The 115,343-nt window shown below is 44.0% G+C and carries 118 protein-coding genes, 1 other RNA gene, 1 pseudogene and 2 other annotated features (2 of these 122 cut by a window edge); of the genes and pseudogenes, 13 read left to right on the top strand and 107 right to left on the bottom strand.

Going from position 1 to position 115,343, the window contains the following annotated elements; translation table 11 throughout:
* The 34 genes from cccA to gpr form a co-directional block, all read right to left on the bottom strand.
* Positions 1-194, bottom strand: the 5' portion of a protein-coding gene (gene cccA, locus CYL18_RS00840) for a cytochrome c550 (protein WP_104847577.1). It extends 163 nt beyond the left edge of the window; the window shows 194 of its 357 coding nt (coding positions 1-194); it begins with the start codon at positions 192-194; the stop codon falls past the left edge of the window.
* A gap of 365 nt (positions 195-559) precedes the next feature.
* A complete protein-coding gene (gene rpoD, locus CYL18_RS00835; RefSeq protein WP_104847576.1) occupies positions 560-1,696 on the bottom strand; it encodes an RNA polymerase sigma factor RpoD in 1,137 nt (378 codons plus the stop codon).
* Between the two features lie 38 nt (positions 1,697-1,734).
* On the bottom strand, positions 1,735-3,546 hold the full coding sequence (gene dnaG, locus CYL18_RS00830; protein ID WP_104847575.1) for a DNA primase: 1,812 nt from the start codon (positions 3,544-3,546) through the stop codon (positions 1,735-1,737).
* 54 nt (positions 3,547-3,600) lie between these two features.
* On the bottom strand, positions 3,601-4,080 hold the full coding sequence (locus CYL18_RS00825; protein WP_104847574.1) for a YaiI/YqxD family protein: 480 nt from the start codon (positions 4,078-4,080) through the stop codon (positions 3,601-3,603).
* 243 nt (positions 4,081-4,323) lie between these two features.
* Positions 4,324-5,130: a pyruvate, water dikinase regulatory protein gene (locus CYL18_RS00820; RefSeq protein ID WP_104847573.1), complete on the bottom strand. Its 807-nt coding sequence runs from the start codon at positions 5,128-5,130 to the stop codon at positions 4,324-4,326.
* Positions 5,131-5,173: 43 nt separating this feature from the next.
* The gene (locus CYL18_RS00815; RefSeq protein WP_104847572.1) at positions 5,174-5,803 is read right to left on the bottom strand and encodes a helix-turn-helix transcriptional regulator; all 630 of its coding nucleotides are present in this window, start codon (positions 5,801-5,803) and stop codon (positions 5,174-5,176) included.
* Positions 5,804-6,062: 259 nt separating this feature from the next.
* Positions 6,063-7,445 (bottom strand): glycine--tRNA ligase, encoded by a 1,383-nt coding sequence (locus CYL18_RS00810; protein ID WP_104847571.1) that lies wholly within the window; start codon positions 7,443-7,445, stop codon positions 6,063-6,065.
* Positions 7,446-7,743: 298 nt separating this feature from the next.
* Positions 7,744-8,496, bottom strand: a complete 753-nt coding sequence (recO, locus tag CYL18_RS00805) for a DNA repair protein RecO (protein WP_104847570.1) — start codon at positions 8,494-8,496, stop codon at positions 7,744-7,746.
* Between the two features lie 34 nt (positions 8,497-8,530).
* Complete coding sequence (locus CYL18_RS00800) at positions 8,531-8,674, bottom strand: YqzL family protein (RefSeq protein WP_104847569.1); 144 nt, start codon at positions 8,672-8,674, stop codon at positions 8,531-8,533.
* A 186-nt stretch (positions 8,675-8,860) separates the two neighbouring features.
* Entirely contained in the window at positions 8,861-9,778 is a 918-nt protein-coding gene (gene era, locus CYL18_RS00795) for a GTPase Era (protein ID WP_104847568.1), read from the bottom strand.
* Positions 9,771-10,169 carry a cytidine deaminase gene (locus CYL18_RS00790; RefSeq protein ID WP_236636181.1) on the bottom strand — a complete coding sequence of 133 codons (399 nt, stop codon included), beginning with the start codon at positions 10,167-10,169 and terminating at the stop codon, positions 9,771-9,773. Before CYL18_RS00790 ends, era begins: the two co-directional genes overlap by 8 nt.
* 17 nt (positions 10,170-10,186) lie before the next feature.
* Positions 10,187-10,573, bottom strand: coding sequence for a diacylglycerol kinase family protein (locus tag CYL18_RS00785; protein ID WP_104847566.1), 387 nt, complete (start codon positions 10,571-10,573; stop codon positions 10,187-10,189).
* Entirely contained in the window at positions 10,557-11,027 is a 471-nt protein-coding gene (ybeY, locus tag CYL18_RS00780) for an rRNA maturation RNase YbeY (protein ID WP_104847565.1), read from the bottom strand. The genes CYL18_RS00785 and ybeY overlap by 17 nt, the downstream gene beginning before the upstream one ends.
* Before the next feature lie 14 nt (positions 11,028-11,041).
* Entirely contained in the window at positions 11,042-13,180 is a 2,139-nt protein-coding gene (locus tag CYL18_RS00775) for an HD family phosphohydrolase (protein ID WP_236636178.1), read from the bottom strand.
* A gap of 161 nt (positions 13,181-13,341) precedes the next feature.
* A complete protein-coding gene (locus CYL18_RS00770) occupies positions 13,342-14,307 on the bottom strand; it encodes a PhoH family protein (protein WP_104847564.1) in 966 nt (321 codons plus the stop codon).
* Between the two features lie 3 nt (positions 14,308-14,310).
* Positions 14,311-15,498 carry a sporulation protein YqfD gene (gene yqfD, locus CYL18_RS00765; protein ID WP_104847563.1) on the bottom strand — a complete coding sequence of 396 codons (1,188 nt, stop codon included), beginning with the start codon at positions 15,496-15,498 and terminating at the stop codon, positions 14,311-14,313.
* 17 nt (positions 15,499-15,515) lie between these two features.
* Positions 15,516-15,800: a sporulation protein YqfC gene (yqfC, locus tag CYL18_RS00760; RefSeq protein WP_104847562.1), complete on the bottom strand. Its 285-nt coding sequence runs from the start codon at positions 15,798-15,800 to the stop codon at positions 15,516-15,518.
* 217 nt (positions 15,801-16,017) lie between these two features.
* Positions 16,018-16,581, bottom strand: a complete 564-nt coding sequence (locus CYL18_RS00755; RefSeq protein WP_104847561.1) for a hypothetical protein — start codon at positions 16,579-16,581, stop codon at positions 16,018-16,020.
* 43 nt (positions 16,582-16,624) lie between these two features.
* Positions 16,625-17,623 (bottom strand): flotillin-like protein FloA, encoded by a 999-nt coding sequence (gene floA / locus CYL18_RS00750; protein WP_104847560.1) that lies wholly within the window; start codon positions 17,621-17,623, stop codon positions 16,625-16,627.
* Positions 17,624-17,654: 31 nt separating this feature from the next.
* Complete coding sequence (locus tag CYL18_RS00745) at positions 17,655-18,983, bottom strand: NfeD family protein (RefSeq protein WP_236636176.1); 1,329 nt, start codon at positions 18,981-18,983, stop codon at positions 17,655-17,657.
* A 147-nt stretch (positions 18,984-19,130) separates the two neighbouring features.
* Entirely contained in the window at positions 19,131-19,580 is a 450-nt protein-coding gene (locus CYL18_RS00740) for a GatB/YqeY domain-containing protein (protein ID WP_104847558.1), read from the bottom strand.
* 15 nt (positions 19,581-19,595) lie between these two features.
* Positions 19,596-19,769 carry a 30S ribosomal protein S21 gene (rpsU, locus tag CYL18_RS00735; RefSeq protein ID WP_049670095.1) on the bottom strand — a complete coding sequence of 58 codons (174 nt, stop codon included), beginning with the start codon at positions 19,767-19,769 and terminating at the stop codon, positions 19,596-19,598.
* A gap of 337 nt (positions 19,770-20,106) precedes the next feature.
* Positions 20,107-21,447, bottom strand: coding sequence for a tRNA (N(6)-L-threonylcarbamoyladenosine(37)-C(2))-methylthiotransferase MtaB (mtaB, locus tag CYL18_RS00730; RefSeq protein ID WP_104847557.1), 1,341 nt, complete (start codon positions 21,445-21,447; stop codon positions 20,107-20,109).
* Positions 21,448-21,452: 5 nt separating this feature from the next.
* Positions 21,453-22,199 (bottom strand): 16S rRNA (uracil(1498)-N(3))-methyltransferase, encoded by a 747-nt coding sequence (locus CYL18_RS00725; protein ID WP_104847556.1) that lies wholly within the window; start codon positions 22,197-22,199, stop codon positions 21,453-21,455.
* A gap of 45 nt (positions 22,200-22,244) precedes the next feature.
* Complete coding sequence (prmA, locus tag CYL18_RS00720; RefSeq protein ID WP_104848308.1) at positions 22,245-23,183, bottom strand: 50S ribosomal protein L11 methyltransferase; 939 nt, start codon at positions 23,181-23,183, stop codon at positions 22,245-22,247.
* Between the two features lie 21 nt (positions 23,184-23,204).
* The gene (dnaJ, locus tag CYL18_RS00715) at positions 23,205-24,335 is read right to left on the bottom strand and encodes a molecular chaperone DnaJ (RefSeq protein ID WP_104847555.1); all 1,131 of its coding nucleotides are present in this window, start codon (positions 24,333-24,335) and stop codon (positions 23,205-23,207) included.
* 156 nt (positions 24,336-24,491) lie between these two features.
* Positions 24,492-26,318 carry a molecular chaperone DnaK gene (gene dnaK, locus CYL18_RS00710; RefSeq protein WP_104847554.1) on the bottom strand — a complete coding sequence of 609 codons (1,827 nt, stop codon included), beginning with the start codon at positions 26,316-26,318 and terminating at the stop codon, positions 24,492-24,494.
* Between the two features lie 28 nt (positions 26,319-26,346).
* Positions 26,347-26,946, bottom strand: a complete 600-nt coding sequence (gene grpE, locus CYL18_RS00705; protein WP_104847553.1) for a nucleotide exchange factor GrpE — start codon at positions 26,944-26,946, stop codon at positions 26,347-26,349.
* A 61-nt stretch (positions 26,947-27,007) separates the two neighbouring features.
* Positions 27,008-28,042, bottom strand: coding sequence for a heat-inducible transcriptional repressor HrcA (gene hrcA, locus CYL18_RS00700; protein ID WP_104847552.1), 1,035 nt, complete (start codon positions 28,040-28,042; stop codon positions 27,008-27,010).
* 115 nt (positions 28,043-28,157) lie between these two features.
* A complete protein-coding gene (gene hemW / locus CYL18_RS00695; protein ID WP_104847551.1) occupies positions 28,158-29,285 on the bottom strand; it encodes a radical SAM family heme chaperone HemW in 1,128 nt (375 codons plus the stop codon).
* A gap of 102 nt (positions 29,286-29,387) precedes the next feature.
* Positions 29,388-31,223: a translation elongation factor 4 gene (gene lepA, locus CYL18_RS00690; protein ID WP_104847550.1), complete on the bottom strand. Its 1,836-nt coding sequence runs from the start codon at positions 31,221-31,223 to the stop codon at positions 29,388-29,390.
* 212 nt (positions 31,224-31,435) lie between these two features.
* Positions 31,436-31,768: a DUF3679 domain-containing protein gene (locus CYL18_RS00685; protein ID WP_104847549.1), complete on the bottom strand. Its 333-nt coding sequence runs from the start codon at positions 31,766-31,768 to the stop codon at positions 31,436-31,438.
* Positions 31,769-31,802: 34 nt separating this feature from the next.
* Positions 31,803-32,960 (bottom strand): stage II sporulation protein P, encoded by a 1,158-nt coding sequence (spoIIP, locus tag CYL18_RS00680; RefSeq protein WP_104847548.1) that lies wholly within the window; start codon positions 32,958-32,960, stop codon positions 31,803-31,805.
* 72 nt (positions 32,961-33,032) lie between these two features.
* Positions 33,033-34,136, bottom strand: a complete 1,104-nt coding sequence (gpr, locus tag CYL18_RS00675; RefSeq protein ID WP_104847547.1) for a GPR endopeptidase — start codon at positions 34,134-34,136, stop codon at positions 33,033-33,035.
* A gap of 325 nt (positions 34,137-34,461) precedes the next feature.
* Here gpr and rpsT point away from each other — a divergent pair, with 325 nt between their 5' ends.
* Entirely contained in the window at positions 34,462-34,728 is a 267-nt protein-coding gene (gene rpsT, locus CYL18_RS00670; protein ID WP_104847546.1) for a 30S ribosomal protein S20, read from the top strand.
* Between the two features lie 201 nt (positions 34,729-34,929).
* Positions 34,930-36,213, top strand: coding sequence for a LysM peptidoglycan-binding domain-containing protein (locus CYL18_RS00665; protein ID WP_104847545.1), 1,284 nt, complete (start codon positions 34,930-34,932; stop codon positions 36,211-36,213).
* Between the two features lie 42 nt (positions 36,214-36,255).
* Here CYL18_RS00665 and holA read toward each other — a convergent pair whose 3' ends face one another.
* Complete coding sequence (holA, locus tag CYL18_RS00660; protein ID WP_104847544.1) at positions 36,256-37,266, bottom strand: DNA polymerase III subunit delta; 1,011 nt, start codon at positions 37,264-37,266, stop codon at positions 36,256-36,258.
* A 285-nt stretch (positions 37,267-37,551) separates the two neighbouring features.
* On the opposite strand from holA, the gene CYL18_RS00655 reads away from it, so the two are divergent.
* Positions 37,552-37,686: a YqzM family protein gene (locus CYL18_RS00655; RefSeq protein ID WP_104847543.1), complete on the top strand. Its 135-nt coding sequence runs from the start codon at positions 37,552-37,554 to the stop codon at positions 37,684-37,686.
* Between the two features lie 68 nt (positions 37,687-37,754).
* Here the strand turns inward: CYL18_RS00655 and CYL18_RS00650 are convergent, their stop codons facing one another.
* The 3 genes from CYL18_RS00650 to CYL18_RS00640 all read right to left on the bottom strand — a co-directional run bounded on the left by CYL18_RS00650 (position 37,755) and on the right by CYL18_RS00640 (position 41,333).
* Complete coding sequence (locus tag CYL18_RS00650; RefSeq protein ID WP_104847542.1) at positions 37,755-40,049, bottom strand: DNA internalization-related competence protein ComEC/Rec2; 2,295 nt, start codon at positions 40,047-40,049, stop codon at positions 37,755-37,757.
* Positions 40,046-40,621 carry a ComE operon protein 2 gene (locus CYL18_RS00645; RefSeq protein ID WP_104847541.1) on the bottom strand — a complete coding sequence of 192 codons (576 nt, stop codon included), beginning with the start codon at positions 40,619-40,621 and terminating at the stop codon, positions 40,046-40,048. The genes CYL18_RS00650 and CYL18_RS00645 overlap by 4 nt, the downstream gene beginning before the upstream one ends.
* A gap of 76 nt (positions 40,622-40,697) precedes the next feature.
* The gene (locus CYL18_RS00640) at positions 40,698-41,333 is read right to left on the bottom strand and encodes a helix-hairpin-helix domain-containing protein (protein ID WP_104847540.1); all 636 of its coding nucleotides are present in this window, start codon (positions 41,331-41,333) and stop codon (positions 40,698-40,700) included.
* A gap of 94 nt (positions 41,334-41,427) precedes the next feature.
* Here CYL18_RS00640 and comER point away from each other — a divergent pair, with 94 nt between their 5' ends.
* Positions 41,428-42,258: a late competence protein ComER gene (comER, locus tag CYL18_RS00635; RefSeq protein ID WP_104847539.1), complete on the top strand. Its 831-nt coding sequence runs from the start codon at positions 41,428-41,430 to the stop codon at positions 42,256-42,258.
* 432 nt (positions 42,259-42,690) lie between these two features.
* Here comER and CYL18_RS00630 read toward each other — a convergent pair.
* From CYL18_RS00630 to CYL18_RS00590, 9 genes and pseudogenes are all read right to left on the bottom strand, one after another.
* Positions 42,691-44,066: pseudogene (locus CYL18_RS00630) on the bottom strand (alkaline phosphatase).
* Between the two features lie 259 nt (positions 44,067-44,325).
* Entirely contained in the window at positions 44,326-45,069 is a 744-nt protein-coding gene (locus CYL18_RS00625) for a class I SAM-dependent DNA methyltransferase (RefSeq protein WP_104847538.1), read from the bottom strand.
* Positions 45,066-45,419: a ribosome silencing factor gene (gene rsfS / locus CYL18_RS00620; RefSeq protein ID WP_104847537.1), complete on the bottom strand. Its 354-nt coding sequence runs from the start codon at positions 45,417-45,419 to the stop codon at positions 45,066-45,068. Before rsfS ends, CYL18_RS00625 begins: the two co-directional genes overlap by 4 nt.
* On the bottom strand, positions 45,412-45,990 hold the full coding sequence (gene yqeK, locus CYL18_RS00615; protein WP_104847536.1) for a bis(5'-nucleosyl)-tetraphosphatase (symmetrical) YqeK: 579 nt from the start codon (positions 45,988-45,990) through the stop codon (positions 45,412-45,414). The genes rsfS and yqeK overlap by 8 nt, the downstream gene beginning before the upstream one ends.
* Entirely contained in the window at positions 45,983-46,546 is a 564-nt protein-coding gene (locus tag CYL18_RS00610) for a nicotinate-nucleotide adenylyltransferase (RefSeq protein ID WP_104847535.1), read from the bottom strand. The genes yqeK and CYL18_RS00610 overlap by 8 nt, the downstream gene beginning before the upstream one ends.
* A gap of 29 nt (positions 46,547-46,575) precedes the next feature.
* The gene (gene yhbY / locus CYL18_RS00605) at positions 46,576-46,866 is read right to left on the bottom strand and encodes a ribosome assembly RNA-binding protein YhbY (RefSeq protein ID WP_104847534.1); all 291 of its coding nucleotides are present in this window, start codon (positions 46,864-46,866) and stop codon (positions 46,576-46,578) included.
* 2 nt (positions 46,867-46,868) lie between these two features.
* A complete protein-coding gene (gene aroE / locus CYL18_RS00600) occupies positions 46,869-47,699 on the bottom strand; it encodes a shikimate dehydrogenase (RefSeq protein WP_104847533.1) in 831 nt (276 codons plus the stop codon).
* 13 nt (positions 47,700-47,712) lie between these two features.
* Entirely contained in the window at positions 47,713-48,834 is a 1,122-nt protein-coding gene (gene yqeH / locus CYL18_RS00595) for a ribosome biogenesis GTPase YqeH (protein ID WP_104847532.1), read from the bottom strand.
* Positions 48,822-49,337, bottom strand: coding sequence for a YqeG family HAD IIIA-type phosphatase (locus CYL18_RS00590; RefSeq protein WP_104847531.1), 516 nt, complete (start codon positions 49,335-49,337; stop codon positions 48,822-48,824). The genes yqeH and CYL18_RS00590 overlap by 13 nt, the downstream gene beginning before the upstream one ends.
* 376 nt (positions 49,338-49,713) lie before the next feature.
* Here CYL18_RS00590 and sda point away from each other — a divergent pair, with 376 nt between their 5' ends.
* Positions 49,714-49,842 carry a sporulation histidine kinase inhibitor Sda gene (sda, locus tag CYL18_RS00585; protein ID WP_104847530.1) on the top strand — a complete coding sequence of 43 codons (129 nt, stop codon included), beginning with the start codon at positions 49,714-49,716 and terminating at the stop codon, positions 49,840-49,842.
* Positions 49,843-49,927: 85 nt separating this feature from the next.
* On the opposite strand, the gene CYL18_RS00580 is transcribed toward sda, so the two are convergent.
* The 3 genes from CYL18_RS00580 to sigK all read right to left on the bottom strand — a co-directional run bounded on the left by CYL18_RS00580 (position 49,928) and on the right by sigK (position 54,008).
* Positions 49,928-50,704: a phosphatidylserine decarboxylase gene (locus CYL18_RS00580; RefSeq protein WP_104847529.1), complete on the bottom strand. Its 777-nt coding sequence runs from the start codon at positions 50,702-50,704 to the stop codon at positions 49,928-49,930.
* 270 nt (positions 50,705-50,974) lie between these two features.
* Positions 50,975-53,200, bottom strand: a complete 2,226-nt coding sequence (locus CYL18_RS00575; protein WP_104847528.1) for an MMPL family transporter — start codon at positions 53,198-53,200, stop codon at positions 50,975-50,977.
* A 91-nt stretch (positions 53,201-53,291) separates the two neighbouring features.
* Positions 53,292-54,008, bottom strand: coding sequence for an RNA polymerase sporulation sigma factor SigK (gene sigK / locus CYL18_RS00570; RefSeq protein ID WP_104847527.1), 717 nt, complete (start codon positions 54,006-54,008; stop codon positions 53,292-53,294).
* A gap of 171 nt (positions 54,009-54,179) precedes the next feature.
* Here sigK and CYL18_RS19335 point away from each other — a divergent pair, with 171 nt between their 5' ends.
* On the top strand, positions 54,180-54,356 hold the full coding sequence (locus CYL18_RS19335) for a hypothetical protein (protein ID WP_201741220.1): 177 nt from the start codon (positions 54,180-54,182) through the stop codon (positions 54,354-54,356).
* A 265-nt stretch (positions 54,357-54,621) separates the two neighbouring features.
* On the opposite strand, the gene CYL18_RS19575 is transcribed toward CYL18_RS19335, so the two are convergent.
* From CYL18_RS19575 to CYL18_RS00470, 21 genes are all read right to left on the bottom strand, one after another.
* On the bottom strand, positions 54,622-54,756 hold the full coding sequence (locus CYL18_RS19575) for a hypothetical protein (RefSeq protein WP_269089179.1): 135 nt from the start codon (positions 54,754-54,756) through the stop codon (positions 54,622-54,624).
* A 522-nt stretch (positions 54,757-55,278) separates the two neighbouring features.
* Positions 55,279-55,494, bottom strand: coding sequence for a YrhC family protein (locus tag CYL18_RS00565; RefSeq protein WP_104847526.1), 216 nt, complete (start codon positions 55,492-55,494; stop codon positions 55,279-55,281).
* A gap of 99 nt (positions 55,495-55,593) precedes the next feature.
* Positions 55,594-56,292, bottom strand: coding sequence for a 5'-methylthioadenosine/S-adenosylhomocysteine nucleosidase (mtnN, locus tag CYL18_RS00560; RefSeq protein ID WP_104847525.1), 699 nt, complete (start codon positions 56,290-56,292; stop codon positions 55,594-55,596).
* Between the two features lie 33 nt (positions 56,293-56,325).
* Positions 56,326-56,535, bottom strand: coding sequence for a DUF2536 family protein (locus CYL18_RS00555; protein ID WP_104847524.1), 210 nt, complete (start codon positions 56,533-56,535; stop codon positions 56,326-56,328).
* An 83-nt stretch (positions 56,536-56,618) separates the two neighbouring features.
* Entirely contained in the window at positions 56,619-57,332 is a 714-nt protein-coding gene (locus tag CYL18_RS00550; RefSeq protein ID WP_104847523.1) for a YrrS family protein, read from the bottom strand.
* Positions 57,333-57,398: 66 nt separating this feature from the next.
* Positions 57,399-59,195, bottom strand: a complete 1,797-nt coding sequence (locus CYL18_RS00545) for a peptidoglycan D,D-transpeptidase FtsI family protein (RefSeq protein ID WP_104847522.1) — start codon at positions 59,193-59,195, stop codon at positions 57,399-57,401.
* A gap of 133 nt (positions 59,196-59,328) precedes the next feature.
* Positions 59,329-59,805, bottom strand: a complete 477-nt coding sequence (greA, locus tag CYL18_RS00540) for a transcription elongation factor GreA (RefSeq protein ID WP_104847521.1) — start codon at positions 59,803-59,805, stop codon at positions 59,329-59,331.
* A gap of 259 nt (positions 59,806-60,064) precedes the next feature.
* Entirely contained in the window at positions 60,065-60,697 is a 633-nt protein-coding gene (gene udk, locus CYL18_RS00535; RefSeq protein ID WP_407984486.1) for a uridine kinase, read from the bottom strand.
* A gap of 5 nt (positions 60,698-60,702) precedes the next feature.
* Complete coding sequence (locus tag CYL18_RS00530; RefSeq protein ID WP_104847519.1) at positions 60,703-61,971, bottom strand: peptidase U32 family protein; 1,269 nt, start codon at positions 61,969-61,971, stop codon at positions 60,703-60,705.
* Between the two features lie 22 nt (positions 61,972-61,993).
* Positions 61,994-62,923 (bottom strand): peptidase U32 family protein, encoded by a 930-nt coding sequence (locus tag CYL18_RS00525; RefSeq protein WP_104847518.1) that lies wholly within the window; start codon positions 62,921-62,923, stop codon positions 61,994-61,996.
* Positions 62,910-63,572, bottom strand: a complete 663-nt coding sequence (locus CYL18_RS00520) for an O-methyltransferase (protein WP_104847517.1) — start codon at positions 63,570-63,572, stop codon at positions 62,910-62,912. The genes CYL18_RS00525 and CYL18_RS00520 overlap by 14 nt, the downstream gene beginning before the upstream one ends.
* A gap of 161 nt (positions 63,573-63,733) precedes the next feature.
* Positions 63,734-64,855, bottom strand: coding sequence for an endolytic transglycosylase MltG (gene mltG, locus CYL18_RS00515; RefSeq protein ID WP_104847516.1), 1,122 nt, complete (start codon positions 64,853-64,855; stop codon positions 63,734-63,736).
* Between the two features lie 229 nt (positions 64,856-65,084).
* On the bottom strand, positions 65,085-65,360 hold the full coding sequence (locus CYL18_RS00510; RefSeq protein WP_407984515.1) for a DUF1292 domain-containing protein: 276 nt from the start codon (positions 65,358-65,360) through the stop codon (positions 65,085-65,087).
* A gap of 134 nt (positions 65,361-65,494) precedes the next feature.
* Positions 65,495-65,914: a Holliday junction resolvase RuvX gene (ruvX, locus tag CYL18_RS00505; RefSeq protein WP_104847514.1), complete on the bottom strand. Its 420-nt coding sequence runs from the start codon at positions 65,912-65,914 to the stop codon at positions 65,495-65,497.
* Positions 65,915-65,916: 2 nt separating this feature from the next.
* On the bottom strand, positions 65,917-66,183 hold the full coding sequence (locus CYL18_RS00500) for an IreB family regulatory phosphoprotein (RefSeq protein ID WP_049670053.1): 267 nt from the start codon (positions 66,181-66,183) through the stop codon (positions 65,917-65,919).
* A gap of 190 nt (positions 66,184-66,373) precedes the next feature.
* Complete coding sequence (gene alaS, locus CYL18_RS00495; RefSeq protein WP_104847513.1) at positions 66,374-69,016, bottom strand: alanine--tRNA ligase; 2,643 nt, start codon at positions 69,014-69,016, stop codon at positions 66,374-66,376.
* 358 nt (positions 69,017-69,374) lie between these two features.
* A complete protein-coding gene (locus tag CYL18_RS00490; protein ID WP_104847512.1) occupies positions 69,375-70,433 on the bottom strand; it encodes an AI-2E family transporter in 1,059 nt (352 codons plus the stop codon).
* 108 nt (positions 70,434-70,541) lie between these two features.
* Positions 70,542-70,664: a DUF3918 family protein gene (locus tag CYL18_RS00485; protein WP_104847511.1), complete on the bottom strand. Its 123-nt coding sequence runs from the start codon at positions 70,662-70,664 to the stop codon at positions 70,542-70,544.
* 32 nt (positions 70,665-70,696) lie between these two features.
* Positions 70,697-70,888, bottom strand: a complete 192-nt coding sequence (locus CYL18_RS00480) for a hypothetical protein (RefSeq protein ID WP_049670049.1) — start codon at positions 70,886-70,888, stop codon at positions 70,697-70,699.
* Between the two features lie 91 nt (positions 70,889-70,979).
* The gene (gene recD2, locus CYL18_RS00475; protein WP_104847510.1) at positions 70,980-73,445 is read right to left on the bottom strand and encodes an SF1B family DNA helicase RecD2; all 2,466 of its coding nucleotides are present in this window, start codon (positions 73,443-73,445) and stop codon (positions 70,980-70,982) included.
* Between the two features lie 10 nt (positions 73,446-73,455).
* Positions 73,456-74,112: a tetratricopeptide repeat protein gene (locus CYL18_RS00470; RefSeq protein ID WP_104847509.1), complete on the bottom strand. Its 657-nt coding sequence runs from the start codon at positions 74,110-74,112 to the stop codon at positions 73,456-73,458.
* A 162-nt stretch (positions 74,113-74,274) separates the two neighbouring features.
* Between CYL18_RS00470 and CYL18_RS00465 the strand changes: the two genes are divergently transcribed.
* Positions 74,275-75,003 (top strand): DUF459 domain-containing protein, encoded by a 729-nt coding sequence (locus CYL18_RS00465; RefSeq protein ID WP_104847508.1) that lies wholly within the window; start codon positions 74,275-74,277, stop codon positions 75,001-75,003.
* A 128-nt stretch (positions 75,004-75,131) separates the two neighbouring features.
* Here CYL18_RS00465 and mnmA read toward each other — a convergent pair whose 3' ends face one another.
* The 3 genes from mnmA to cymR form a co-directional block, all read right to left on the bottom strand.
* On the bottom strand, positions 75,132-76,244 hold the full coding sequence (gene mnmA, locus CYL18_RS00460) for a tRNA 2-thiouridine(34) synthase MnmA (protein ID WP_407984485.1): 1,113 nt from the start codon (positions 76,242-76,244) through the stop codon (positions 75,132-75,134).
* Between the two features lie 20 nt (positions 76,245-76,264).
* Positions 76,265-77,407, bottom strand: coding sequence for a cysteine desulfurase family protein (locus CYL18_RS00455; RefSeq protein ID WP_104847506.1), 1,143 nt, complete (start codon positions 77,405-77,407; stop codon positions 76,265-76,267).
* Between the two features lie 190 nt (positions 77,408-77,597).
* Complete coding sequence (gene cymR / locus CYL18_RS00450; protein ID WP_104847505.1) at positions 77,598-78,020, bottom strand: cysteine metabolism transcriptional regulator CymR; 423 nt, start codon at positions 78,018-78,020, stop codon at positions 77,598-77,600.
* A 257-nt stretch (positions 78,021-78,277) separates the two neighbouring features.
* On the opposite strand from cymR, the gene CYL18_RS00445 reads away from it, so the two are divergent.
* Both CYL18_RS00445 and CYL18_RS00440 read left to right on the top strand, forming a co-directional pair.
* Positions 78,278-78,658: a VOC family protein gene (locus CYL18_RS00445; RefSeq protein ID WP_104847504.1), complete on the top strand. Its 381-nt coding sequence runs from the start codon at positions 78,278-78,280 to the stop codon at positions 78,656-78,658.
* Between the two features lie 90 nt (positions 78,659-78,748).
* Positions 78,749-80,035, top strand: a complete 1,287-nt coding sequence (locus CYL18_RS00440) for a replication-associated recombination protein A (RefSeq protein ID WP_104847503.1) — start codon at positions 78,749-78,751, stop codon at positions 80,033-80,035.
* Positions 80,036-80,267: 232 nt separating this feature from the next.
* Here CYL18_RS00440 and CYL18_RS00435 read toward each other — a convergent pair whose 3' ends face one another.
* The 6 genes from CYL18_RS00435 to CYL18_RS00410 form a co-directional block, all read right to left on the bottom strand.
* Entirely contained in the window at positions 80,268-80,894 is a 627-nt protein-coding gene (locus CYL18_RS00435) for an FMN-dependent NADH-azoreductase (RefSeq protein ID WP_104847502.1), read from the bottom strand.
* Between the two features lie 227 nt (positions 80,895-81,121).
* On the bottom strand, positions 81,122-81,883 hold the full coding sequence (locus CYL18_RS00430; RefSeq protein ID WP_104847501.1) for a tRNA threonylcarbamoyladenosine dehydratase: 762 nt from the start codon (positions 81,881-81,883) through the stop codon (positions 81,122-81,124).
* A 199-nt stretch (positions 81,884-82,082) separates the two neighbouring features.
* A non-coding RNA gene (gene ssrS / locus CYL18_RS00425) (6S RNA) lies at positions 82,083-82,269 on the bottom strand.
* A 32-nt stretch (positions 82,270-82,301) separates the two neighbouring features.
* Positions 82,302-84,086 carry an aspartate--tRNA ligase gene (gene aspS, locus CYL18_RS00420; protein ID WP_104847500.1) on the bottom strand — a complete coding sequence of 595 codons (1,785 nt, stop codon included), beginning with the start codon at positions 84,084-84,086 and terminating at the stop codon, positions 82,302-82,304.
* A 12-nt stretch (positions 84,087-84,098) separates the two neighbouring features.
* Positions 84,099-85,376, bottom strand: coding sequence for a histidine--tRNA ligase (gene hisS, locus CYL18_RS00415; RefSeq protein ID WP_104847499.1), 1,278 nt, complete (start codon positions 85,374-85,376; stop codon positions 84,099-84,101).
* A 99-nt stretch (positions 85,377-85,475) separates the two neighbouring features.
* Positions 85,476-85,710: a binding site (T-box leader), on the bottom strand.
* Positions 85,711-85,760: 50 nt separating this feature from the next.
* Positions 85,761-85,946, bottom strand: a complete 186-nt coding sequence (locus CYL18_RS00410) for a hypothetical protein (protein WP_104847498.1) — start codon at positions 85,944-85,946, stop codon at positions 85,761-85,763.
* Positions 85,947-86,109: 163 nt separating this feature from the next.
* On the opposite strand from CYL18_RS00410, the gene CYL18_RS00405 reads away from it, so the two are divergent.
* Positions 86,110-87,813 carry an SH3 domain-containing protein gene (locus CYL18_RS00405; protein ID WP_161497048.1) on the top strand — a complete coding sequence of 568 codons (1,704 nt, stop codon included), beginning with the start codon at positions 86,110-86,112 and terminating at the stop codon, positions 87,811-87,813.
* A gap of 92 nt (positions 87,814-87,905) precedes the next feature.
* Here CYL18_RS00405 and dtd read toward each other — a convergent pair whose 3' ends face one another.
* From dtd to CYL18_RS19145, 7 genes are all read right to left on the bottom strand, one after another.
* Positions 87,906-88,349, bottom strand: a complete 444-nt coding sequence (dtd, locus tag CYL18_RS00400; protein WP_104847496.1) for a D-aminoacyl-tRNA deacylase — start codon at positions 88,347-88,349, stop codon at positions 87,906-87,908.
* 12 nt (positions 88,350-88,361) lie between these two features.
* Positions 88,362-90,557, bottom strand: a complete 2,196-nt coding sequence (locus CYL18_RS00395) for a RelA/SpoT family protein (RefSeq protein ID WP_104847495.1) — start codon at positions 90,555-90,557, stop codon at positions 88,362-88,364.
* 215 nt (positions 90,558-90,772) lie between these two features.
* Positions 90,773-91,285: an adenine phosphoribosyltransferase gene (locus tag CYL18_RS00390; RefSeq protein WP_104847494.1), complete on the bottom strand. Its 513-nt coding sequence runs from the start codon at positions 91,283-91,285 to the stop codon at positions 90,773-90,775.
* Positions 91,276-93,636: a single-stranded-DNA-specific exonuclease RecJ gene (gene recJ, locus CYL18_RS00385; RefSeq protein WP_104847493.1), complete on the bottom strand. Its 2,361-nt coding sequence runs from the start codon at positions 93,634-93,636 to the stop codon at positions 91,276-91,278. The genes CYL18_RS00390 and recJ overlap by 10 nt, the downstream gene beginning before the upstream one ends.
* Before the next feature lie 76 nt (positions 93,637-93,712).
* Positions 93,713-93,976, bottom strand: coding sequence for a LapA family protein (locus tag CYL18_RS00380; protein WP_104847492.1), 264 nt, complete (start codon positions 93,974-93,976; stop codon positions 93,713-93,715).
* Positions 93,977-94,110: 134 nt separating this feature from the next.
* Positions 94,111-96,375, bottom strand: coding sequence for a protein translocase subunit SecDF (gene secDF, locus CYL18_RS00375; protein WP_104847491.1), 2,265 nt, complete (start codon positions 96,373-96,375; stop codon positions 94,111-94,113).
* Positions 96,376-96,614: 239 nt separating this feature from the next.
* On the bottom strand, positions 96,615-96,923 hold the full coding sequence (locus CYL18_RS19145) for a post-transcriptional regulator (RefSeq protein ID WP_161497047.1): 309 nt from the start codon (positions 96,921-96,923) through the stop codon (positions 96,615-96,617).
* Positions 96,924-97,056: 133 nt separating this feature from the next.
* Here CYL18_RS19145 and spoVB point away from each other — a divergent pair, with 133 nt between their 5' ends.
* Positions 97,057-98,622: a stage V sporulation protein B gene (spoVB, locus tag CYL18_RS00365; RefSeq protein ID WP_104847489.1), complete on the top strand. Its 1,566-nt coding sequence runs from the start codon at positions 97,057-97,059 to the stop codon at positions 98,620-98,622.
* A 5-nt stretch (positions 98,623-98,627) separates the two neighbouring features.
* On the opposite strand, the gene CYL18_RS00360 is transcribed toward spoVB, so the two are convergent.
* On the bottom strand, positions 98,628-99,287 hold the full coding sequence (locus tag CYL18_RS00360; protein WP_104847488.1) for a DUF421 domain-containing protein: 660 nt from the start codon (positions 99,285-99,287) through the stop codon (positions 98,628-98,630).
* A 121-nt stretch (positions 99,288-99,408) separates the two neighbouring features.
* Here CYL18_RS00360 and CYL18_RS00355 point away from each other — a divergent pair, with 121 nt between their 5' ends.
* Positions 99,409-99,843, top strand: a complete 435-nt coding sequence (locus tag CYL18_RS00355) for a TIGR04086 family membrane protein (RefSeq protein ID WP_104847487.1) — start codon at positions 99,409-99,411, stop codon at positions 99,841-99,843.
* Between the two features lie 27 nt (positions 99,844-99,870).
* Here CYL18_RS00355 and yajC read toward each other — a convergent pair whose 3' ends face one another.
* The 9 genes from yajC to safA form a co-directional block, all read right to left on the bottom strand.
* Positions 99,871-100,167 (bottom strand): preprotein translocase subunit YajC, encoded by a 297-nt coding sequence (gene yajC, locus CYL18_RS00350; RefSeq protein WP_104847486.1) that lies wholly within the window; start codon positions 100,165-100,167, stop codon positions 99,871-99,873.
* Positions 100,168-100,206: 39 nt separating this feature from the next.
* The gene (gene tgt, locus CYL18_RS00345) at positions 100,207-101,346 is read right to left on the bottom strand and encodes a tRNA guanosine(34) transglycosylase Tgt (RefSeq protein ID WP_104847485.1); all 1,140 of its coding nucleotides are present in this window, start codon (positions 101,344-101,346) and stop codon (positions 100,207-100,209) included.
* A gap of 24 nt (positions 101,347-101,370) precedes the next feature.
* A complete protein-coding gene (gene queA / locus CYL18_RS00340) occupies positions 101,371-102,399 on the bottom strand; it encodes a tRNA preQ1(34) S-adenosylmethionine ribosyltransferase-isomerase QueA (protein WP_104847484.1) in 1,029 nt (342 codons plus the stop codon).
* 24 nt (positions 102,400-102,423) lie between these two features.
* Positions 102,424-102,630, bottom strand: a complete 207-nt coding sequence (locus CYL18_RS00335; protein ID WP_104847483.1) for a DUF2905 domain-containing protein — start codon at positions 102,628-102,630, stop codon at positions 102,424-102,426.
* Positions 102,627-103,628, bottom strand: coding sequence for a Holliday junction branch migration DNA helicase RuvB (gene ruvB, locus CYL18_RS00330; RefSeq protein WP_104847482.1), 1,002 nt, complete (start codon positions 103,626-103,628; stop codon positions 102,627-102,629). The genes CYL18_RS00335 and ruvB overlap by 4 nt, the downstream gene beginning before the upstream one ends.
* Before the next feature lie 11 nt (positions 103,629-103,639).
* A complete protein-coding gene (gene ruvA, locus CYL18_RS00325) occupies positions 103,640-104,254 on the bottom strand; it encodes a Holliday junction branch migration protein RuvA (protein WP_104847481.1) in 615 nt (204 codons plus the stop codon).
* 158 nt (positions 104,255-104,412) lie between these two features.
* Complete coding sequence (locus CYL18_RS00320; RefSeq protein WP_104847480.1) at positions 104,413-104,964, bottom strand: intercompartmental signaling factor BofC; 552 nt, start codon at positions 104,962-104,964, stop codon at positions 104,413-104,415.
* Between the two features lie 69 nt (positions 104,965-105,033).
* Complete coding sequence (locus CYL18_RS00315; protein WP_104847479.1) at positions 105,034-106,005, bottom strand: phosphotransferase; 972 nt, start codon at positions 106,003-106,005, stop codon at positions 105,034-105,036.
* On the bottom strand, positions 106,002-107,375 hold the full coding sequence (safA, locus tag CYL18_RS00310) for a SafA/ExsA family spore coat assembly protein (RefSeq protein ID WP_104847478.1): 1,374 nt from the start codon (positions 107,373-107,375) through the stop codon (positions 106,002-106,004). Before safA ends, CYL18_RS00315 begins: the two co-directional genes overlap by 4 nt.
* Before the next feature lie 176 nt (positions 107,376-107,551).
* On the opposite strand from safA, the gene CYL18_RS00305 reads away from it, so the two are divergent.
* On the top strand, positions 107,552-108,085 hold the full coding sequence (locus tag CYL18_RS00305; protein WP_104847477.1) for a transcription repressor NadR: 534 nt from the start codon (positions 107,552-107,554) through the stop codon (positions 108,083-108,085).
* Between the two features lie 87 nt (positions 108,086-108,172).
* Here CYL18_RS00305 and pheA read toward each other — a convergent pair whose 3' ends face one another.
* The 10 genes from pheA to CYL18_RS00255 form a co-directional block, all read right to left on the bottom strand.
* Positions 108,173-109,018: a prephenate dehydratase gene (gene pheA, locus CYL18_RS00300; protein WP_104847476.1), complete on the bottom strand. Its 846-nt coding sequence runs from the start codon at positions 109,016-109,018 to the stop codon at positions 108,173-108,175.
* A gap of 69 nt (positions 109,019-109,087) precedes the next feature.
* Entirely contained in the window at positions 109,088-109,540 is a 453-nt protein-coding gene (locus CYL18_RS00295) for an ACT domain-containing protein (RefSeq protein WP_149917113.1), read from the bottom strand.
* A 32-nt stretch (positions 109,541-109,572) separates the two neighbouring features.
* Positions 109,573-110,862, bottom strand: a complete 1,290-nt coding sequence (gene obgE / locus CYL18_RS00290; RefSeq protein ID WP_104847474.1) for a GTPase ObgE — start codon at positions 110,860-110,862, stop codon at positions 109,573-109,575.
* Positions 110,863-110,904: 42 nt separating this feature from the next.
* Positions 110,905-111,435: a Spo0B domain-containing protein gene (locus tag CYL18_RS00285; protein ID WP_104847473.1), complete on the bottom strand. Its 531-nt coding sequence runs from the start codon at positions 111,433-111,435 to the stop codon at positions 110,905-110,907.
* A 229-nt stretch (positions 111,436-111,664) separates the two neighbouring features.
* Positions 111,665-111,955 (bottom strand): 50S ribosomal protein L27, encoded by a 291-nt coding sequence (gene rpmA / locus CYL18_RS00280; protein ID WP_049670013.1) that lies wholly within the window; start codon positions 111,953-111,955, stop codon positions 111,665-111,667.
* Positions 111,956-111,970: 15 nt separating this feature from the next.
* The gene (locus CYL18_RS00275) at positions 111,971-112,294 is read right to left on the bottom strand and encodes a ribosomal-processing cysteine protease Prp (RefSeq protein ID WP_104847472.1); all 324 of its coding nucleotides are present in this window, start codon (positions 112,292-112,294) and stop codon (positions 111,971-111,973) included.
* 10 nt (positions 112,295-112,304) lie between these two features.
* Positions 112,305-112,613: a 50S ribosomal protein L21 gene (gene rplU, locus CYL18_RS00270; RefSeq protein ID WP_049670011.1), complete on the bottom strand. Its 309-nt coding sequence runs from the start codon at positions 112,611-112,613 to the stop codon at positions 112,305-112,307.
* 14 nt (positions 112,614-112,627) lie between these two features.
* Positions 112,628-112,703: a sequence feature (ribosomal protein L21 leader region), on the bottom strand.
* A gap of 47 nt (positions 112,704-112,750) precedes the next feature.
* A complete protein-coding gene (locus tag CYL18_RS00265) occupies positions 112,751-114,244 on the bottom strand; it encodes a ribonuclease E/G (protein ID WP_104847471.1) in 1,494 nt (497 codons plus the stop codon).
* 57 nt (positions 114,245-114,301) lie between these two features.
* Positions 114,302-115,168: a M50 family metallopeptidase gene (locus tag CYL18_RS00260; RefSeq protein WP_104847470.1), complete on the bottom strand. Its 867-nt coding sequence runs from the start codon at positions 115,166-115,168 to the stop codon at positions 114,302-114,304.
* Positions 115,161-115,343 carry the end of a M23 family metallopeptidase gene (locus CYL18_RS00255; protein ID WP_104847469.1) on the bottom strand. The gene runs 600 nt beyond the window's last position, so the window shows 183 of its 783 coding nt (coding positions 601-783); its start codon lies off the right edge, out of view — the gene reads right to left on this strand; the stop codon is at positions 115,161-115,163. The genes CYL18_RS00260 and CYL18_RS00255 overlap by 8 nt, the downstream gene beginning before the upstream one ends.

The raw sequence follows: 115,343 nt of genomic DNA, 5'->3' as shown, positions 1-115,343 counted from the left end.
TGACAGCTCAAGCATTGATTTTTATAAATATCCTCTGGCTTATCATTGCTAGCTGTTTCTTCCGTTTTTTCATTTCCCTCTTTTTCCTTTGCCATCTTATCTGCATCCCCTATGCCTTTGATTGACAGGAAAAAGACGAGTGTTAGACCAAGAACCATAATGACGATATATGGCATAACTGCATTGTTTTTCATATATTAGCTCCCCTCCCCTATGCGGCTGCATATGACAATAGTTTACAATACCAATCCCTATTTTACTTTAAAAACCATTTTTGGAAAAGTAAAAGGTGAAATTTATGAAAAATTTTACGATTTCTAGCTGACTGCTCCACCTCGCATATAACTCATGAGGATGACTATCAGTGTATGCCTTCTATAAGGACATTACCTTGCCTGTATAGGCTTCAAAATCAACTTTGAGGGTGTTTACATGCAGAGCATCAATCTAACGTCTAAGGCATAAATATGACGATTCTGACTATGCATGCTCCAAAATTGAAAAAAGCCCGCTAAAATTTCAAGCGGGCTTCCATCACATTGACAATATATGTTATATTCTATTCTAAGAAATCCTTTAAACGTTTGCTGCGGCTTGGGTGACGTAACTTGCGCAGCGCCTTAGCTTCAATTTGTCTGATACGCTCGCGTGTTACACCGAATACCTTACCAACTTCTTCAAGTGTGCGCGTTCTGCCGTCATCAAGACCGAAGCGTAAGCGAAGTACATTTTCTTCACGATCTGTGAGTGTGTCAAGGACATCTTCCAATTGTTCTTTCAAGAGTTCATAGGCCGCATGATCTGAAGGAGACGTGGCATCTTGGTCTTCAATGAAATCGCCAAGATGTGAATCATCTTCTTCCCCAATTGGCGTTTCAAGTGAGACCGGCTCTTGAGCAATCTTCAAGATTTCACGCACCTTCTCAGGCGTTAAGTCCATTTCTTCGGCAATTTCTTCAGGAGACGGTTCTCGTCCTAAATCCTGCAATAATTGGCGTTGAACACGAATAAGTTTGTTGATGGTTTCAACCATATGAACAGGGATACGAATGGTTCTAGCCTGGTCCGCAATTGCACGTGTAATTGCCTGACGAATCCACCATGTAGCATACGTACTGAACTTAAAGCCTTTGCGGTAATCAAATTTCTCAACTGCTTTGATAAGACCCATATTTCCTTCTTGTATCAAATCAAGGAACAGCATCCCGCGTCCGACATAACGTTTTGCGATGCTGACAACGAGACGGAGGTTTGCTTCAGCAAGACGGCGTTTAGCTTCTTCGTCACCTTCTTCGATACGTTCGGCAAGAAGAATTTCTTCCTCAGCGGAAAGGAGGTCTACACGCCCGATTTCTTTAAGATACATACGCACCGGATCATTGATTTTGACACCTGGAGGAACGCTTAAGTCATTCAGGTCAAATTCTTCTTCTTTTTCGAGTTCCTGTGTATCAGGATTCTCATCATCTGCATCAGCTTCGCTCACTATATCAACACCTTGCTCACCAAGGTATTCATAAAATTCATCCATTTGCTCAGAATCAAGCACAAAACTGGAAAGTCGCTCAGCTATGTCTTCATATGTTAGCTGGCCTCTTTTCTTACCAAGCTCTGTAACAAATTCTTTTGTCTGGTCCAATGTCATATCTGTGATGTCTACTGCTTTTTCTTTGGAACGTGCTGACTTTTCAGCCATTTGTTCCCCTCCTTCTCAATCCACTTCTTTTACTTCCGTCATAAAGAATTTCTTAGCGCTATCAACTCTTTCCCTAATTCAGCTGCCCGGATAAAATCCAATCGCTTTTCAGCCTCAAGTTGTTCCGCTTTTTTTTCTTTAATAACCATTAACTGTTTATATTTAATAATTTGGTTAACGTAATCCAGTAATTCCTGTTCGCTCGGCTCGTGATGGAAATCCATCATTTCAATCTCGGTGACAATCTTCCTTAAATTCGCATCCGGAAGGAAGTGAAGGAAAAGACTCGCATCTGCTTCATGACCTTCCTCATAAAACGCAAATAAATAAGTAATAATCGCCTGGTGGTCGTCATGGTTCATTTCCATTCCGTCGAGCATTTTTTGGATGCGATAGGCCATTTCCCTGTCATGAAGCATTAGAGCCAGTAAAGTCTCCTCTGCTTTTAGATGAGCAGGCTTCATCCCTTTTCTTCTTGGGGATGGCATCGCTTGAAAAGAAGCAGCCTGTGCTTGTTTAGGCGCCACTTTCTTATGTTTACCCACTTTGCTCTGCTGATTAAGCAAGGATTCCAGTGAAAGCGTAAATTCTGCCGCAATTTGTCTTAAGTAGAATTCCCTTTCCACTTCACTGTCTATCTTTGCTGTTTCTCGAAGGACGCTTTCAATATAATCCATCTTATCGCCTTCATTTGCAAAGTTTTTGCCTCTCTTATGATAAATCATCTTGAAAGAGATATACGTATGGGCTGCCCCTATTATATCGGTTTGGAACTTTTCCTCTCCAAACTCCTTGATATAGTCATCGGGATCATATCCATTTGGCATAAGGGCGATCTTGACATGCATGCCATGGTCACGAATCATATCAGCTGTTTTATTCGCCGCCTCAATTCCAGGGGCATCCGAATCATAGCAGATGATAATAGTATCTGTGCTCCGCTTTAATAGCTGGATATGCTGTTCCGTCAGTGCGGTACCCATCGTTGCGATTCCATTATGCACTAATGCCCGATCAGCAGAAATACAATCCGCAAACCCTTCAAACAAGACCGCCGCCCCTTTCTTACGAATAAAGGGGCGCGCAAGATGATAATTATAAACGACTTTACTTTTATTAAACAGGGGAGTTTCAGGACTGTTTAAATATTTTGGTTCATCCCCTTTGACAAGTGCACGTCCTGAGAAGGCGATCGTTTTCCCTTGTCTGTCGAAGATCGGAAACATGATTCGGTTCCTGAAGCGGTCGAAGTAATTCTCGCCGTTTTCTCTTCTGACAAGTAAGCCGGCACTCTCCATCCGTTCAATGGAGAAATCCCTTTTCTTTAGGAAATTATGCACATAATCCCAAGAATCTAATGAATAACCTAACTGAAACTTTTCAATAGATTCCATTGTGAAACCTCTTTGAAGTAAATATTCCAGCGCTTCCTGACCTTGCTTTGTGTTTACAAGCAAATGATGGTAGAATTTCCTTAAAAGGTCATGAGCTTCATACATATCATTGAGCGCATGCTTTTGTTTTTGTCCTTCAGAGGATTCATTCACATTAATCTCTAAAGGTATGTTAACCCTTTCTGCGAGGCTTCTTGCAGCTTCAGCGAAGGAATATCCTTCTATATCCATTAAAAAGGTAAAAACATTTCCGCCAGCTCCGCATCCGAAGCAATGAAAGATTTGTTTATCCGGTGCAACGGAGAAGGATGGGCTGTTTTCATTGTGAAATGGGCATAGACCAAAATAGTTTCGGCCTTGCTTCTTCAGCTGGACATATTCGCCAACCACATCAACAATGTCATTCTTACTGCGAATCTCATTCACGGTATCTTCTGGGATTAACTGATTTTTCAATTGTTTAACACCTATTTCATTATGGGTCTGAATATTGTAATTCTATATCAGTTGCTAAAATCCTTCAATTTTCGACAATATTTTTTTTAGTGTTTTCATGAAAGCGGATTTATCAATCATCTTTATCTTTTTGGGACCCTTTTCATACCTGCCAGCCCTTCTTGCCTTAGCATGCAAATGCCTCGTTTCAAGAAATTGATCAATTTCGCTATCCTTGATCTCTTTTCCTCTCGAGGTTATCACATGAGCATGCTTAGCCAGGCAACCAGCCGCCAGCCCTAAATCCTCGGTGATAACGATATCACCTTTCCTTACATGATTTAATATATAAAAGTCTGCAGAATCCCGACCTGGCTCAACCCATATCCAAGTAACACCGGGATAACGATCGGTTGTATTTGTATAAGCTGCCACAAATTTGATGTCCACATCATAAGGCTCACATACTTGTTGAACCTCGGTCTTCACTGGGCAAGCGTCCGCATCTACGTAAATCGTTAAATGACTCTTCTTTTGTATTTCTACATCTCTCATCTTAATCCTTCTTTTTTAAGGACAGTTTGTCCGAATGTCGAATAATTTTCCTCAGGATTCCTTGACTTTTTTATATACGATGCTTATTCTAGTTTATTCCTTTATAAATAAGTCTAAACCTAAAGCAGGATATTTTATCACAATTTTTTATTATAGAACAAATCGCTTTAAATTTCCACCCTTTTATTACATGGTAATTGATACCACAAAATGAAGTAAAAAAACATGCTTTCGCATGCTCTTTTAGTTTCGTTTGCTAATGATATCGATAATGATGTTTGCCGTTTCTTCAACCGCTTTATTCGTAACGTCGACCACTGGGCAATTCAGCCGATTCACAATCCTGTCAAAATAATCAAGTTCTTCATGAATCCGCTCCATGTTCGCATAAACAGCATTATCATTAAGCCCCAATGATTTTAGGCGTTCCTTCCTGATATGGTTAAGCTTATCAGCACTTATCCTCAGTCCGATGCACTTCTTCGGATCGATATCAAATAACTCCTCTGGCGGTTCCACCTCAGGTACCAATGGCACATTGGCTACCTTGACCCGTTTATGGGCAAGAAACTGAGACAATGGTGTCTTGGATGTTCTAGATACCCCGATTAAGATGACATCAGCCTTCAGGATGCCTTTTGGGTCCCTGCCGTCGTCATATTTTACGGCAAATTCAATTGCTTCTACTCTTTTGAAATAATTCTCATCCAATTTGCGGACAAGACCTGGCTTATTTAATGCGCTTGTTCCGTATTTTTGCTCAAGAATATCAATCAAGGGGCCGATAATGTCATAAGCTACGACATTCATCTTGGCTGCCCTTTCTTTCATATATGAGCGGATTTCCGGCTTCACTAATGTATAAGCAATCACGCCATTATTGATTTCTGCCAGACTCAGCACCTCATCAATGGTTGAAACATCCTCCACGAATGGAATGCGCTTCAAGATAATGTTCTCACCGCTGAATTGACTGACGGCTGCTTTTGTTACTAAGTCAGCTGTTTCTCCAACTGAATCTGAAACAACATAAATCATAGACTGTTCCATAAGCATCCTCCATGCATTACCGGGCTGCTGCCGCCCTTACCCATTATTCACTGGCTAAGGCAACGAAAGCCTTGGCTATATTCGTTTTTGTTATTCGTCCGACCACTTCAAACCCCTTATCAATCTGTTTCACGACCGGTAAAGCGTCAATTTGTTTCTCAATGAGCTTCTCGGCAACATCTATCAGATAATCTTCTTTAGTACACACCGTGATATTTGGCATACGCGTCATAATGATGTGCACAGGAATAGTAGTTAAGTCCTGCTTACCGAGGCTAGCACGCAATAAGTCCTTACGTGACAATACACCTACGAGCAGGGACTCTTTATCGACGACAAATAACGTACCGACGTCCTCAAGAAACATGGTGCAAATTGCGTCATAGACCGTCATACCTTCACCTACGACGACCGGAATAGACTGATAATCCCCGACAAGTAGCTTCTTCAAGTTATCTGCCAAAAGCTGTGTTTCCGTTTTTCCTGTATAAAAATAGCCTACTCTTGGCCTGGCATCTAAATATCCAGCCATTGTGAGGATTGCTAAGTCTGGACGCAATGTTGCACGGGTCAAATTTAATTGATCGGCAATATGTTCACCAGTAATGGGACCATTATCCTTTACGATCTGCAATATATGTTCCTGTCTTTTTGTTAATTCTATTGTACTCACCACCCTAAAGTGCCATAACACTTCACTGTTCTTTAGTATATATTATATACTATTTATTCATGAAGTGTAATTAATCATCCTAAACTTAAAATAAGCCTACCCAAAAAAGAATGAACACATTCGAACAATTCTTCTATGGGCGGGCTTTTTTCTTTAGGCAGTGTTGAGCATGTATGCCTGAATCCCCATCTGTTAGAAGGGGCTTCGGGAGCCTAAGGCTATTTACGGCATATGTTCAACATCTTATCTTGGCCATTCATTAAAATTTCATTTTGCTGTTCAAGAAAGCAGGTAATTCTTCAATGCTTACTCTTGTTTGCTCCATTGTATCACGGTCGCGGACAGTGACCATCTTATCTTCTACCGAATCGAAGTCATAGGTGATACAGAATGGTGTGCCAATCTCATCATGACGGCGGTAACGCTTGCCAATAGAGCCTGCCTCATCATAGTCGACCATAAAGTCTTGCGCAAGGTTAGCAAACACTTCCTTTGCCCCCTCAGATAGCTTCTTCGATAACGGAAGGATAGCCGCTTTATATGGAGCAAGCGCAGGGTGCAGGTGCATCACGGTACGGCTTGTGCCGTCTTCAAGCTGCTCTTCCTCATAAGCATCAATCAAGTAAGCGAGTGTTACGCGGTCTGCGCCTAAAGATGGCTCGATGCAGTATGGCACATATTTTTCATTCGTTTCCTGATCAAGATAGTGGAAATCCTCTCCGGAGTATTCCATATGGCGTTTCAGGTCAAAGTCTGTGCGAGAAGCAATGCCCCATAGTTCACCCCAGCCGAACGGGAATTTGTATTCAAAGTCTGTTGTTGCGTTACTGTAGTGAGAAAGCTCTTCTTCTTCATGGTCACGAAGTCTGAAGTTTTCTGCCTTCATGCCCAATGAAAGTAGCCATTTCTCCGCGAAATTCTTCCAATAGTCAAACCATTCTAGTTCAGTTCCTGGCTTACAGAAGAATTCTAGCTCCATTTGCTCAAATTCACGGGTACGGAACGTAAAGTTACCAGGTGTGATTTCGTTACGGAAGCTTTTACCGATTTGGGCAATACCAAATGGAAGTTTCTTGCGCATGGTCCGTTGAACATTCTTGAAGTTCACAAAAATACCTTGTGCTGTTTCCGGACGAAGGAAAATTTCGTTTGTGCTTGATTCCGTCACTCCTTGGAATGTTTTAAACATAAGGTTGAATTGACGGATTTCCGTGAAATCCTTACTGCCGCAATCAGGACAAGCGATATTATTCTCAACGATTAATTCCTGCATTTTCTCAAACGGAAGGCCATCAACGATGATTTCTTGGCCCTTTTCCTGCATAGCTTCCTCAATAAGCTTATCAGCACGATGACGAGCTTTACATTTCTTACAGTCAATCATTGGATCATTAAAGTTCCCGATATGTCCGGAAGCCTCCCATGTACGCGGATTCATAAGGATGGCAGAATCTAGTCCGACATTGTACGGAGATTCCTGAATGAATTTCTTCCACCACGCCTTCTTAATATTATTCTTAAGCTCCACGCCAAGCGGGCCATAATCCCATGTGTTGGCCAGACCGCCATAAATCTCAGAACCTGGGAAGATAAATCCTCTATGTTTCGCATGTGATACAATTTGATCCATTGTTTTGGTCATATTCGCTCTCTCCTTTTATTTCAATATAAAAAAACTCCCGACCCTATGCATGATGCATAGGGACGAGAGTTTACCCGCGGTTCCACCCTATTTGCCAAGAATACTTGGCCGCTTTCAAATGCGTTACTCCAGACTGCCTTCTTTGGCAAGATATCATTCGGCTTGCACCATCCCCGAACTCGCTAATCATACCTTCGTCCAAATACTACTTTCCTTCACGGTAACTACATATTAATGTATCTCACATTCTATCCAATTTACCCTTGTATTGTCAATACACCTAGTGAAGAAGTTTTCATTACAGCTGATCCTTCATCTTGCCCATCTGCCTCAAAAAGCGTTTTGTCTTCAGCTCAATACCTAGGTATTCGTCATAATAAGCGTCAAGGACTAGCCTGATTTCTTTCTTCGTCGCTTCCTTAATGGAAATTGTGCCAAGCCTGTCTAGATTCAAATAATAAAGGACTCGCAAAATTCTCGCTACGGCGGGTGATATTGCCATCCGGTACGGATCAATTCCCTCGCACCGATGACAAAGCAGCCCGCCTTCCCGAATGGAAAAAGAGAATGACCCGTCCTGTGCTCCGCAATTGACGCATCGATTAAGCTCTGGGGCGAACCCAAAGACACTGAGCATCTTCATCTCAAAGATATTCACGATAATTTCAGGATCGTATTCCTCATCAAGGTAATGGAGCGATTGATAAAACAAGTTAAATAAAGCCTCATGCGGCTTTCTCTCTTCCGTTCCTTTATCAAGGAGCTCTGCTATGTAGGAGGCATAGGCTGTCAGAAAAATATCCTCACGGATCGAACGAAAGGATTCAAGTGTCTCCCCTTGCTGCAACTGCCCCAACCCTCTGCCTGAGAGAAAGAGATAATGGCCAAAATGAAATAACTGGGTGACAGCGGAAAAGCGGCTATTAGGCTTTTTAGCTCCTCTCGCCATCACTCCAACCTTGCCAAATTCTTTTGTATATAACGTAATGATTTTGTTCGTTTCACCATAATCGGTTGTGCGAATTACAATGCCTTCGCATTTAGCCAGCAAGCCACTCAACTCCAATATGACGGCAAGATCACCCTTATACGAGGGGAATGTTTAACTCTTCATTTTCCTCTTGCATGACTGGCTGGTTAGCATCACTTTGTCTTTCAAGTTCCTTTAAAAGAAGATAAGTATCCACGCTTCCGGTTTGTCTAAACACATTCCAGGTAAATTCAATCATACTTATTCCACCTTTCGTTGATAGAACTGTTGTTTATCTTACCTGTCATTAGCTTCACCAACCGGCCAGAAAATCATGTAGTCAAAAAATTGGCTAGTTTCCCATTTCCCTTATTGCCGAATAATGTAAGCCCGTTTTTGGGCTTCTCTCTTACTAGAGCAGATGAACTTACACGCCCTAGTTTCTTCAATACTCATCTTCACGGAATCCAATATCCCGTAAATGAGAAGCCTTGTTTCTCCAATCCTTCTGCACCTTTACCCAAAGTTCAAGAAATACCTTAGAGCCAAGCAGATTCTCGATATCTGCACGGGCGCGCTGTCCGATTTCCTTCAGCATGACACCTCTCTTGCCAATAATGATCCCTTTTTGGGAATCCCGTTCAACAATGATTGTCGCCATGATATGGACGGTTTCCGCTTTGCCCTTACGCTCAATCTTATCAATGACGACCGCAATCGAATGAGGTACTTCCTCCCTTGTTAAATGGAGTGCCTTTTCCCTTATCATTTCAGAGATGATAAACCGTTCCGGATGATCGGTGATCTGGTCAGCCGGATAATACTGCGGTCCTTCAGGCAAATAGGCTTTGATTTGGTTCAACAATGTTTCGATATTGTTTCCCTCAAGCGCTGAGATAGGAACGATTTCGGCGAAATCATATTTTTCCTTATACGTATCGATGATGCTGAAGAGCTCATCTGGATGGATTTGATCAATCTTGTTGATGACCAAAAATACCGGTGTCTTGTATGAACCTAATTTCTCAATGATAAATTCTTCGCCGCGGCCAAACCCTTCCTCTGCATTGACCATGAAAAGGATGACATCCACTTCCTGAAGGGCATTGGAGGCAACCTTCATCATAAAATCACCTAGTTTATGCTTTGGCTTATGGATCCCAGGGGTATCAATAAAGACAATTTGACTGTCATTTGCTGTCAGAACACCCTGCACTTTGTTTCTCGTTGTCTGCGGCTTATCACTCATGATGGCAATCTTCTGCCCGATAACGTGATTAATGAACGTGGATTTCCCAACATTCGGCCTTCCAATGATGGATACAAAGCCTGATTTATATGTTGTATTAGCTTGCTTACTCATGTAAATCCTCCGGTGAGAATGCCCCAGGCAATAGTTCTTTGACAGTTAACTCAAGGATATCACCCTTTAAGTTTGTTAAGATGACAGGCATATCTTGGTCACATAACTCAGAGATAACCTGACGGCAAGCACCGCATGGCGATACTGGACGATCTGTATCAGCCACGACAGCCAAAGTAGTGAATTTCGTTACACCTTGAGCAATAGCTGAGAATAACGCTGTTCTCTCTGCACAGTTACACATGGAATAAGCCGCGTTTTCAATATTACATCCATGATAAATCTTTCCGTCTTCTCCAAGCAAAGCCGCTCCAACCCCAAAGCGTGAATATGGAATATAAGCTTTCTCCCTTGCTTTTTTAGCTTCTTCTATCAATTTTTCTTTTTGCATAATACGCCTCCTATAGTTTACATAAATCGTTGCATGAATTTCGGCAAGAAAATGATTAGCCCAATCAACACTGAGTATATCGCATAGACCAGGACCGCTCCTGCCGCTGTATCTTTTGCAGCCTTGGCTAGCGGGTTTTCTTCAATCGAAACTAAATCTACAGCTTTCTCAATGGCAGTATTGATTAATTCCAGGGCAAGCATGCCCCCAATCGCCGTCAGCACGAATAACCATTCTACCTTCGTGATTCCAAAATAACCTCCACAAAAACAAACAATGACAGCTGCAATAGTATGGAATCTGAAATTACATTCATTCCTAAACCCATACCTGATTCCTGACCAAGCATACACAAAGCCACGGAAAAATCGTTTTAGACCGGAAGGGTTATCTCGTAAGACCATAGCTGTCTAACAGCTCCCTTTGCCTTGTGAACATGACCTTCTCATCCTCTTCATTCATATGGTCATAACCTAGCAAATGAAGGAAGCCATGAACCGCAAGGAACCCAAGCTCACGAGCATTCGAATGACCGTACTCTGCTGCTTGCTCCTCCATACGGTCAATGGAGATAATGATATCGCCTAAAAGAGCTGGTTCATCAGAACCAATGATCTCAACCTCTCCTTCTCCCATCTCTTCCATTGCAAAGGAAATGACATCTGTTGCTGCATCCTTTTGACGATATTCCTTATTAATTTCTTGAATTCGGCTGTTATCTACAAAGGTGACGGACACTTCACTTCCTTCTTTTACCCGCTCCTGCTTTGCCGTATATTGAAGCAAGTCTTCAACAAGTTTCCGCTGTTCATCGGTCACTCTGTCCGTCTCATCCATAACATCTATTGTTAAAATCAAATCTTTCACCTTCTTTATTCTTTATCATCCAATGTTGGATATTCAATCCGATTATGAAAAATGCCCGCTAGCGTTTCACATAGTGATACATTCACCTTTTCCAGCTCTTTGAGCGTTATATCACATTCATTAAATTGTCCGTCATTCAATTTATCCACAATGATGGATTTAACCAATTTTTCAATTGAACTCTGTGTCGGTTTTTTCAACGAGCGGACTGCAGCCTCCACGCTGTCAGCAATCGAAATAATTGCCGCCTCCTTCGTTTTCGGCTTGGGCCCTTTATACCTGTAATCCTTCTCCTCAGGAGCAAGCCCCTCTTCCTTCGCCTTATGATAAAAATACTTCAAAAGGGTCGTCCCATGATGCTGTTCAATGATATCGATGATTTCTTTAGGCATCTTATGCTTGCGGGCCATCTGGGCTCCATCTGTTGCATGAGCCAAAATGATTTTCGCGCTTTTTTCTGGCGACAAACGATCATGCGGGTTTTCGATATTTGTTTGATTCTCGATAAAATAAGCCGGGCGCTTTGTTTTACCTATATCATGATAATAGCATCCCACCCGGGCAAGCAAACCATTAGCACCAACCGCCTCACAAGCACCTTCAGCGAGATTAGCGACCATCACGCTATGATGATAGGTGCCAGGAGCCTCCATTAATATTTTTCGCAGCAATGGATGGTTCGGATTCGACAGCTCAATCATCTTCATGGAAGAGAAAATGCCAAAACTGCTCTCAAAGAAAGGCAGCAGCCCGATTGTACTGATTGCAGAAATGATTCCTGAGGAAATCGCCACAATCGCCATCCAAACATAAGGGATATCCGTCCCATTAATCCAATACAGTCCTGTGATGAGCACTAAATTGATGAATGCGTTCAAAAGACCGGCTCTTAAGATGCTCGAGCGTTCATGGTGCTGTCTTAACAACAGAATGCCCACCAGCCCGCTGATTAACAAATACAGCGCAAAGCTGCCCTGGATACTGCCAGATAAGCCATCCTTGAACATAATACTTCCTATGACAGAAAGCAAAATGCCAATCCCTGCTGCATACCGTTCCCTCATTAAAATCGTGATAAGCATGACAGCCATCGCAGAAGGAAATAGGTACGCTAAAGTTTCGTCACTCAGTTTAGCTGTAATATGGATAATTTTCATTAGGGTGATCCCAATTACATACACAAAAGCAAAGATAAAGATATTATCCCTGACATGATCAGGTGTTTCGACCTTGCGGAATAAGAGATAGATTCCCCCGAAAGTCAAAATCAAAATGGAGCCAAGCCCTAAATACGGGAGGAATGACTCCTCGCTTTCCAGCAGCCCGACAAGCTTTAATTGCCTATATACCTCCGCATCAATTAAGTAACCTTCCTCTACGATAATCTGTCCTTGAAGAATCCGGACAGGCTCCACATCCTCTTCCGCCTTCTCCCTGGCCGTTTCGGTCGCAGACGAATCAAAGAAGATGTTTTGGATGATTGCGTATCTGCCGATATCAATGGCTGCAGAGCGTAAATTTGCCGTAGAAAGACTATTATACTTGATTTGTTCTTCTACTTTCTTCTTGGCATTTTCGACCTCATTTGCCCGTATGCCTGCCTTCATCATATCATTGACACTCGTCTTCGTTATATCCTTAGCCAGCGCCAAATCTGCCTTTGAGGACCCAAGCAAATAAAGCAAGGTCTCATCTGATATATCCTTATTTATTGTGCTTGATAGCCGGGAACGCAAATTCTCCAAATGTTTCTTCGGGTCATTGAGAACCTCTGCCTCTTCCCCATCCCCTGCTTCCTCATTCTTCAAGCCAGCTGCGACAACATCTTCCGCACTGGTGAAGATATCTTCAACAATTTTCACCCTTTTTTTGACATATTCCTCATTCGGGGTATATACATCTTCAACACTACTGACCGCTTTCTTTTTCTTTTCTGCAGTCTCTACAGGATCTTCAACAGTCTTTGGAGAACGAATAGTTGTCTCTGCCACACTGAATTGCTGAACATCAAGCTTTTCAGGCTGCACACTGCTAAATATCAAACTATAAGAAAGCACAGCTAATAAGAATAAGAGGGTTGCTTGGAGGATTCGGTTATGTTTCCAGCTTTCTATGGAATGAACAGTTTTATTCAGCCAATTCACGCACTTTCCTCCTTCGGACGGAAGATTTCTATGTATAAAATCGAACACTTGATGTTATAATATCAGTTTTTAGCAAGCGTTTCACCCTGTTTTCTATATCAGGCTAAAAAAAGAAAAAAAGCCACAGTTATGCTGGGGCTCTTTTTCCTAGAGGATTATGATTATTTTGTTTCATATTTCTCATAGGCATGAATAATCTTGGCCACAAGCGGGTGCCTCACGACATCTGTTTGGTCGAGATGGATAAAGGAAATGCCCGAAACATTTTTTAAAATGTTTTCAGCTGCCTTCAAACCTGATTGAATTCCTTTCGGCAAATCGATTTGAGAGGTATCTCCGGTGATCACCAATTTCGAACCAAAGCCAAGTCTGGTCAAGAACATCTTCATCTGAGCCTGTGTGGTATTCTGAGCTTCATCAAGAATGACGAAGGCGTCATCAAGGGTTCTTCCTCGCATATAAGCTAATGGGGCAATTTCTATCGTACCGCGTTCTATCAGCCTTGCTGTCTGCTCAGTTCCTAATACATCATGAAGGGCGTCATATAACGGACGCAGATAAGGATCGACCTTTTCCTTCAAATCTCCCGGCAGGAATCCAAGACTTTCTCCCGCTTCCACTGCCGGGCGGGTCAGGATGATTCGCTTCACTTCCCCATTCTTTAGCGCAAGAACGGCCATAACAACAGCCAGGTATGTTTTACCGGTTCCAGCTGGCCCAATACCAAAGACAAGATCTTTGCCCCTGATAGCTGAAAGATATTCCTTCTGACCAAGTGTCTTGACTCGGATGGATTTCCCTTTCGCATTCTTCGTAATCTCTTCATTATATAAATCCGCAAAATATTCAAGCGTTCCATTCTCGGCCAAATTAATGGCATACGCGACTTCACGCGGACCTACCTTTATCCCTTTGCGGACAATCGCCAATAGGGCGTGCAAGATCTCATCTGCGCTTTCGAGGTTCTCCTCATTCCCGGCGATACTAATGGTTTCACCGCGGGAGATAATATTGACAGAGAGCTCACTTTCTAGAAGCTTGAGATTGCTGTCATTGACACCAAACAACTCTGCCGCTTCATTTGGTGACGCTAATTGTAAATTCATAAGTTTTGCTTGATCTGACATTCCTTAGTCTCCTTGAATCATCGGTTGTCCGATTGCAATATTTTCTAAAACTTGATAATGTATAGTCATTTTAACTTTACCATTGTCAACTCGCTTGTGCAAAATTTTTTCTGCAATTATGGTCGCATCGTCCGGAGCGAGCTTCAATACATCCTGCCTGGCCATCTTTTCCGCTTGAACAGCTGCTTCTTCTTCTGTATAGACTCTGACCGCCTTTTCCTTGCTTAAATACTGTTTTTTATGAACAGAAACAGGTATCTTCCAGCCCAAAAAGCGAAATGTCTTAGTATCTTCTTCGACTTCAAATTCCGGGAACTCAGGATTCCCAAATCCCCATACTGGCACTTCAAAATCCCAGAACTTTACGGTATGTTTAGTTTTAGAGTCACCATTAAAGACAAATAAATTCGTTTTAAGCGGTACTGTGACAGCTGTTTTATACCATGTTTCCGCCATTATCTTCCCTTTAGCTCCAACAAATTTTTTATTATCCTCCCTGCCGATGAAGCCACTGACTAATACATCTCCTTTTTGAACATATTGGTTTTTTTCAACCAATCCTTGTCCCCTTTCAACCATCGGCTGAATGATCGTGGCGTTTTTGGCCGCAATCAGGTTCATATAGGATTGAGCCGACTCTTCTTTCGGCTGCTTTTTCTCAACCACCTGAAATTCAAAGGTTGTCCCCTTCAGCTGAACGCCAATCCATGTGATAGCAGGGACACGCTCACTTAGTTCCTTCTGGATATCCTCCATCTGATCAAGTCCGAATTGCAGTTTTCCGACCTTAATATCCATGTCTTCAAGCGCTTTTCGTACCTCATGCTCTGTCGCAGGACTCGCTCCCTTTATTTCTATTCCCCACACCACATTGGAGAGAATAAATATCAACGTACAAAACAAGAACAGGCCGACAAGCAAACCGCTGTATTTCATTAATTTCTTTGCAAAAAACGGTGCGCCCTTCCTTTCAAGAAAGGTTACCTTGCATTCGCTTTTTCTCGCTGCAACTCTTAATGTTTGCACTTCCTCCAATTTCATATAAAAAACAACCGTTTCGGTCCCCATGTTTTTAACATCCCAAACAAGCACCTTTTGCTCGAGAAGCCGGTTAATGAACCTCGCAGCCCCTCGCCCTCTCACTTGAACCTTCACATATCCGCTCAAATGATTCGTCCAATGATTTTTCATTCGAGTACCTCCCCTTGCTACTCTTCAAGAAATAAGACACTTTCAATCTTTCCTTCAAGCAGGATTTCCTCTGGCAGGATAGTCTTCAGGACGAAGTCTTCACCCTTGACCAGAAGTTGTCCGTTCTTAAGCATTAATCGTAATTCCTTGTCTGAAAAAGCCAGCAGCCCCTTGTGATTCTCTATGTATATATGAAGTTGGCCAACCATCGTAATGCGCGGCAGGTCCATCATGATATCTTCAGGCAGATCCATGGTGGCAGTAACCCACCTCTTTAAGCGATTCCCCCATGCTCGGGCCATAAAGAGCCCCCTTTCTCCGTTATCTGGATGAACGTATAATGGCTTAATGAGCGGGTTAAACCGAAACAGATGCCCACAAAGCTCAGGAGTTCTCTCCTTATAATCTATTCGCCGCCAGCGGCTTACATGACAATTAAAGCTTGGCAAGTAAAGAATTAAAAGCAGCCCCATCCGCAAAAAAGAACCCTCCGAATACCTCGGAAGGTTCTTTTGCAAATTATCTGATATGCCTTCTTTTTGAACGGGGAGGCCCTAGAATTTCTGACATTATCACGGCTTGCCTTAGGTCAGCACCCTGCAGGTTCACGCGAGCCCTCGCACTGCCTGAAGGTTCTTTACTCTTCTTAGACAATATGTCTTTAGAAACCGTGTTCTTCACCATTTGTACAGGTACAGAAACAACTGGCTCAGGCTTAGATTCATGCCTCTTCTCTTTTACCTCAGCCCCTGCAAGCTTAGCCTTTTGACGTTCATACTGCTCTTTAATGGATTGCGCTAATGTGCTTGCTTCTCTCTCCAGCTCAGGTGCCCGGCTCAGCTTCTTTTGCAGCTGGCGTTCCCTTTCCTGGATTTTGCGGCGGATATCATCATCTGTGTTAGCCCTTTGGATGGTTGGCCTTTCTACCCTGCTTTCACTGACCTCTCGATCAGATTCAACCGGCTGGGGAGCAGGCTTAGGCCCTTGCTGACCAGCCGTCTTATCTTTTCCGAAAAACCAGCTGATCAAGCTAATAATGATGAAAATCAGTATAGGATTATCCCAAATAGCCCCTAATATCACGGATAGAACCTCCTTTTCCAGGATACCCGGTTAAGGGATCTTATTACTCGTCTTCCTGATTGGTTTGATCTTGATTCATGTTACCAATTGACTCTCTCATCTTCGTATCAGATGCAAGGTTTTGATAGTTCATGTAATCCATAATTCCCATATTGCCCGCTTTAAAGGCATGAGCCATTGCAAGCGGAACCTCAGCCTCAGATTCCACAACCTTGGCTTTCATTTCTTCTACTTTGGCCTTCATCTCTTGCTCTTGGGCAATCGCCATCGCGCGGCGTTCTTCCGCTTTCGCTTGGGCAATTTTCTTATCTGCTTCAGCTTGTTCTGTTTGAAGCTCAGCACCGATGTTTTTGCCGATGTCCACGTCTGCGATATCAATGGACAGAATTTCAAAGGCTGTTCCTGCATCTAGCCCTTTACTTAAGACGGTTTGAGAGATTCTTTCCGGATTCTCAAGAACGGTCGTATGACTTTCACTGGAACCGATTGTCGAGATAACACCTTCACCGACCCTCGCAATGACGGTATCTTCCCCGGCACCCCCGACAAGACGTTCGATATTCGCACGGACGGTAATCCTTGCCTTTGCTTTGACTTCAATCCCGTTTAATGCCACACCGGCAATGAACGGTGTTTCGATTACTTTAGGGTTTACGCTCATTTGAACAGCCTCAAGCACGTCACGGCCTGCAAGGTCAATCGCAGCACAACGCTCAAAGGTCAGGTCAATATTCGCTCGATGAGCAGCAATTAACGCATTAACAACACGGTCTACATTTCCTCCAGCCAAGTAATGGCTCTCTAGCTGATTCGTTGTTACGTTTAATCCGGCTTTAGATGCCTTGATTAATGGGTTGATGACACGGCTCGGCGCCACTCGGCGAAGCCTCATTCCAATTAATGTAAAAATACTCACGCGAACTCCTGCCGCAATTGCGGAGATCCAGAGCATGACTGGCACGAATGTAAATAAGACGGCCAGAACGATGATAATCAGCGCGACACCTAGTAAGGCTGCGACAGTTCCACCAGTAAATACCATAGTTTTATTTCTCCCTTCAATCTATATTCATTCATTCATTCTTTTCGTCCAGCTGACGAACAACCACACGGGAACCTTCTACTTTCACAATCTTCACTGCGGTTCCCTTGTTAATAAAGCTGCCTTCACTTACTACATCAACTCTTTCTCCATCGACCAAGGCAGTGCCCGCAGGTCTCAAGGCAGTCAGCAAAACACCTTCCTTGCCGATAAGTTCAACCCTATTCACATTGGAAATATAGCCTTTCTCAGTGCTGGTTGAATCAAAGAGCACCAGCCTATCAAATGCCGTAAATCTCTTTCCGAAGAATTTAATAAGAATAACGGCAACCAAGAAGGCCGCAAGCAGTGCAATAAAAATGGATTTTGCCATAAGTTCCACATCCCCCGATGCAAGAAATAGACTTGCAATGATTGCTATAAAGCCCACTATGCCAATGATTCCTCCCGGTATAAAAAACTCAAGCAGAATCAAGCCAATCCCGACGATAAACAGGATTAAGGTTTCATAGCCGGCAAGACCAGATACAAGATGCCCAAAGAAAAACAGCAGCAAGGCGGAAATCCCGGCAACCCCAGGCAAACCAAACCCCGGGGAAAACAGCTCCACAATCAGCCCAATTGTCCCGATTGTTAATAGAATCGGGATAATATAAGGGTTTGTCAAGAAGCGTGCTATCTTATCGGCAAAGGTCTCCTCAAACATGACCTTTTCTGCGTCTTGCAGCCCGAGTTCTGCCAGAAGGGCATCCTCATTTTCGACAGTCCCTTCACTATAGCCGACTTTGCCAGCCTGAGAAGCCGTTAAGGTCAATAGCTTTCCTTCCCAGGAGTCATATTCAGACGGAAGGTCTATATCAGTTTCTGCCATCGCCTTAGCAAAGGATGGATCACGTCCGCTGGACTCTGCCGCTTTCTCCATATTGGCCAGCCAGTAAGATTGAGCCTTCTCATTCGCAGCATTCCCATCAGAGGTAATAACTGCCGCTGCCCCCATCGTCGCTCCCGGTACCATGTATATTTCATCAGCATTCAAAGAAATGAAGGCCCCAGCCGATAATGCACGATTATCCACGAACGCCACTGTCTTGATGTCCGTTTCCGTGAAGATTTGCCCGATTCTATCTGCTGCATCAACAGCGCCGCCTGGTGTATTAATATCAAAAATGATTGCCTCAGCTCCACCCTCTTCAGCCGTCTCGATAGCGCGGCTCAAGAAGTTGGCCAATCCTTTCTCTACTTCATTATGTATAGGAACGATGTAGACCTTCTCAGCATTACCCGAACTCACATCCGGTCCGCTTATGAAGCTCAAGCAAAAGGCGGCAATAAAAAAGAGCGACCACCAACGTTTTCGCAATATGTCTCTCCCTCCTTCCATTTTTCCTTATATCTCATTATACGGGCAAAAACCTTATTAGTTTCAATAATCTTCTGGATTTATCTCTTTTTTCCTAAAAATAAATAAAAAACCCGTAAATCAATTGATTCACGGGTTTTATATGTCTTATTTTGTAAGATGTTGCAGTACCAGTTTATTAACTAAAGATCCATCAGCTTTGCCCTTCACCTTCGGCATAATAGCGGACATTACTTTCCCCATATCAGCCTTAGAAGTGGCATTTGTTTGGGCGATCGCCTCTGCGACAAGCGCATCCAACTCTTCCTCGCTTAATTGTTTCGGCATATAGCTTTCTACAACAGCAATTTCAGCTTGAAGCTTATCGGTTAAGTCCTGGCGCCCTGCTTTATCAAATTCTTGAAGGGAATCTTTTCGTTGCTTTAACTCACGTGAAAGCACGGTCAACTCTTCATCCTCGGATAATTCTTGTTTGCCAAGCTTAATCCCTTCATTCTGAAGAGAAGCCTTCATCATTCGGATAACGGAGAGCTTGTCTTTATCTTTGTCTTTCATAGCTTGTTTCATATCGCTGTTTAAACGCTCAACAAGACTCATTAAAGGCACCTCTTTTTAGTACTTGCGTTTTCTCGCAGCTTCAGACTTTTTCTTACGTTTAACACTAGGTTTTTCATAGAATTCGCGCTTTCTTACTTCCTGCATAGTACCTTGCTTGGAAACTGTGCGTTTGAAGCGTCGAAGAGCATCTTCAAGCGATTCGTTTTTCTTAACGACTGTTTTAGACATCTCTTTCCCTCCCTCCGAGCACAACAACTCTAATTTCCTCATGTTGAAGGAAACCATGTACCTTAAAATTATAATATATCAGGTATCTTAGGTCAACTAATTATTCCAATTTTAAAGCTTGGTTTTCTCGCTTTCTTCCTGCATTGTAAACAGCTGACGAAATGTGCCCATTCTCATGCATCACGAGGCTTCATCGGCTAATGGGAAAGTCCGCAGACTAGACATATCAGTCGCAGGAAGCGACCTCTTTTGTTTTATGGTTTTTTACAGGCTAGCCCATCCAGTTGGTCATCAAAAAGAGCCTAAGGCTCACGATGAAACCTTAGGCTCTCACATTTTATTGTGCGACTGCTTGGACTTGGTCGTCGAGGACGCGGACGAATTGCCCTTCACTGTATGGATAGCCGGCTTTCGTAATTTTCACCTTGACGATTTGGCCGACCATTTCCTCTGTAGCCGGGAAGACAACCTTCAGGTAATTATCCGAATAACCTTGGTATAAGCCTTCTCCTTCTTCGAAGCGGTCTTCAGGAATAACTTCGAGAACCTCATTCTCATACTTAGAGGCAAACTCTTTCGCCAATTGATCAGAAAGAGCAATCAAACGATGGACGCGGTCATTCTTCACATCCTCATCGATTTGGTCCTCCATACGTGCAGCTGGCGTACCAGTCCGTTTTGAATATGGGAAGACGTGAAGCTCAGAGAAACGCTGTTCCTTGATGAAGTTATAGGTTTCCATGAATTCTTCCTCTGTTTCCCCCGGGAAGCCAACGATTACGTCTGATGTGATTGCAAGGTTAGGCAATGCCTCTCTCAAGCGTGCTACACGCTCAGCGTAGAATTCCGTTGAATACTTGCGTCGCATTCTCTTCAGCACTGTATTGGAGGCTGATTGAATCGGGATGTGCAAGTGAGGGACAACCTTGTCAGATTTCCGCAATACTTCAATGACCTCATCTGAGATTTGCGAAGCTTCAATGGAGGAAATCCGGATACGTTTCAATCCGTTCACTTTCTCATCCAAATCCTTAAGAAGCATGGCGAGATTATAATCCTTCAAGTCTTCTCCATAGCCGCCTGTATGAATGCCTGTCAGGACAATTTCCTTGTATCCGGCATCTACAAGCTGCTGGGCTTGATGAACGACTTCCTGCGGGTCACGTGAGCGCAGGAGACCACGTGCCCACGGAATGATGCAGAAGGTGCAGAAGTTATTGCATCCTTCCTGGATTTTCAATGATGCACGTGTACGGTCAGTGAAGGCTGGCACGTCCATTTCTTCATAGACTCTTGTCTTCATAATATTGCGGACGCCATTGATTGGCTGGCGCTCTTTTCGGAAGGTATCAATATAGTCTAAAAGCTTCCCGCGGTCCTGTGTTCCTACAACAATATCCACACCCGGAATAGCCATAATTTCCGCTGGAGAAGTTTGAGCGTAACAGCCTGTTACGCAGATAACAGCATCCGGATTTTTACGGACTGCTCTCCGGATGATTTGACGGCTTTTCTTATCGCCGGTATTTGTGACTGTACATGTATTAATAATATAGACATCTGCTACTTGTTCAAAATCTACTCGATCATATCCTGATGCCTGAAACAGCTGCCATATCGCTTCTGTTTCATAATGATTCACTTTACATCCTAATGTATGGAACGCTACGGTTGCCATTTCCTTCACCTCACTAATTCTAATTGATAAGATATCGCTGATAAGGCATACATTGGCGCTGTCTCCGTCCGGAGAATACGCGGTCCTAGACTGCATGTTCTAAAGCCTTGAGCTATCAGTCCTTCAATCTCTTTCTCGTCCAAACCACCTTCGGGCCCAAAGACGATTAAAAGCTTCTCACCCTGCTTGATTTCCTTTAAGGTCTCGACTAGCCGCAAGCTTTCTCCTTGCTTGGCCTCCTCTTCATAAGCTACAAGCTTATGATCATAATCTTCGGCCAGCTGAAGCAAGCGATTGAATGTGACCGGGTCATCAATTTGCGGGATAACGGTGCGATGCGATTGCTCCGCCGCCTCTTTCGCAATCTTGCGCAGCCGTTCTGTTTTTTTGGCGGCTTTTTTTGCATCCCATTTTACGATGGAACGAGTTGCCATAAAAGGGATAAACGCATGGGCACCAAGCTCTGTCCCTTTTTGAATGACCCACTCTAATTTATCCCCTTTAGGCAAGCCGTTCGCGATGCTCACTTGAATAGGCAATTCCTTCGTTTCATCCACCCAGTCAACGATTCGGCCACGAAGAGTTTGTTCGAGGATATCATCGATTTCGATAAGTGCGGTCTTGGTGTTAACCACCCCGTAGAAACGGTCTCCTGTCTCCATCCGCATTACTCGGGTCATATGGTGAAAGTCATCTCCTGAGACTGTTACGGTATCTTCATCGATCATTTCTTGAATAAAATATCTCTGCATGGCCTCGCATCCTTCTTCCTTACTTATCTTAATTTCCGTTCCAGCTTATTGCTTTCGTGCTGTAATGGACACCCAGTCCTCCATGGTCACGACTTCATCTATGACCAATCCTGATTTCACGATCGCCTCTTCAACTTCCGCTCTTTTCTGTTTAATGATTCCGGAAGAAATGAAGAGTCCGCCAGACTTAAGCAGGCGCGCTACATCATCAGTGAAGCGGACAATGACCTCAGCAAGAATGTTGGCGACAATGATATCAGCTTCAAATTCCACGCCCTTTAACAGGTCATTTTGCTTAATCGTCACTTTATCATGAACTTTGTTCAGTTTGCAATTGATCTTGGCACTATTTACAGCGACTTCATCCAAGTCAAGCGCAAGGATTTCCTCTGCCCCATATTTAGCTGCAGCAATCGTCAAAACACCTGAGCCAGTACCCACATCGATGATGCGCATGCCAGGCTTGACCCGTTTTTCAAGTGCCTGGATGCATAGAATTGTCGTAGGATGCGTACCTGTTCCAAACGCCATCCCTGGGTCAAGCTCGATAATTTTCTCATCACTGCTGACAGGTGTATACTCTTCCCATGTTGGGACAATCGTGATTTGTTCAGAGATCTTCACTGGGTGATAATACTTCTTCCACGCTGTCGCCCATTCTTCCTCATTCACTTCACTAATTGTCACTTTATTCACGCCTAGGTCAATATCATACTCAACAAGGTTATTGATCAATTCTTTGATTCCATCAACGGTTTCTCCAAGGAAACTATTAACCGGCAAGTACGCCTTAACAATGACGCCCTCATCCGGGAAGTCATTAGGGTCGAGCTGATAGATTTCGCCGAATACATTCTCCCTCTCACGGACAAGTTCAAGCGGATCTTCAATCACCACACCGCTTGCTCCAGCCTCATGCAATATATTCGATATTGGTTCGACTGCTTCATTTGTTGTATGAATACATAATTCGGACCACTTCATCATCTACCAACTCCTACCTGTTTATTCACCTTTAAATGCTCGTTTTACTTTTGAGAAGAAACCTTCCTCATGTTCGTCCAGCTGACCTTGGCCGCTGATTTCCGCAAACTCCCTGATCAGTTCCTTTTGCTTATCAGAAAGCTTTGTCGGTGTTACGACTAAAATGCGGATATGCTGGTCACCTTGGCCATAGCCCCTTACATTCTGCACACCCTTGCCTTTCAATCGGAAACGTGTGCCTGTTTGCGTGCCTGCAGGAACCTTCAGTTTCACTTTCCCATGGATGGTCGGAACTTCAATCTCATCCCCGAGAGCTGCCTGTGCAAACGTAATTGGCATTTCACAATAAATATCATCCCCATCACGCTCGAAAAACTCGTGAGGTTTAATTTGGAATACGACAAATAAGTCTCCGGCAGGGCCGCCATTAACACCAGGCTCCCCTTTGCCAGGTACACGTAATTGCTGACCATCATCCACGCCAGCCGGAACCTTGATTTGGATCTTATTGCGTTTTCTGACCGTACCTTTTCCATGACAGGTTGCGCATTTATTCTTAATGATCTTCCCTGTACCGCTGCAGTGCTGACATACACGGCGGTTTACAATCCGGCCAAATGGTGTATTTTGCTCCACATTCAGCTGGCCAGTGCCATGACAATGCGAGCATGTCTCTGGGGATGTTCCCGGCTTAGCGCCAGTTCCCTTACATGTATCACACTCTTCATCTCTCGGAATTTCAATCGTAGTCTCCGTTCCAAAGCACGCTTCTTCAAACGACAAAGTCATCGTGTATTGAAGGTCATCCCCTTGACGCGGTGCATTCGGATCGCGGCGACGGCCGCCGCCTCCGCCAAAGAATGTATTGAAAATATCCTCAAAACCGCCAAAGCCTTCGAAGCCGGCACCGCCAGCTCCACCGAATCCTTGAGTTGGATCCTCATGGCCGAATTGGTCATAGCGGGCTCTCTTCTGGTCATCGCTTAAGACTTCATAAGCTTCCTTGACCTCTTTGAACTTATCCGCTGCATCTGCTTCTTTATTAATGTCAGGGTGATATTGTTTGGAAAGGCGACGATACGCTTTCTTCAATTCATCCTTCGAGGCATTTTTGCCAACCCCAAGCACCTCATAATAATCCCGTTTGCTCATTCCTCACACTCCTGATTCTTTTAATATCCGTCGTTTCACATAAAAAATATTGTACCACTTGATAAACATGCGTTGCAATATAAACAGCAAATGGATAAGACGTTAAAAAAAGCCAAAGTCAAGCAAACCTTGACTTTGACTATTTTTGTACGGTCATTATTTTTTGTCGTCATCCACTTCAGTGAACTCTGCGTCCACAACATCATCTGCTTTGCCCGCACCATCTTGGCCTTGCTGAGCCTGCTGCGCTTGTGCCGCTTGCTCATAAAGCTTCACGCTAAGTGCTTGAACGATTTCTTGCAAGGCATCTTTCTTTTCTTTCATAGCTGCAAGGTCATTCTTTTCAATTGCTTCTTTCAAAGCATCTTTCGCTTCGGTTGCTTTTTGAACCTCTGCTGCATCTACTTTGCCTTCAAGCTCTTTTAATGTTTTTTCAGTTTGGAATACGAGGCTGTCAGATTCGTTTCTGAGTTCCGCTTCTTCCTTGCGTTTCTTATCAGCTTCCGCATTCTCTTCTGCTTCTTTCACCATACGCTCGATTTCTTCATCGCTTAGGGAAGTAGCAGATTGGATTGTGATAGCCTGTTCTTTATTTGTGCCAAGGTCTTTCGCACGAACGTTAACGATACCGTTATTGTCAATATCGAATGTTACTTCAATTTGCGGAATACCGCGTGGTGCTGGCGGAATGTCCGTTAATTGGAAACGGCCAAGTGTTTTGTTGTCCGCAGCCATTTGACGCTCCCCTTGAAGGACATGGATATCAACCGCTGTTTGGTTATCAGCTGCTGTTGAGAAGATTTGAGATTTGCTTGTCGGAATGGTTGTATTACGGTCGATTAAACGAGTGAATACACCGCCCATTGTTTCAATTCCTAAAGATAGAGATGTTACGTCAAGCAATACAACATCTTTAACGTCACCAGTGATAACGCCACCTTGAATAGCTGCACCCATCGCCACAACTTCGTCAGGATTTACACCTTTATGAGGTTCCTGGCCTGTTTCTTTCTTGATTGCTTCCTGTACGGCAGGAATACGAGTAGAACCGCCAACAAGGATAACCTTATCGATTTCGGATGGGGATAAGCCTGCATCGCGAAGCGCTTGACGAGTAGGTCCCATTGTTCTTTCAACAAGATCAGCTGTAATTTCATTAAATTTCGCACGAGTAAGCGTCACATCCAAGTGCAATGGTCCTGCTTCTCCAGCCGTGATGAACGGAAGAGAGATTTGTGTGGATGTTACACCTGAAAGGTCTTTTTTCGCTTTTTCAGCAGCATCTTTTAAGCGTTGAAGCGCCATTTTGTCCTTAGACAAGTCAATGCCATTTTCTTTGCGGAACTCTTCAATCAAGTACTCCATTACTGCGTTATCAAAGTCATCTCCGCCAAGACGGTTGTCACCGGCAGTGGAGCGAACTTCGAATACGCCATCACCTAATTCTAGGATGGAAACGTCGAATGTACCGCCGCCAAGGTCGAATACAAGAATTTTTTGATCTTCGTCTGCTTTATCAAGACCATAGGCTAACGCTGCAGCAGTAGGCTCGTTGATGATACGCGCAACCTCTAGGCCCGCAATACGTCCTGCGTCTTTTGTTGCTTGGCGTTCTGCATCATTGAAATAAGCTGGTACAGTGATAACCGCTTTGGATACTTTCTCGCCTAAGTATTCTTCTGCATAGGATTTCAAATATTGAAGGATAATTGCAGATACTTCTTGCGGAGAATAGTCTTTACCTTCAATGTTTACTGTGTAGTCTGTGCCCATATGACGTTTAATGGAGCTTACTGTGTTCAAGTTCGTGATTGCTTGGCGTTTAGCCACTTCACCAACCTGACGCTCGCCGTTTTTGAAAGCAACAACTGATGGAGTTGTTCTGTTTCCTTCTGGATTAGGAATTACCTTTGGTTCCCCGCCCTCTAGCACGGATACGCAAGAGTTAGTGGTTCCTAAGTCAATACCGATAATTTTGCTCATGAATAATTACCTCCCGTAATATGTAACCTTATTGATTCACCTTCACCATTGATGGTCGAATCACACGGTCTTTGAGTTTATAGCCTTTTTGAAGCTCATCCACTACAATATTTGAACCATAGTCCGGATTATTGTCCTGCATGACAGCTTGATGCTGATGCGGGTCGAATTCCTCGCCAACGGCTTTAATTTCTTCCACGCCTTCTTCCTTAAGCGCTGCTTGAATGCCGCTTAACACCATGTTCATTCCTTGAAGAAGTGCCTTTGTTTCATCATTCTCAGAGGAAATCTTAAGCGCTCTTTCAAAGTTATCAAGCGCTGGCAGTAAGTTTGTCACCAAGGATTGCGCTCTATACTTCTGCGCTGCCTCAGCATCAAGCTTAACGCGGCGGCGATAATTGTCAAAATCAGCGTAAAGGCGCAAATATTTTGCTTCCGCTTCCTTCAGCTTCTGTTCAAGCTCAGCTTCTCTTGTGCTTTCTTGCTCCTCGGCTACCTCATCAGAAGCCGCATCAGCTGCACCAGATTCGGATGTTGAATCTGTATCTTGTGTTTCATTAACATCTGTTTCATCAAAAATCTCTTCAATTGTTTCATCTACAGTTTGTTCCTGTTTGTTTTCAGCCACTGCTTCTCACCTCCCTAAAAGCTTTCCAATATATCCAGCAATAATATTACTACTATTACCGTTACTTTTTATTTTGATACTGCTCTGTGAGCATCGAACTCAAATTGTCAGAGAAAAAGGACAGCAAGCCAATGACGCGAGCATAGTCCATCCTGGTTGGCCCAAGAATTGCGATAGAACCTAAGCTCTCATCTCCTATGGAATAGGATGCGCTTATGATGCTGCAGTTGCTTAGTGCAAGATTATTATTCTCATGACCAATTCGGACATTGATGCCAACAGGTGTTTGACTTACCAATTCATACAAATCCTTTTCCTGTTCGATGACATTCAGAATCGCTTTCACTTTCTCAATATCATGGAATTCAGGCTGGCTGAGCATATTGGCTTTTCCGCCAAAGAACAGCTTCTCATTGGCCGGAATCTGCAAAGTTGTCGCAATCATATGCAGCACCATATCATAATTCGTGATATGCTGCTTCAGCAGAACGGCTACCTCCTTATAGATTTTCTCCCTCAACTGTGTTAATGGAACCCCTATAAGGCGGTCATTTAAAATATTGACGATTCTCTCCATTTCATCCATATCGATGCCTGGCGGAAGATAAATCATCTTATTCTCAACATGCCCCGTATCGGTGACAATGATGGCTGTTGCCATATTATTGCCAAGCGGCACGATTTGAATCCTGCGTAAGTAGTTATCTGACACAGCAGGTCCGAGCATGATCGTCGTGTAATTGGTGATCTCTGAAAGAATGCCAGCTGACCGTTGGACAATCTTCTCAAGTTCAAAAAGCTTATCTTTAAAAATCGATTTTAACTTATGGATGTCTTCTTGTTGAAGCTGCTGCGGTGATACGAGATGATCCACATAGTACCGATACCCTTTTTCAGAGGGAATACGCCCGGAGGAGGTGTGGGTTTTCTCTATATATCCCATTTCCTCAAGGTCAGCCATTTCATTCCTGATGGTAGCCGAACTGAGCGAAATGCCATCCTTCTTCGAGATATTCCGTGAACCGACAGGCTGAGCGGTAGAAATAAAATCATCGATGATCACTTGCAAAATAAGCAGTTGTCTGTTTGTTAACATCGATAATCACCCCTGTTAGCACTCTTTACTCTCGAGTGCTAAGTCTATAAATAAAGTATCAAAACGGTCGGAAGGTGTCAACGGTTATGATTGTGTTTTCAGTATCATTTTTTAACTATAGTAAAAAATCTTGAAATACCTCATTGCCAATCAGTTTCCCTTGACGGGTGAGCTTGATTTTCCCCTCACTGATAACGAGTAATTCCTTTTGAGTCAAATTGGTGATTACCTCACCAAACACCTCATTCATATCAACACCGAAATGGCGCTTAAACCCTTCTAGCGAAACCCCGTCTGTTTTCCTGAGGCCGAGGAACATTTCCTCTTCCATCCTCTCCCTCATCGAGACATTTATCTGCTCAATAATAGGTTTCTCTCCATTGCCGATGGCATTCATGTATTTTTTCAAGGGACCATGATTATGGTAGCGTATCCCATCCAAATAGCCGTGCGCGCCCGCTCCAAACCCATAGTACTCTTCATTATTCCAATAGACGAGATTATGCTTGCTCTCATAGCCCGGTTTACCAAAATTAGATATCTCATATTGATGATATCCCGCCCGTTCCATCCGATCCATCACATATTCATACATGGAAGCCTCTGTATCCTCTGAAGGCAAGCTCAGCTTTCCTTTATTAAGCATAATATAAAAGACGGTTTTCGGCTCAATGATAAGCGAATAAGCGGAGAAATGCGGAAGCTCAAACTCCAGCGCACGGTCAATCGTTTCTTTCAAATCATCGATTGTCTGTCCAGGCAGCGAATAAATAAGATCAATGCTTATATTTTCAAATCCTGCTTCACGGGCAAGGCTGACCGTACGGTACACATCATCCACATTATGGGCACGACCGATTTTTTTCAACAGTTGTTCGTTAAAGGTCTGGACACCCAGGCTCAAGCGATTGACCCCTGCCTCCTTCATGACGGCAAGCTTATCCTTTGTCAAGTCACCTGGATTGGCCTCAATTGTAAATTCATAGCCCTTTCCAAGACGAATATGATCATGAATGGAAGTGAGAAGTCTTTCCATCTGGAAAGCATCAAGCGCCGTTGGTGTTCCCCCTCCGATAAATACCGTCTTCATTTCTTTGTTATCCAAGTCATATAAGGACATCTCTTTGCCCAGTGCCTCTATATACTCATCGACCGGCTGGTTTTGAATGAAAAATTTATTAAAATCGCAGTAATGACAAATCTGCGTGCAAAATGGTATATGAACATACATGCTTTGTGCCAATAGATAGCACCTCTTTTCTTCGAACTGGTGGTACTGCACTATCATCATAATAAAAATGAGGCCAGAACAAAAATGTCCGGCCTCCAAGGTTTCGTATTCCTGTTATTTTTTCGTGTTTGAATCATCCATTTTCAGGACAGCCATGAAGGCTTCCTGCGGCACTTCAACAGAACCGACCTGCTTCATCCGCTTCTTCCCTTCTTTTTGCTTCTCTAGAAGCTTACGCTTACGGGAGATGTCCCCGCCATAACATTTGGCAAGAACGTTCTTCCTCATCGCTTTAATAGAAGAGCGTGCAATGATCTTATTACCGATTGCCGCTTGTACAGGCACCTCAAATTGCTGGCGCGGAATGAGCTCTTTCAACTTCTCAACAATGACCTTGCCGCGCTCATAGGCAAAGTCTTTGTGAACGATGAAGCTTAAGGCATCGACTGTTTCTCCGTTAAGAAGGATATCCATCTTAACCAGTTTTGATTCTTTATAGCCGATTAATTCATAGTCGAAGGATGCATATCCCTTCGTACTTGATTTCAACTGATCAAAGAAATCATAGACAATCTCAGAAAGCGGAATTTCATATATGATACTCACACGATTCTCATCAACATATTGCATATCGATAAAGTTGCCGCGCTTCGTTTGGCATAATTCCATGATTGCTCCAACAAAGTCATTCGGCGCCATCAATGTCGCCTTCACATATGGCTCTTCGATGCGGTCAATCTTTTGCGGGTCAGGCATATTAGAAGGGTTGTCAATATCAAGATCTGTTCCGTCTGTCATCTTTACCTTGTAAATAACGCTCGGCGCGGTTGTAATCAAATCAATATTGAATTCCCGCTCAATCCGCTCTTGAATGATTTCCATATGAAGCAGCCCGAGGAATCCGCAGCGGAAACCAAATCCAAGCGCTTGGGATGTCTCTGGTTCATATTGCAAAGCAGAGTCATTTAACTGCAGCTTCTCTAATGCTTCACGTAAATCATTAAATTTCGCTGTATCAATAGGATAAAGACCGCAATACACCATTGGATTTAAGCGGCGGTAGCCAGGAAGCGGCTCAGTCGCCCCATTCTTGGCATTTGTGATTGTGTCCCCTACTTGGGTGTCGCCAACATTCTTGATTGCTGCCGTCAAGAATCCTACATCTCCGACAGTCAGCTCATCACAAACGGTTGCCTTTGGCGTATGAACACCTACTTCGATGACCTCAAATTCCTTGCCTGTTGCCATCATTTTGATCTTATCGCCAGGCTTCACTGTGCCTTCTACGACACGGATATAAGCGATAACACCGCGATACGCGTCATATAAGGAGTCAAAAATTAGCGCTTTTAAAGGCGCTTCTGGGTCTCCGCTCGGCGCAGGGACTTTCTCGGCAATCTGCTCCAGGATTTCCTCAATGCCGATTCCAGCTTTCGCTGATGCAAGTACTGCTTCAGAGGCATCAAGGCCAATCACGTCCTCAATCTCCTGGCGCACGCGCTCAGGATCCGCACTTGGCAAATCAATCTTATTGATGATTGGCAGGATTTCCAGGTCATTATCAAGCGCAAGGTACACATTGGCCAATGTTTGCGCTTCAATGCCTTGGGCAGCGTCTACAACGAGAACTGCCCCTTCACAAGCCGCAAGGGATCGGGAAACTTCATAAGTGAAGTCAACATGTCCTGGAGTATCGATTAGATGGTAAATATATTCCTCTCCATCTTTTGCTTTATATTTCAATTGAACGGCATTTAATTTAATTGTAATGCCGCGCTCTCTTTCCAAATCCATGGAATCCAGCAGCTGATCCTTCATTTCTCTGGACGTGAGGGCATTGGTCTTCTCTAATATTCTGTCCGCTAATGTCGATTTCCCATGGTCAATATGGGCGATAATCGAGAAGTTACGGATCTTGCTTTGTCTTTTTAGCCGTTCCTGATTATTCATTGTCGTTTTCACTCCTGTTACTTTCAAAACACAGATACTGTTGATTATAGCAGAAAGAAATTCAAACCGTAAACGGTTAATGCACGAGGCGTCAGAATTAAATTCTTCCTCCCCGGATTCCGTCCGAGGCAACAGGGTTCACTAACGTAGTGACAGCCTCTGTTTACAGATAAAAAACCCGAAAAACATATGTCTTTCGGGAAATGGGTATCTTATTCATTTGAAATTAAATCGGCAAGCCCTTGAAAAATGCCTGTACACGCATTGGAGATACCTTTGCCTGCACTTGAGAGGACATTATAGGCTTTCCATTCTTCCATTTCCTCTTTCTTCTCCTCAATATCCGCCATCGAGATATCCTGCCCGAGCATGGTCGCATTGATTTCCCCGTCGCCCTCTTTCTCTACCGTAAAGGCTTCATACATCTTCGGATCATCATATCCTTGCATTTTCTTCATGTTTTGGTTGGCATATTGCATACCCAAAATCACGCCGAAGAAAAGCAGCAGAATAAGCAAACTTGCCTTCCATATAAATTTACCCATTTGGCATTCTCCTTTTTCGTGATTTTCCAGTTAATCAGTTGCCATCACCCATAACAGCTTCTGCATCAAGTATATGCTCAGACAGCGCTCCAGCGAGAACGTCCATGGAGTGATTCAACTCCTCCATCGTATTGTCCACCCCGCCTGCTTCAACGAGCATAGCGTTTTCGGATAAATCCTGATTAAATTTCCCATTTGTGGAAGCACCTCTCTTCTCGAAAACTCCACGGCTGAGCCCAGGGTATTTATCCGAAATCCGCTTATGAATTTCCTTCGCAAGCTTCAAATTCTTCTCATAGTTCGGGTTCTCTCCCCCGATGATAAAACAAATTTTTGCATAATCCTTCCCATTAATATTAATGGTTGTCACTTTTTTTCTTTGCGAATCTCGATGAACATCAATATAGTAGTGTGTATCTTTTTTTTGCGCTACGGCTGCCTCAATGATTTTCCTAGACTCTGTATAGGAGCTGGCATAACTCAAATTCTTCTTTTGCAACTGGGCATAAACATCCGTTTTGTCGACCTTCGCTCCCACGCCTCTTTCTTCCAAAGCATCCTTCAGTTTATCACCTACAAGCGTAACGTTCACCTTCGAATGGGAAGCCGCATTAGGGTCTGTCACCCCTTTTAATAGAGGAAGATAAGATTCCCGTGTATGAGAGAAATAAATGAATACTTGTTTTTCCTCAGGAGACGCTTTTTTCTCTTCTTTTGAGCCTTCCTCCTTCTCTATTGGGTCAACATCCGAATCCTTTTCAAGCGACTCCGGCAAAGGAGCGGATTCAATCGGCATATTCGTGTAATTTGTCCCTTCGCCCGCAATTAGAATATCCCCATCAAAGAGTGAATAGCCAGGCAATTCTCTGCCAAGCAAGCTTCTTGGGTCATCCAGCGTTATATTCGTCACATATTGAAACAGTTGCTCCCCGATTGTCGGCACCTCACCAGTGGGCAATGTTTGCTGAAAATACACATTTCCTTTAACAAGATGCTTATAAAGAGTCTTACCTGCCATCTGCCTTGTTGCTTCATTTAAGGAATTAGATGAAACGCGATATTCAGGCTTCAAGGCTGTCAGCAGCCCGATCAGCAGAAATAAAATCATCATGGCGCCGGCAAGATAAACGAAAAAACGGATTATGGTGGCTGCTTTCAATGCGATAATCAGATTAGACTTTGTCTGTTTCATGGTTCCACCCTTTCAGAAGCATTCTAGTAAATTGTATGCTCTGATAGAGTTGCTAGAACCCATAGTTTTGATTTAATGCGTATAATAACCGGTATTATCCTGGTTAACCGCTTGGTGAAGGGCTGCATTTAGACCGTTCGCTACCAAATTGGCCATATCCTCAATGAATACATCCACTTCCTTTGGCGTAACCATCAGGTTATGGCCAAGCGGCGAAAGGACCTCATGAATGAGCCTTCTCTTCTCATCCTCCGGCAACGTTCCGATAATTCCAAGAAAGGTTTTTCGTTGCTCCTCCCCCGGCAAATCCTCGTCACTTAGCTTTTTCTTCTCACCAAAGGTCATTCCAGCTGGCGCAAGCGCCCTTGATGGCCGGTCGCCTTCCTTCATTTCTCGGCCAAAATGTTTGAGGATGTAGTCAATCGTGTCAGATGTGATGGTCACAGCGTCCACAACAGTCGGCATACCAACTGAAATAACGGGTACGCCAAGCGTTTCCTTGCTTAGCTCTTTGCGTTTATTGCCCACGCCTGAGCCTGGATGAATGCCCGTATCTGTTAATTGTATCGTCGTATTGACTCGGTCGATCGAACGTGCTGCTAGCGCATCAATGGCAATGATGAAGCCAGGCTTGGTCTTCTCTACAATTCCCTTGATAATATCACTCGTCTCGATTCCGGTCAGTCCCATCACCCCAGGAGAAATCGCGCTGACTGGCCTGAATCCTTCCGAGACAGCTGTAGGCTGATATTCAAACAAATGGCGAGTCACAATTAAATTCTCTATGACTGCCGGCCCGAGCGCATCCGGAGTTACATGCCAATTACCAAGACCCACCACAAGGCAAGAATCATCCGCTGACAGCCCGATCCTCTCCAGAATATACCCAAGCTGCTTAGCAAATACTGCCTCAACTCTTCTTTGCAGCTCCGAATCCTGATCGCGAATCCCTTGCATTTCCATTGTTATATAAAAGCCAGGCTTTTTGCCGACCTCCTTCTCTCCTTCCTCTGTGATTTCCACATAGGAAAGCTCAATACCGTCAATCTCTTTTTCCTTCAGGATAACGCCGGCAATCTTAGAGCTATCTTCTACTTCCTCAATCAGTAATTCCCTTGCCTCTATAGCCAAATCCGTTCGTATGGCATACGATGATAAATCCAATTTCTTATTCAAACTTAAAAAACCCCCTCAATCATTCTTTTCCTATTAGGATTGCCTGATTGAGAGAGTCTCATTCTTTCCGGAAGGAAGAATTGACCGATTGTTAGAGTAAAAATCTGAAGACAATTTTCCATCACTATTCAGAGAACATGCAGCAAAATTTCAATGTAAAGATAAGAAACTTAACAGTAAAAACCTATATTCCGTAAGCATTTTTTATTTTGCTTCATCTTGAGTATTGCATTAAGATATACATTTTGATAGAATATCATATGTTGTGAATGTTAATTGATAAGAATATCGAGTTGACATAATTCGGTTTCTGGAGGTGAAACAAATGGCAAACATCAAATCCGCTATCAAACGCGTTAAAACTAGCGAAGCTGCTAGAGCTCATAATATCGCTCAAAAATCAGCTGTACGTACAAACGTTAAGAAAGTAGAAGCTGCTATCGCATTAAACGATGCAACTGCTGCTAAAGACTCTATCGTAGCTGCTGTTAAAGGACTAGATAAGGCTGCAACTAAAGGCTTAATCAGCAAAAACGCTGCTGCCCGCAAAAAATCTCGTCTAATGAAAAAAGTTAACCAACTTAACGCTTAATAAAACGCACCCTTTATAGGGTCGTTTTTTTATCGCACTGGCCATTGCTCTTTCGGACGTTTGCCTAACCTCCAAAAGCCATGGCCTTTTTCTTTTCCCTCTTTTTCTGCCCTTTTCCCCGCCGTAAACACTTCATAGTATGAACTTCTCCTCCGAATCATATATTGATAAAAAAGATTCGACAGGAAGGGAAGTGAGATTATGCAAATCCATGTTGTCCGACAAGGTGAAAGCATTTATTCGATTGCCCAGGCCTACAATATAAGCGCCAACCAAATTATCTCCTCCAATGCACTTCAGGCACCCAATGAACTTGTTATCGGTCAAGCGCTCGTTATCCCTATCACAGGAAGGTATCACTGGGTGCAGCAAGGCGAAACCCTCTATAGCATAGGGAGAATGTTTGGTGTCTCTCCTGAAAAAATTGCAGATGCAAATAATATTTCCATCAACGAACCCCTTACTGTGGGCTTGAGGCTGTACATCCCACCAAGTTCTAAACGAGATGCCGAATTTAATGCTTACGTTGAGCCCCGAGGATCGGCAGTATCTGAAACCCTGGAAGAAGAGACCCGAATCGCCGCACCTCACTTAACCTATTTATCCCTTTTCAGCTACCAGGTCTTGCGCGACGGCAAGCTAAAAGCACCCTTACTGGATAATTTCCCTACGATTGCGAGCGACAATGGCAATGCGCTCGTTATGGTTGTAACAAATCTTGAGAACGAGGGATTTAGCGGAGATTTGGCAAGCGTCATATTGAATAATGAGAGTCTTCAGGATACATTATTTAACAATATCGCTGAAACGGCGAGGAGAGTCGGCTTTCGTGACATCCACTTCGACTTTGAGAATCTAAAGGCGTCAGACCGCAATGCCTACACCTCTTTCCTAAGGCGAGCAAAAGCTCGTTTTTCCAAGGAAGGCTGGCAGATCTCGATTGCCCTTGCTCCTAAAACGAGCGCCAATCAAAAGGGTTCATGGTATGAAGCACATGATTACAAAGCACAAGGAGCGGTCGTCGATTGGGTTCTCATCATGTCGTACGAATGGGGTTACAGCGGAGGTCCAGCCCAAGCTGTATCACCCATTGGCCCTGTGCGCCGTGTCTTGACTTATGCCATATCAGAGATTCCTTCAAGGAAGGTTATGATGGGACAGAATTTATACGGTTATGATTGGACCCTCCCTTTTGTGAAAGGCTCGATTGCCAAGGCCGTTTCCCCACAGCAAGCCATTGCGCTTGCCAGACAATACAAGGTAGAGATCAAATATGACTATACGGCTCAGGCACCCTTTTTCAAGTATACAGACGAAGATGGACAGCAGCACGAGGTCTGGTTTGAGGATGCCCGCTCCATCCAGGCTAAGTTCAATCTTGTTAAGGAGCTTGACCTGCGCGGTGTTAGCTATTGGAAGCTCGGCCTCTCCTTCCCGCAAAACTGGCTGCTTATTCAGGATAATTTCATCGTCACGAAGATATAAGTAAAGAAGGTACCGCAAGTTTTAAAGCGGTACCTTCTTTATTCATGATTGCAAGATAAATAATTCCAGCTGTATTTCCTTATCTCCTAACCCCGTTTTCATCCGATAATCCAGTTCAGCCAGCTGTCCCAGAACCCGGAGCAGGCTCTTTTCAGAGAAATGATTGATTCGTTTCAGCGCGAGTTTCACCGGATATGGGCTCATCTTCAATTTTGACGCGATTTGCATTTGCCCATAACCTTGAGAGCTAAGCTTCTTAACCTGCAGAATAATGCGGTATTGCCGGGCAATTGCGGCCAAAATTCGAATAGGCTCTTCCTTCTGCATCAATAGCTCCTTATAAAGCTCAACCGCCTTTTTCTTCTGCCCATTCAAAATATAATCTACAAGATCGAATACATTCTGATCGAAATTCTTTGGTACAAGTTTATCGACCATCGCTCCATCAATCACTTGCTCATTGGCTGCATAAAGGGCCAGCTTTTCAAGCTCTGTCGCTGCCATCATTAAATGATTGCCTGTCAAAGCCAGCAGCGCTTCGATACCATCTTGAGAAATTGTCACACCTAGAGACTTAGTATGATTGCCAATCCATTTTGCCAAATCCCTTTCATACAATGGCTTCGATTCAAGTACTGCTGCATTACGCTTCAATTCCTTCGTGATTTTCTTACGCTCGTCCAATTTAGGATACGGTGCAATGAAGACAGCAATTGTCGTTGGGGATGGGTTAGCTAAATAGCCTTCAAGACGTTTCAGATCATGCTCCACCTTTTCTTTTTTGCGCTCAGCTGTCAAAAAGGAGGGATTATGAAGGATGACGACACGGCGCTCTCCCATGAAGGGCAATGTTTCCATCTCCTCAATAGCGACCTCCACCGGTGTCTCCTCTAAATCAATCGTAGCGAGATTAAATTCAGCATCCTCATCTGCCAAAGCATACTCGCAAATGAGCTTCTTTGTCTCTTTAATGAAATACTCTTCTTCTCCATATAACAAATAGACTGGACTGAATCGTCCGCTTTTAATAGAATTCCACAAATCAGTGACCAAAATTATCGCCTCTAACTATAATATGCTTCTTTCATCCTAATCGATAGCAGCCATATTTGACAAGAGGTTGCAGGGAAACCGGAACATTCCGGCCCCCTGAAATATATATTAACGCCTTCCTGCCGGACCCGGGATACCAAACAAGAAAGCGAAAAAGCGCATAAGTATTGACTGATTTCACAGCCTTTCTCCAAATACCCGCAAAGTTTTTATAAAAATATGGTGATTGTGGATTTTTTTAACTATTTGTTCTATAATGGTATAGAGGTCAGGGGGGTGGATTCGATGAACGAGTTTGAAAAGAACGTCCAATCAAAAACGAATGATGTCTCAGATTCCATCGTGGGAGTCACAGTTTCATTCGGATTTTTTGCGACCATGTTTATTATCGCCGTAGTAATCCAATTAATCGGCGGCTAAATCTTTCATATGCAAGTTACCACGGCGGCCCCTAGGCCGTTTTTTTATTGGTCATTCAATGCTTCATACTATGGGGGATAGGTCAAAAGCGTGCCAGTTTCCCCCTCAAAAAATCGATAGCTGATACTCCCTTGCTGATCCGTTCGGTAAATCGATACCTTTGATTCCTCCAGGGTATTGATTACCTCCTGATGCGGGTGGCCAAACCGATTGTTCCTGCCAGCTGAAATCACCGCGATCATCGGGCTCACCGCCTGAATGAACGGCTGTGAACTGGAGTTCTTGCTCCCATGATGCCCCACCTTCAAGATGTCTACATTAACGGATTCTGCCCGGCTCATCAACTCCTCCTCACCGCCATGCCCCAAATCCCCGGTAAAGAGCCAATCGAGACCAGCCATTGATGCCTTAATCACAATCGAGGACTCATTCTTCTCCTCTTCTTTCATTGAAGGATGCAAGATGTGAAACGCAGCTCCCTCTTCACTCCAGCTGACCCCTGCCCTAACCTCCTTAATGGGAATTTGTTGTTTAACGGTCTGCTCAATCGCAGGCAATGCCTTAAAGTTCTCTCTCTGTTCAAAGGGGATCACGAGCTCCCGTACCTGAAAGGACTGCAGAATGACCGCTCCTCCGCCTATATGATCCTGATCAGCATGGGTCACAATGAATTTATCGATACGTTTGATTCCCTTGCTCTTTAAAAAAGGAACAAGGATAGCCTTCCCAGGATCATATTCCACCTCACGCTGTGCCCATTTTTCCTTCTCAAAAACCATGGCCCCACCTGCATCAATCAAGTAAACTCCCTCGTCATAAGGCAGTTTTATCAACGTCGCATCCCCTTGTCCAATATCTGCAAACGTCACCTCGCCCTCACTTGAAAAGCGCGAATGATTGTATTGAAGAAATAGCACACCAACAAGAAGTAGGCCGCTCAGCCATAGCATCCTTGACCTCTGCTCCCAGTGAGCAAGGAACACGAATAACCCAAGAAAAATGACAGCGACAATTGTTAACGAGGGCTTTCCGAATAAAAGGACGGCAAAGGGGATATCAGATATATAATTCGCTCCCCTTTCCGTCAGCTGATATAAGAGGTTCAGAAGAGAGGAAGCAGGTCCTTTCATGAAATCAAACAAAACCAGCCCATACACAACGGCAGTCGCGGGAAATAACAGAAATGTAAACAGGGGAACGAAGAGAAGATTTGAGAGGAAGCCAACGAGGGAAATCTCATAGAAATGATAGACCACAAAAGGCAGGGAGACAGCCTGGCAGATAGCGGTGATAAGAAACAGAAGGGTGAGCCCGTTCTTGTCACGGAGTATGATTGAGGAGAAAACCAATGCATATGTCAGCACGAAAGATAATTGAAAGCCTGCCTGAAAGAGCTGATAAGGATCAAAGATTAAATAAAGGATTAAGCAAATGGCTAAAACCTTATCTCCCCCAAGGCTAATCCCAAACGCCCTCGCAAGAAAGAAGAGCGTCGCCATTGAGGAAGCGCGAATAATGGAAGGAGAGAGACCCGTCATGATGGCATAAAGAGGAATGACTGCTGCAACAGACAAAGCAGCCTGTGAGCGGGACAAACCGAGGCGAATGCACAGATAGAAAAAGAAAACGGCGACAAGGCTTACCTGCGTCCCAGATAAGGCCAGAATATGGACAATACCAAGCTTTTGGAATTGCTCATATAGCTCATGCGGCAGATTAGCCTGTTCTCCAAATATCAATGCCTCCGTAAAGCTTCCAGCTGGTTCAGGATAATAGGAACGAATACGTTTAATCTCCTGCTCCCTTAAACGCGAGAGCTTTGTCACCAATCCGCTATTCCCTTCAACCAGATTGCTCATCTTATCCATTTCGAGAATATAATGAGTACGTTTATAACGAAGATACGTTTGAAAATCAAAGCCATTCTCAATCGTCGGCTTAGGCGGAGAGGTCAATTCTCCTGAAGCCATAAAGCTCATTCCCGAGAGAATCGATCGATCGAGAAAGCGAGCCTCGTCTGAGCTTTTAATCGTGTATGTAACCCATAATTTTTCGCCTGATTCCATTCTGGCAAACCCGCTTAACCGGTCTCCATCTCTTGAAGGCATCCCTGTGAATTGCAGGCTAAAAACAGTTTCTTTCCCGCTTAATGCACTCACATTCATTCGATCTATGATCAATACATACGTTGCAAATAGGACAAAAAAGATAAAGAGGAACGTGCAATATCGTAAAGGGAAACGCGAGAATACGAAGAGGAAATAAAAGAGGATAGTGAATATTAGATAAGAGTTAAGATATAGAGAGGCTGTAACGGCAAACACGGCCGTTACAGCCAGATGGTGCATGAACCGTGTGTTCATGCTTGTTGCTGTGCCGGGAATAGCTCAGCAGCCTTTTGCATGTACATCGCAATCTCCTGCTCTGAAATCCCCGATTCTCTGAGTTTATCAATCAATTCTGAAACAAGATTAGCCTTCCCGGTGTCATGAAAATCTATCCATTTCGGGTCGACGATAACCTGTACCACCCTCACACCAGCCTGCTCAAACAACTCTTCCGCATAGGGATGATTCTTGTATGCCTCGGCATAGTAAATCGTCTTAATACCCGCTTGAATTAATGCCTTACAGCATTGAAGACAAGGAAAATGCGTCACATAGATCTCGGCCCCATCAACAGGCACACCGAATTTAGCGCATTGCAGCAATGCGTTCATCTCCGCATGAATGGTGCGCACGCAGTGATTGTCAATGACATAGCATCCTTCATCCACACAGTGGACACCGCCAGCAATTGAGCCATTATATCCCCCGGCAATGATTCGGTTATCGCGCACAATGCTCGCGCCTACCATTAATCTTGTGCATGTACTGCGCAAAGCCAGCAAATGGCTTTGCGCCATAAAATATTGTTCCCAGGATATACGCTCCATGTATGTTCCCCTCTTTCTTCTGTATTGCTTACAATTTAACAAGAAAACATAGCCACAGACAAGTCCTATTATTTTTCTAGCTTGAAATAAGGTCTTTTAACTTTTCATATGTTTTTTCACCTATCCCGCTCACAAGCTTTAGGTCCTCAATCGTTTTAAATGAGCCTAGTTCATCCCTTTTCGCGATAATGGCCGCCGCTTTACTCGGACCGATACCTGGCAGCTCCTGCAATTCCTCAAGCGTAGCCTTATTAATGTCAATCAAGGCTCCCTCTTTCCCTCCTCCACTCATTCCGTCTGCTGCCGCTTGAACCGCCTGCGTTTCCTCTCCTACTATAGGAATATAAACGACCATTTCATCCTCAACCAGCTGCGCCATATTAACTTGTGTACTATCGGCGGCTTCGCTTAGGCCTCCTGCCATCCCAATAACATCTGTAACTCTGTCCCCTTGTTTGAATTCGTAAACACCTGGCTTTTGGACCGCCCCTTTAATATCCACCTTAAGTATCGATGGCTCTTCTTTTTCTGCCTTTTCATCTTTTGCAGAAGGTATAATCTCCTCAACTTGTGCCCATTGTTCTTTTTCATTCTTATTCTGAGCTTTTTCATCTGTCTGGTTGTAAAAGAAAAAAATCAAGCCCATCAAAAGAGCTGCTCCCAATAGGAGTTTTTTGTGTTTTTGCCAAATTTCAGCGAGCTGTTCATTCATATCATTCACCTGCCGATTCATATAATGACTATATTTGCATATATTTTGATAAGAAATAATGGATAGGGCCTATTCATTTAGGAGGAGATGAATCATGATTACCGGCATCATCGGGACGGGGAATATGGGGACCATTTTGATTGAGAGCCTGATCACATCGGGTTTTTTGAATCAGAATCGATTAATCATTAACAATCGGACCCACGTTAAAGCGGAGTGTTTGAAGGAAAAGTATCCAGGCATCCACGTTGCCCAATCAAGTGTTGAAATAGCGAAAAGCGCAAATCTGATTTTCATTTGTGTTAAACCTCATGAAATACATCCATTGATTGAAATCATGGAGCCGCATTTAACGGCCGAGCAATGCCTTGTCACCATAACCAGCCCTCTTTCGCCTAAACAGCTTGAGAGAATGGTCCCGTGTTCCTGCGCACGGCTCATTCCATCTATTACGAACCGGGCACAATCGGGAGCCTCCATTCTTACATTCGGGGAATCCTGCAAAGAGGAGTGGCGGGCGCATCTGCATCAATTGGCTGAAAGCTTTTCAAGACCATTACAAATCGAGACTCAATATACAAGAGTGACATCTGATATCGTCAGCTGCGGACCTGCCTTCTTCAGTTACCTTGCAAGAAGTTTCATTGATGCGGCCGTTCTGCATACAGGAATAAACCAAGAGCAGGCCACTGAGCTGACGCAATCCATGCTTATCGGCCTTGGCGAGTTATTAAATCAGCAATACTTCACGCTGCCGGCCCTTCAGGAAAAGGTATGTGTAAAAGGCGGGATTACGGGAGAAGGCATTAAAGTGCTTGATAAGGAGTTAGAGGGGGTTTTCAAACGATTATTCGAAGCGACAGAAAAGAAATTTGAGGAGGACTTGGGAGAGATTGAGGAGCAGTTCGGTGTGACTTACTATTAAATTTTATTCCATAAAAAATCCGGATATCCTTCTTTAGAATAAAATTTTTTCAAAGCGGCTATTTTTTAGCCGTTTTTCTATGAACAAAAAGTCGGGCTCGGACATAACTTATAAACAATCCTGAAACACGAACGATATCTAAATCATAATAGTCTTCATTTCTTTTGAATGAGTTAGGTTAATAAGCAAGTTCGTTCCATTCCGCTTGCGGCCACCTCGCTTTCCGCGGGGAGGAAGCAGAGCCTCCTCGGCTACGCCTGCGGGGTCTCAGCCTTTCCTCTATTTCCCGCAGGAGTCGAGTAGCCGAAGTGAAATTCCACTAATTATTCATAATGATATACAGAATGAACAAATCTATTGAAAACAAAAATCAAAAACTGAACTATCAGACGAAATATTGATTAAAATACGTATTTCCCAGCCCTATAAATATTACTTCTTTTTTCGCAAGATATCGAAAATAATCTTCGCGTGATCCGTATTATCAATCAGCCCCGCAAAGCGTGTGTGCATCGGCCCGTAGGCATATACTCCAACACTTCTCCTGTATGGCCTGATGTGGTCCATCCGGAATTTGATCGCGCATTATAAATTTCCTCAATAGCATTATCCACAACTTCTGCATCGATAACACCATCAACAGGCTGCGCAGCCTGACTAACGGAGTTAATCTCATCTTCAGTCAAAACCAGCCCGCTAAATTCATTTAAGGTTTCCTCTACTCCGGCGCCATTGGCAATTTCTTCAGCCATGTAATCCGGGGTACGTTCAGCATTCTGAACAGGCTCAGCAAACCAATTATACTGGCCATTCGCACCCATAGTGAAGCCTCCTGTTGAATGGTCAGCCGTCATAACAACCAACGTTTCTTTATCTTTTTTGGCAAAATCAATCACCGTCTGGAAAGCCTGTTCGAAATCCTCCATTTCACTCATTGTTGCGACAATATCATTGTCATGTGCTCCCCAATCGATCTGGGAACCTTCAATCATTAGGAAAAAGCCGTTTTTATTGCTGTTCAATCTTTTTAAGGCTGATTCTGTCATCTCTTTTAAGGAAGGAATAGCCGATGTCCTGTCAATCATCTTCGGCAGACCTTCATCCGCAAACAGTCCGATTACCTGCTTATCTTTATTCTTTAGCATCCCTTGCTTGTCCGTCACGAGGCTATAACCATCTTCTTGGAATTCGGTTACCAGGTTTCTTTCCTCTCTCTCAAAATAAGAGCGTCCCCCGCCGAGCAAGACATCTATTTTATGTTTCCCGCGTATAAGTTCATCATAATAATCATCTGCTATTTGGGGCATATTGCTTCTCGATTCGTCATGCGCTCCAAATGCAGCTGGTGATGCATGTGTCAACTCTGAAGTAGCTACAAGCCCTGTTGCTTTCCCTTTGCTCTTTGCCTCCTCCAGTACGGTTTTTACTTCTTTCCCATTATTATCAACGGATATTGCTGCATTATAGGTCTTAACACCAGTAGCCATGGCTGTAGCAGCTGATGCTGAGTCTGTAATATTTTGATCTGGATCATCTGCATAGGTTGTCTGCATTCCAACTAAATGGCCATCAAATGCAGTAGCTTCTACCTTTTTTGTTGATAAATCATCTTTCATATATCGGTGAGCGGACATGACTTGATTGCCCATGCCATCGCCAATCATGAATATAATATTTTTCACTTTCGGCTGTGAGGCCTCAACGTTTTCCTGCTTATCGCTACCCAAGGTACCAGCAGTTAATCCAAACAATAGAACGAACGCCACTATGACAAACCACCCTTTAAACCGAACCTGTTTACGAAACATCCTATCCCTCCCAAAGTATAATAATAGAATCTACCCTTATTTTAATCCACTTTTTACCAATTATTTGGTTAATAAATGATTAAAAATTAGATATTTATATTAAGTAAACAAATAAACGATGACATTAACAGTCATTTATCCCTATTCATAATTACAATTATTTCTATAATATTCCAAAAGCCTGGGCCATTAACACAATAAAAAGACTATCCCTATATGCCACGAATCACCGACATATAGGATAGTCTTTACAATTACTTTATTTCATTCTGCACACAAAGAAAATTCTCTCTGCTGTATCAAGCGGAGATTCACGGAAGTCCCCAATGACCTCTAAGCAATCGAATCCGCTCTCATCCAGCCATTTCAAATAATCTTCAACTGGGTATGTACGCTGCTCATGGTCCTCATCAAATCGAACATAAGCATCCGACGGTTCGTCATACATGAAAAAGGTGAGCTCATGCTGAACACTATATGGTTTCTCGCCTTTCCAGGCATTCCAAATAAAGCTGACGTCATCACCGTTATCTGCATAAACTTGATCATTAAATAATGTTTCCATCTTGTGGAGGGAATGAACATCAAATAGGAACAACCCTTCCTTCTTTAGATGCCCGCTTACTGCAGCAAATGTCTTCTTGATATCTTCTCCCCCATCCAGATAGTTAAGGGAATCACAGAAAATCAAGACCAAATCATGCTGTCCCAGACCAGAAAGCTCTCTCATATCCTGATGGAAATACGGAATCTGAACGGCCGCCTCCGAGGCTTTTGCCATGGCAACCTCAAGCATTTCTTCCGAGAGGTCCACACCTGTTACCTCAAAGCCTTCTCTACAGAGACGTGTCGCCAATTCACCTGTACCGCAGCCGACATCAAGAATGCTCCGCCCGCTTAATGAGTATTTCTCTGCAATTTCTTTGACAAAATCCACCCAATCTTCGTAAGGAGCATCTTTCATCAAATTATCGTAGAAATAGGCGAAATTCTGATAGCTCATATATTCAGTTCCTGCGCAGTCAATGAAGGGGCATCTCCCCATAAGCGCTCAAGCTTATAGTATGAGCGATCGTCCTTATGGAAAATATGAGCGACAACATCACCCATGTCTACCAATACCCAGCGCGCTTCATCAAAGCCTTCCATCTTGCGCACGTCAAATCCTGCTTCTTCCACTTTTTCTTTCATTTCACGGGCAATGGCCTGAACCTGCTTATCAGAATTACCATGGCAAATAATAAAGTAATCAGATACAAGTGAAATGCCTTTCATATCAAGCACGATCATATCTTCTGCTCGTTTATCATCAGCAGCTTTCGCCGCTATCTGCAATAATTCTTTTTCATTCATTTCTATGTCCTCCCTTGTGCATGGCAAAATCATTATAGGCATGGAAGGTATCCGGATAGATAGTCTGCTGTTTTGACATTAAAAAGGCAATCGTGTTGGCTATCGCTTTCATCACTGCCTCATCCAAACTCCGTGCGGCAAGCTCCCTCACTTCATCTACTCCCGGGAAACTTCTCCCTGGCTCTATATAATCTGCTAAATAAATCACTTTCTCCAATTCCGTCATTTGTGCACGGCCAGAAGTGTGATAGCGGATGGCAGATAAAATCTCCTCATCCTCCACTCCCGCTTCCCTTCGAACGAGCACTGCTCCCACAGGAGCATGCCATAGCTCGGTGTTAGCCGTCAGCAAATCAGCTGGCAAACCATCATCCTTAATGATTTGCTCCATCTCATCCAATGGACGATACTTGGCATAATCATGGTAGATGGCGGCAAGCTCTGCTTTATCTTCATCCACTCCATACCGGTGTGCCAGCTCTTTGGCGCTTTGTACCACACCAAGCGTATGGATATAGCGTTTCTCCGGCAATTGCTGTTTGACTAATTCAAGCGCTTTTGTTTTATCCATATAAATGATTCTCCTCAATATATAGCTTGACCTCTTCAGTCACTAAATATTTGATGGATTTCCCTTCTCTAATCTTCGACCGAATAAGAGAAGAGGAAATAGAGATTTCAGGAATTTCTGCCATTGTGACGGGATAATTGGTCTCTTCCCGATAACCAGGCCTTTTCACACCCGTAAAATGTACGAGACTCGCCAGTTCATCAACCTGTTTCCATTTCGGGAGATATTCAATCATGTCCGCCCCAATAATGAAATACCATTCTGCAGAAGGTTCTCTTTCCTTCAAAAGCTTAATCGTATCAATCGTATAGGATAGACCTTCCCTTTCCCATTCAATCGTATCGATTTGAAAGTATGGATTCCCCTTAATAGATCGCTCAAGCATGTCCAGCCGTTCCTGATTTGTCGTTGATGTCTTGGCCTTATGGGGAGGGAGGTTATTCGGGAGAAAACGTATTTCATCCAGCCTGAGTGCATCCCGAATTCCTTCCGCCACGATTAAATGGCCCATATGAGGCGGGTCGAATGTTCCGCCTAAAATGCCAACTCTCTTCATGGTTATCCACCCTTCTTTAACACGAATTATTAAGGCAGAGTGATTTGTTTGTTTTCCCTTGATTCTTTATACAGCACAATCGTGTTACCAATGATTTGTACAAGCTCTGCACGAGCACCCTTTGAAAGCTCTGCTGCAACCGTGTCACGGTCTTCCTCGCAGTTTTGCAAAATACTTACCTTAATCAGCTCTCTTACTTCAAGCGCTTCTCCAATCTGCTTGATCATATTTTCATTTACGCCGCCTTTTCCTACTTGGAAAATCGGTTGAAGTGAATGCGCTTTAGAACGCAAGAATCTTTTTTGTTTACCTGTTAACATGGTTATCCTCCTAATTTCTCTAACACTAATTCTCTCATCCGCTCACAATCCGGACTGATGCCTGTCCACAGCTCAAATGCAAGAGCCGCTTGATGAACAAACATATCGACCCCGGTTTGAATGATGGCGCCATTATCTTCTGCCTCACGCAAGAACTTTGTTTTGAGCGGATTATAGATAATATCACAGACGACTGTCTTTTCTTTTATGCCCAATAAGGAGATGGGGGATTCATCTAACGAAGAAAGACCGACCGAGGTCGTTTGAATAATGATGTCATATTTGGACAGCGACTTTTCCGCATCAGCCAAGCTTAACACATCAGACGGCTTGCCATTATGGCAGTCAGATACAATTTTGTGTGCAGCAGAAAGAGTCCGGTTCGCGATATCAACTCTTCCAGCCTCCGTTTTTGCCATAGCACAATAAATTCCTCTGGCCGCTCCTCCGCCTCCAATGACGAGGACTTTTTTGCCGCTGAATTGATAATCAATAAGGGGGGCTAGACTTTTGACAAAGCCAGGCCCATCCGTATTATAGCCGGTAATAACGCCATCCTTGATCACAGCCGTATTGACAGCCCCCACTTCTTTGGCAAATGGATCAAGCGCATCCATATACGGAATGACGCTCTCCTTGAACGGAACCGTAATATTGAAGCCGCCTGCCCCAATAGCCTTTAACCCATTGACCGCCTTTTCAAGGGCGTCCTCTTCAACAAGAAACGGCAAATAGTCCCCTTCTATTCCGTTTCGCTTGAATGCATCATTATGAATCAACGGGGACAGTGAATGTTCAATTGGATTCCCCAGCACCCCATACAGCTTCTTCATGTGAATCTTCCCCTTAGATTAATGATTTACGAATGCTCACCTGTACTCCCTTAGGCACATAGGCTTTCACAATAGCCCCCGGCTGGTTGACTGTTACCCAGCCAAGTCCGGAAAATACGATATCTGTTTTTCCCTCTTTAATAGAAAACTCCTGGCCAACAAGCGGCGGAAAATCTTCTATGTCTTTTGGTCCTGGAGGCACAAGCAGCTCACCGGCATGCTTTTTATATAATTCGTCCGCTTTTTCAAGCTTCGTGCGATGAATATCAAGTTCATTCGATAAATAACATGTAAATGAATTTCGCTCACCCTGAACAAAATCAAAACGAGCCAAGCCTCCAAAGAAGAGGGTCTGACCGGCGTTAAGCTGGAACACTCTTGGCTTGATCTCTTTTTTCGGCGTGATGGTTTTCAAATCTTGCTTCCCGACAAAGTGGGCCATTTGATGGTGGTTAATGATTCCCGGCGTGTCAACCAAGGCTCTCTCATCATCAAGCGGGATTTCAATGATATCTAGCGTCGTTCCTGGGAAATGAGAAGTTGTAATAACGTTCTCTACCCCGCTGCCCTGCTTAATGATACGGTTGATGAACGTTGATTTGCCCACATTTGTGCAGCCAACGACATACACGTCTCGGCCCTCGCGGAGTTCGTCAATGCGCTTCATCGCATCCTCGATACCTTGTCCCTTCGCACCGCTCACAAGCATGACGTCAACCGGCTGCAATCCTAGCTCCTTTGCCATCCCCTTCATCCAATCAATCAATTTTTTGTGTTTGACTGATTTAGGAAGCAAGTCACTCTTGTTCCCAATTAAGACAACAGGATTCTTCCCGACAAAACGCTGCAGACCCGGAAGCCAGCTTCCGTTAAAATCAAATATATCAACGAGCTTAACGATTAAGGCATCCTTCTGCCCGATTCCATTTAGGATTTTCAGGAAATCATCATCCGTTAAAGAAACATCCTGCACCTCATTATAATGCTTCAAACGGAAACAGCGCTGGCAGATCACCTGATCTTTCTCCAAGGATGAGGCCGGTGCGTATCCGATTTTATTCTTATCTTCTGACTGTATGGTCACTCCGCAGCCAATACAGCTGATTTCTTCATTTGTCAATTCTAGTCCTCCCATGTTAGTTTTCCATTTCTCCGGAACCATGCCAGGATTCGGCGTTCAACTTTCCGGTTCAGTTTCGTTGCCCAGCCATCTGTCTGAGCAACCGGCACAACCAAGATTGTATGGAATCCGCTTCTGTTGCCTCCAAAGACGTCCGTTAATAGCTGGTCACCGATAACCACTGCTTCCTCCTTTTGAATGCCCATAAGCTCCACCGCATGCTTAAATGCCTTTGTCATCGGCTTTCTCGCACGAAAGATGAACGGAATATTAAGCGGGTCGGCAAAGGATTTTACTCGCATCTCTTTATTATTTGAAACAATGGTCACTTTAATTTCATGGCGCTTCATTTCTTCAAACCAGGTAATCAGTTCAGGGGTCGCAAGCGGTCTATCCCATTCCACCAGCGTATTATCTAGATCTGTTATAATCCCTTTAATGCCCTTTTCCTTCAAATCACTAGGTTTAATTTCATAAATGCTCTTCACATGCTGAGCAGGCAAAAATGCTTTCAACACAATAAACACCTCTATCATTCATTAATCACTGTTATTCATCATAACGGATAAACCCGGTTCTGTCATAAGCTTCTTGACTTTTCATGTCAAATATATTGTCGAAAGAGAAAATGTTTCGACACCCCTCAGCTTTTCTCTGACATGTGGATAAGTTTATTCACAGCGTGCACACTTGTTCAGACGTGGCATTCATGGACTTTATAGAAAAATTATATGAATACTCACATTTTACCCACAAGTTATACACTTTAACTTGTGGATAAGAGAACGGTTGTTCTGCCGCTTTTAATTTGTTAAATTAAGGGTACATTCATTCAAACATACCATTATATGAAAGCGGGACCCCTGTTAGAACATTAAATCGGAGGTGCGCATAATGCAAAAACTTTCTGATGCCCTTTTAATCGAATCCTATTACAAAGCAAGAGACCTAGGCCTTAGCAAAGATTTCATCCGCCTTATCGAACGAGAAATTGACCGGCGCTCCCTACGAACGAGGCTATAGAGAGATTCCATGAAAAAGCCCTGGTTGACAGGGCTTTTTGCTTCCTAGCTTCTGCTATTTATAATAGAAGCCCTTTTATTGGCTCTTACCGATAGGTTCCTAATATTTCTCCTGCCCAAACAGGTACGGGAGTCTTAACTTGAGCAGCCGCAAACCGCCCCTTCTCAAACAAGAGCACAACGGTGGAGCCAAAGGAGAAATAGCCGATTTCTTCTCCTTTATGTAGAGTATCCCCTGTGTGAGTCCTTTCTATCGTGTTAACGAACATGGCACCGACTTTTATCAATGCGAGCCTTCCGCCCTCATATTCAATCTCTGTGATCTCCCGGTAATTCTTTGAAAGCGGAGATTTACCCAATGTCATCCCCCATCGGTTAACCGGATAAGATTTGCTTCCGAGTGTCTGCTTGCGGATGACTGTCCCGTCCACCGGGGAATGGATACGATGATAATGACTCGGGCTTAAGTAAAGTACCATATATTGACCGCCAAGGTATCTTTCGGCTTCTTTTTTACCGCCGAGCATCTCTTCAATTGAATAGACTTTCCCTTTCACCTGAAAAGTCGCATCTTCTTGAATGGAGCCCATATCCTCTAGTACTGCATCTACAGGACTTGCTATCATGTCTATTTCTCCGTCAAACCGCCGTGCCCCGCTCTTAAGATTTCTCGTGAAGAAATCATGGAGGCTTTCATATGCCTCAAGCGGCTTGTCCATTTCTTCTACGTTTATTTTATACTGTTTCGCAAAAGAAGGCACAATCCTCTTGCTGGCAGGTGATAAGGCAAATCTTCTTAACAAAGAAGAAGACCATCTGCCGTTTGTCAATTCAATCAATGATTGATACAGTTTTTCTTTCACTTTATCCACCTAAATTTCTTATTATGACATAACTGGCTTTCATTAATCACACATTGGCAACGGGCTGTCCTAAGTGACAGTCTCCTATGTAATTCCGTCCTAGACATAGGGAAATTTCATATTCTGCTGAAAGTTAAATATACTATATTTTTATCATGAATACACATAAAAACGGAAAACAAAAAACACCCAATAAGGTCACGGGTGTTTTTCTTCTTACAGTGTACTATTCCTTTCCCCAGATGGAAAGAAAAATTTTAGCTCTGCCTGTTAAGCAGATTTCTTCGGAATCCACCAATTCCATTTCCCCATTAATCTCAGCATGATAGGCACGAGTATAAGTCTTATGACTGTCGCATCTAGAAGAACAGCAACAGATAGCATAAAGCCAAGCTGCTTAACTTCAAGCATATGAGTAAACAAGAAGGCAATAAACACAACCATCATAATAAGCGCCGCTTGTGTGATGAATGGCCCAGTGTATTCAATCCCTCTCGCGATCGCCTCCTCATCCTGCATGCCCTTCTCCCTCTCTTCCCGTATCCTGCTCACAAGGAATACCTCATAATCCATTGATAATCCAAACAAAATGGCAAATGACAGGACAGGCAAATAGGACTGTACATATCCGGTAGATTCAAACGAAAACAAATGCTCACCCCAGCCGTATTGAAAGATAAGAACCGCTGTCCCAATAGAGGCAAGGATGCACAATAGATTTAAAACAATTGCCTTGAGCGGTATAAACACACTCTTAAATGTGAGCATGAGCAAGATAAAGGAAATAACTAGGATGACACTTGCAGCAACAGGAGTTTTATCAATGGTTTCTTGATGAAGGTCAGCTATCATGGCGGCCATTCCGCCAATATACACTTTGTTCCATACCATTTCATCGCCATATCGATTCCGCAGTGCTTCTATAAACTGAATGGATCGCATCTCATCAGGAGCATCCTTTAACAAAATCATGATTGGAGCCATGCTCAATTCCTTGTTCACTAGCATCGATAATCCCATTTGAGTGTCGTCAATTGCAGCAAGTTCCTCTAGCCCGTCCACACTCAAATCTCCCAGTAAATCGGAAAGAACATCCGTGACAGAGACGACATTTGCTACACTTGCATCTTCTCTCAAATCATCAGTGATTTGAGCCATTCTTTGCAAATCTTTATCCGTTAATGAACCATCATCTGACTTGTAAATCAAATAAACCGGAGCATATATACCTGGAGAAATATGTCTTGCAAGCAAGTCATTGGCCTTTCCCGACGAATACCCTTCTAACGCTTTATCACTGATATCTGTCTTTAGCTGCAGACTAAACGCAGGAAATATCATGAGAATTAGCAGCAGCAAGCAACACCATAAAAAAAAGCCTGGCCTGTCCAAAATATGCTTCGTCCATCTGTATAGCTTTTCCTTAGGCTGATGGTTACCGCTAGCCTTTTTCCGGAAGGATAGATAATCAATCCGGTCTCCGAGCACATGCAAAAGAGCCGGCAGGAAGGTCACCGATAGCGAAAGCAGCACACCAATGCTTATAAATGTCCCGAGGGCAATATTCACGAAAAGACTTGCCTTGATTACAAGCAAGCCGACCAAGGAGGCCATCACTGTAAGTCCAGACATTATGACAGATTTCCCGCTCGTGGTCATCGCCTTAACTAACGCCTCGGTCCGATCAGCCTTTTCGCATTCCTCCTTGTATCTCATCAGTATAAATAAGGAGTAATCGATTCCCAGCCCCAGTCCTATCATGCTGACAACGCTCGGTACAAAGATATCAATGTTTTCAAACCCAAGGATGGCCAATAAACCAAAGGTGATAAAAACGCCGGCAAGCCCAAGCAAGATAGGGATAACTGCCGCGACAGCAGAGCCAAAGACGAACAGCAAGATGACCATGACGACCGGCAATGCTGTTCTCTCCGCCACCGTTAAATCCTTTCTGACCATCGCAGTTAAATCATTAATAGTCGCTGTCCTGCCTGTCAAATACATCTCTATAGGCTTATTCCCTTCAATAATCCCCCTGATTTCCCCATCAATTCTTATTGCCTCTTTACCTTCATCCTCCATTAAGAGAAGGGCAAAACTTGTATGCCCATCCGCTGAATAAGGAGCCCCAGTAACTGTAAGCCCATCCTCATAGGGAGAGATAACCTTATATATTCCGTCAATCCTTTCGACCTCTTCAAGCACCCCCTCAACCGCTTGCTTATATTCAATGGCATCTGCCCGATAGCGGTCGGAGTGAAATACAATCATCGCCTGCTCCTCAATCTGGCCGGAGAATTCCTTCTCCCATAGACTCTCAGCCATGAATGATGGAGACCCTTTCACACTTAACTGCGGCGGTGTTAATCGGCTGAAAAAGGCAGGAGCGAGCAATAAACTCGCCAAAAAAAAGAATACCCATAAAACGAGAATTGTTTTTGACTGATTAATTACCTTTCGTGAAAAACGTCCATACAAGGACTCTTTCTTATACAAGTTAAAACCACCTCAATCGTCTCCTTCTCGCGTACTCTTATTATTTCCTTGAACGCAAAAAAAACGGACAGGTAGATTTGTCCGTTTAGTGCTATTTTTGCTTCCTTCTTTCTTTTTCAGCCCGGTAAAATTCATGAAACATTTTCATTAATGCGCGCTTTTCAATCCTTGAGACATAGCTTCTTGAAATACCCAATTCCTTTGCAATTTCTCGTTGAGTCTTCTCCTTTTTCAAATCAAGCCCAAATCGGCCGACAATTACTTCCTTTTCCCGGTCATCAAGGACATCAATGTATTTCTTCACCTTTTCAAGCTCCATATTCAATTGAATCGTATCAATGACATCCTCTGATTCCGATTTCAGGATATCCAGCAAAGATATCTCATTTCCTTCTTTGTCTTGACCAATCGGGTCATGAAGAGATACATCCTTCTTCGTCTTTTTAATGACTCTCAGATGCATCAATATTTCATTCTCTATGCAGCGGGCCGCATATGTAGCTAATTTCGTGCCTTTGCCAGATGAATAGGACTCAATTGCCTTGATCAATCCGATTGTGCCAATGGAAATTAAATCCTCCGTATCTTCTCCCGTGTTTTCAAACTTCTTAACGATATGAGCCACGAGCCTTAAATTATGCTCAATCAGGAGGTTGCGGGCTTCAGCATCCCCTTGGGCCATCTTTTCAAGGCATGCTCTCTCCTCACTAGCCGACAATGGCTGTGGGAAGGCGTTGTTCTTGACATAAGAAACGAGAAAGACCAATTCCTTGATGAAATATCCAAAAGCTGCCATTAATCCTGTCAAATGAATCATCTCCTCCCTTTATTCAACCAGGTCGCCTACTAGATATGTATGACAAGAGGAACTAGTTCTTGCATGTACGGTTGAAAATTAGCGGATATCCGTCATTCGCCCAAACTCTAACTCCTTCTAACCCATACACTGTCAGTAATTAAAATATAAGGAGGGGATTCTATGTACCCTTATGGATTTGGCGGGCCCGGATATGGGCCAGGCTTCTGCCCGCCGCCTCCTTGTCGGGGAGGATTCGGAGCAGGCTATGCCATATTAATTATCTTGTTTATTCTCCTGTTCATCTTTGGCTTTTGGGTCTTCTTTGGAGGAGGTTATTATGGTCCGCCCCTCAAGTAAACAAAAAACTTATGCCTGTCGGGGCATAAGTTTTTCTTTTAGAGACGTCCTATTCTAGAAAAAGTCACTTATAGGACAATCAAATTCCCTTGAAATTGGACAATAGACGAAGAAGAATTTCGAGAATTCTCCCACACCATTGTGCCCTTAACCGAATTTATGCGCTATCTTTATAAATCCAGAAAATTTTAGATGGAACAACAAGTAGGACGCTTTTCATATTTAATCCCTTCTTTCCATTAGATTTAGATTTTTTCACACAACCTTAGAACAATTTATTAAAATTATCCGCTTTACGGTCAAGCATTTCATTTTTTACCGCGTTCATTTGCTTATAATCTTCGCAATTCAGTTTGTTAGCCTCAATCATGATTGTAAACAGTATCATATTAATCCTCATGTATATTCACCTCCTCCTTTTAAAGTACTCTTCATTAATCCATCTTTAGCAGCCATGAAAACCTTCACAAAAAAACCTCCTTTTCTTTAAGCATTCACACGAATCTGCCTTTAAACAAGCAAAAAACCGCAGATTCGCTCTGCGGTTACAAACAGGGATCATTTTCCCTATTATCGTTATTAAGGCGTAAAAAAGCCGCAGAGCATCATTCAGCGCTGCGGATTGCTTGCATCGTAACGAAATGAACTTTCGTGGGAATACCTAAGACAGCGGCCGAACTTGCAATATGAAATTAGGTTTAACTTGAACCATATGAGCTACGTGACGAATCATTGTGTTCGACCTCCTCTTGAATTTATTTACATGTAAATTATATCCAACAACAACTGCTAAGTAAATAGGTAATTGAATATTTTTTCAATTTTTTAAAATATACCCCAGTGGACTTAACAACTTACTTATTAGAATTAAAAAATCCCCATAGGTTCAACAAGTTAATGTAGGACCTATGGGGATATATGATTAAAACTCTTCATTATCCAGCTTCTTTTGATACTTGGCAGATAAAGAAAAGCAGATAATAGACCCAGTCAATGCGGCTGTCGTTGCCGCGACTAATGCTTCCCTCGTTGATATGCTTAAGCCTTCTTTCGGGAGTACGGACCCGATGAAGAAGAAGAAGCTCACGATTAAAAGCGTGACCGCAAAGCGTTTGTAATCTTCTATTTTCTCTTTCATGGCGAAACTCCTCTCCACATAGAAGTTAGCCTAATCTTATCATGAAGAAGCCGCTTGCCATACATGTAATTAGTGACAGTCTTGCCAGCGAAGTTTTCTTTATTTCGCTAACTCTTTGACCATTTCCATCGCTAGGTGTGCAGAGTGACGTGCCGCCTGATCAAGGAATTGGTCAAAGGAAACGTCACTTTCTTTTCCTGCAATATCGCTCAAAGCTCGGGTTACGACAAAAGGTACACCAAACTGGTAGGCAACCTGGGCAATCGCAGCCGCTTCCATTTCTACGGCCTGAAGCTGCGGGAATTGTCCTCTGACAAAATCAGCGCGCGCAGGATCTGACATAAACACATCTCCAGTAACAATCAGCCCTTTGCCAGCCTGTACACCCTCGATTCCTTCCGCTATCCTTGCCGCGATTTCCACAAGCTTCTCATCTGCCATAAAGCCAGCTGGAAGCTTTGGCACTTGTCCATATTCATAACCAAAGGCAGTCACATCGACATCATGATGTCTCACCTCAGTTGAAATGACGATATCCCCTACGTTTAAGTCAGGGTTATATCCACCCGCTGAACCAGTATTAATGATGAAGTCAGGCTTGAATTTCTCCAATAACACTGCTGTTCCCATCGCAGCATTCACTTTCCCTATACCGCATTTGAGGAGGATGACATCCGCGCCATGCATCTTCCCTGACGTATATTCCGTATTGGCAATGACCACTGATTCACTCTCTTCTATCTTTTCTCTCAATACTGCAACTTCTTCTTCCATTGCTCCAATAATAGCAATCTTCATAGCCTAATCGCTCCTTTTTATCCTATGTATTCTTTATAGCTTCTTCAGCTTAAAATGAACGGCTGCCGAGTAAGTTGGCTTTCCTTCCGGGCTCGTATAAATTTGATAGGAAACCGTATTTACAGTCAGCATAATTGCCTTATTATGGTTAATCTGTTTCTCAATTTGTTTTTCGAGTGCCTTTGGGCTTGATGCTTCAAAAATCTCAATCTTATCCTCAATCAACTCTAATGAGAATTCCATCTGATTTCCCCTCCTGCTTATCTTGCCATAGAAAAAGCCGGGTTTCCAAACGCTCGGGAAACCCGGACCATTGAATTGAATCGTTATTTCTTATCGTTTACCTTTAACTTTTCAACCTTTGTCGGCTTCCAGCCTTGGCCGTCGACCCATTGAATATGAACACGGTAGGTCTCTGAATCGTCATTTGGACTGACGGTGCCGACAGCTGTGTCAGGCGAGCCGCCATTACCTAGCCAGTAGACCTTCATGTCGCCCTCACTAATACCCGCTCCATAGGCAAGAGCTTTCTCCATCTCCTGCCAGTCAACAGAACCTTGTTCATACTGGGTTACATGCTCACCCGACTGCTCTGTACCAACCGGTTCCCAGGCGGGGTCTGTATAGGCTTTTTCTACATTGCTGTCGGAAGGAGTTTCTTCTGTAATCTCTGATTCTTTCTCCTCATCCTCAGAATCAGCCGGCTCCTTTTCCTCAGACGCATCCTTGTCTGAATCACTGGAAGTATCATCACTGGACTCATTCGGGTCTGTTTGTCCGCCTTCAGAATCTGTTGCCGTATCATTCTCATCATTGTTTGTTTCAGTATCCTTATCCGATTCGCCCTCATCATTATCGGCTGTGTTCGAGGCAGTTTGCGTATCATTGCTGGTTGGCTGATCATCATTACCACCAAGGAAAATAACAGCACCGACCACTACAATCAATAACACTACTACACTTATTAAGATATTATAGATTTTGTTAACCTTTTTATCTTTACGTTTTGCCACCCGTGAGGAATAACGTTCTTTTCCCACAAACCCTTCCTCCTCGCCTATGTTTGAATAAACACTATTTTAACATGGATTTCTTCACCCTAAAAGTTATTCAATCTTTTGAGAATTCTTCATTCCCTTTGTATGTAAGTCATGTATTCCATTGACAAGCTCAAGATAGATAGAACTAATGGAGCCTGATTGCTCCCCTGTCTCAAGGTCTACTACAGCCATCGCATACTTTGGTTGCTGGAACGGAAAATAACCGACAAACCATTTATTATATTTATGACTGTTCTTATCCCCGACTTCTGCTGTACCACTCTTGCCCGCCACTTCATATTTGGCTGATTTCAGCTTTCCTGCCGTTGTATTGGGTCCCTCCGCAATGACAACCCCTCGCAGTAATTGCTGGAGCTTGCTTGCCGTTACAGATGAGATTTCTTGCTCATCAGCCGCCTGGGGCGTGAATTTGGCTAGTGTAAGCCCATTATCATCAACGGCTCTCGATGCAGCCCGCACTTGCATCCGCTCGCCTCCTCTGGCAATGGTCGCCATCATATTTGCAGCAGCAAGCGGGGTTATCTTCACATCTAATTGCCCTATTGAAGTATTCGCCACGAAGTTAGGATCTTCCTTCATGGAATCATCCTTCCATACACTCCCTTTCCGTTCTTCCGGCAATTGATTTAGAACAGGGGTGTGAAAAACGCTTCCTGACCAGCCATTCAAGCCCAATAACCCTAATTTTCGGGCATAACTTTCTATCAGGTCTGGATTTTCCCTTGCGAGTTCTTTGCCGAGCACTCCGAATACTTGATTAGAACTTAAGGCAAACCCTTTTTCGAAAGTGACACTGCCAAGCCGCCTGCCTGTCTCTCCGCTCACTTCTCGGTCTAAATGATCAAGATTCCCATTAAAGGTTCTCCCTTCAAGCTCTAAGCCTTCCTCAATCGCTGCGGCTGCAATGACCGTTTTGAATATAGAGCCTGGCGTTTGCGGAAGGAGCATTTGATTGATATTCCCCTCATCATTCATGTCCTTTTCATTTAATAAAGGCGTAGACACCATTGCAAGGATGTCACTAGTTTGAATATCAATAATAACAATTCCGCCCTTTTTCATTCTATGGCTCTTCACTGTCTCTTCCGCCAGCTTTTGAATAGCTGTATCAATGGTCGTCTGGATATTTACCCTTTCTCCAGAGCCGCTCGTATCCAGATAGCGAATATCGACTCCAAAGAGCGGCAGCCCATTAGCCGCTTTATGATATAGCAGACGTTTTGTCCCATTACCCTTCAAAAAGAGCTGAAATGCTTTCTCCAACCCTGTTCTTCCCACCCTTGTGCGGTAATCAACAGAACTAGATGTGCTTCCGTTTGCATGAACCGAGTCGATTTCTCCCTTATCAAGGGTTAATGTGCCTAAAAGATGATTCGCCACGGACGGTACACCGGCAAATCGTTTTTTAACAGCAATAATCCCCGGTATGCGCAAATCATTGACGGCTTTAATCTGCCTGTCATCGAGTTCTAAGATTACCTGATCCTCTAAAACAAATGGTTCTTTCGCTTCCTGAAGCTTCTCATCAATTACCTGCTTTTCGATGCCGGTGATGGCAGACAATTTTTCTTTTGGCCAGCGCAAATTCCTAACGAATGGAAACAGAACAAGAACAGCCTTCTCTTGATAGGATATCGGGTTACCCCTATTATCAAGGAAGCCTCCTCTGCCATCATCGAGAGAAATCTCATCAATACGCTGCTGAACGCTATTTTCAAGCAGATTGATGCCATGCTTCGAATAGTCCTTCGTCTGTACCAGTTGAATTTGTGCTAATTTAGCTATGAATACTCCTAAAACGAGTAAAATCGTGACTGCTGTGAAGAGAACCCTCTTTCTCATACTGAACACCTCTGTCCTATTCTCGGCAGAGGATATCTATTTCAAACCCGGAATTGTCAGAAAAGACAAAAAGGACTGCCTTCTCTACTGTTAAGCAGCATTGGCAGTCCTTTAAAAAGACTTCTTATATAGTTTATTGGACAGAAACGATGACAACTTCCATGTCTCCGCCAGGAGTCGCTACCGTGACTTCATCGCCAGGCTTTTTGCCCATAAGGCTGCGAGCAATAGGGGAATCATTGGAAATTTTGTATTCGAATGGATCTGCCTCAGCAGAACCAACGATAGTATAGGTTTCTTCTTCTCCATCCGGTAATTCTTTAAAGGTGACAGATTTACCGAGCGTTACGACACCATCTTGTGCAGCATCACTGTCAATGATTTGAGCATTGCGAATCATGTTCTCGATTGTGGTGATTCTGCCTTCAACAAATGCTTGTTCTTCTTTAGCGGAATCGTACTCGGAGTTTTCAGAAAGATCTCCGAAGCTGCGGGCGATCTTGATACGCTCAACCACTTCTTTACGTTTAACTGTCTTTAATAGTTCTAGTTCTTTCTCTAGCTTCTCTTTTCCCTCTTTGGTCATCGGAAATACTTTTTCAATCGCCAAAAAAATTCACTCCTTCTGTACTTTCACCATGCAGCAAAAAAAGCTTCTGGTGATACATGTGTATATATATTCACCGATTTTATATGTATATACCTGATGGTATATTAATTGCGCGTTTGTTTCCAAACGCGCAAAAAGCTCTCTTTGTTAGCTTAGTGTGTTTTTCAGGATTTGTCTATTCATTTTTTCAAATTATTTATAAAATTGCTCAATTTTTAAAGGGAAAAATTAGAAAAAATTAACAACCCATCCGAAAGCTCTATAACATAGATTTTTGTTCTAAAATCGTTTGAATCTTTGTCACCATTAAGTCAATAGCAACGAAGTTATGACCGCCTTCTGGAATGATGACATCAGCATAGCGTTTGGTCGGCTCGATAAATTGATTGTGCATTGGACGTACCACAGATGTGTATTGCTCAATGACCGAATCAATGGAGCGGCCCCTTTCCTTGATATCGCGCATCATACGTCGAATAATACGAAGATCTGCATCTGTGTCGACAAATAATTTAATGTCCATTATATCACGAAGACGCTCATCTTCAAGGACGAGAATCCCCTCAAGGATAATAACATCCTTTGGTTCGACATGGATAACTTCCTCTGATCTCGTATGCATCGCATAATCATAGACAGGCTTGTCAATGCTCTCGTAATTGAGCAATTTATGAATGTGCTCAAGAAGAAGATCATTATCAAACGCGAGCGGATGATCATAATTCGTCTTCAAGCGCTCCTCAAAAGGAAGATGGCTTTGATCTTTATAATAATAGTCCTGTTCCAAAATCATGATGGAATGACCTTTAAATTTCTCGTAAATCGATTTGGTTACACTCGTTTTCCCTGAACCCGAGCCTCCAGCAACCCCGATGACAATCGGCTTTGTCATAATGGTTAAATCCCCTTTCTCATCATATCATATGGATGAACCGGCTTATCGACCTTCAAGCGCACAATCATCAATGGGTGTCTGGCAGCGTCAAGCTCATTGCCTTCCTCATCCCAAATCGTCCCGACGATTTGCTTAAAGTTATCGATGTTCGGGCCAAAGAATTCAATCTCGTCCCCCGGTTTAAAATAGTTTCTTTGCTGTAATGTTACCATGGATGTGTCTTCATCATACGATAAGACAAGCCCTGCAAAATCATAAGTTGTTTGTTTACTATGATTGCCAAACATTTGCTCTTTATAGCTTGGCACACCTTCAAAGAAAGCTGGTGCCGTTTCACGGTTGGCGCATTTATCCAATTCCTCTATCCATTCTTGCTTAAAGACGAAGTTATCAGGATCCTGGCAATAGGCATCAATCACTTTGCGGTAGACACTGACAACGGTCGCGATATAGTGAATGGATTTCATCCGGCCTTCAATTTTAAGGCTGTCAATGCCCATCTCTATCATGCGCGGGATGGATTGAACAAGCGTCAAGTCTTTTGGACTCATCGCAAACGGTGCGTCACCACTTTCAAAGAGCGGCTTTTCTCCGTCTTTCGTTTCTGCATAGAGATCATAATCCCATCGGCAAGACTGGCAGCAGCCGCCTCGGTTGGAATCACGGGCAGTCATGTGATTGGAGAGCGTGCAGCGGCCAGAATAAGCAATACACATCGCTCCATGAATGAAGGTTTCAATTTCAATGTCGACTTTCTCCTTCATCTCCCGAATCTCATCTCCGCTTGTTTCACGCGCAAGCACGACACGGTCAAGACCCTCCTCCTTCCAGAACTGAACGGCCTTCCAGTTAGACAAGGACTGCTGTGTGCTTAAGTGAATCTCAAGCTTTGGTGCTACTTTTTTGCATGTCTCGATAATGAGCGGGTCTGCGACAATGATACCAGTTACACCCGCAGATTCAATATCCTTTAGGTATTCATCAAGACCTGGAATGTTTTCATTATGGGCAAATATATTCGTTGTCACATATATCTTCGCACCATATTGGTTCGCAAACTCAACGCCTTCCTTCATTTCTTCAATTGAGAAGTTGCCGGCGTTTGAGCGAAGCCCGTATTCCTGCCCGCCGATAAATACAGCATCTGCCCCATAGCGGACAGCAATTTTTAATTTTTCAAGGTTACCGGCAGGAGCCAGTAATTCCGGTTTCTTCACGATGACGCGTTTTCCGTCAATCACTTTTGAAATTTCCTTCTCTACAACGGACATTTGGTCTTCCTCCATTTCCTTGTTAATAAACTGTCTCCTTAAAGAAGAATCCCGTATCTAACATTCTGTTTTCCGGCTGCAGGCTCTCAGCCTCTTCAAGCAAGCTCTCTTTTGCATTCTCATACGCATCCGGGTCTTCAGCACAAAGATCAATGGCCTTGCGGTAAAGCTTCGTCACTGCCACGATATATTCAGGTTCCTTCAGAATTCCGTCAATCTTGAAGGAATCGACTCCCGCTTCCACCATTTCTGTGAGCTCATCAATGATACAAATATCATTCGGACTCATGATATGCGTTCCGTTCTCATCCTCAAAGATTGGATACTTCGTATTCCGCTCAGGGTCATGGAGGAACAAATGCCCGTCTGTTTCAAGGTCCTCAACTAACATGTCTCTGCCTTGATAGTTGAAATAGTTGCCTATCAGGCGGCGTTTGGACTGGAACATCGCCGTCATTCCATGCACCTGTACTTCAATTTCAACTTCTGCATTCTCTTTTGTTTCAACAATGGCATCCATATTGATTTCTCTCGCCAAAACAGCGCGCTTCGCACCTTTTCGGCCCCAATAATTGCAGGTGAACCAATTCGTCGCGGTCGTTTCTGTATTCCAATGCAATGGCATATTGGGCGCTGCTTCTCTCGCTGCCATTAAGACCGCAGGGTCCCCGAAAAGAACGGCATCTGCTCCTGCCTCCTCGAGAAAGCGCAAGTAATCTGCAAGCTCATCAACCTTCTCATTATGGAATATGGCATTCATGGCCACATACACCTTCTTGCCTCCTTGGTGAGCAATCTCGATGGCTGATTTCACAGCCTCACGGTCAAACTCTCCTGCAAGCCTTAGCCCGTATCGTTGTTCACCAATGACGAATGCATCAGCGCCTGCTTTCATTAACGGTTCGATATCTTCTATTTTCGTTGGCGTCACTAAAAGTTCAGGCTTTTTCATGCGAATCCCCCTTTTTCATGCTTATGGCCAATCCATCTCCAACTGGGAGGATGACTGTTTCGTAGTCTTCATGCGAGATCAGCCATTCATTGTATCCTTTAATCTTCTTCACCAAGTTCCTGGTTCGCTTGGATTCAATTGATTCCAATTCTTCTGCAACTAGTCCCTTAAAGAGTACGTTATCAGTAAAGATAATTCCTCCCGGTGCCAAATATTTCTCATACATTTCAAAGAAACGCTGATATTGCCCCTTAGCTGCATCAATAAACAGGCAATCAAACGGTCCATGCGGAGAAACGAGATGTTCGGTTTCAAGGGCATCCCCTTTTATGACTAAAACACGATTTTCCATATGAGCCCGTTCAATATATTCATACGCCTTAGATAACCGGTCCTCATCACGTTCAATCGTTAATATTGTCGCATTCGGCAAAGTGTAAGCCATCCTTAGAGCGGAATAACCAATCGCCGTGCCGATTTCTAAAATATTTTGCGGTTTTTGGATTTTTAGAATCTGCAGAAGCGGCTCCATTCCTGATAATTCCATAATCGGAACACCATTTGCTTTCGCATAGCCTTCCATTTCCGTCAGAAGATCATTGCGCACTGGAGCAAATGCTTCCAGATAGCGATTGAGATTCTCATTCATCCTGATTCCTCCAAATCCTTAAACTTCCTTATTCCAAAAAAATGAGAAAGCCAGCAACGGCTTTCTTACATTCGTGTCGAAATTTACACTTCGACTATTTTAGCATAGATAGGATGGGGAAGGGAAATGTTTCTTATTATCAATCCTTCCCCCAAATTATGCTAATTATTCGTGATATGCTCTGCCTTATCCTTATTGTGCTCTTCCAGAGTTTCATTAAAGAGGACTTCACCGGAAGGAGTTGCAAGGAAATACAAATCTTTAATGTCTGCTGGATTCAAGGCAGCCGATATGGACGTTTCCCCGGCATTCGAGATTGGTCCTGGTGTCAAGCCCTTATGAATATAGAGATTATAAGGTGAATCTACTTTTAGATCCTTATACATGACACGGTCTTTATGTTCACCGAGCGCATATAAAACGGTCGGGTCTGTTTGAAGTGGCATATCGATTTTCAACCTGTTCTGGAAGACAGCTGAAATCTTATCCCGGTCCGCCTGCTCGGTCGCTTCCTCTTCAATTAAGGAAGCCATCGTGAGAAGCTCGTGGGCCGTCCAATTCTCTCCCATTGCTTCTTCATATTTCGCAATAACTTCATTGGTTTTCTTAATCATCAGACTGATGACCGATTCAATCGCAGGCTCCTCTTCATAGATTGAATAGGTTGCAGGATATAAATATCCTTCAAGAGGATAACGGATATCCTCTGCAAGAATTTCATCAGTAAGCAAATCAGGGTAAGTATCCATCATGCTTTTGATAAACTTCTTATCATTCATCACTTTGAGGACTTCCTTGGATTTCACGTCAAGCTTTTCAGCAATGACATCTGCGATTTCTTCTAAGTCCCTGCCTTCCGGAACTGGAATTGTGAATATCGGAGCTACCTTGCCGCTTTTAATAATGTCAATGATTTCATCCAGTGTCATTGATGGCGATAAACTATAGGTTCCGGCTTGGAATCCAGCCTCATTATTAAATTTGATATAGTATTTAAAGATTTGAGCATTTTTAATAATGCCATTGTCCTCTAATATATTTGATATTGTTGTAACTCCTGAGCCAATCGGTATTTCCACTTTCACATTTTCTTTGCTATCCGTATCGACCGGCTTCAAGGAAGATGATATATAGAAATAGCCCACTGTTGCTGTTATGATGACTAGCGCGATGAACACAGCCAAGGAAATCAGCACGATTTTCCTGACAACCTTTGCTTCGCTCTGTCTTTCTAGAAGCTTCATCTTCATCTCCCTCTTCCAATCTTGTTTATCTACACTCATTTAGTTGCCCCCTTCAAATGGCTATCCGACACAAATTGCCCTCTTTATTTATTGCAAAATATACCGGAATCTGTCAATGAAATTACAAGAACTTTGTAAAAAAAATCAAAATGAAAGAAAGATTCCTTCTTGCTTATCTTTATATGTTCGCATATTTCAGCATTATTTGCAGTAAAGAACAAAAAAACTCTTCCGATCACCCTTGATCGGAAGAGCCATTTAGAAACACTTATTCTTCTTCGTCCTCAAAGAATGTGTTGATGACTTCTTCTACCATTGCCCATTCTTCATCATCTTCAATATCATTTAATGTGCCGACTTCTCCACTTTCATCCGGAATATAAGAAGCAACATGAATCAAATCTTCATCATCATCTGTTCCTACTGGAGCGAATACAACATACTGCTTGTCATAATCATCTAAATCAAATGTAAGCAAAATTTCATGCAATTGCTCATTTCCGTCTTCGTCAATAATCGTAATCATGTTTTCTTCCATTTCAATCACCTCTTGTTAAATTAAGCTGTGTTTAACTCAAATGCCCGAGTTCCCTGCTCTTGACGCCATGTATGGGAAGTTGTACCCCTCCAATATATTTAAACAAATGAACCCTAGCAATATTCACACAGCTATGACCTTTAAAACTTACCGCTGTCTAAATAGCCTTGAAGAATTAAGACAGCAGCCATCTTATCAATCACTTTCTTACGTTTTTTTCGGCTGACATCCGCATCCAACAGTACACGTTCGGCAGCCATCGTGGTTAACCGTTCATCCCACAAGACAACAGGCACTTTATAGCGCTTTTCAAGCTTCTCAGCATAATGCTTGCTCGCTTCGCCTCTTGGCCCAATTGTCCCATTCATATTCTTGGGCAAACCGACCACAAACTTGTCCACTTTATATGGTTTTAGCAGCACATCCAGCTGCTTCAGCCCAAGTTGATTCTTTTCTTCATCGATGGCAATGGTCTCTAGGCCTTGAGCTGTCCAGCCCATCTCATCACTGATGGCGACACCCACGGTCTTTGTTCCCACGTCCAGGCCAACTATTCTCATTCTTATCCCTCACGATGGTGCTTTAAATACGATTTAACCAATTCTTCAATAATCTCATCACGCTCAAGCTTGCGAATGAGATTACGCGCGTCTTTATGACGCGGAATATAAGCCGGGTCTCCCGATAGCAAATAACCGACGATTTGATTAATCGGATTATAGCCTTTTTCATTCAGAGCATTGTACACTTCCATGAGAACTTCACTCACATCATGCTCGAAGGAATCATCTGGAAAATTAAATTTCATTGTTTTATCAAATGAACTCATCTTTGCACCCCGCTTCCTATTTGAGAACAAGCTATTCATCGTTCTTTACACATTGTACACTAATTAACCCTTATTATAAACGTCTAGAACCTAGCTTATTGTTTACCGTCCATAGTTTTACCTTACCATCACTCGCTTAAAATGAAAAGCAAGAGGACAGGTAACTCCCTGCCCTTTCTCGCTTTGCTCATTAATGCGCTTCAACTAGTTCTTTCACAGCAGCGAGGGCCGCATCCAATTCATTCGGATTCTTACCGCCTGCCTGAGCCATATCCGGACGGCCGCCACCGCCTCCTCCGCAGCGAGTTGCTACTTCTTTAATGATCTTTCCAGCGTGGTAGCCTTTATCTACTAGATCCTTTGTTACCGCCGCGATTAAGTTCACCTTGTCTCCTTGGACACTTCCAAGCACGATGATAGACGAACCAAGCTTCTGCTTCAAGTCATCAGCCATGTTACGGAGGTTGTTCATATCCTGTGCTTGCACCTTCGCGGATAGAACAGTCACTCCATTAATCTCTTCTGCCTTTGACTGAATATTTCCAGCTTCAATATTGGAAAGCTTCGCAGCTAATGATTCATTCTCTTTCTGAAGTTCCTTCACTTCCACAAGCAAGGAATCAATCTTTCCTGGCAGATCCTTTGGACTGGCTTTCACTTTCACAGCTGCTTCACGGAGAATGCTGATTTGCTCTTTTAGCTGCATATACGCAGACTCGCCTGTTACGGCTTCAATCCGTCTCGTGCCGGCACCGATACCGGACTCAGAGACAATCTTGAATAATCCAATTGCTGACGTATTTTGAACATGGCAGCCGCCGCATAATTCTAAGCTGTAATCGCCAACCTGCACGACACGAACGACGTCTCCATATTTCTCTCCGAATAGGGCCATGGCGCCCATCGCCTTTGCTTCAGCCAATGCTTTATTAGAGATCGTTACATCGATGTTTTTCCAAATCTTGTCGTTAACGATTTGCTCGATTTGCTCAAGCTCCTCTGCAGTCACCTGTCCAAAGTGAGAGAAGTCGAAACGAAGCCGATCTGGCTGAACTAGGGAACCTGCTTGGTTTACATGTGTGCCAAGTACATCCTTCAGTGCTTGGTGAAGCAGATGTGTTGCTGTATGGTTTTTCGTAATCTTGCCGCGGTTAGTGGCATCTACGTTCGCATGTCCTTTTGTACCTTCTTTCAGCAAGCCGTATTCAACGATCGCTGTGTGAAGGTTTTGGCCGTTAGGGGCTTTTTGGACATCTTTGATAAAGATGCGCAAGTCATCGTTCTCAAAGAACCCTCTATCTGCGATTTGTCCGCCGCTCTCAGCGTAGAATGGCGTTTTGTCCAAGATGATTTGAACTTCTTCACCTGCCATTGCATCCTCAGCTATTTCGCCATCCTTGATGATGATACTGACCATCGCCTCGCACTCAAGTGTCCCATAGCCGACGAATTCACTAGCCACTTTGATATCACCAAGAATTCCGCTTTGAACCTGCATGGAATCAACATCCTGACGGGCTGCACGCGCACGTGCACGTTGAGCTTCCATTTCCTTCTCAAAACCAGCATGGTCGACTTTCATGCCCTCATCTTCTGCATATTCCTCTGTCAGTTCAACCGGGAATCCATACGTATCATACAAACGGAAGATATCAGAACCGCTGATGGTATCGCTGCCCTTCTTCTTCTCTGCTTGGATGACCTCGGCTAAAATAGCAAGACCATCATGAAGGGTTTCATGGAAACGCTCCTCTTCATTGCGGATTACTTTAGCGATGAAGTCTTTGTTCTTTTCCACTTCAGGGTAGTAATCAACCATGATATCCGCCACGATTGGAACAAGCTCATACATAAACGGCTTATTGATCCCGATTTTCTTCGCGAAGCGCACTGCCCTGCGAAGCAATCGGCGAAGGACATAGCCGCGCCCTTCATTAGATGGAAGAGCCCCGTCACCGACAGCAAAAGCTACAGTCCGAATATGGTCGGCAATCACGCGGAATGCAACATCCTTTTCACGTGTTGTGCGGTATTTTTGACCAGAAATCTCTTCTGTCTTATATATGATTGGCAGGAATAGATCCGTATCAAAGTTCGTCTCACCATCCTGGAAGATGGAGGCCATACGCTCTAAGCCCATCCCTGTATCAATGTTTTTCTTAGGCAGCTCAGGATATTCGCTGCGCGGGATTTCAGGATTCGCGTTGAATTGAGATAACACGATGTTCCAGATCTCAATGTAGCGGTCATTCTCGATATCTTCTTCAATCATGCGGATTCCAATATTCTCAGGGTCATACTTCGTGCCGCGATCGAAGAAAATTTCTGTATCCGGTCCTGATGGGCCCTCACCGATTTCCCAGAAGTTATCTTCAAGCGGGATGAGATGGTCATCCGGTACACCTAAGCTCTTCCAAACATCGTACGTATCAGTATCTGCAGGATAGTAAGTGATGTAGAGCTTTTCCTTCGGCATTGCGAACCATTTCTCAGATGTAAGAAGCTCCCATCCCCATTTGATGGCATCTTCACGGAAGTATTCACCGATGGAGAAGTTGCCGAGCATTTCAAAGAATGTGTGATGGCGGGCTGTTTTCCCTACATTCTCAATATCATTTGTCCGGATGGATTTCTGAGCGTTCGTGATGCGCGGATTATCCGGAATCACGCGACCGTCAAAATACTTCTTCAATGTTGCTACACCTGAGTTGATCCAAAGAAGGGTCGGATCCTCTACCGGTACAAGGGATGCACTAGGTTCAACCCTATGTCCTTTTTCTTGAAAGAAATCCAAAAACATTTGTCGAATCTCTGCGCCTGTCATATACTTCATTTTTTGTTCCTCCTTATAAAATTGTACACAAAAAAGCCCTCAATCCCCATAAACAGGGACGAGAGCTTAACTCGCGGTACCACCCTGATTGCGAAAGCTACTGCCTTCGCCACCTCAGAAACCTTAACGCGGTTTAAACGGCAGGGTTTTTCCTGCATTCCGGACTAGCTTTCTGTTTCTCTTCTTCAAAAGTCTCTTTCAGCCTAAGGAGACTTCTCTCTTATTCGTGCACAAAAACTGTCTGCACGGTTTTTGAAGGGCTTAAACATACTTGGTTCCATCAACAATTTTTCGTTAATTCCGTTATATGTTGGATTATAGTCATTCCTTATTTCTTTGTCAATCTTATGAGAACAGTTTATTCCTTATTCATTAATAATTTTCGGTGGGCAACGCTGACCTTGACTAAGGCAAGAATCGGCACAGCCAAGATGAGTCCGGCCACACCTGCGGCCTTTCCCCCGACAAGCAAAACGAATATGATCACAAGCGGGTGAAGCTTTAATGTCTTGCCCATCACGATAGGTGAGATGACATTCCCCTCCATGAACTGAAGGACAATGATGATACCGGCCACCTTTAACACCATGCCCCAAGAAATAGTCAATGCAACCAAAACAGCTGGGATAGCCCCGATGATGGGACCGAAATAGGGAATAATATTCGTTATGCCAATAATGAAGCTGAGCAAAAGAGGATAATTCATCCCAAATATGTAAAAGAGAACAGCTGCGCAAGCACCAATTATAAAGCAGACAAGCAGTTGTCCTCGAATGTACCCACCCAGAGAGCGGTCAATATCGGTGAGAAATCGCCTCGTTTGTTCTCGTTTTCTTGCCGGAATGAGCAGCAGCCCTTTTTCAATAAGGCTCTCACTGTCCTTTAACAAATAAAATGAAATGACAGGAATCAAGATGACCAGAATCATCACATCCGACAAGCTGCTCATGGCATCAGCCAGCACATTGACCGAATCTCCTATTCTTAATTCCATCGCATCGATAATCGACTCAAGCCGTTCATGGAGTCCAAATGGCCAGCCTGTCGTATGAGTATGAAATTTAAGGATATAGGTTCGATATAATTCCGCCATTTCCGGCGCTTTAACAGCAATATCATTCATTTGCTCCACAAGAATCGGAACACCTTTATAAATCCCAAATCCCGCCAGACCAAAAACAACCACGTAAAGAAGTGTGATTGCAAGCCCGCGGTTCATTCCCTTGTCCTCGAGATAACCGACAAGCGGGTGGAACAGATAGCTGATGAAAGCCCCAAACAGAAATGGAGCGAGAGCTGTTAACAAAATATGCAGAACAGGCATCCATATAGGCCTAAGCAAATAAAACACCAATAATACAATAAATAAAAGCAAAAAGAAGCCGAGCCTGTAAAACCATTTCACTTGTATGTTCATCTACAACACCTCTTTACTATTCTTCTAAATAGGCGAAAAAATATGTAAAGAGCTGCATAACACTAAAAAAGCTGCGGACATCATATGAAGATGCCGCAGCCTTTACCTTTATAAGAGTTGCTTGACGAATCGTTTCATTTGTCTTTTTCGCTTTCTGTACATGCCCTTATTCATATTGCTTAAGGCCATGCCTGCTCCAAAGCCGATCATTGAGGAAACCATACGGTTCATGTGTCAATCACCTCGGATTCGTTCGCCGCAATCTACAGGCTTATTTGCCGGTCATCTTCACTGAAAAGGTCATCCAAAGAGCTCAGCAACCCATCCTCTTCCACTTGATGGACATGCATGACTCCCTTACCGATAGAAAGCTCCACAAAGCAATTCCAGCAGTAGAATTGATTGACCCCAATCTTCCCAATATCCTTGCTTGCGCAATTTGGGCATTTCATCATTACCTTCACCTCGTCCTATAAATCAGTCCTTAGGTGCCAGTATGCCCTTATTTTGGGAAAACATTCAGTTAAATACCCGGCAATGAATAGTTTACCCAGACGTCATAAAATCATAAGGTGTAACGTTTTCCATACCAATCATTGGATCAGTCGCAAAAAGGCGTTCCTCATATGTCAATTCATCATTCATATCAGGAAGGGATGGTTCGTCCCCCTCGCCACCCTGACCATCAGACACTATGGATGGACGCTCTTGTTCTGATGCAGGGATGCTTCCAATGAAGCCCTCCTTCAGTTTCTCAAGTAAGGTGGTCATCCGCTCCTCCTCACCGCTTTTAGAGACACCATAGCGCATAGCCTCTTCCTCACCGCAAAGAATCAAAAATTGCTTGCTTCGCGTAATCGCCGTATAAATCAGATTTCTCCTCAGCATACGGTGATAACTCTTCACAATTGGGAGGATGACAATCGGAAACTCACTCCCCTGTGATTTATGAATCGAGCAGCAATAGGCATGTGTGAGCTGATTCAATTCCTGCCTTGTATATTTCGTTTCAATGCCGTCAAAGGATACGTGAATTTGATCGACCTTATCTTCATTCTCCTTCGCATAAATAATGGCGATGATTTCTCCCATATCTCCATTATAGATGCCGTTCTCCGGCTGGTTAACAAGCTGCAGCACTTTATCGCCGACACGGTAGATGACATCCCCAAAGGTGAGTTCCCTCTTCTTCCTTGCATGATTATCATTAAGAATTTCCTGTAGCAGGACATTCAAAGCATCAATTCCTGCACTGCCCCGATACATCGGGGCAAGCACTTGGATATCCCGGGCGGCAAAGCCCTTCTTCCGTGCATTCATGACAACCTGACGGATGACATCAGCCACCTGGTTTGTTTGGCAGGCAAAGAACGAACGATCCTTTTTCGGCTGCCGGATGTCAGTCGGAAGCTCTCCCTTCTTGATGAAGTGAGCGAGCTGGATAATGGATGACCCATCCTCCTGCCTGAAAATAGACTCAAGACGGGTAACCGGAATGACGGCTGAATTGAGCAAATCCTTCAGTACCTGACCGGGACCGACAGAAGGCAATTGGTCCTCATCCCCGACAAGGATGACCTGCATGTCATTTGGGATGCATTTAAATAATTGATTGGCCAGCCAAATATCCACCATCGACATTTCATCGACTATCAAGAGCCTTCCCTGAATGGGATTATCCTCACTTCGCTGTACATCCGACCCGTTCCAGCCGAGAAGGCGATGGATTGTGACAGCAGGCAGTCCAGTCGATTCCTTCATGCGTTTGGCAGCCCGGCCTGTTGGCGCGGCTAGCACAAATGGATAGGGATGATCCTTATCGTAATCTTTCGGATTAAGGGAGACTCCATGCAGCTCGGAGTAAAGCTCTACAATGCCTTTAATGACCGTCGTTTTCCCTGTACCAGGCCCGCCAGTCAGTAGCAGCATCGGAGAGTGGAGCGCTTTAAAAATCGCATCCTTTTGCTCCTCTGCGTATTCCATCCCGATGCGTTCCTCTAGCTTTCCAAGCTCAAGCAAGAATTCAGACTCCGGAAATTGCTCCTCATATCCTTCCTGAGACATAATTCGTTTCAGATTGGTGACGATTCCTTTCTCGGAGAAATACAAAGAAGGAATGTAGAATTTCTTCTCTTCCCCGATAAGCTTCCCTTCCTCTGAAAGCTGTACCATTTGCTCTGTAATCATGTCAAAGGTGATTTCGACCTTTTGATTCTTCTCAAGCAGCTCTTTAACAGCAAGAAGCAATGGCTCTGCCTCTAGATAGGTGTGTCCCTCCTGCATACAGAAACGGTCCAATATGTAGAGAATGGCCGCCTTAATCCGGGATGGGTGGCTGCCGCCAAGCCCAAGCGATTGGCCAATCTCATCCGCCTTCGCAAAACCAATCCCCTCTATCGTTTCCACCAATTGATAGGGATTTGATTCAATGATTGAGATGGTATCCTGCTTATACACTTGGTAAATCTTCATGGATAACTGCGGCCCAAATCCTAAACCTGATAGAGAAATCATGATTTCCTCTAAGCCTTGATTAGCCGCAAGCGTATCATATAATTCCTTCGCCTTTTCGCCGCTAAGCTTTGGAATCTCATCTAAAACAGACGGGTTAGCCAATATTTTGGAAATGGCCTTTTCCCCGAGCTTATCGACAATCAATTCCGCTGTTTTCTTTCCGATTCCCTTAAACATCGATCCAGAAAGATAGGCAATGATGCCGTCTTTCGATTCAGGAAGCTCCCGTTTGAAGTTATCCACATTGAACTGTAAGCCAAAACGAGGATGCTCCTTCATCTTTCCGTAGAATGTATAGATTTCCTCCTCATGGAGAGCAGGAAAATAGCCAGTAATAACGGCCTCTTTCTCATCATAGCTGACATTGGTATCCTTCACCCTTATGCGGACGACCGAATATAAATTCTGCTCATTATGAAAGATGGTGACTAAGTGTGTGCCTTTAATAAACGGTTTGTCATTGTCCGTAAAGACAAAAGACTCCTGTTCCACTTTCATCCTCTCCCGTTCAGCTTAATTCCTTCATTTGCTTTAATCCATTTGCCGCAAGAATATGATCCGGCTGGATTTCAAGCGCCTTCTCGAAAAATGTGATGGCTTTTGCTGTATCTCCCTTGATTCCCCCAAAGGCGACTCCTAAATTAAAGTAAGCGTCAGCATGGTTCTCATCCGCCTCAAGTGTCTTCTCCCAAGCCTCAATCGCCATGTCATACATTTCTGCTCCTGCAAGCGCGAGACCGTAATGGAATTGTGCCTCGGCATCTTCCCCATTTAGTTCGATGCTCCGCTGGAAGTATGGAAGCGCCAAACGCGGCTGGTCTAGATGAAGAAGACAAAGCCCAAGCATGAACATCGTGTCGCTTGACTCTAAGCCTTTTTTGATGGCTTGCTCATAGCAATCCTTTGCCTTCAGCAAATCATCCTGTTCATAATAAATCCCGCCAAGACCGTAATAAGCCGTTGCCGCTTCAGGGTCAAGCTCAATTGCTCTTTCAAAGAATTTAATCGCTCTTTCTGTATCATTCATGGAAGCGAGCACATTTCCGAAGTTAATATACCCAATTGGATCCTTCGGGTTCTCTTCAATCATCTCACCGAAGATTTTCGCTGCCTCCTCCATTTTTCCTTGCTCCATATATTGAATCGCTAATTGATTTTTATCCATTGCTTCTGTTCACTCCTACTTTTCTTACGATAATGAATGCCAATAGTATACCATAAAGAAACCCTGTCTTTCCGTTAATCAGTTAACTAGTCTTTCTCCATGTTCTTTTTTCTGCCATTAAGGGTATAAACATTTGTAACTTTCAACATGGAGGACAGATGAATGAAAAAACCACTCATTATTACCTTGGCCATTTTAGTGGTTGTGGGAATATCCTATGGCTTATACGCCTATCAATTCGATGCTGATTTAAAGCCTGATGATGAGCAAACCATCATCGCGCTTGGGGACTCATTAACATACGGTCTTGGGGACGAAGAGGAACAAGGCTATGTCGGCCAGCTGCAGAAGAAGCTGAATCAGCAAAGCCGATATACGTACACCATTCGTAATTTTGGGATACCTGGACAAGAATCCAGCGACCTGCTTGACCAATTGAAGAGCATTGAAGTGAATGAAACCTTTAACGAAGCGGACTGGGTCATCGTATACATAGGAACCAATGATTTGCGCTCGGCAACAGGCGGAAACTTCCTGACCATATCCACGGAGGCCATCGCGCAAAAGAAACAACTGTATACGAATAACATGGAAGAAATACTATCTGCCATACGTAAATTCAATCCTTCTGTCCCAATCATCACTGTTGGTCTATACAATCCATTCCAGCAGAGCGATCAGCTAAATGATGTTGTCAGCGATTGGGATGAATCGGTTAAGTCCATCACGGAACAGCATGAAAATGCTCACTTCATTCCGACAAATGATTTATACCAGGATAAAGAAAAAGAGGATTACTTCAGCGATGCCCTTCATCTCAACCAAAAAGGGTATGAAATGATTGCTGACCGGATTGGCCGTTATATGGCAGAAGAGTTAGACAAGCAATAAAGGAGAATCAGGTATTAAAAAAGCACGAGAAGTTGGCAGCTGCCACCCTCGTGCTTTTATGTTCATCCTTTTATCCATCGCCTTCAGAGTTTCAAGTCTTTTGCAATTGGGCGATAGATAGGCTCGAATCAGCCTACATAATCCAATTTTAATCCATTTTTATAAATCTCATCGATTGTTCCGCCGCCCAGACATACTTCGCCATCATAGAATACGACAGCCTGGCCAGGTGTCACTGCCCGGATCGGTTCATCAAAGATAACCTCCGCGCGCTCATCGTCCAAGATGCGAACTGTCACCTTATTATCCGGCTGACGGTAACGGAACTTAGCCGTGCACTGGAATTCATCTCCCGGATTTCGCGGGGAAATCCAATTCAGCATGACCGCTTTGATGGAATCAGAATACAGGCTGTCATGATGGAAGCCTTGTTCCACATAGAGGATATTTTCCTTTAAATTCTTTCCAACCGCAAACCACGGCTCACCGCTTCCGCCAATGCCTAGACCATGACGCTGACCGAGTGTATAGTACATGAGACCCTCATGCTGTCCTTTCAGCTCACCGTCCATTGTTCGCATTTCGCCCGGCTTCGCCGGCAAATACTGGCCTAGGAATTCCTTGAAATTCCGTTCACCGATGAAGCATATGCCTGTTGAATCCTTCTTGGTTGCTGTCGGCAGTCCTGCCGCCAAAGCTATCTCACGAATCTTTGGTTTATCATATTCCCCGATTGGGAACATGACCTTGCTTAATTGCTCCTGTGTCAGCTGATTAAGGAAATACGTCTGATCCTTATTGGAATCAAGTCCTCGAAGCATTTTGTATTCCCCATCTTCAAACGTCACTCGGGCATAATGGCCTGTTGCCAAATAATCAGCACCCAAGCTCATCGCATGCTCAAGAAACGCCTTGAATTTGATTTCTTTATTACACATGACATCCGGGTTTGGTGTACGGCCTGCCTTATATTCTTCAAGGAAGTATGTGAACACCTTGTCCCAATATTGTTTTTCAAAATTAACCGCATAGTAAGGAATACCGATATGGTTGCAGACACGGATAACATCCTCATAATCCTCCGTCGCCGTGCACACGCCAAATTCATCCGTATCGTCCCAGTTTTTCATGAAAATTCCTACCACATCATAGCCTTGTTCTTTCAATAGATAGGCTGCAACCGAAGAATCCACACCACCGGACATTCCCACCACGACTCTTGTTTCCGCTGGGGATTTCATTATATTTCACCTCTAACTATTTATCTCGCCAAACGGTTCGCAACCTTAATCGCTGTTAAGGCGGCCCGTTCTATTTCCTCTGTTGTATTATTCAGCCCGAAGCTGAAACGGATAGAGTTTTTCGTCCTCTCCGATTCCTTGCCGAACATGGCCACTAGCACATGGGAAGGCTCAATGGAACCCGCTGTGCAAGCCGAGCCGCTTGATACCGCAATACCAGCCAGATCCATATTGACCAGGAATGCTTCAACCCCCACACCAGGGAAGCTGATATTTAAAATATGCGGCAGAGACTCCTCCAAGCTACCATTGATGGCAAAGTCTATACCTGATTCCTCAAATAAGCGAATCATTGTCCCTTTAAACCTTCGATACATGGCTGTCTTTTCCTCAGACATCTCCTGCATGACCTCAGCAGCTTTTGCGAAGCCTGCGGCGCCCGCCACATTTTCTGTGCCAGCCCGGCGCTTTCTTTCTTGTTCACCGCCGAATAATAAAGGCTTAAACGGAATCCCCTTTTTCGCATAGAGGAATCCTATGCCCTTGGGACCATTGATCTTATGAGAGGAAACGCTCATAAAATCTACCCCAAGCTCCTTCACATCAATCGGTACTGCCCCATAAGCTTGGACCGCATCCGTATGGAAGAATGCATGATGATCTTTAAGCAGATCTCCAATCTCCTTGATTGGCTGCAAAGTGCCAACCTCATTATTCCCATACATGATTGTCACCAGAACCGTCTCATCCCTTAAGGCTTGCTTCACGGAATCAGCGGATACGCGCCCAGACTCATCAACCGGCAGGTAAGTCACTGCATATCCCTGCTTTTCAAGCTCCTTGCATGCATGCAGAACCGCATGATGTTCAATTTCGCTTGTAATGATATGGTTCCCCTTATCCTTCAAGGCCTGTACAGCGCTAAAGATGGCAGAATTGTCCGCCTCTGTCCCGCCGCTCGTAAAGATAATTTCATCAATAGATGCGCCAATGCTATCTGCCAGCACTTTCCTCGCATCATCTACTCTTTTTCTGGCAGCTCGTCCAAATTGATGAATGCTAGATGGATTTCCAAATGTATCATTCATAACATCCATCATCACCCGGATTGCTTCTGGATGCATCGGAGTCGTTGCTGCGTGATCTAGATATATTGTTTCCAATGGCCGATACCTCCCTGCCATACTGTTTGCTTAAACCTAAAGAACCCGGTGTCGCGGCGAAAATTGCACCACGCATATCCAAGCGCCGCTGCTCATTCATCCGCCCGAGTCCATCCATATAGCAACAGCACTAGTGGCTCACCGCTTATATGAATGTATATCAACAGCCAAAAATTACAGCTGAATATGGTTAAATGTAGAACATATAAGATTCTGTTTCTCCGCCGTCCGGATCATAGGAAGCCAAGTCTGCTAATGTCGTATTATCAAGTACATCCTTGACCGCATCACGAATCTTAATCCATAGCTGCCGTTTTACCGGCTCTTCTTCCTCAATTCCCTCGACAGGTGTGATTGGCCCTTCTAGAACTCTAATGACATCACCAGCTGTTATCTCACTAGGTTCTTTTGTTAGTTTATAGCCGCCATAAGCTCCTCTGACACTTTTAACAAGCCCCGCATTGCGCAGGGGTGTTACGAGCTGCTCTAAATAATGTTCTGAAAGCTCATTGGCTTGGGCGATTGATTTTAGGGAAGTAGGGCCTTCTCCATGCCTTTTCGCTAAATCAATCATTATGGTCAGTCCGTATCTTCCTTTAGTGGAAATTTTCATGGTCCTAGCACCTCTAGCCTAATAATATTCTCCCAAAAGTATACCATACATTAAATCATAGCCACTTATCAATGCTTCAATAGATGTTTTGGCAAATGTTTTTCATGCTCTATTATGACAGAATATCCGCTCTTGTAGACCTTTTATGCATTTCTTGCCTGCAAAAATGGAAAATGAAAACAATCCTAAAGGAATCTCTCTTCTTTTAGCGAAGTCTAGAATGGATGAATACATATTACGAGAAGGAGTGATTACATTTGGACAAATCGCTTTTCAAAGGCATGGAGGGAGTCTTTATCCCTGTTAAGGATCCAACACTTTCTATGAATTGGTATGAGGAGAAACTCGGCTTTAGCCCCATCTATCATGAGGAGAACGCTGCTGTGATGAAGATAGGAGAAGAATCTCCCACGGTCATCTGCCTCGTCAAAACAAAGGGACATGAGCCCATGCGCTTCCCGGACAACTCGTTTGGCGTAGGGAAATATTATAATTTCATCCCCGCCCGGCCGATTGAGGAGGTACATGCTTATATGCAAGCCATGAATATTAAGGTAGAAGATATGGATGGAGAAGGTGATACTCGTTTTTTCACCTTTTATGACCCGGACGGAAACCCGCTTGGCGTATGCCAATAACCCTCCATCTTTCAAAACGGTATCTATGGGAAAGTAGCCTTTTTATCGCTATAATAAGAAAAGCTACTATTTTTTATGGAGGTTATCGATTTGAACGGAGAACCATTGGCCTACCGCATGCGCCCGAGAAACCTTGATGAGATTATCGGACAAAAGAACGTAATCGGGAAGCAAACGAGCCTCTACCGCATGATCAAGAACGGCCATGTGCCATCAATGCTTTTATACGGGGAACCCGGCATCGGGAAAACCTCTATCGCTTTTGCGATTGCGGGAGAGACGAAGATTCCCTTTATCGCCTTAAACGCAACGACAGCCGGCAAAAAGGATGTAGAAGCAGTTGTCGAAGAGACACATTTAACGGGCAAAGTAATCTTATTCCTTGATGAGATTCACCGTTTTAATAAAGCGCAGCAAGATTATCTGCTCCCGCATGTTGAGCGAGGAGATATTATCCTCATTGGAGCAACAACTGAAAACCCCTTCCATGATGTCAATCCTGCCATCAGAAGCCGCTGCGGACAAATTAAGCAGCTCACTCGACTGTCGACCGATGAAGTTATTGAACTATTGCAGCGGGCTCTGCATGATGAGAAGAACGGGCTCGGCAAACTCGACATCAGGATAACCGATGACCAAATTGAGACCATTGCCGGCCAATCAAACGGGGATGCAAGAAAATCCTTAACCTTGCTGGAATCGGTCGTCTATTCCTCACCGAAGGATATGAATACCTATATCGTAGATGATGAGACAATCAATGACTTAGGCGGAAATGTTGGTGTATACGGCGATAAGAAAGGCTCAAACTATTACAACCTGCTATCAAGCCTGCAAAAGAGCATCCGTGGGAGCGACGTCCACGCAGCCCTCTACTATCTCGCCCATTTACTTGAGGGAGGGGACCTGACAGCCGTGAACAGGCGGCTTTTGGTCATCGCCTATGAGGACATTGGACTCGCCAATAGTGCCGTTGGCACGAATGTCCTTGCGGCTGTTACCGCAAGCGAGCGCCTAGGTCTCCCTGAAGCACGGATTCCACTTTCCGTTGCCGTTGTTGAGATGTGCCTGTCTTCCAAATCAAACTCAGCTTACAAGGCTCTTGACGCGGCTATTGCTGATATACGAGCTGGCCATGTCGGAGAAATACCAAAGCACTTGCGCGATGCCCATTATGCAGGGGCTAAGGAGCTTGGTCATACGGGCTATAAATACCCGCATGATTATCCAATCGGAACATTCGGCGGCTGGGTCAACCAGGAGTATCTTCCACATAATCTGAAGGACAAGAAATACTATGAACCGATTGAGTCCGGCGAAGAGAAGCGCTTGGCTGCCATCTACGAACGGCTTGAAGAATTTAAAAAGAAGAAATAAACAAAGCGCCTCAGCAGCATACTGGGGCGCTTATTTTGATTAATGCTTCGGCATATTGGAGGATGGTTCCGCCATCAGCAAAAATATCGGTTCTTATAATAAATGATGCTTTATCACTCACCAAGAAATCAAACCCTGTTGGGATTCAACCTGAGCCCGAAACTACAACAGCCTTTCTCCAAAAGAATATCCCGGTTAGTCATGAAAAACGACTTACCGGGACAGACTCCTTTTAAGCAAGCTGCTTTAACTTATGAACAGAAGCTTTCACTTTTTCTAAGCCTGCAGCGATAATTTTCTCCGCATCAGCCGGGTTAGCATTATGGCCTTCAATAATGACCTCATCCTCCAACTGCATGCCAAACATTCCGATTGCATGACGCACATAGTTTGCAGACATCTCTAGAGGCTGCATTTCAGGGGTTGAGTAAACGCCGCCTCTTGCACACAAGATAACCGCTTTTTTGTCACTCATAAGACCCTCGAGCTGTCCTTTGTCATTATAGTGGAACGAGAAGCCGGCCTCGAAAATATAGTCAAAGAATGTGTGTAGCGGAGCAGGAATCGTCAAGTTCCATAAAGGAAAGGCAAATACGATGATATCTGCCACGGCGACTGCATCTTTCGCTTTTTGTTTTGCGGCCAACAGGCTGGCTTCTGCTTCTGTCAATTCCGCTTTATTTTGCAGTTTGCCAAGGGCATTAAAAAAATCCTGGCCGAAGTATGGCATATTTTCTGTAAATACATCAAAGGTCGCAACATTTAGCCCTTCTTTCTTTGCCTCTGCTATGTATGTTTCATACATTTTCGTTGATATTCCATCAGGACGGTTATTGGCTTTAACAACTAGTATATTCATGATGATTTCCTCCTGTATGAGTTTGATTCTCTCACGATTGAGAACTATTTAAATTTACCCATTTAATCCACTCAATACAATTGATTTCCAATGGGATAAGTGGGGATTAATGGAACTCGAATACATTTTATTACTCTTAGATAAGAATGCATAAATTATCCAATAAAGTGATTCCGCCCAAAACAAAAAGCCCGGCATATTCACCAAGACTTTCGAATGACTGACTATTAATCATTGACACGTGTTAGCTTAATATCCTTTAATGCTTCTTTGACAACCCAGCTTGCCGCAATCAATCCAGCTGCCGAAGGAACGAAGGCATTAGAGGATGGCGGGAATTTTGCTTTACGTATCTCAGCATCCTGATTGCCGACCTCTTTTGTCACTTCCATTTTCGGCACAATAGGACTCTCATCCGAAAAGATAACAGGGATACCTTTATGGATGCCCTCTTTTCTCAGCTTCGTGCGGATGACCTTTGCCAGCGGGTCTGTATGAGTTTTGGAGATGTCTGCAATTTGGAATCTTGTCGGGTCCATTTTATTGGCCGCTCCCATGCTGGAGATCATCGGGATGCCGCGCTTTAGGCATTCCTTCATTAAATGAATTTTGTAGATTATCGTATCGGAAGCATCGATGACAAAGTCCGGATTTTGAGCAAAGAATTCTTCATAGGTTTCCTCAGTATAGAACATCTTCAAGGCAACGACATCACATTCAGGGTTAATCTCAAGTATGCGCTGTTTCATTGCATCAACCTTTTGCTGTCCGACCGTCGATAAGAGGGCATGGATTTGCCGGTTTACATTGGTAATATCAATATCATCCTTGTCTACAAGGATTAAGCGCCCCACTCCGGATCTGGCTAATGCTTCTACGGCAAACGAGCCGACCCCCCCGATTCCAAGAATGGCGACTGAGGTATTCTTCAAAGTTTCGAGGCCGCTTTTGCCAATTGCAAGCTCATTTCGTGAGAATTGATGCAGCATAATTATCGTTCACTCCAATATAAGTAATTTCTTTTTTATTTTCCTTGTAAATATATTTTAAACATGTGTTTTGTGCTGAACAGCCTACCCTGTAAGCCAGATAAAATCATACCATATTTAACAGATAGGTTTAAATAATGTATACAAAATAAAAATCCGCCTTGCCTCAGCAAAGCGGAAAATAGTTAAAAGTATGTACAGACGTCCCGACATGTGCCGTTTGATGCCTGATGCTTTGGCCCGCCCTCGGCAGGTGGGTGTCCTGTTCCGTTATGTTACAAGTCCCCTCAGACAAGGCATTTGTGCAAACGGTAAACGCCGGACTCCCGTTAAAAGAAATGTTCGGTCAAAACAATAAGGATGCATAACGTACACTTCAGGACGTCTTTGATTTAAATAAAATATTATCAGAATTCTCTTAGTTTTTCAAGGTACTTTCCTTTTTTGTGACCTTTAGACTAAGTTCTTCAAGCTGGCTTTCGGATACTTCGCTAGGCGCTTTTGTCAGCATACAGCTTGCACTTGCCGTTTTAGGGAAAGCAATGGTATCACGAAGGTTCGTGCTGCCTGACAGAAGCATAACCAAACGGTCCAGTCCAAGGGCGATTCCACCGTGTGGAGGTGTACCATATTCAAATGCTTCCATAAGGAATCCGAATTGATCGTTCGCTTCTTCTTTCGAAAATCCAAGTGCCTCAAACATCTTTTCTTGAATGTCACGCTCGAAAATACGGAGACTTCCGCCGCCAAGCTCATAGCCATTCAAGACAAGGTCGTATGCTTGGGCTTTGACATCGATTGGGTTTTCATCCAACAATGGCAAGTCCTCGCGCACAGGCATCGTGAATGGATGGTGGGCCGCATAGTATCTGCCCTCTGCCTCATCATATTCAAATAATGGCCAGTCAGTCACCCAGAGGAAATTGAATTTGCTCTCATCAATCAGCTTTAGCTCTTTTCCTAGCTTCACGCGAAGCGCACCAAGGGAATCAGCTACAACAGATTTCTTGTCAGCAACAAATACCAATAAGTCGCCAGGTGCGGCTTCTGTTGCTTCAATCAGGGCTTTTCCTTCTTCCTCTTGGAAGAATTTCGCGATTGGGCCTTTCAAGCCTTCTTCCTCCATCTTCATCCAGGCAAGACCTTTTGCCCCGTAGCGTCCTGCGAATTCACCTAAAGCATCGATATCTTTTCTGGAATAGTTCGCAGCTGCACCTTTAATATTGAGGGCTTTGACTTCGCCTCCGTTTGCGACTGCTGATGCGAATACCTTGAATCCAGATTCCTTCACTAATTCGCTCAGGTCAATCAGTTCCATGCCGAAACGAGTATCAGGCTTATCAGAGCCATATCTGCCCATCGCATCTTTATACGTTAAGCGCGGGAGCGGAAGAGAGATGTCGACTCCTTTCACTTCCTTCATGACCTTCTGCATCATGCGCTCGGTCATGCTCATGATATCCTCTTGGCTCATGAAGCTTGTTTCGATATCGATTTGTGTGAATTCTGGCTGGCGGTCTGCACGCAAGTCCTCATCACGGAAGCAGCGAGCGATTTGATAGTAGCGTTCAAAGCCAGAAACCATCAGCAATTGCTTAAAGATTTGCGGAGATTGAGGCAATGCATAGAATTCTCCCTCATGAACACGGCTTGGGACTAAATAGTCACGTGCGCCTTCTGGCGTGCTCTTTGTTAAGATTGGCGTTTCAATGTCGAGGAATCCTTCTGAATCAAGGAAATCGCGAATCGCCTTCGTTGTTTGATGTCTCATCTTGAATGTTTCAAACATTGCGGGACGGCGCAAATCTAAATAGCGGTAAGCTAAGCGGATATCCTCTGAAGCATCTGTATTATCCGTAATTGTAAATGGAGGTGTCTTAGCTTCATTTAGAATCGTCACCTCAGAAGCAAGGATTTCAATGGCACCAGTCTTCAGGTTTTTGTTGACAGTACCCTCCTGTCTGGCAATGACTTTTCCGGTTACACTTAATACGTATTCACTTCTGATTTTTTCCGCTGTGCCGAGCGCTTCTGGAGAAGCATCAGGATTAAATACAACCTGGACAATCCCTGTACGGTCACGAAGATCGATGAAGATTAGTCCTCCAAGATCTCTTCGCTTTTGTACCCATCCTTTAATCGTAACTACTTCACCAATGGCTTTCTCTGGCACTTCACCACAAAAATATGTTCTCCCAAACATCCTACTTCCTCCTCAATTACCACCAAGTTTAGATTGCAATACTGTAACAAGCTCAGGGAGCGCAATGGTTTGCTGCTCGCCAGTTTCCATATCTTTTAAAGCAATTTGATTATTGTTCAATTCATCCTCTCCAAGGACAGCCACATATTTAGCATGTACCCGGTCAGCTGCTTTGAATTGCCCTTTTGCCTTACGTCCTGAATAGTCTTTCTCAGCAGAAATACCATTTAGGCGAAGGTCATTAACTAGCTTTACGGAATAATCCTGTGCAGCTTCTCCAAGAGAGACGATGAAACAGTCAACCTTTTTCTCAATAGGCAACTCGATTTTTTCTGCCTCAAGCGCTGACAGCAAGCGTTCAATGCTGAACGCGAAACCGATTCCCGGTGTTTCAGGACCGCCTATTTCTTGGACCAATCCATTGTATCGTCCGCCGCCACAAAGGGTCGTAATGGCGCCAAACCCTTCTGAATCGAGCATGATTTCGAAAGCCGTGTGATTATAATAATCTAGCCCGCGAACCAAATTCGGATCAACGGTATAGGCAATACCGATTTCATCTAAGTAAGAAGTGACCTTTTTGAAATAATCCAGGGACTCCTCATTCAAGTAATCAATGATTGCCGGTGCTGTTTCCATCAGCTCGTGATCACGGTCCTCCTTGCAATCAAGGATGCGCAGGGGATTGCGCTCCAATCGGCTTTTGCAATTGGAGCAGAACTCGCCGATACGCGGCTCAAAGTGCTTAATCAATGCTTCTCTATGCTTTGTGCGGCTTTCTTTATCACCAAGGCTGTTAATGATAAGTTTCGTGTTTTTTAAACCGACTTTTTTGTAGATATTCATCGCAAGGGAGATGACTTCCGCATCAATTGCCGGATCTGAGCTTCCAAGTGCCTCTACGCCAAACTGAACAAATTGACGGAAACGGCCTGCTTGCGGGCGTTCGTAACGGAACATCGGTCCATTGTAATAAAGCTTTACCGGCTGAACCGCATTCCCATGCATTTTATTACCGACAAAGGAACGAACAACTGCTGCCGTACCCTCAGGTCGAAGCGTCAAGCTTCTGTTACCTTTGTCTGTAAATGTGTACATCTCCTTTTGGACGATGTCTGTTGTATCCCCAACACCCTTTTCAAAAAGCTCTGTACTCTCAAAAATAGGCGTGCGAATTTCTTGGTATTGATACAGGTCACATAGGTCCTTCGCAACCCGTTCAATATACTGCCATTTCTCTGATTCGCCAGGAAGAATATCCTGAGTTCCTCTTGGAATTTGAATAGCCATCTGAAACTTCCTCCTTAATTTGCTCTATATCCTAAATCCCTAATGGAATGAAGTGGTATTTTTAGGTAAAATAAAAACAACCCCCATCCCCTGCTAATTGCAAGGGACGGGAGTTGTTACCCGCGGTGCCACCCTAGTTGGAGACAAATAAACGTCTCCCTACTCTAACAGTTAACGCCTGTGAACGTTCAGCCCCTACTAGATGCGAGATTTTTCAGGGAGAATCCTACGGTGTGTTCGTTCATTAAGGCACATGCAGAAACGTTTTCAGCCCAGGACGCTTCCTCTCTTTTCATGTGGGATCAAAATTACTCTTCACCATCATTGGAATTGATTAAATATGTATTTTTATTTAATTAATATTACGAAGGAAACGTTCCTTTGTCAACCTTTAGAGCGTCCTAATTTCTTTTTTAAATGTTTTACATCACGGACCGATAATCCGAATTCAGAAGCAAGCTCCACCATGGAATTTTGCTGCTCCTTCACTAGAAAATCATGAAAATCCACACCAAAGAGCTGATTATCTACTTGATGGGCCAAAAAGGTTTTGTCGCTATGTCTTGTCATCTATATGCACTCCTTAATTGTTTATAATCAATCGTCTATCTTCCGTATCTTTAGTCAGTATTCCCGAAAACACAGTGAACCTTTCAAGCGATTTCAAGAAATCTTACTATCCTTAGTTCACAGTGGACCTCACGCAAACCTAGAAGGAAAGGATGACCGGAGTATGAAGAATATGAAACGAAAGACTGGGATAATAGCCCTTACCTTTCTTTTGACACAATCAATGGCTGCACCAGCCATATTTGCTGAAACTAACGAAGTAACTGTAAAAGACGGATTCATCAATGTTCGGGGTGGTGCTGGAATGGATTATCCAATCATCGCGAAGGTGAAAGAAGGAGAACATTTTTCCGTTCTGGAAAATGCTGGTGAATGGATCAAAATTCAAGTGAATGATGAGAAAGAAGGATGGGTCGCAGAATGGCTTGTCTCCCAAAAGAATGAGAGCCTGACAAGTAAAGAAAACACCGGCTCTGCTGGTTTCACAACAGTTGATGGGCTTAGGGTACGCAAAGGGCCAGGATTGGATTATCCCGTTGTCAGCGTTTTATCAAAGGATACGAAGGTGGAAATTACCGGTCAATCCGGCTCATGGGTATCTGTTAAAGCAGGCTCAAGCACAGGCTTCATTTCCGAGGAATATATTCGCACAAATTCACACACTCTCTCTTTCGGAAAAATCACCGCTGACTCGGTTCGTCTTAGAAGTGCCCCTTCCTTAAATGCCGAGATTGTGGGGGAAATTGAACAAGATGTGTCTGTTGAGGTGACAAAAGAGGAAAACGGTTGGACGAATATCCTTTATCAAGGACAATCCTATTGGATTAGCAGTAAATATATATCTGAAAAGAGCAGCCACTCATCTGCTGGAAAGATGAACGTCGAAATCACTGCCTCTTCCTTGAATGTACGCTCCTCTCCCAAGACAAGCTCAAGCATCATCGGTACAGTGAAGAAAGGCAATACATACGAAGTTCTCAGCCAAGATAATCAATGGTATGAAATTGGGCTTGAGAATGGAAAGAAGGGCTGGGTTGCCGCCTGGTATGCTAAACCTTCAGACAATCGGACAAGCAGCGATTTGGGTATTGATGAGGGCGAGCTCATCACCATAACAAAAGACAAGGTTAATATACGAACCGGACCTGGGACGACACATCCAATCAAGAAGGTTGCGGGCATTGGAGAAACCTATAAACACATCGGAACCAAGGAGGACTGGTCAGAGGTTCAGCTTTCTGACGGAAGCACCGGTTTTATCGCTACTCGGCTCCTATCCGGCTATGATTCCGACGTTCAGGCGGCCTATAACGGACAGAGCGGTCCATTATCCGGACAATTGATTGTGCTCGATGCTGGACATGGCGGTATGGACAGCGGAGCCATAGGGACAAGCGGGCATTTCGAAAAGCAGCTGACCCTTCGCACAGCCCTCCTGCTGTCATCGAAATTAAAGGAGAAGGGCGCAAGCGTGTTGCTTACGCGAACTGGCGATCAATATATCTCCCTAAGCGACCGGGCCCTCCTCGCCAATCAGCAGGCGGCCGATGCTTTTATCAGTATCCATTATGACAGTACTGTCGATATCGAGGCCGGCGGTATTACAACCTACTATACACACCATCAGCAGCAGGAGCTCGCCTCCCATATCCAGCGTAACCTCATCAGAAATGCCACCACAGAAGACAGGGGCATCAGACATTCCAGCCTGCGTGTATTGCGGGAGAACAAACGCCCTGCCGTTCTGGTTGAATTAGGCTATATCAGTAACCCGGCCGAGGAGTCGCTCCTTCACACATCTGGGTACCAGGAAATCATTACTGATGGTCTATTACACGGCCTCAATAGTTTTTTGAACTCAAAATAAAAAGAGCAAAGGCGTAATTGCCCTTGCTCTCATAGATAAAAGGGATTGCAGAATTATATTCTCAATCCCTTTTGTCTATTAAATCTCCTATATTATGATTTGCTCTCCAAGATTAAGGTCACTGGTCCATCATTGATGAGCGCAACATCCATCATTGCCCCAAAGGAGCCTGTAGCGACAGATATACCATGATCTCTTAAGCAATCATTGAAATAATCATACAGCTCTTCAGCATAATCCGGTTTAGCGGCAGCCATGAAATTAGGACGGCGCCCTTTTCGGCAATCCCCATATAGGGTAAATTGCGAGACAGACAAGATTTCTCCGTTCACGTCTAAGAGTGAATGATTCATCTTGCCAGCCTCATCTTCAAAAACGCGCAAGTTCACGATTTTATCCGCCAGATAGCGACAATCCTCCACCGTATCCTCATGCGTCACTCCTACTAAAAGGACAAACCCATTTGAGATTTCACCGACAACTTTGCCAGAAACCGTTACGGACGCTTCCTTTGAGCGCTGTAAAACGACTTTCATGTATCAAAACTCCTAACTCATTAGCCTTCTTACGGAATAAATATCCGGAATTTGCTTGATTCGATCGACGACCTTCTGTAAATGAGACACATTATAAATAGAGATCGACATAGTTATTGCCGCGCTTTTGTTGCGGTCCGTACGTCCTGAAACTGCGGTGATGTTTGTTTTCGTCTCACTGACAGCCTGAAGCACTTCATTTAAGAGTCCGTTCCGGTCAAATCCGCTTATTTCAATGTCCACATTGTACTCTTTCCGGTCTGACAAGCTGCTTTCCCATTCAACTGGGATGATTCTCTCCTTGCTTTCCTCATCCAGCACGTTTACGCAATCAGCACGGTGGACAGAGACACCCCGCCCTTTCGTGATGTATCCGACAATTTCATCACCAGGCACCGGGTTACAGCAGCGTGAGAGACGGATAAGCATATTATCGATGCCCTTCACCCTGACCCCGGAATCTTTTTTCTTCGTTGTCGGAATCATTCGCAGCTCGCTCACCGCATCAAGCAAGCTAACTTCTTGCTCCTTCTCCCTCTTCTTGCGGAGTTTATCCGTCAGCCTGGTTGCGATTTGCGCAGCAGTGATGCCATTATAGCCAACGGCAGCATACATATCTTCTTCGTTGGCGAAGTTAAACTTCTCTGCTACCTTTTGCAGGTTTTCAGGAGTGTAAACATCCTTTATGTCAAAGTCTAGAGCCTTTAGCTCTTTCTCGACCAAATCCTTACCCTTTTCAATATTTTCCTCGCGGCGCTGCTTCTTAAAGAATTGCCGTATTTTATTTCTTGCCTGTGATGTCTTGGCAAGCTTCAGCCAGTCTTGGCTTGGTCCATATGAATGCTTAGAGGTTAATATCTCGATGATATCTCCTGTTTTCAAGACATAATCGAGCGTCACCATCTTGCCATTGACCTTCGCGCCAATTGTCTGGTTGCCGATTTCCGAGTGAATTCGATAGGCAAAATCAATTGGCACTGACCCAATTGGGAGTTCAAACACATCTCCTTTTGGCGTAAATACGAAAACCATATCGGCAAATAAATCTAGCTTCAGGGATTCCATGAATTCCTCGGCATTGGTGGATACGTCCTGGAATTCTACAATTTGTCTGAACCAGTCAAGCTTCTTATCCATTCTTTGCGTGGATGTAAGGTCCTTGCCTTCTTTATATGCCCAATGGGCTGCAATCCCATATTCCGCTGTCCGATGCATCTCAACAGTCCTGATTTGCACTTCGAGCGGTTCTCCCTTCGGCCCGATGATGGTCGTATGAAGAGACTGGTACATATTAGCCTTAGGCATGGCAATATAGTCCTTGAAACGTCCCGGCATCGGCTTCCAGCATGTGTGGATGATACCAAGAACCGCATAGCAATCCTTGATGCTGTTCACGATTACCCGCACAGCCAGCAAGTCATAAATCTCCTCGAATTGCTTCTTTTGAAGGACCATCTTCCGGTAGATGCTGTATATATGCTTCGGCCTCCCGAAGATATCGGCATGTATTGACACCTCTGCGAGCTTATTCTTCATCTCCGAGATGACATCAGACAAATACTCTTCCCGCTCAGCACGCTTTTTCTTCATCAAATTAACGATACGGTAATATTGCTGCGGGTTTAAATAACGCAGTGCAGTATCTTCAAGCTCCCATTTAATTGTGGAGATTCCGAGCCGGTGAGCAAGCGGAGCAAAAATCTCCAATGTTTCATTGGCAATACGGCGCTGCTTCTCAACAGGCAAATGCTTTAATGTCCGCATATTATGAAGCCTGTCAGCAAGCTTAATCATAATGACACGAATGTCCTTTGCCATGGCAATAAACATTTTTCTGTGATTTTCCGCCTGTTGTTCTTCTTTTGATTTGTATTTGATCTTACCGAGCTTTGTTACGCCATCAACAAGAAGCGCGACATCCTCATTAAAGATGCGTGTGATGTCCTCTAGCGTTACCTCAGTGTCTTCCACGACATCATGCAAGAATCCGCCTGCGACCGTGAATGTATCCATCTGAAGGTCTGCTAGAATGGCTGCGACCTGTACAGGATGAATGATATAAGGTTCTCCCGATTTACGGTACTGTTCCTTATGAGCTTCCCGCGCGAATTCGTAGGCATTCTCCAGAAAACCCACTTCATCTTCGGTCATGTAGTTGCTTGCTTTGTCAAACACTTGCTCAGCGGTATATATTTGTTCGTTTGCCATGAGATCACCTTTTACTCCGTATTTCCACTTTTTTGCCTTTACTTCTATATAAAAACCAATTCAGGTTATGCTTAAAAATGAGGATTGTATCTATTATCTTCAAAAAAAGTTTTCTTGTAAAGTAACGAATGACAATTTAGAGAATAGTTTTGTCAATAATCTGTTATCTCTATGAGAAAAGGCGTTCTATCGCGAGAACGCCTGTTAATATATGCTTAATATTCCATTAATGTGAGGATATCATAGCCTTCAAGCTTTTCACGGCCCTCAAGATACGTCAACTCAACCAGGAATGCCAGACCTGCTACGACACCGCCAAGCTGTTCAACGAGCTGGATTGTCGCATCCATTGTACCGCCTGTTGCAAGAAGGTCATCTGTAATCAGCACACGCTGCCCAGGTTTAATGGCATCTTTATGGATGGTCAGGACATCTTTTCCATACTCCAAACCATATTGTACCTTGATTGTTTCCCTTGGAAGCTTTCCTTCCTTCCGAACAGGAGCAAAGCCAATCCCCATTGCATAGGCAACTGGGCATCCGATGATGAATCCGCGAGCTTCCGGTCCAACAATAATATCGATTTCTTTTTCTTTGGCAAATTCGACAATCTTATCTGTCGCATCTTTATAAGCGGCGCCATTTGCCATAAGAGGAGTAATATCCTTAAATTTGATACCTGGTTTTGGCCAGTCCTCTACGATTTCTATATAATTCTTTAAATCCATTGCTTTGTTTCCTCCTTGTAATCATCACGAGATCCAATCTGTTGGTTGAAGTATTGGTATAGTTGATTGGATGGGGCATACAATAATTCCTGCTCCAATTCTATTCGTGCTTTTCGTGCTTGATAGGCTTTGGACTCTGTTAGATCCCTCTTCGGGCTATTCTTCTCTAAACTAATAAGTCCGTTTCTTATTGTAACAAATTCCAGCTCAAAAAACACCTTTGTCATAAAATCGATTGTATCTTTTGGCCAGCCCTTGAAATGAGTGATCCGTTCAGCCATATCTTTGTAATCCATCGGTCCTTTTTTCAGCAGCATCGCATAATACCATTTAAACTGCTCCCTCGTAGGAAACGCTTTAAAGTAATCATCCCCGCCGTTTCGGAAGTAAAGATATACCCTCGCCGGAGCTTTGCCCTCAAAAAGTGACTCAATTATACCTTTTTCATGCGGAAGGTCCATTAGGGCGATATTAAATCCATCAAGCTCCTCTGCCTTAGCCGCATCCGCATTCTCGATGAAAATACCTTCATCCTCCTGTGCAAGTAAAGCTCTGCTCTCCTCGCTGAAAAGAATGATCTTGCGTTTTTCAGGTATAGATGCTGGGTTGATAGCTGTTTTTGCATTTCCGCGGCAATCGAACAGCTGCCAATCCGTAACAGAAAGATCTTGAAGGAACAATTGAGGCTTCTTCAAATTATTCCATTCATTTATCGCCAATTCTCCAATGGCTGATACCCTCGCATAAGGAGATAAATGATCACAGACTTCCCCTAGACCGAAGCCGATACTATCTAATTGTACACCATTTTCTTCAAGAGCAAGCTTTAAATGCGTTTTATCCGCTCCAATTTTTCGCATGCTTGCCACGCTTGCCCCTTCAATCAGGATGCGCGGCTTCGGATTCTGCATACCATAAGGAGCCAATCCTCCCATTTGGCCGATCAGCGCCAAGGAAATCTCCTCGATGGAGATGACCCCATCTATTTCCGTTACGGGCTGGAAATCTTCCTCCGTAAGAACTTCCTTGGCTTGCCTGCAAAGACGTAAGCGAAGCTCATCCACATCCTCCGTGCGAAGCGTCATTCCTGCTGCCATTGGATGCCCGCCAAAATGAGGGAGGAGTTCCCGGTTTAATGATAAATTCTGAAAAAGATCAAATCCTGGAATGCTTCTGGCAGACCCTTTAGCCATCCCTTTTTCCCGGTCAATACTCAATATGATGGTCGGACGATAATATTTTTCCACGAGCTTGCTGGCAACAATTCCAACAACCCCCGGGTTCCACCCTTCCTTCGCAATCACAAGAACGGGAAATTCCTCAGGAGGGAAGCGGCTCTCCACCTCAGCAATCGCTTCATTGGTAATTTCCTTCACGATGGATTGGCGTTCCTTATTCAAGAAATCTATTTCCTCTGCAATCCGCTCTGCTTCTTCCTGGTCATTAGTAAGCAGGAGCTCAACAGCCGGGTCTGCATCTTCTAGGCGGCCGACTGCATTAATTCTTGGAGCAATACCAAAACCAATCGAATCCTCGTTAAAGCTATCCATGGTGATACCTGCCTTTTTATATAAGGCAAGCAATCCAGGCCTTTTCGTCTTCTTTAATGCCCGCAAGCCTCTTAAAGCAATAAGTCGATTCTCATCATGAAGCGGAACAAGGTCAGCAATCGTTCCAATCGCTGCAATGCCTATCAACTCCTCAGGGAGCTCACCTAAAAGGGCATGTGCTAGCTTCATCGCTACTCCAGCTCCAGCAAGCTCAGAAAACGGATATGTCTCTCCAGGCTTTTTCGGATGCAGAATTGCCAACGCCTCAGGTAAAACCGGTCCTGGTTCATGGTGGTCCGTTACAATGTAGTCCATGCCAAGTTCCTTCGCTAATTGCGCTTCCTCAATGGCAGAGATTCCGCAGTCAACCGTTATCAAAAGGGAAGTTCCCATTTCTTTGATTTTCCGGAAGGCATCCTTGTTTGGTCCATACCCTTCTGTAAAGCGATTGGGAATATACCAATCAACCTGCTCTGCACCAAGCTGGTTCAAGGCAAGCTTCAAAACGGTCGTGCTGCTGACGCCATCGGCATCATAATCCCCGTATATCGTGATTTTTTCATCATTCTTGACTGCCTTGACAATCCTCTTTACGGCCTCTTCCATGCCGGATAGAAGAAACGGATCATAGAAATCCTGTTCTGCAGCATATAAAAAAGACCGTGCAGCATCTACGGTCTTTATACCTCTGTTGACCAAAAGCGCAGCCACAATCCGCGGCTGATTGAGCTCATTCATTAATGTATTGATAATCGTTTCATCAGCTTTTTTTAATAGCCATCTCGTTTTTGATTGTAACATTACGTCACCCCTCTGACTTACCTATTATAAAAAAATAATGTCAAAGGTTCAATCCAGGAAGCACAAAATTTTCTTCTTAGTCATACTGACCTTCTTCACGGACCGGTTCCTTACCATGCTTTTTCAGTTCTTTCGTCAAGTGAAGAATCCTGACCGCAAGTGCCGAACCAACGATTGCGCCCCCCATTACAACAGAACCAAGTATGACCAGGATAAGCGGCCAATGCGCCGTTCCGAAAACATAATTAACTGCGACATCCTCCACGTTTGCAACTGCAAAGACTGCTACTATTACCGTAAATACAATGCCGAGTATAACGAACCATTGCAGTTTCCTCATTCCACACACCCCTTCCCGCTTCGAGAAATTAATCGGTATTAATCTATTCCCTTAACAGCGAATAAATAGACATGTACCTGGCGGATGAAAAAAGGCAGCCCGATTGATCGGACTGCCATTAGTACACTTCATCCTTATACTTGCGGCTGGTCGGATGAAGCTCTTTTTTCTTTGTAAGTTTTCAATGTTCCTTTTTTCTTCAGTTCCCTGCCTTTTAAAATAGCGTACAATGGGGATGCAATCAAGACAGAGGAATACATGCCAGTAATAAGGCCAATCAGTAAGGCAAGGTTGAAATTCCAAATGGATTCGCTGCCAAAGATCATCATGGCGATAACAACGACCAGAACTGTGATGACCGTGTTGAAAGAGCGAACCAAAGTTTGCCGAATACTGATATTAACGATTTCGTTCAGTTCTGCCTGTGTCTTAATACGCTTTTTCAGGCGCATATTTTCACGGATACGGTCAAAGGTAACGATCGTATCGTTGATAGAGTAACCGATAATCGTCAGCACGGCTGCGATGAAGGTTAAATCTACTTCTATTTGGAACAAGCTGAAGATTGTAATAATCATAAAGGCATCATGCAAGAGCGCCAGCACAGACGGCAGGGCCATTCTCCATTCGAAACGGATGCTCGCATAGATAACGATGCCGATTGAGGCGATTGCAGTCGCAATCAAAGCATTTTTAGCCAATTCTTTCCCGATGGTCGGAGAGACCGTATTTACATTTGGATTATGGGCATATTTTTCTTCGAAGTAGGTGCCAAGTTCCGCAATTTCGTCTTTATTAAATACCTGTTTTGTCCTGACAACGACGGATTTATCCTCATTGCCTGTCAAGACAACATCCTGAGCAACAATACCATTCTTCTCAAGATCGCTATTGATTTCATCAACAGAAATCTTTTCATCTGATGTAATCTGGATTCTCGATCCGCTTGAGAAGTCTATGCCTAAATTCATGCTTCTCACAAATAAAGATCCAATACCGATTAACGTCAGAACAATAGAGAAGATAAAGAATTTCTTTGCTGGTTTGACGAAATCCCATTTATCAAATCGCGTCGGCAAATATTTGTCCTTCTTAAACTCATCTAAATCATGAATATCTTTCTTCTTAACGCCAAACCAGCCTGGTCGGGTATCTAGAAGATTACTGTTTACCCAAAGCCCCATAATGAGACGCGTGCCATAAACAGCCGTGATGAAGCTCACTAAAATACTGACAATCAAGCTTGTCGCAAAGCCCTTAACTGAGCTTGTCCCATAGATGAACAAGACAGCTGCGGCCAGTAAGGTCGTTAAATTGGCATCAAAGATGGTGGATAAGGAGTTTTTGTTTCCTTCCTTGAACGCCGCCTTAATTGTCCGGCCCTTCTTAATCTCATCTCGAATCCGTTCGTTGGTAATAATATTCGCATCGACGGCCATCCCCACCCCAAGAATGAGGGCAGCAATACCCGGCAATGTTAAAACAGCATTCATCCAGTCATAGACGAGAATAATCAAATAAACATACGCTGATAGCGTGACAACTGCCACGACACCCGGCAGTCGATAATATAAAATCATAAACAGGAAGATGGCTAAAATACCAATCATACCGGCAAATAATGTACTGTTGAGCGCTTCTTCCCCGAAGGATGCGCCGACAGACGTAGAGTATATCTCTTCAAGCTGAACCGGCAGTGCTCCTGCATTCAGGACTGAGGCAAGCTCCTTCGCTTCTTCAACCGTGAAGTTTCCAGATATCATGACCTCATCTGAATTAATCTGATAGTTCACGTTAGGAGCAGAAATGAATTTCGGATTTTCCTTTGCAACTTCCGCTTCATAGGAATCCTTACCTTCTTCAAAATCAAGCCAGATTACGAGCTGATTATTTGGGGCCATTGCCAGAATTTCCTTCGTAACCTCGCCGAACTTCTTCCCGTCCTTCAGCTTAACAGAAACTACAGGCTGATTCGTCTCATCATAGCTTTGGCTTGCTCCGCCCTCTTCTAAATCGCTTCCATCAAGCATGATTTTATCATTAACATCACGGAAGGTCAGATTGGCAGAGGTGGATAGAATTTCACGAGCATTTTCCTGATCCGCTACACCAGCAAGCTGAACACGGATCCGATTATCATCCTCAATGGAAATGGATGGCTCACTTACGCCAAGAACATTAATCCGGCGGTCGAGCGCGCTAGCAGTTGCTGACATCGTATCATTATCAATTTTCTGGCCTTCTTTAAGAGGCTCTACCTTGTACAACACTTCGAAGCCGCCCTGCAGATCGAGGCCCAGTTTTATATTCTTCATCACATTTTCTGTCGTTCCAAGCATCGTTCCGCCTAATACGAGAACAATGAGCAAGAAAGCAACTATTCTGCTTCTTTTTACCATTATGTAAATTAGCCTCCTAATTGAAATTTTCCGATTGAAGCAGCATAAAAGGACGCTATGCTTGGTAAAACATGTGCCTAGTTGATTCAATCAAAAAGATTGGTTTCCTATAACGTTCTTATTATGAAAGATTGCGTGTTCAGTGTCAATTTGAATCCACAATATATGGAAATATTTCGTGCCATTGGCGCAAAATTCCGAACACATATGGTTGACCGTCCATAGACAAAACAGGCTTATCAAGAGAATAAGTCCTTAAACTCCTCAAGCCCCGCAGCAATATCCTTTTTCATATTTTCTCCTTCTACCATGGCCGTTGTAGTGGCAAAAAGCATATAATCTGATACCTTCACCCTCATAATGTCTTGGATAATTTCATATGGCCGCGCATCTGCATTCGCCTTTTTCCATTTTTTCTGAATCAGGTAGTTCCAAATATCCTCCTCCGTAATATCCGGATAACCAAGCAAGTTGAACTCATCCTGCTTGCTTTTGAGCGCAGGGTACATTTCTTGACGGTATTTCTCATATGGGTGTTTATCTTCCACAATCTTCATCCCCCAAGCTAAATATAGTATGTATTTTTCACTAAATCCTTGAAGCTTGTCATGGTTGGCCCACTCGGCTGCATATAGATTAATTGTAAAGGATTGAAGCTCTTTTGAGAAGGTGGGGAAATGAATGTCTAGTTTTATAAGAGGTACTGTCATCTTGATGATAGCAGGCCTGATTACGAGAGCACTCGGTTTTTTAAACCGGATCGTCATTGCCCGCTACATAGGGGAAGAAGGCGTTGGATTATATATGATGGCATTGCCTTCCTTATTTCTTGTCATTGCCGCTGTTCAGCTTGGCATGCCAATCGCCATCTCAAAATTCGTGGCAGAAGCGACCGCTCGAGGAGACCACCAAAAAACGAAGAAAATACTTGTCGTTGCCTTATCTGTTACCGGAGGCTTATCGATTATCTTTACCCCTATTCTTTTCTTGCTCGCTCCTTACCTTTCAACTCATGTTTTTACAGATTCAAGGACGTATCTTCCTTTGATTGCCATAATCCCGATCATTCCGATTGCAGCCATTTCTGCAGTTTTGCGGGGATATTTTCAAGGCAGACAGAATATGAAGCCCCATGCAATTTCCATGGTGGTTGAACAAGTCGTGCGCATCTCCATGATTGCCGCATTAACAAAAGCATTTTTGCCATATGGCATTGAATATGCTGCAGCTGGTGCCATGATTGCTTCCGTGATTGGAGAGCTGGCATCACTTCTTTATTTGATGTTGATGTTTAAAGTAAAAAAACCATTTCGACTTCGTAGGAAATTTATGCACTATGCGGCCAATGGCAAAGATACGCTGATGGAATTGCTGTCTATCTCCATCCCTGCAACAGGAAGCCGGATGGTGGGATCCATTACATGGTTTATCGAACCGATTGTCGTTGCCAGAAGCCTTGCTGCTGCCGGTGTCGCCACAGGGGTTGCTACAGCCCAATATGGGGAACTCGCGGGCTATGCCGTGCCTCTGTTGATGCTCCCTTCCTTCATCACCATTTCTCTTGGTGTGTCACTCGTACCAGCCGTCAGTGAGGCGTATTCAAAAGGGAATATTAAGCAGGTGGTCCATCGCATCCAGCAGTCCCTTCGCCTCTCTTTCCTGAGCGGGACGCTTGCAGTGGTCATTTTATTTGTTTTGGCCTATCCAATTATGGAGGCGGTTTATCATAATGAGCATGCAGGTGTATATGTCCGGTTCATGGCTCCCTTCTTTATCTTCTTTTTCTATCAGGGTCCATTAAGTTCAACCCTGCAGGCGTTGAATATGGCCAAAGCAGCCATGTTTAACAGTATCATCGGTTCATTGACGAAAATCATTTTGATTATAACACTCGTTGCCCAGCCATCCTTTGGCATCATGGGCGCGGCCATTGCCATATGCGTCAGCACAGTACTTGTGACCATGCTTCACTTCGCATCCGTCATGAAAAAAATCAGCTTAACCATATACCTGCATGAATATTTGATGGCACTCCTCGTGATGGTCTTTACCGGAATCCTTGGCCATATGCTGTATTTCAACTGGCTAACAGATGTACCTGCCATGAATCGCATTCTCATCTCAGCAGCTGCTATGGGCGGCATCTTTTTGGCCGGCAGCATGGTAACAGGGATTGTCCGCAGGGATGAAATCCGAAGAATTCCAATCATCGGGCCCCTCCTTGCCCCTTTAACACCCTTTAAATAGTTCGGTTATTCTTTTTTATAAATACGTAAATGATTATCCTCGAGACTGCATAGAAATACACTCTTAATATCAGGATGCCCAGATCTCTTTAATTCTTCCATGAGCCAGCCTTCCGATTTACCGATTCCATGGAGATTGTCTTGTATGACTCTCCCATCCTGGATAAGGGTTATAATCGGTGCTGGCTTTGGTTTACTAATAATGCTATTCTCTGTAAATTCATAAACAGAAAGCTTCCCGGACGCCTCAACAATCCCAAATTCAACCTCACTGATCTTCCTTACCCCATTCTCTCTAAGCTGCATCAATAAGTCTTCAAGATTATAGCGAAGCTTTCTCATCGCCTTTTGGTTGATTATTCCATTATGAATAAGCACGGTTGGCTCCCCATCAATAACCTTCCGCAGAAAGGGAATCTTCAAAGAAGCATAAGCAACAGTCATTTGGATGATAAATAAAATGCTAATTGGCAAAACGGCATTAAAGACAGCCTCGTCATAATTTTCAATACCGATAACCGCAATATCCGCAATCATGATAAAGACAACTAAATCTAGCAGGCTTAATTCCCCGATTTCCCGCTTTCCCATAATCCGAAATACAAGAAAAATCAAGACATATAGAAATAAAGTTCTCCAAATAATGGTGAGAAAATCCATATCCATTCACCGCTCCCTTTTTTGAATATAGCAAGTAATAGTATTTGCCTAAAGAGAGTTCATCAATCACATTAATTAATGGTTGTACTAAAAATCCATTCTAAATACACATGAGCTGAATAAAGTAATGGTAGGACATACTTTTTTGGTTAAAAAGGAGCTGGTTCTCATCGAAACGAGAAATTTAGGTTCAGCCATTCTTTATGGAGTTGTGACCATTTTCATCATGGCTGCCGTATTTAGCCTGTTCTTCTCCCTAATCCTGCGATTCACAAGTGTCGCAGAATCCTCCCTGACGTATATCATCATGGTTCTCTCTTTCCTCACCCTCTTTATCGGCGGTTTTATTGCCGGCGGAAAAGGAAAAAAACAAGGGTGGCTCCTTGGGGGCGGAACAGGGCTCATCTATACGCTAATCGTGTTTCTCTATCAATACCTTGGTCTTGATTCCTTATTTACAACCAAGCAGCTCATCTATAATGCCTGCTTCATCCTTACTGCGATGATGGGCGGTGTGCTTGGCGTAAACTTGAGCGGAGGTCCAGATACGAAAAAAACCTAGTCCATTAGAATGGACTAGGTTTTTTCATTATTTGTCTGTTGCTGTGTCAGCAGCTACAGCTGCTTCTTTCTTCTGAACCACTTGGCTGACGCTGCGTTTTTCAAACGTTAAGCGTGAACCATCTGGACTCTTAAGGATCACTTTATCTGCGTCAACAGCATCCACTGTGCCGTGTAAACCGCCGATAGTAACAACCTTATCTCCTTTTTGAAGCTCATTTTGCATTTTGACTGTTTCTTTTTGACGCTTTTGCTGTGGTCTAATTAATACCAAGTAGAAGAACACCAAAAGAATGATTGGCAGCAAGAATTGAGAAAATGCCATGTTCTATTTCACTCCTTTCTGTAACTTGTTTATCAAAGGTTAGAAGTTTTTCGCATTCGGCTTATTGAATCCGTATTTCTCAAAAAATTCTTCCCTGAAGTCCCCAAGCCTGTCCTCCATGATAGCTTGTCGAACTTGTTCCATTAATTTTAACAGAAAATAGAGGTTATGGTAAGAGGTTAAGCGTATTCCGAATGTTTCGTCACATCTAATAAGATGGCGAATGTAGGCACGTGAATAGTTTTGACAAACATGGCAATCGCAATTCGGATCAAGCGGACCGAAATCCAATGCATATTTGGCATTCTTAACGACCAATCTTCCTTCAGAGGTCATTAAGGTCCCATTACGGGCGATACGGGTCGGAAGTACGCAGTCAAACATATCAATCCCGCGAATTGCTCCGTCAATCAAGGAGTCCGGTGACCCTACACCCATTAAGTAACGCGGTTTATCAGTTGGCAAATACGGTGTAGTGAATTCAAGCGTACGGTTCATGACATCCTTCGGTTCCCCTACACTAAGTCCGCCGACGGCATATCCAGGGAAGTCGAGGGATACCAGATCTTCCGCACTTTGGCGGCGAAGGTCCTCATATTCTCCTCCTTGCACGATACCGAACAGTCCTTGATCTTGCGGACGAGCATGTGCCTTCAGGCAGCGTTCTGCCCATCTTGATGTCCGCTCAACGGATTTTTTCATGTAATCATACTCAGCTGGATATGGAGGGCATTCATCAAAAGCCATCATAATGTCCGAACCAAGGATGTTTTGAATCTCCATTGCTTTTTCAGGGGAAAGAAATAGCTTATCCCCATTGAGGTGGTTGCGGAAATGTACGCCTTCCTCCTCTATTTTTCTAAATTCACTCAAGCTAAACACTTGGAATCCGCCTGAATCCGTCAAAATAGCCCGGTCCCAGTTCATGAATTTGTGCAAACCGCCGGCTGCCTTAATGACTTCCGTACCTGGACGGAGCCAAAGATGATACGTGTTGCCGAGAATGATGTTCGCACCCATCTCCTTTAATTCCTCAGGAGACATCGTTTTTACCGTCGCGAGCGTGCCTACAGGCATGAACGCAGGTGTGTCAAAGGAGCCATGTGGCGTGTGTACACGCCCAAGTCTCGCTCCTGTTTGTTTACATGTCTTTATTAATTCATATCGTATAGCTGTCAATCTTTGTACTCCTCTCAAAAAATCTTACTTAATAAACATAGCATCGCCAAAGCTGAAGAAGCGATAGTGTTCTTTAACGGCCACTTCATAGGCGTTAAGCACATGCTCACGTCCTGCAAGCGCACTGATCAGCATAATCAGTGTTGACTTAGGAAGATGGAAATTGGTAATCATTCCATCAATCGCCCTGAATTCAAAGCCTGGATAGATAAAAATATTTGTCCATCCGCTCGCCTCAGCGAACTTCCCGTCATGATCCCTTGTGATGGTCTCAAGCGTTCTTGTGGATGTCGTGCCGACGGAATAAATCTTGCCGCCCTCATCCCTTACCTTAGTCAGAAGCTCCGCTGTCTCCGAGCTCATCTGATAGAACTCCGCATGCATATCATGCCCCTCAATCGTATCAGAAGATACAGGACGGAACGTCCCAAGGCCTACATGAAGCGTGATAAAAGCAATGTGGACACCCATAGCCTTGATTTCCTCTAGAAGCTCCTCTGTAAAGTGAAGACCTGCAGTAGGGGCAGCTGCTGATCCTTCCTCACGCGCATAAACGGTTTGATAACGGCTGCGCTCTGTAAGGCGTTCCTTAATATAAGGAGGAAGCGGCATTTCACCGAGTTCCTCAAGCACCTCGTAGAAGATACCATCATAGCGGAACTCAAACTCTCTCCCTCCATGCTCAAGCTCACCAACGCAAACAGCGGTTAACTGACCGTCACCGAAGACAACCTCAGTACCCACTTGGATACGTTTCGCAGGCTTAGCCAAGGTTTCCCAAACATCGCCTTCAATTTGTTTCAAAAGAAGCAGTTCGATATTGGCCCCCGTGTCCTTCTTCGTTCCGTAAAGCCGTGCAGGAAGCACCTTCGTATCATTCAGGACAAGACAGTCCCCCGGTTTCAAAAAGCTTGTAATCTCTTTAAACTTAGTATGCTCCAAATTGCCTGTTTGCTTATCAAGAACCATTAACCGGCTCTCTGCCCTTTTTTCAAGAGGGGTTTGCGCGATAAGCTCCTCAGGCAAGTGAAAATCAAATAAATCCACTTTCATGATGACACTTCCATTTCCAAATACTTATTTAAATCTTCCAATGATGTATAGCAATCCCGATAAGACGACACTGACAAGGATTGAGGTCATCACCGGAAAGTAAAAAGTGGTATTTTCCTTCTTGATGATGATGTCACCCGGCAAACGGCCGAGCTTAATGAACTGCATCAAAAATCCGACAGCAAAAATAACCACACCAATTATCATAATCGTTTTTGGCAATTGATTCATGGATTTGGCACCTCGATGTTAAAATGCCTGTATACATGATCTGTCACAATACGTCCTCTTGGTGTCCTCTGCATAAACCCTATCTGCATCAAATATGGCTCATATACATCCTCTATTGTTCCAGATTCCTCACCGATGGTTGCCGCAATCGTATCAAGTCCGACAGGGCCGCCTTTAAACTTTTCAATGATGCCAAGCAGCAGCTTCCGGTCAATTTGATCCAAACCAACCTTATCGACTTGCATGAGCTCAAGTGCATAATCCGCCAGTTCAAAAACAATATTCCCATTTCCTCGTACTTGGGCAAAATCACGGACACGTCTTAGCAGGCGGTTCGCAATCCTTGGCGTTCCGCGCGAACGGCGGGCAATCTCGCTTGCTGCATGCTCATCAATCTCTGTATCCAGAACCTGGGAAGTTCGTTTCACGATTTCCCGTAATTGAATTTCCGTATAGTACTCCAGCCTGGATACAACCCCAAAGCGGTCGCGAAGGGGCGCTGAAACAGAGCCTGCTCTGGTCGTTGCACCTACCAGCGTAAATGGGGGAAGATCAATTCGGACTGATCTCGCACCCGGTCCTTTGCCAATAACAATATCAAGACAAAAGTCTTCCATTGCCGGATAGAGAACCTCCTCCACGGATTTAGGCAAGCGGTGAATCTCATCGATGAAAAGAACCTCTCCCGGCTGGAGTGCACTCAAAATCGCAGCCAGGTCACCCGGCCGTTCAATTGCAGGTCCGGAGGTTGTTCGAAGAGCTACACCCATTTCATTGGCTATAATCGCGGCGAGCGTTGTTTTCCCGAGCCCTGGAGGCCCATATAAAAGGACATGGTCAAGGGCTTCCTCCCTCATCTTGGCGGCATCAATGAAAACACGCAAATTCTCCTTCACCTTATCCTGTCCGATATATTGGTTTAGGTTTTGCGGTCTGAGACTGAACTCAAAAGCCTCTTCCTGGTTTTGCGCTTCTATGTCCATGATTCTCTCATCCATGTTCTTACCTCCTATTTCAGCATGAGCTGCAAGGCATCCTTAATGTACTCTTCGGTTGTTTTCTTTTCTTTCTCAAGCTGTGCAACAACCTTCTTGATTTCCTTGCTTGAATACCCTAATGCCTCAAGCGCCAGCAAAGCCTCTTCCAGCTCGTGATTCTTCATGCTGTAACTGCTCATCTCTTTTCCGCCTTCGGTAGAGAATAAATCCGGGAAGGCATCAGGCGCCACATCATCAAGCTTGCCCTTCAAGTCGAGGATCATTTGTCTGGCTGTTTTCTTCCCGATTCCCGGGAACTTCACGAGGAACTTCTCATCCTCTGCTTCAATAGCCTCGACGACTTGGTCAACACGTCCGGTCGCAAGCACCGCGAGCGCACCCTTCGGACCAATTCCTGTCACATTCAATAGCTTCATAAACAGCTTCTTCTCTTCACGAGACGTAAAGCCATAAAGTGCGACCGCATCCTCTCTGACATAATGATGGACATATATCTTTTTCTCTTCATCCCCGCCGGAGAACACGAATGGATTAGGTGCCTGAATCAGGTAGCCAATCCCATTTGCTTCTATCACTATATATTCAGGACAGACATAGTCTACCCTGCCTTTGATGAAATCGTACAACTTGACCTCTCCTCTTTTTCGACTGTAAACCATTGTACCATACTCTATTTATCCATCACACTCAACTCAGCACAAATGTTTGTATTTTTATCATCAGGCATCATCTGCAGGATAAAAAAAAGACAAACCCCTTATCAAAAGGAATTTGTCTCGGTTCTTTAGTGCAAGGTTTTCATCGTCGAAATGGAATAGGGCTTATAAGCCTCCAAAAACTGCTTATAGCGTTCTTTGTTCTCAACTTTGACACCCTTCAACAGCTCTGTTTGCTGGCTCGATTCAAGCTTTTTCATGTCAATTTGATAAAACGACTGAATGACCTGGTCTTTCACAGGCTTGCCGTTAAAGATGCTGATTGTTCCATCTGCCTTGATTCCAAAATATCCATTACCCTTTAAAAGAGGGGAGATATCGTCCACATAAGTTTGGAATACAAGCTGACTGTCATTCTGGTCAACTAGCAGCCATTTATCATATTTCCGCCAAAAATCATCCATTGAAATAATGGTTTCTTCAAACGTTTCTTCGCTTATTTCTCCATCTAAATAGACACGCTGCAAGATGATTGTCCGCTGAATCGGAACCGGCTCGCCAACCTCAACGGATGGATTGACCGCAGCCTTTGCCACGAAATCTTGAACAGGACCTACTGTCCCTTGAATGCCAAACAAAGACAACAATAACCATGCTGTAATAAAGCCGCGTAACCTCATCCTCTTACACCCCATCCCATCATCATAATTACTCTCATGAACTAGTATGTCCGGGATGCAAGAAAATTATTACAGGCCGGCAACAGTACGTTTGATTTTCTTAAAAAAGCGTCTTCTCTCCTGAAAATCATTGAGTGTGTGGTCGTACATAGACTTCATCCTTCGCCGGTCGGTCCACAAGTTCTCCCGGCACACCCGGTTCCACTCACGGTAAATATCCGTCGGATAAGCAAGACCCATCATAAAATGACGATGGTGCCTATATTCACGAAAAGGCAGCATCCCAAGGATTTCCTCTATAGAATAACCATTATAGACTAATAGCCTGTTTGCGTATTGAAGATCATCAATGATCGCAGGAGCCCTCGCCATTAAATCGAAGTCGATCATGAAGAGCTTCCCGTCGTTCCTTCTTAAAAAGTTATGATGGGCCAGGTCGCCATGAATGATGACGGGTTCATCTCTATTTCCAATTTCCTCCCCCAAAAGCCCCTCAAGTGCCCATTTCCCCATCGAAACGTATTCCTGAAACACAGCCTCCGGTATGAACGGCTTGATTATCGTTTCATTGCTTTTAAATTCCGCCAGACGTTCTTTCCATTTGCCCACTTGATTGAAGGGCTGGTCAGGAACATGGCTTAGGAGGTGAGAGACGCGCTTCGATGCGGCATGCATTTTTTTCAGCAGGAGGAGTCCTTCCAGCCGCTCTTCCTTATTTCGGTAGCTGAAGGCTTTTTCATGTGGCTGGATGTAGGTCAGAAATCCAATGCTGCTCCCAGCATAACCAAAAGGGGGAAAGGCTTCGCTGAATGTGTAGGAACGATGGAAACCAGCCTCTCTCAGGAAAGTCAGGAATTCCATTTGCATTAAAAGACTGCTCTCATTTTTGAATTGCTTTGCTACAATCAGCCTGCCCTTTTCTGTTTGAACAAGCATTAATCCCGGCTTAATTTGAGTCATCTTCCTGATGGAAACGTTCAATTGATTAAAATAAGAAAGGAGACAGCCCTTAAGGGTGCCTCCTGCACGTTTTCCGCTCATGATTGGCCTTCTTGCTCACTGCTTTCTTCATCGTCAGCTCCCGGCATATCAAAAGCTGCAGGATTAATACGAGGAATCATTTGTGAAGCATGGGGATTATAGAACGGCACGCTTTCAGCGCTTCCTTGCATACCGCTCACTTCTTGATAGGGCGTCTGTTGAGCCGCATATGGATGTTGCACATTTGAACTTTGAGCGCTCTGCTGCTGCATCATTTCTGGATATTGTTTGCTTGACTGGGTAATCGGCTGATAATAAGCTCCCTGTCCGCTCACTTGCTGGGAAGGAGTAAACCCGCATTGCGGCGTGTATCCATCAAACGGCATGTAAGCACCGTCATGATGACTGCTCGATTCATAATCATGATGGCCATGCATCATTCCATCATGAACCCCCATTCCATATGGCTGCTGATATTGGCCGTATCCATACGTCGGCATAACCGGCTGGTAAGGCATCTGATATGGCTGCTGCATTGCCCCTTGAGTCATTTGCCCTTGCATCATTTGTCCTTGTTGCGGCATTTGGGCTTGAGTCATTTGTCCTTGCTGCGCCATTTGAGCTTGAGTCATTTGCCCTTGCTGCATTTGTCCATGACCGTATGGTGAGTACTCCATAGATTCATGGTCAAAATGAAAACTTTCGGCCGTATAATCTACGCATTGCGTATTCATCATAGGTGTATACATCGGCATGGAAGTGATTGGCTGCGCCATATATGGCATCTGATATGGATAGCATGGATTATACATCCACGGATAACAGCAAGGATTATAATACGAAACCACAGGCTGGCAATACTCATACTGAGGCACCGGCATTGGCACTGGCTTCGGCATTGGCATTGGCATCGGCTCTGGTGACTCTACTTTCGGCATTTCTTTGATTGGTTGTTCCTTCAGAATAACCGGCTCCTCTTTCTTTGGCTTTTCTTTATAGATTGGCATCGGGGGCGGCACTTCCATCTTTGTCATATTCATTAGGTAATAGTTGTTGATATCAATTTCCGGTATGACGGGCTTTACTGTCTCCTTCGGTGCAATATACGGCATTTTTGGCATTTCCTTGACGGCTTCCTTCTTCTCTTTATACTGGATCGGCATTTCTTTTGCGGCTGGCTGCTTCAACGGTTGAGGCTTAACTTGTGTCATATGTTGAACAGGGGCTTCCTTAACACCGAAATTCACCTTTGTATCCATTTCTTTCTTGGGAGAAGAATTCGTTTCAGGTATTTTAATTTTCATTCCGGGCATAAGCATATCTGGATTGCTAAGCTGTGAGTTTGTTTTCTTTAACAGTTCGAAATTCACTCCATACTTCTTAGCAATCTTCCATAATGAGTCGCCTTTTTGGACGATATGAATCTTCACGCCTAATCCCTCCTTACACAATGTCCGTATATACTATGATTGATTGGGCAGATTGCTATTATGTTTCAAGAAAATTTATGCGTCACCCTTTCTATTTATGAGAAAAAACCCCTATGTTACAATGAGGACAAACTAGGAAAATAAATTTCCAAAAGAAAATAAGGAGGAGTGGACTTTTGGAGAAGAAGTACAGCGCGGAAGAACGCAGAGACTATCTTGTGAGCATTTTGAAGGAAGAAACGAAACCAATAAAGGGGGGCGAGCTTGCCAAGCTTTGCTCCGTTAGCCGCCAGATCATCGTAGGAGATATTACACTCCTTAAAGCGAGAAATCACCCAATCATCGCTACGCCAAACGGTTATTTATATCTTCAAAACGAAGAGAGCAAGATGAAATCCAAGAGCATCATTATCGCAAGCGAGCATTTGCCAGAAGATACCGAGAAGGAACTGCAGCTCATCGTTGATTGCGGTGTGACTGTCAAGGATGTAAGGGTTGAGCATCCGCTTTATGGCGACCTCACCGCATCCATCATGGTCTCAAATCGCAGTGACGTCCGGCAATTCATCATGAAGCTAAAGACAACGAATGCTGCCCTTTTGTCACAGCTGACAAATGGTATCCATTTACATACACTCGAAGCACAAACAGATGAACAATTGCAGCATGCGATCGACTCCTTGCGTGATGCCGGCTTTTTAATTGAATAGATTACCAAGCTCCACCCATCACATAATAAAGCGCAAAAAGCCGCCTGAAGAACCCTAGATTTACTACGGTGCTAAAGGCAGCTTTTTTTAATAGCTATAATAGCTTCCCATTACATTTACTTTGCAGCCAAGCGCCTCCATCTCGGCAATTGCACCAGGGAGAAGGATATCATCCATGAGCTGGTCAATATCAATGATGAAGAAATAATTCCCCAAGCCCGTTTTGAGTGGTCTTGACTCAATCTTTGAAAGGTTGAGCTTTCTCCATGAGAACGCGGAAAGGACTTGGTGCAGGGCTCCGGCGTGGTCAGCCGGCAGCATGACCATCACCGTTGTTTTTTCCCCCTTGCGAACCAGTCCATCAAGCCGCTCGCCTATCGGTTTATGACTGAGCACGACAAAGCGTGTATGGTTATGGGCATAATCATGAATATCAGGCTTCACAATAGTAAGCCCATATTCCCTTGCAGCCATCTCATTAGCGATTGCCGCTGTCACTTCCTCAGGATGCTTACTCACATATTGAGCGGCAAAGGCTGTGGATGTAGTGTTTTCACATCTCACTCCCTTCAGCTCACCGTGCAGGTATTTATGACATTGCGCAATAGCATGGCTATGTGAATAGATGCGTTCAATTTCCCCTATTCTTCCCGCATTGTCTGGATGCATCATTAAATGCTGGCGAATCGGCGAAGAGAATTCTGCGACAATCGGCACCCGTACCTCATGAATTAAATAATCCATCGTGATATTAACAGAGCCTTCAAGCGCGTTCTCAAGCGGAACAACCGCAAAGTCCACTTCGTTCTTTCCTGCCGCATCAATGCATTCAGGAATCGTCCCATAGGCAACCCTTTCTGAATTATCAAATAATTTGGTCGCCGCCAAATCACAGAATGTTGCCTTTGGTCCTAGATATGCTACCTTCTCCACTAATCCTTCCCCCTAGTCTTCTAGCTGATCTTTCTTATGAACAAGAAAAAGGCCTGGTTTTTTCAAACATCAGGCCCCCGAGCCAAGTATTTCTACCTTATCTACAAACTCCAGGCTCTTTAACCGATGGATAAATTCATTCATATCAATTTGCATATCCCCCGTATTCAAGGAAAGGGTCACATTTGCCTTTCCTTGAAGAGGGATAGTTTGATGAATGGTCAGAACATTACATCCTGATGAGGCAACAATCTGAAGGAGCTCTGACAGCGTGCCCGAGCGGTCCTCGAGATGAAAAAAGAGCGTAATAATTTTTTCCTTCACGACATTATGGAAAGGAAAGACTGTGTCACGGTATTTATAGAAAGCACTTCTGCTTAGACCGACCTTGTTGACCGCATCCCATACAGATAGAACCTTCCCTCGTTCAATCATCTCTTTTGCCTGCAATGTCTTTTGCATCGCCTCAGGCAAAACGTCCTCTCTCACAAGAAAAAATCGCTTATCAAACTTATTCTGCATCAAAACGCCCCCCAATCACCATTCAGCCAAATCTAGTCTACAAATTCGAACTCATATTCCATCAGTCGGACGATATCCCCATCTTCAGCACCACGGTTACGAAGGGCTTCATCCACGCCCATTGCACGCAGCTGGCGGGCAAATCGCTTAACGGACTCATCACGGCTGAAGTCAGTCATCTTAAAGAGTTTTTCGAGCTTTTCGCCGGTAACAACAAATGTTCCATCAGATTCACGGCTAATCATGAACTCTTCTTTTTCCGCCTCATGCTTATAAAGAACACGATGGATGCCCGCTTCTTCCTCACCATGCTCAAGCGGGAATTCCGGTGTTTCTTCAATCTTGTCAGCTACCGCATATAGAAGCTCGCGCAAGCCTTCACGTGTAACGGAAGAGATTGGGAATATTTGAATATCCTCTCCCAGTTTTTCTTTAAAGGCCTGTAAGTTCTCCGCGGAATCCGGCATGTCCATTTTGCTTGCGGCAATGATTTGCGGCCTTTCAGTCAGGCGCAAATTGTACTCTTCAAGCTCTTTATTAATCGTTACATAATCCTCATATGGGTCGCGCCCTTCTTGGCCGGACATATCAATCACATGGACAATGACACGCGTACGTTCAATATGGCGCAGGAACTGATGGCCTAATCCGACACCTTCATGGGCTCCTTCAATTAAGCCGGGAAGATCGGCCATAACAAAGCTGCGTCCATCTTCTGTCTCAACCACGCCTAAATTCGGCACAATCGTCGTGAAATGGTATTCGGCGATTTTCGGACGCGCTGCTGATACAGATGCAAGCAAGGTTGATTTCCCGACACTTGGGAATCCTACAAGTCCCACATCAGCAAGCAATTTCAATTCCATGATGATATTGCGTTCAACGCCTGGTTCACCTTTTTCTGATAATTCAGGAGCCGGGTTTGCCGGTGTGGCAAAACGTGTATTGCCTCGGCCTCCTCGGCCGCCTTTAGCAATGATGGCACGCTGGCCATGCTCGGTTAAATCAGCAATGATTTCTCCAGTATCCGCATCAGAAACGACCGTTCCCGGCGGCACTTTCACAATCATGTCAGCCGAATTTTTACCGTGCTGGTTTTTAGACATTCCATGTTCTCCACGGGGAGCCTTAAAATGTCTCTTATAGCGGAAATCCATTAATGTGCGAAGCCCTTCTTCCACTTCAAACACAACATTGGCGCCATGGCCGCCATCACCGCCGGCCGGGCCCCCTTTTGGTACATACTTCTCTCGGCGGAAGGCTACCATTCCGTTACCGCCGTCACCGCCTTTTACATAAATCTTGACTTGATCCACAAACATGGCGTTTGACACCTACTTTCTTTCACCTGGTTCTCTTTGTTGTTATCTTACCGTTAATTCAAAGAAAAAAGAATTTATATCACCTGAAGGAGCAGACATTTCAATAGAATCCGGCACCGACAAGCCATCGAATAGATGCTCGACACTGTTCACATGACCTTGAAAATCAAAGCCGATCCTCAAGGAAGCTTCCTCAGACACGCTGAGCATGACAAATAGGGTATGTACAGAGCTTCCTGTCACCTGCTGGTTGAGCGCTTCAAAGAATTCAAGCACAAAACCCGTCAAGCTCCTGTCTTGTTCAGCAAACCCAGCTATATCGTCAACAATCTCAAATCCGAGCTCGAATGTATAATGACGCCAATTCCCAGTCAGCAAGAGTTCTGCCAAGCATGGCATGTCCAAATTTGATACTTTTGCTTCCTGCTTTGCATCTATTATGATTTCCTCAATGAGCCCAGATACGCGGTCCATTTTCCCTAACGCCAGATTTCCCTTAATCAGCTGAATCTTGTTCAGCCAATCATGGCGTGAGTGCCTCAATAAATCGATTGTGGTCCATTTAGTCTCCATCTCAATACATTCTCCTGTCGGATAAATAAAATGAGGTAATGATTAATTCAACATATGTTTATATTAGTATAGCATAGCTGTTTCCTTAATTCTTCAGGAGAGGAATACATCGTCAGCAGCAATAATACATGGGGTCTATATGGAAGTGTAGCGTAAAGCTGATTGAGCATAGGAGGCTATAAAAAGAAAACTCCAACCGATGAGGTCAGAGCTTCATTGTTTGTTTTTATTATGCTTCTTGTGCTACAGGGTATACGCTCACTTGTTTCTTGTCGCGGCCTAAGCGCTCGAATTTAACAACGCCGTCTACCTTAGCAAAAAGTGTATCGTCTCCACCACGGCCAACGTTCAAACCTGGATAGATTTTTGTACCACGTTGACGGTAAAGAATAGAACCACCACTTACAAATTGGCCATCAGCACGTTTAGCGCCAAGACGTTTGGAAATGGAGTCACGTCCGTTCTTTGTGGAACCTACTCCCTTTTTGGAAGCGAAGAATTGAAGATCCAATCTTAACATTTATTCCACCTCCTGTTAGCTATTTATAATTTTCATGTATTTGCCATAGTCACGTTCAATTGTCTGCAGGGACACAAGCATGGCTTGAATGAGAAGCTGAACCTTTTCGTCCTCCTCCGTTACCGGAAAAGTGACTTCAAGATAGCCGCCTTCTTTGCCTGCCTGGTCAATCTTAGGCTTCACATTCGTCAAGCTAAGAATCGCATTGACAGAGCCAAAGGCTACTGCCGATACGCCGGCACAAACAATATCCTGACCTTTTCTTGCAAAATCGGCGTGTCCTGAGAGGCTGAACGATTGAACTCGTTCTCTTTCTCGAACGACCTTTACTTTAATCATGCTCGTCGCCTTAGAAGCTGATCTTTTCGATCGTTACTTTAGTGTAAGGCTGACGGTGACCTTGTTTCTTACGGTTGTTCTTTTTCGCTTTGTATTTGAAAACGATGATTTTCTTGTCTTTACCTTGTTTTTCAACTTTACCTGTTACAGTAGCGCCTTCAACAACAGGGCTTCCAACTTTCACATCGTCTCCACCAACGAATAAAACTTTGTCGAAAGTAACGGATCCACCTTCTTCAACGTTCAATTTTTCAACGTAGATAGTTTGACCTTCTTCGACTTTAACTTGTTTACCACCAGTTTCGATAATTGCGTACATACCTGCACCTCCTTGAATGATCTAAGACTCGCCAACGGCAGGCGCCACAGATGCGGACTTATAACCTGACATGAGCGGTTGTAGCATGGGTGCTACAAACATAACAATCAAATACTATCATACCGGGACATTCATTGTCAATCTTGTTTTGCCATTAATCGCAATAAGCCGCCTTCCCCTTCAGCAGCTGATGATCGGGCAATTCTCTCCTCAAGCTCTTCTGCCGTCCCTGTTGCACGGATGACGAAGCGCCGGCTCCCCTCCACAGCAGCCCGCCTGATTATCACTGTCTTTCCATGCGTTTCAACGGCTTTTTCTCGCTCCTTCAAAAAGACATAGAACTGGGCATCAGCGTCAACCCATAGACACTCATCCATCAAATAGCGCATCGCCTCTAACTGCCTTGAGAGCTCAAACCATTCTGCCTTATTCCCTTGAATTAGCCCGGTTCCATGACAGCTCGGACAATCATCGAGCAGGATTTCATAAACGTCTGGCCCTTCTTTCTTGCGTGTTATCTGCAAAAGGCCAAGCTCAGTGAAGCCGACGACGACTGAGCGAGTCAAATCTACGCTGAGTGCCGCTTCCACCTCTGCCGCCACCCTTTGACGGTCGGATGCCGAGGTCATGTTGATAAAATCGGCGATAATGATGCCCGACAGATTGCGGAGGATAATCTGGCGGCCAATTTCCTTTGCCGCAAGAAGATTGGTATCAAGCATGGTCTTACGCTGTTCATGCTTCCCAGTGAATTTCCCTGTATTCACATCTATAACGTGCATGGCCTCGGTCCGCTCAAACAATAGGTATGCACCGTTAGAAAGCCAGACCACTCTTTTGACCATTTTCTCAAGCTCTGCCTCTGCCTCGTGCTCCTCAAATAAAGGGATTTTACTCTTAGAACGCATAATCGCCCAATCATCTGAAGAGACGGCCTCCTCTAACAACCTCGCTCCCTCAGAAGAGTTCGTGTAACACTCTCCCTTTGTTCCTTGTGTCCACTTCTGCACGATTTGCGTAAAACGGTTATGCCCGCTAACAAGCGCCGGTGCCTTCACGCTTTTCGCTTGCACGATAAGCGCCTCGTATTTTGCGCGCAGCTTATCAAGTGCTGCCGCAAATTCCTCTGCCGAAGCGTCTAAAAGCTGTGTGCGAATGATAACCCCTTCATCCTCTTTCAAATGGTTTGCGGCAATGCTATTCCATTTGCTCGCCGTTTGACGGCTCGCATTTTTTGAGGTCCGCACGAAATGCTCTCCCTTAATTAATACAAGCTCTGGGGATGCAACCTCTATCAGTGCGCTTACCTTTGCTCCCTTTGTCCCTTGCGGATCGCGGATTACGCGGACAAGAAGCTTTTCCCCTTGCCTTACATAGGCCACGCCAGGCTTCCCGCCCGACAGTTGGTAGCGTGGTGTATCCTCAAAGGATAAATACGCATTCTTCATAAGGCCAATATCTACAAATGCCGCATTCATACCGGGAACAACCTCCCGTACAACCCCTGCATATAAATTGCCCGCATAAGGACCTTCTCCATCCCGTTCAACATGAAATATATGGAGCCTGCCATCCTTCAAGATGCCAAGCCTTTTTTCCTCGTTCTGATAATCCAATATAATTTTATTCATAAAAAAATATCCTCCAACTGGCACTTACTCTAACTTTAACGAGTCCGAGGTTGCCAGTCAATAAGGATACAGCAGCTCTCCGATTGGACGATAGGCGAGTTTAGATGTAAAACAGGCATGAAGAACCTCTGACTCATCCAGCTTTCCAATCTCTTCAATCTCATTCTTAATGATGATGATATGTTTATTATCCCTGCGAAAATGCTCGAGTATTTCAAATATCGGCGTTTCCCTTTCCGCCTCAAGCTTTGAGATTGCTCGAATATCGTGCTGATGTCCGTAATGCCGCTCAAGCAAAAAACGCATAAACACAAATTGCCGATGCTTCCATTCCTTCCATAATGAATAACCAAGGAACCCTCCAATAACCCACCAATTAAAGTTCAACGGATTCAAGAGCAACAGACAAACGAGAAAAACAGCAAGGGAGCCGATAGAATACTGAATAATCAAGCGATGCGCCTGTACAAATGGATAACGAAGGCTAAGGAGGACAAACAAAATCTTCCCCCCATCAAGCGGCCAGATTGGCAGGAGGTTTACGGCCAAAATAACCGTATTATAGAGGAGAAATTCTTGATAAAGATGGGTTCCCATCCCCCCATTTACATGAATCAGAAAGGCAAATGCGTAAAGCCAGAGATGCTGAAGCGGGCCAGCAAAGAGCACAGCCATCTCTTCCCTCCATGGTCGATTCCCATGTTCCTCTGTTTCCAGCTCCCCGCCAAATGGGAGAAGCGTCACCGCCTTTATGCGCCAGCCGCATGTTTGAGCCGCCACAGCGTGTCCAAGCTCGTGTATAAGCACAATGGAAAATAACATCAATAACTCCGCAAATTGTGCCGTCATAGCTCCGAGCGCCATAACCGCCCAGGTCAATGGATGAACTCGGATTTTCGAGAAGACAGGCAGAATCTTATTCAAAGGAAATCACCTCACCGGGATCAATGAATCTCCCTTCCGATTTCAGCGCAAAGTAAAACTCTCCCTTCCCCTCCTCTTCCTCTGAGGCTTGGACCCTGCCAAGCTTTGCTCCCTTCTTTACCTGCTCATAAAGGCTAACGTCAATGGATTCTAAATTCCCATACCAAGACTCGCT

Source organism: Pradoshia eiseniae, from assembly GCF_002946355.1.
In the GTDB taxonomy this organism is placed as follows: domain Bacteria; phylum Bacillota; class Bacilli; order Bacillales; family Pradoshiaceae; genus Pradoshia; species Pradoshia eiseniae.
The sequence above is the reverse complement of the archived record's forward strand: the minus strand, read 5'-3'. Positions and strand labels throughout refer to the sequence as shown.

Bases quoted from the DNA above. Each gene is read 5' to 3' on its own strand.
- rpoD (WP_104847576.1), bottom strand. From the start codon at position 1,696: ATGGCTGAAAAGTCAGCACGTTCCAAAGAAAAAGCAGTAGACATCACA.
- CYL18_RS00825 (WP_104847574.1), bottom strand. From the start codon at position 4,080: ATGAGAGATGTAGAAATACAAAAGAAGAGTCATTTAACGATTTACGTA.
- CYL18_RS00820 (WP_104847573.1), bottom strand. From the start codon at position 5,130: ATGGAACAGTCTATGATTTATGTTGTTTCAGATTCAGTTGGAGAAACA.
- CYL18_RS00810 (WP_104847571.1), bottom strand. From the start codon at position 7,445: ATGACCAAAACAATGGATCAAATTGTATCACATGCGAAACATAGAGGA.
- CYL18_RS00800 (WP_104847569.1), bottom strand. From the start codon at position 8,674: ATGATTGAATTTACCTGGAATGTGTTTAGACAAACCGGAAGCGTGGAT.
- era (WP_104847568.1), bottom strand. From the start codon at position 9,778: ATGAGTAAGCAAGCTAATACAACATATAAATCAGGCTTTGTATCCATC.
- CYL18_RS00790 (WP_236636181.1), bottom strand. From the start codon at position 10,169: ATGCAAAAAGAAAAATTGATAGAAGAAGCTAAAAAAGCAAGGGAGAAA.
- CYL18_RS00785 (WP_104847566.1), bottom strand. From the start codon at position 10,573: ATGGTCTTACGAGATAACCCTTCCGGTCTAAAACGATTTTTCCGTGGC.
- CYL18_RS00770 (WP_104847564.1), bottom strand. From the start codon at position 14,307: ATGTCAGATCAAGCAAAACTTATGAATTTACAATTAGCGTCACCAAAT.
- yqfD (WP_104847563.1), bottom strand. From the start codon at position 15,498: ATGAAAAATCATTGGACGAATCATTTGAGCGGATATGTGAAGGTTCAA.
- yqfC (WP_104847562.1), bottom strand. From the start codon at position 15,800: ATGGCCCGAGCATGGGGGAATCGCTTAAAGAGGTGGGTTACTGCCACC.
- floA (WP_104847560.1), bottom strand. From the start codon at position 17,623: ATGGTATTTACTGGTGGAACTGTCGCAGCCTTACTAGGTGTCGCGCTG.
- CYL18_RS00740 (WP_104847558.1), bottom strand. From the start codon at position 19,580: ATGAGTCTTGTTGAGCGTTTAAACAGCGATATGAAACAAGCTATGAAA.
- rpsU (WP_049670095.1), bottom strand. From the start codon at position 19,769: ATGTCTAAAACAGTCGTTAAGAAAAACGAATCGCTTGAAGATGCTCTT.
- mtaB (WP_104847557.1), bottom strand. From the start codon at position 21,447: ATGGCAACCGTAGCGTTCCATACATTAGGATGTAAAGTGAATCATTAT.
- CYL18_RS00725 (WP_104847556.1), bottom strand. From the start codon at position 22,199: ATGCAGAGATATTTTATTCAAGAAATGATCGATGAAGATACCGTAACA.
- prmA (WP_104848308.1), bottom strand. From the start codon at position 23,183: ATGAAGTGGTCCGAATTATGTATTCATACAACAAATGAAGCAGTCGAA.
- dnaJ (WP_104847555.1), bottom strand. From the start codon at position 24,335: ATGAGCAAACGGGATTATTATGAGGTGCTTGGGGTTGGCAAAAATGCC.
- dnaK (WP_104847554.1), bottom strand. From the start codon at position 26,318: ATGAGCAAAATTATCGGTATTGACTTAGGAACCACTAACTCTTGCGTA.
- hrcA (WP_104847552.1), bottom strand. From the start codon at position 28,042: ATGTTAACAAACAGACAACTGCTTATTTTGCAAGTGATCATCGATGAT.
- lepA (WP_104847550.1), bottom strand. From the start codon at position 31,223: ATGAATAATCAGGAACGGCTAAAAAGACAAAGCAAGATCCGTAACTTC.
- CYL18_RS00685 (WP_104847549.1), bottom strand. From the start codon at position 31,768: ATGGGTAAATTTATATGGAAGGCAAGTTTGCTTATTCTGCTGCTTTTC.
- spoIIP (WP_104847548.1), bottom strand. From the start codon at position 32,960: ATGAAACAGACAAAGTCTAATCTGATTATCGCATTGAAAGCAGCCACC.
- rpsT (WP_104847546.1), top strand. From the start codon at position 34,462: ATGGCAAACATCAAATCCGCTATCAAACGCGTTAAAACTAGCGAAGCT.
- CYL18_RS00665 (WP_104847545.1), top strand. From the start codon at position 34,930: ATGCAAATCCATGTTGTCCGACAAGGTGAAAGCATTTATTCGATTGCC.
- CYL18_RS00655 (WP_104847543.1), top strand. From the start codon at position 37,552: ATGAACGAGTTTGAAAAGAACGTCCAATCAAAAACGAATGATGTCTCA.
- CYL18_RS00650 (WP_104847542.1), bottom strand. From the start codon at position 40,049: ATGAACACACGGTTCATGCACCATCTGGCTGTAACGGCCGTGTTTGCC.
- CYL18_RS00645 (WP_104847541.1), bottom strand. From the start codon at position 40,621: ATGGAGCGTATATCCTGGGAACAATATTTTATGGCGCAAAGCCATTTG.
- CYL18_RS00640 (WP_104847540.1), bottom strand. From the start codon at position 41,333: ATGAATGAACAGCTCGCTGAAATTTGGCAAAAACACAAAAAACTCCTA.
- comER (WP_104847539.1), top strand. From the start codon at position 41,428: ATGATTACCGGCATCATCGGGACGGGGAATATGGGGACCATTTTGATT.
- CYL18_RS00625 (WP_104847538.1), bottom strand. From the start codon at position 45,069: ATGAGCTATCAGAATTTCGCCTATTTCTACGATAATTTGATGAAAGAT.
- rsfS (WP_104847537.1), bottom strand. From the start codon at position 45,419: ATGAATGAAAAAGAATTATTGCAGATAGCGGCGAAAGCTGCTGATGAT.
- yqeK (WP_104847536.1), bottom strand. From the start codon at position 45,990: ATGGATAAAACAAAAGCGCTTGAATTAGTCAAACAGCAATTGCCGGAG.
- CYL18_RS00610 (WP_104847535.1), bottom strand. From the start codon at position 46,546: ATGAAGAGAGTTGGCATTTTAGGCGGAACATTCGACCCGCCTCATATG.
- yhbY (WP_104847534.1), bottom strand. From the start codon at position 46,866: ATGTTAACAGGTAAACAAAAAAGATTCTTGCGTTCTAAAGCGCATTCA.
- aroE (WP_104847533.1), bottom strand. From the start codon at position 47,699: ATGAAGAAGCTGTATGGGGTGCTGGGGAATCCAATTGAACATTCACTG.
- yqeH (WP_104847532.1), bottom strand. From the start codon at position 48,834: ATGGGAGGACTAGAATTGACAAATGAAGAAATCAGCTGTATTGGCTGC.
- sda (WP_104847530.1), top strand. From the start codon at position 49,714: ATGCAAAAACTTTCTGATGCCCTTTTAATCGAATCCTATTACAAAGCA.
- CYL18_RS19335 (WP_201741220.1), top strand. From the start codon at position 54,180: ATGTACCCTTATGGATTTGGCGGGCCCGGATATGGGCCAGGCTTCTGC.
- CYL18_RS19575 (WP_269089179.1), bottom strand. From the start codon at position 54,756: ATGAGGATTAATATGATACTGTTTACAATCATGATTGAGGCTAACAAA.
- CYL18_RS00565 (WP_104847526.1), bottom strand. From the start codon at position 55,494: ATGAAAGAGAAAATAGAAGATTACAAACGCTTTGCGGTCACGCTTTTA.
- mtnN (WP_104847525.1), bottom strand. From the start codon at position 56,292: ATGAAGATTGCTATTATTGGAGCAATGGAAGAAGAAGTTGCAGTATTG.
- CYL18_RS00555 (WP_104847524.1), bottom strand. From the start codon at position 56,535: ATGGAATTCTCATTAGAGTTGATTGAGGATAAGATTGAGATTTTTGAA.
- CYL18_RS00545 (WP_104847522.1), bottom strand. From the start codon at position 59,195: ATGAGAAAGAGGGTTCTCTTCACAGCAGTCACGATTTTACTCGTTTTA.
- udk (WP_407984486.1), bottom strand. From the start codon at position 60,697: ATGACAAAGCCGATTGTCATCGGGGTTGCTGGAGGCTCGGGTTCAGGG.
- CYL18_RS00530 (WP_104847519.1), bottom strand. From the start codon at position 61,971: ATGTCCGTTGTAGAGAAGGAAATTTCAAAAGTGATTGACGGAAAACGC.
- CYL18_RS00525 (WP_104847518.1), bottom strand. From the start codon at position 62,923: ATGAAAAAGCCTGAACTTTTAGTGACGCCAACGAAAATAGAAGATATC.
- CYL18_RS00520 (WP_104847517.1), bottom strand. From the start codon at position 63,572: ATGAATGAGAATCTCAATCGCTATCTGGAAGCATTTGCTCCAGTGCGC.
- mltG (WP_104847516.1), bottom strand. From the start codon at position 64,855: ATGAGTGTAGATAAACAAGATTGGAAGAGGGAGATGAAGATGAAGCTT.
- ruvX (WP_104847514.1), bottom strand. From the start codon at position 65,914: ATGAGAATAGTTGGCCTGGACGTGGGAACAAAGACCGTGGGTGTCGCC.
- CYL18_RS00500 (WP_049670053.1), bottom strand. From the start codon at position 66,183: ATGAGTTCATTTGATAAAACAATGAAATTTAATTTTCCAGATGATTCC.
- alaS (WP_104847513.1), bottom strand. From the start codon at position 69,016: ATGAAGTATATGACAGGCGCAGAGATTCGACAAATGTTTTTGGATTTC.
- CYL18_RS00490 (WP_104847512.1), bottom strand. From the start codon at position 70,433: ATGAACATACAAGTGAAATGGTTTTACAGGCTCGGCTTCTTTTTGCTT.
- CYL18_RS00485 (WP_104847511.1), bottom strand. From the start codon at position 70,664: ATGAACCGTATGGTTTCCTCAATGATCGGCTTTGGAGCAGGCATGGCC.
- CYL18_RS00480 (WP_049670049.1), bottom strand. From the start codon at position 70,888: ATGATGAAATGCCCAAATTGCGCAAGCAAGGATATTGGGAAGATTGGG.
- recD2 (WP_104847510.1), bottom strand. From the start codon at position 73,445: ATGAAAGTGGAACAGGAGTCTTTTGTCTTTACGGACAATGACAAACCG.
- CYL18_RS00470 (WP_104847509.1), bottom strand. From the start codon at position 74,112: ATGGATAAAAATCAATTAGCGATTCAATATATGGAGCAAGGAAAAATG.
- CYL18_RS00465 (WP_104847508.1), top strand. From the start codon at position 74,275: ATGAAAAAACCACTCATTATTACCTTGGCCATTTTAGTGGTTGTGGGA.
- mnmA (WP_407984485.1), bottom strand. From the start codon at position 76,244: ATGAAATCCCCAGCGGAAACAAGAGTCGTGGTGGGAATGTCCGGTGGT.
- cymR (WP_104847505.1), bottom strand. From the start codon at position 78,020: ATGAAAATTTCCACTAAAGGAAGATACGGACTGACCATAATGATTGAT.
- CYL18_RS00435 (WP_104847502.1), bottom strand. From the start codon at position 80,894: ATGAATATACTAGTTGTTAAAGCCAATAACCGTCCTGATGGAATATCA.
- CYL18_RS00430 (WP_104847501.1), bottom strand. From the start codon at position 81,883: ATGCTGCATCAATTCTCACGAAATGAGCTTGCAATTGGCAAAAGCGGC.
- aspS (WP_104847500.1), bottom strand. From the start codon at position 84,086: ATGTTTGGGAGAACATATTTTTGTGGTGAAGTGCCAGAGAAAGCCATT.
- hisS (WP_104847499.1), bottom strand. From the start codon at position 85,376: ATGGCTATTCAAATTCCAAGAGGAACTCAGGATATTCTTCCTGGCGAA.
- CYL18_RS00410 (WP_104847498.1), bottom strand. From the start codon at position 85,946: ATGACAAGACATAGCGACAAAACCTTTTTGGCCCATCAAGTAGATAAT.
- CYL18_RS00405 (WP_161497048.1), top strand. From the start codon at position 86,110: ATGAAGAATATGAAACGAAAGACTGGGATAATAGCCCTTACCTTTCTT.
- dtd (WP_104847496.1), bottom strand. From the start codon at position 88,349: ATGAAAGTCGTTTTACAGCGCTCAAAGGAAGCGTCCGTAACGGTTTCT.
- CYL18_RS00395 (WP_104847495.1), bottom strand. From the start codon at position 90,557: ATGGCAAACGAACAAATATATACCGCTGAGCAAGTGTTTGACAAAGCA.
- CYL18_RS00390 (WP_104847494.1), bottom strand. From the start codon at position 91,285: ATGGATTTAAAGAATTATATAGAAATCGTAGAGGACTGGCCAAAACCA.
- recJ (WP_104847493.1), bottom strand. From the start codon at position 93,636: ATGTTACAATCAAAAACGAGATGGCTATTAAAAAAAGCTGATGAAACG.
- CYL18_RS00380 (WP_104847492.1), bottom strand. From the start codon at position 93,976: ATGAGGAAACTGCAATGGTTCGTTATACTCGGCATTGTATTTACGGTA.
- secDF (WP_104847491.1), bottom strand. From the start codon at position 96,375: ATGGTAAAAAGAAGCAGAATAGTTGCTTTCTTGCTCATTGTTCTCGTA.
- spoVB (WP_104847489.1), top strand. From the start codon at position 97,057: ATGTCTAGTTTTATAAGAGGTACTGTCATCTTGATGATAGCAGGCCTG.
- CYL18_RS00360 (WP_104847488.1), bottom strand. From the start codon at position 99,287: ATGGATATGGATTTTCTCACCATTATTTGGAGAACTTTATTTCTATAT.
- CYL18_RS00355 (WP_104847487.1), top strand. From the start codon at position 99,409: ATGGTAGGACATACTTTTTTGGTTAAAAAGGAGCTGGTTCTCATCGAA.
- yajC (WP_104847486.1), bottom strand. From the start codon at position 100,167: ATGGCATTTTCTCAATTCTTGCTGCCAATCATTCTTTTGGTGTTCTTC.
- queA (WP_104847484.1), bottom strand. From the start codon at position 102,399: ATGAAAGTGGATTTATTTGATTTTCACTTGCCTGAGGAGCTTATCGCG.
- CYL18_RS00335 (WP_104847483.1), bottom strand. From the start codon at position 102,630: ATGAATCAATTGCCAAAAACGATTATGATAATTGGTGTGGTTATTTTT.
- ruvB (WP_104847482.1), bottom strand. From the start codon at position 103,628: ATGGATGAGAGAATCATGGACATAGAAGCGCAAAACCAGGAAGAGGCT.
- CYL18_RS00320 (WP_104847480.1), bottom strand. From the start codon at position 104,964: ATGAGGTTACGCGGCTTTATTACAGCATGGTTATTGTTGTCTTTGTTT.
- CYL18_RS00315 (WP_104847479.1), bottom strand. From the start codon at position 106,005: ATGAGCGGAAAACGTGCAGGAGGCACCCTTAAGGGCTGTCTCCTTTCT.
- CYL18_RS00295 (WP_149917113.1), bottom strand. From the start codon at position 109,540: ATGCAGAATAAGTTTGATAAGCGATTTTTTCTTGTGAGAGAGGACGTT.
- obgE (WP_104847474.1), bottom strand. From the start codon at position 110,862: ATGTTTGTGGATCAAGTCAAGATTTATGTAAAAGGCGGTGACGGCGGT.
- CYL18_RS00285 (WP_104847473.1), bottom strand. From the start codon at position 111,435: ATGGAGACTAAATGGACCACAATCGATTTATTGAGGCACTCACGCCAT.
- rpmA (WP_049670013.1), bottom strand. From the start codon at position 111,955: ATGTTAAGATTGGATCTTCAATTCTTCGCTTCCAAAAAGGGAGTAGGT.
- CYL18_RS00275 (WP_104847472.1), bottom strand. From the start codon at position 112,294: ATGATTAAAGTAAAGGTCGTTCGAGAAAGAGAACGAGTTCAATCGTTC.
- rplU (WP_049670011.1), bottom strand. From the start codon at position 112,613: ATGTACGCAATTATCGAAACTGGTGGTAAACAAGTTAAAGTCGAAGAA.
- CYL18_RS00265 (WP_104847471.1), bottom strand. From the start codon at position 114,244: ATGAATAAAATTATATTGGATTATCAGAACGAGGAAAAAAGGCTTGGC.